Genomic DNA, 110624 nt, shown 5'->3' on the forward strand with positions numbered 1-110624 from the left:
CGCGCCTCGGCACGAGGCTGCCGACCCCTTCTTCACGAAAGATCCGGGCTAGAGAGAGCGCGCTGGCACCGCTTCGCGGTAAGGAAAGAGCCCAAGCCAGGGTTTGGCTTGGTCCACCACGCGTGGCGTGAAGGCGATGCCGCTGGCGTACAGCGCGATCAATGCCTTCCACCAGTCCGAGGCAAGCGGATGGAAGTACAGCGTCGGTTCCATGGGGCATCCTCCGGGAGCCAACAGCGTGCGGCGAGAATCGCGCCCCATGCAACTCAAGAAGATTCTCGTCCCTCTGGCCATCCTGGCGGTGTTGTTCTTCGCTTTCCGCAACTACGGCTGGCCCGGCATCGTGCTGGTCGGCGGGGCGCTGACGATGTGGGCGCTGCTGCACGTCACACGCATGATGCAGGTCATGAAGCGTGCGGCCGACCGGCCCATCGGCTTCGTCGGCAGCGCGGTCATGCTCAACGCCAAGCTCAAGCCCGGCCACACGCTGCTGCACGTGGTGGCCATGACGCGCGCGCTCGGCCAGCTCCTGACCCCCAAGGACGAGCAGCCCGAGGTCTACCGCTGGACCGATGCGGGCGGCTCCTACGTCGATTGCACCTTCCAGGGCGGCAAGCTCGTCCAGTGGCAGATGACACGGCCCGAGCCTGCGCCCGAGCCGGCCGAGGCCCCTTCGGCAGCGCCGTAAAATCCGCGGTTTTTCGCCCCACGGCAGCTTCCCAAGACAAGGATTCGCGCACCATGAGCCTCATTCCCCCCGCGCCCTCCATGGCCGACCGCGACGGCAAGATCTGGATGGATGGCCAGATGGTCGACTGGCGCGACGCGAAGGTGCACGTGCTGACGCACACGCTGCACTACGGCTGCGGCGCGTTCGAGGGCGTGCGCGCCTACAACACGGTGAACGGCACGGCCATCTTCCGCCTGCAGGAGCACACCCAGCGCCTGTTCAACAGCGCCAAGATCCTGCGCATGCAGATCCCGTTCAGCCAGGAGCAGCTCAACCAGGCCCAGCTCGACGTCGTGCGCGAGAACCAGCTGGAAAGCTGCTACCTGCGCCCGTTGGTCTGGATCGGTTCGCAGAAGCTGGGCGTGAGCCCCAAGGGCAACACCATCCACGCCATGGTCGCGGCCTGGGCCTGGGGCGCCTACCTGGGCGAAGAGGGCATGAAGCGCGGCATCCGCGTGAAGACCTCCAGCTACACGCGCCACCACGTCAACATCACGATGACGCAGGCCAAGGCGGTCAGCAACTACAGCAACTCCATCCTCGCGAACATGGAAGCCCTGGACGACGGCTACGACGAGGCGCTGCTGCTGGACTCCTCGGGCTTCGTCAGCGAAGGCGCGGGCGAGAACGTGTTCGTGGTCAAGGACGGCGTGGTCTACACGCCCGACCTGTCGGCCGGCGCACTGAACGGCATCACGCGCAACACCGTGCTGCACATCTGCAAGGACCTCGGCATCGAGCTCGTCCAGAAGCGCATCACGCGCGACGAGATCTACATCGCCGACGAAGCCTTCTTCACGGGCACGGCTGCCGAAGTCACGCCGATCCGCGAACTCGACCGCGTGCAGCTGGGCAGCGGCTCGCGCGGCCCGGTCACCGAAAAAATCCAGAACGCGTTCTTCGACATCGTGAACGGACGCAATCCCAAGTACGCCCACTGGCTGACCAACGTATGAGCACCACCGCCACCATCGAACTGCTGGCCAAGGACCTGAACGCCCAGGGTGGCGTGTTCTGCCCCGCCCCCAAGGCCGGCATGCAGCTGTGGAACACCCACCCCAAGGTCTACCTGGACGTGGCCAAGACTGGCGCGGCCAAGTGCCCCTACTGCGGCACCACCTACCAGCTCAAGGCCGGTGAGGTCTTCGGCCACGCGCACTGAGGCGCGCTCGCTCGTCATCGCGCCGCAGTGGATCGGCGACGCGGTGATGACGGAGCCGCTGATGCTGCGGCTGCACCAACGCGGTGAGCGGCTCAGCGTCGGCGCGCTGCCCTGGGTGGCGCCGGTCTACCGCGCCATGCCGCAGGTGGCCGAGGTCATCGAGTTCCCGTTCCAGCACGGCGGCCTGCAGTGGCAGGCGCGCCGCGCCATGGCGCGCCAGCTGCGTGGCCGCTTCGACAACGCCTACGTGCTGCCGAACTCGGCCAAGAGCGCGCTGCTGCCCTTCCTGGCCGGCATCCGGCGCCGTGTCGGCTACCACGGCGAGATGCGCTACGGCCTGCTCACGCAGCGGCTGCCCAATCCGCCGCGCGACGAGCGCCCGTCCATGGTGGGCTTCTACTCGGCCCTGGCGGGCGAGCCCGGCACCGAGGCCGACCGGCCGCGGCTGCTGCTGCCGCCAGCGCAGGTCGATGCAGTGCTCGCGGCCCATGGCCTGGCGCGGCGCGGCTACCACGTGTTTGCGCCGGGGGCGGAGTTCGGCCCGTCCAAGCGCTGGCCGCCCGGCCACTACGCCGAACTCGCAGCCGGCCTGGCCCTGCCCGTGCTGCTGCTGGGCTCGGGCAAGGAGCATGCGCTGTGCGAGGAGATCGCGCAGGCTGCGCCGGAGCGCTGTACGAACCTCGCGGGCAAGACCGCATTGCTCGATGCCTTCGGCCTGATCGCCGCGGCCCATAGCGTGGTCAGCAACGATTCGGGCCTCATGCACGTGGCAGCAGCCTTCGGCACGCCGCAGGTCGCGGTCTACGGCTCCACGAGCCCCGAGCACACGCCGCCGCTCAGCGACGCGGCCACGGTGTTATGGCTCAAGCGCGACCCAGCCTACCAGCCGCCGCTGGACTGCGCGCCCTGCTTCGAGCGCACCTGCCCGCTGGGCCACAACCGCTGCATGGTCGACATCGGGCCTGCGCGCGTTGCATCCGCGCTCGCTACCATCGCCTGAACTTTCTGCAGGAGACGGCCATGCGCCATGCATTCCTGGGCACGGAGCTGCCCATCGTCCAGGCTCCCATGGCCGGCGTCCAACGCAGCCGGCTCGCGGCCAGCGTTTGCGCGGCCGGTGGCCTGGGCTCGCTGCCCGGGGCGATGTTCGACGCGGCCGGCCTGCGCACCGAGCTGCAGGCACTGGCGGCGGCCGCGACCGGGCCCTGGAACGTCAACTTCTTCGTGCACCAGCCGCCCGCACCCGACGCCGCGGCCGAGTCGCGCTGGCGCGAGCGCCTGGCGCCTTACTACGCCGAATTCGGCATCGACCCCGCCGGCGTGCCGGCCGGTGCCGGCCGCCAGCCCTTCACGGCCGCCATGGCCGAGGTGCTGGAGGAGTTCCGGCCGGCCGTGGTCAGTTTCCACTTCGGCCTGCCGGCGCCCGAGCTGCTCGCGCGCGTGAAGGCGCGCGGCGCCCAGGTCTGGTCCTCGGCCACCACCGTCGCCGAAGCCGTCTGGCTGCAGCAGCACGGGGCCGACGTGGTCATCGCCCAAGGCCTGGAGGCCGGCGGCCACCGCGGGCATTTCCTGTCGCACGACCTCGGCTTGCAGAGCGGCACCATGGCGTTGTTGCCGCAGGTGGTCGACGCGGTCTCGGTGCCCGTGGTGGCGGCCGGTGGCATCGCCGATGCGCGCGGCGTGCAAGCCGCACTGGCGCTGGGCGCGGCGGCCGTGCAGGTCGGCACGGCCTACCTGGGCTGCGACGAGGCCGAGACCAGCGCGCTGCACCGCGCCGCGCTGCGCGACCTGGCTGCACCGACCGAGCTGACGCGGCTGTTCACGGGCCGCCCTGCGCGCGGCATCGTCAACCGGCTCATGCGCGAGCTCGGCGCGCTGAGCCCGGACGCGCCGGCCTTCCCGACCGCGACCGCGGCACTGGCACCCTTGAAGGCCAGGGCAGAAGCCCAGGGGCGAGCCGATTTCACTTCACTGTGGTCCGGCCAGAACCGCAGCGGCTGCAACGAGCCCAGCGCGGCCGCCTTGACCCGCGCACTGGCCGGGCGCTGAACGCGCACCTCCGCATGGACGCCCGCCACATGCGCCGGGTGGTGGCGATCACCGAGCCCGGCAGCCCCACGCAGGGTGCCGCGCGCCTGGCCCTGCGCAGCAGCCGGCACTCGCGCAGACGCTGAACCGGCGCGCGGCCGGGCTCGGTGCGAAGCCGTCCGAGCGCAGCCGCTGCGGCGCTGCGGTGACGGGGCCCGCCCGGCCATCCTGGAGCCGCATTGCGCGCTCGCGGCCCTGTGGCGCATGCGCCCGCGGGCGCGCTTATTGCTATCGCTGCCCGTCATTCCCGACGAGAGGACGCCATGGCCCCCTTCCAACCCACCCGGCGCAGCGCGCTGCAATGGCTCTGCGCCGGCACGGCGGCCGCCGCGCTGCCGGCCCGCGCGCAGTGGCCCGACAAGCCCATCAAGATCGTGGTGACCTTCCCGCCGGGCGGCTCCAGCGACGTGCTGGCGCGGCTGATGGCCGAGCAACTGGCCAAGAAGCTCGGGCAGCCGGTGGTGGTCGACAACCGGCCTGGTGCGGGCGGGACCATCGGTGGTGCATCGGTGGCCGGCGCGCCGGCCGACGGGTACACGCTGATGCTGTCGAACACGACGCCCATCGCGCTCGGTCCGTTCACGATGGAAAAGCAGCCCTACGACCCGGTGGCGGCCTTCACGCACATCGCCTACCTGGGCGCGGCGCCGCTGGTCATCATGGCCAGCAAGCCGTCGGGCCTGAAGAGCTATGCCGAGTTCGAGGCAGCCGCGAAGAAGGCCCAGATGGACTTCGGTTCGGGCGGCCCGGGGTCCATCGGCCACATCCATGGCGAGCTGCTCAAGAAGACGGCAGGCCTGAACATGGTGCACGTGCCCTACCGTGGCGGCGCGCCCATGACCACCGACCTCATCGCGGGCACCATTGCGGTGGGCATCGACGTGATCACTGCCTATGTGCCCTTCTTCAAGAGCGGGCAGCTGGTGCCGCTGGCGGTGACGGGCACGCAGCGCTCGCCGCTGATGCCGGACGTGCCCACCATCGTGGAGCTGCAGCGGCCCACTCTGGTGCTGGAGAACTTCTTCGGCCTGTCCGGCCCGGCCCGGCTGCCGGCCGATCTGGTCGCGCGCCTGAACACCGCGTGCAACGAGGTGCTGGTCATGCCCGAGATCCAGAAGAAGCTCGGCGAGCTGGGCATCGTTGCCCGACCCGAGACGGTCGCGATGTTCAACGGCCTGGTGAAGGAGCAGGTGACCGTGCTCGGCCAGGCGGTCAAGGGCGCGGGCATCAAGCTGAGCTGAGAACCGGTGCACGCACCGCTCGCACCCACGCGAGGCCCTGGACCGGGCCGGGGCGTGCCGGGCCGCAGGCGGGGCATGGTGTTCCAGAGGAAGGCCGCTTGCTGTTGCTTTTGCATACGTCGCGCCGATGGAACTGGCGCCCGCTTGCTGCCAAGATGGCAGCTTTCGTCCACGCCAGGAGACGCGCATGCAGCCCAAGAACACCGTGTGCCTGTGGTTCGACAAGGATGCCGAAGCCGCCGCCACCTTCTACGCCCAAACGTTTCCCGACAGCGCGGTCGGCGCCGTGCATCGCGCACCGGGCGACTACCCCGCGGGCAAGCAGGGCGACGTGCTGACCGTGGAGTTCACGGTGGCCGGCATCCCCTGCGTGGGTCTCAATGGCGGCGCCGCGTTCAAGCACAGCGAGGCCTTCTCCTTCCAGATCGCGACCGACGACCAGGCCGAGACCGACCGGCTGTGGAACGCCATCGTCGGCAACGGTGGCCAGGAGAGCGAGTGCGGTTGGTGCAAGGACCGCTGGGGCCTGTCTTGGCAGATCACGCCGCGCGTGCTTCTGGAAGGCTTCGCCGATCCCGATCCGGCCGTGGCCAAGCGCGTGTTCGAGGCGATGATGACGATGAAGAAGATCGACGTCGCCGCCATCGAGGCGGCGCGGCGCGGCGGCTGAGACCGCCGGCTGGCGCATACTCGTCGCCCCATGGAAGATCCGAACCAGACCCTCATCCCGCCCGCCTTCATGGCGCTGTACAGCGCCAATGGCCGGCCCACGGCCACGCGCGCGCATGTGGAGGCGCGCCACGACCTGTGCGAGGACATGGCGGTGCAGATGACCACGCTGTGCGCGAGCCTGGAGCACAAGCACGACCTCTCCAAGGAAGAGGTGCTGCGCCGCTGCTGGATGGGCCTGCTGCAGGACGGCAGCGGCGTCGAGCCGCCCGAGGCGAACTGGGTCGTGGCGCGCACGGCCGAACTGCTGGAATGGCCGCAGCCGGCCTTCCTGCAGGCCGCTGCGCCTTAAACCGCGTCCGGCAGCGCGATCACGAAGCAGGCGCCGCCGCCCTCGCGGCCCTCGCAGCGCACCGAGCCGCCATGGCGTTCGGCAATCGATTTGACCAGCGCCAGCCCCAGACCCACGCCGCCGTTGCTCTCGCTGGCACCAGGCAGGCGGTAGAAGGGCTCGAAGATGCGCTCGCGCAGCGCCGGCGGCACGCCGGGCCCGCGGTCGAACACGCGCAGCACGGCCTGGCGGCCGTCGTGCTGCAGGCTCGCGCTGACCTCGCCGCGGCCGTAGCGGCGCGCGTTCTCCAGCAGGTTGCGCACGGCGCGGCGCAACAGCTTGGGCACGCCGCGCACCTGCACGGGCGCGGCATCGCTGCCATCGGCGGCAGCGGCCTCGAAGGCCACGTCCAGCCGCGCGCATTCCTCCGCCGTGAGGCCGGTCCAGTCCACCTCTTCGACGGTGCCCATGTCGGCCTCGCGCGCATCGAGCCGGCTGGCCAGCAGGATTTCGTCGACGAGCTGGTCGAGCTCGGCGATGTTGCGGCTGATCTCGTCGCGGATGGCGGGCGTGGGCGCCGTGCCCATGAGTTCCAGCCCCATGCGGATGCGTGCCAGCGGCGAGCGCAGCTCGTGCGAGGCATTGGCCAGCAGGGACTTCTGCGCGCGCATGAGCTGCTCGATGCGTTCGGCCGCGCTGTTGAAGCGCTGCGCCAGGAAGCCGACCTCGTCGTCGCCCGCCACCGGCACGCGCGCCGACAGGTCGCCCGCGCCCCAGCGCTCCACGCCGCTCTGCAGCCGTTCGAGCCGCCGCGTGAGCCGGCGCGCCACCGGGTACATGACCAGCGCGCAGCCGATGCCCACCATGCCCAGCACCCACAGGAAGCCATCCGGCGGACGGCCCCAGATGGAACGCGGCGGGCGCGGCATGTGGATCACGAGCTCCTGCCCGTCGCGCATGCGCACCATGAACTCCGGACCGCTCTTGAGCTGCGCGTACTTGGCCACGGTGTCCGGGTCGGGCGGCGTGTTCTCGCCGTCGGCATGCGCGGGCACCTGCCCGTCCGGCCCGCGCATGCCGCGCCAGGCGCCCTGGCCGATCACCTCGCCGGCCATGTTCTGTACGACCACCGTGCGCGCCGGCGGGTCGGTCGTGATGCGCCAGACCCAGCCCAGCAGCAGCATGAGCACGGCCACGGCGGCCAGCACCGACAGCCAGATGCGCACGTACAGGCGCTGCAGCACGCCGGGCAGGCGCCGCGGCGGCGCCTCGGAGCCCGGTCGCTCAGTCCTGCTGCTTGGCGAAGACATAGCCGGCGCCGCGCACCGTCACGATGCGCTTGGGATTCTTGGGGTCGGCCTCGATGGCCGCGCGGATGCGCCCCATGTGCACGTCGATCGAGCGGTCGAAGGCTTCGAGCTCGCGCCCGCGCACGGCCTCCATGATCTGGTCGCGGCTCAGCACGCGGCCGGCGCGCTCGGCCAGCGTGACCAGCAGGTCGAACTGGTAGGCCGTCAGCTCGCAGGGCTGGCCGGCCACGGTCACGCTGCGTGCATCGCGGTCGATCTCCAGCGAACCGAAGCGCAGCACCTGGCTGGCCACGGGCGCACCCTCGCTGCGCCGGCGCAGCACGGCGCGGATGCGCGCCAGCAGTTCGCGCGGCTCGAAGGGCTTGGGCAGGTAGTCGTCGGCGCCCAGCTCCAGGCCGATGATGCGGTCCAGCGGGTCGCCCTTGGCCGTCAGCATGAGCACCGGCACGCGCGCCATCTCGCCCTGGGCGGCGCGGATGCGGCGGCAGACCTCCAGGCCGTCCATGTCGGGCAGCATCAGGTCCAGGATCACGAGCTCGGGCAGGCCGCCGGGCTGCTGCAGCCGCGCCAGCCCCTCGGTGGCCGTGGCCTGGTGCTCCACCGCGAAGCCGGACTGGCCCAGGTAGGCGCCCACCATCTGGGCCAGCCGGGTGTCGTCCTCGATCATCAGCAAAGGAGTGCTCATGGTGTTCTTCTGTGCAGGCAGGGGAGGCGCCATGGTGCGGCACACGCGCCGCCCTGTGGTGTCACCGCCGTAAAGTTAAGTAAAAGGCGGTCAGCGCGGCAGGGCGGGCAGCCGCCGACCGACCAGCCAGACCAGCGCCAGCACGGGCACGCCCAGAAGCGCCGTGCCCGTGAAGAAGCTGGTGTAGCCGAAGGCATCGACGTACTGGCCCGAAAAGCCCGCGATGAATTTGGGCAAGAGCAGCATCAGCGAGCTGAACAGCGCGTACTGCGTGGCGGAGTACTGCACGTTGGTCAGGCTCGACAGGTAGGCGATGAAGGCGGCCGAGGCGATGCCGCCGGCCAGGTTGTCGGCCGAGACCACCAGCGTGAGCGCCGCGAGATCGTGGCCGCGGCCGGCCATCCACGCGAACAGCAGGTTGCTGGCCGCGCTCAGCACCGCACCCAGCATCAGCACGCGCAGCACGCCCAGGCGCATGGCCAGCGCGCCGCCGACGAAGGCGCCCACCAGCGTCATGACCACGCCGTAGACCTTGCTCACGGTGGCCACCTCGGCTTCGGAAAAGCCCATGTCCACGTAGAAGGGGTTGGCCATGATGCCCATCACCACGTCGCTGATGCGGTAGACGGCGATCAGGGCGAGGATCTGCGCCGCCTGCCAGCCGTAGCGGCGGAAGAAATCGGCGAAGGGCTCGACCAGCGTCTGCTGCAGCCACTCGTCCGGGCTGCGCGCGGGCCGGAAGGCGCGCGGCGCCGGCTCGCGCGAGAGCAGCACGGTCAGCACGCCGACGGCCATGCTGGCAGCCATGGCCAGGTAGGCCGTGGTCCAGGCCGGGTTCTCGTAGCCCTGGGCCTGCACGCGCACGCCGGCCACGATCCAGAGCACGCCGGCGCCGGCCCAGATCATGGCCAGCCGGTAGCCGGTCTGGTAGGCGGCAGCCAACGCGGCCTGCTTGTCGGTGGCGGCCGATTCGATGCGGAAGGCATCCAGTGCGATGTCCTGGGTGGCCGAGCCGAAGGCCACCAGCAGCGCGCACCAGACCAGCGCCTGCAGCCCGCCGCGCGGATCCGCCAGCGCCATGCCCACCAGGCCGGCCACGACCATGCCCTGCGACAGCAGCAGCCAGCTGCGGCGCCGGCCCAGCCAGGCCGTCAGCAGCGGCAGCGGCAGCCGGTCGACCAGCGGCGCCCAGACCCACTTGAAGCCATAGGCCAGGCCGACCCAGCTCAGGTAACCGATGGTGGTGCGGTCGATGCCGGCGCCGCGCAGACGAAAGCTCAGCGTGCCCAGCACCAGCAGCAGCGGCAGCCCGGCCGAGAAGCCCAGCGCCAGCATGCGCAGCGTGGCCGGCTCGAGGTAGACGCGCAGGGTCTGGCCCCAGGAAGGCTTGGGCGGTGCGGCGGGGGCCGGTGCGACCTCGAGTTCTGCGGGCTTTGCCGGGCGGGATGTCATCTGGGAATAATACGTGGCGGCCTTCTGTCACAGGCCGCGCGAAGCACCCGATGAAGCCCTTGAAGACCCTCGTCGCGCTCGGCCTGGCCGGCGCCCTGCTGAGCACCCCGGCGCTGGCGCAGCGCGAGGGGGTCAACGTCGGCCAGAACTCGGTCTTCACCGGCCTGGTCTCGGCCGAGCAGATGGAGGCCACCGCGCTGCAGCAGTACCGCCAGGTGCTGCGCGAGGCGGCCCAGCAGAACGCGCTGGCGCCCGCCAACAACCCGCAGCTGCAGCGCCTGCGCGCGATCGCCGAGCGCATCATTCCGCACGCGATCGACTGGAACCCGCGCGCCAAGGACTGGAAGTGGGAGGTCAACCTGATCGGCAGCAAGCAGGTCAACGCCTGGTGCATGCCGGGCGGCAAGATCGCCTTCTACACGGGCATCCTGAACCAGCTCAAGCTCAGCGACGACGAGGTCGCGGCCGTGATGGGCCACGAGATCGCGCATGCGCTGCGCGAGCACGCCCGCGAGCGCGCCGGCAAGAACGCCGCCACCAGCCTGGGCGCCAACGTGCTGGCCCAGGTGCTGGGCGTGGGCGCGATCGGCCAGCAGGTGATCGGCGGCGGTGCCCAGCTGCTGAGCCTGTCCTTCTCGCGCGAGAACGAGACCGAGGCCGACCTCGTGGGCCTGGAGCTGGCTGCGCGCGCCGGCTACGACCCGCGTGCCGCCGTCACGCTGTGGCAGAAGATGAACGCGGCCGCCCAGGGCGCGCCGCCGCAGTGGCTCAGCACCCACCCCTCCGGCAACACGCGCATCGCGGGCATCGAGCGCAACCTGCCCAAGGTCATGCCCTTGTACGAGCGCGCGAAACAAGGCGGCTGACGGTGTAACGTGCCGTCACACCCCGTCATGAGGCCGTCAAGACGGCTTCCAAGAATCCGGGGGTGACCACACCCCATCCCACCTCCAATTTCCGTCCCGTCCCCTTCGCCATGGCCTGGTGCAGCGCTGGTGTCCTGGCCCTGCTGGCCGCCTGCGGCGGCAGCGACGGCCCGGCTCCCGAGGCCCCCGCGGCGCAGCCGGCCCAGGCCACCCTGGCCGTGCTGGCCACGACGGACCTGCACGACAACGTCCGCAGCTACGACTACTTCAAGCTCGCGGCCGATCCGTCCTACGGTTTCGAGCGCACGGCCACGCTGGTGCGCCAGGCGCGCAGCGAGTTCGCCAACACGCTGCTGGTGGACAACGGCGACACCATCCAGGGCACGGCGCTGGCCGACTACGAGGCCGTCGTCAACCCGATCCCCTGCACGCAGCAGCACGCCATGTACAAGGCCATGGGCGCGCTGCAGTACGACGCCGGCACGCTCGGCAACCACGAGTTCAACTACGGCCTGCCGTTCCTGAACCAGGTGCTGGGCGGCGGCATGGACGTCGACGGTGTCGATGCATCGCTGAAGTGCGCGGGCCCGGGCTTCGCGATGGTGTTGGCCAACGTCAGGAGCAGCAAATCCGGCCAGCCGCTGGTGCAGCCCTATGCGGTGCTGGAGCGCACGGTGCAGGCCAGGCGCGCCGATGGCACGGCGGTGGCGCTGCCGCTCAAGATCGGCGTGGTCGGCTTCACCACGCCCGGCATCCTGAACTGGGACAAGCGCTTCCTGGAAGGCAAGCTCAGCGTCGAGGGCGCCGTCGAGGCCGCCACGCGCACCATCCCCGAGCTGCGTACCAAGGGAGCCGACGTCGTCGTCGCGCTGCTGCACGGCGGCATGGACGCGGCCCCCTACGCCCCGAGCATGGAGAACCCCGGCCTGCATCTGGCGAAGGTGGCCGGCATCGACGCGCTGGTCATGGGCCACCAGCACGGCGTGTTCCCCGACCGCGGCGCGCGCCCGGCCTACACCCAGGCCGGCGTGGACAACACCGCCGGCACCGTGCAGGGCGTGCCGGCCGTGATGCCCAGTTCCTGGGGCAAGGCGCTGGGCGTGATCCAGCTTGCGCTGCGCTGGGACGGCCAGCGCTGGAGCGTGGACAAGGCCGCCGCCAGGAGCGAGTTGCGCAACACGCAAACGCAAGCCAGCCCGGCCCAGTACGTGGCCGCGGACCCCAGCATCGCGCCGCTGGTCGAGGCGCCGCACCAGGCCACCATCGCCTACGTGCAGCAGCCCATCGGCAGCACCGACTTCCGCATGAGCACGCTGTTCGCCGACGTCGGCGACCCGGGCGCGATCCAGATCGTGAACGAAGCCCAGCAGCGCTACGTCGCGGCCTACATCCAGGCCAACCTGCCGCAGTACGCGAGCCTGCCGGTGCTGTCGGTCAGCGCGCCGTTCAAGTCCGGCTTCCAGGGAGCCGGCGACTACACCGACGTGGCTGCCGGCAACCTGGCCATCTACAACGCGGCCGACCTCTACCTCTACCCCAACACGGTCTACGCCGTGAAGGTCAACGGGGCCGACATCCGCCAGTGGCTGGAGGCCGCGGCGCGCCGCTTCAACCGCATCGACCCGGCCGCCACCAGCGAGCAGGCGCTGATCAGCACGTTCCCGGGCTACAACTTCGACATGTTCACGACGCCGGACATCCAGTACGAGATCGACGTGACGCAGGCCCAGGGCAGCCGCATCAGGAACCTCACCTACCTGGGCCAGCCGATCGATCCGGCGCAGGAGTTCGTGATCGCGACCAACAACTACCGCGCCACCAGCGGCGCGGGCTTCATTCCCAAGCTGGACGGCTCGGCCACCATCTGGGCCTCGCCCGACGCCAACCGCGACGTGCTGATCGCCCACATCCGGGCCAACCCGACGGTCACGCGTGCCAGCCATGGGGCGGCACGCAGCTGGCGCTTCACGCCCGTGGCGACGGCCGGTCCCGTGGTGTTCAGCAGTGCGCCGAACGCGCTGCCGGTGGCGCAGGCCGCGGGCCTGTCCAACATCGCGCTGGTGGCGGCCGACGACGGCGCGGGCAAGGGCTTGTCGAAGTACGCGATCGACCTGTCGCGCTGATCAGCCCGTCGGCGCGCGCCGGCCGTTGCGCGCCGGCACGGCCAGGCCCAGCCGGCGCGCGAGCCGCACGAGGTTGGCGCGGTCCACCGCGAGCGCTCGGGCAGCGGCGGCCCAGTTGCCGGCATGGGCGGCCAGCGCCTGTTCGATGGCCTGGCGCTCGAAGGCCTGCACGCGCTGGCGCAGCGGCACGGTGGCATCGGGCAGCAGCGCGGGCATGGGCGCCACCGCCACCGCCAGCGCCTGCGGCGGCGCGGCCAGGCCGAGATCGCCGGCGCCCACGCTCAGCACGCGCGGCCGCTGCGCGTGGCGGCCCAGCGCGCGCAGTGCCGCGCGCGCCAGCACATGTTCGAGCTCGCGCACGTTGCCGGGCCAGGCATGGGCCAGCAGGGCCTGTTGCGCTTCCGCGTCCAGCCGCACATTGCCCAGCCCCAGGCTGGCGCGCTGCTCCTCGAGGAAGGCGCCGGCCAGCAGCAGCACGTCGCGGCCGCGTTCGCGCAGCGGCGGCACCTGCAGCGGGTAGGCGCCGAGCCGGTGGTACAGGTCGGCGCGGAAGCGGCCGGCGCGCACCTCGGCCGCCAGGTCGCGGTTGGTGGCGGCGACCAGGCGCACGTCCACGCGGTGCTCGCGGTCCGAGCCCAGCCGTTGCAGCTGGCCGTTCTGCAGCACGCGCAGGAGCTTGGCCTGCACCGCCAGCGGCAGCTCGCCGACCTCGTCGAGGAACAGCGTGCCGCCGTCGGCCAGCTCGAACTTGCCCTGGCGCTCGGCCACGGCGCCCGAGAAGGCGCCGCGCACATGGCCGAACAGCTCGCTCTCGACCAGGGTTTCGGGCAGGGCCGCGCAGTTCAGGCTCACGAGCGGGCGGCCCGCGCGCGGCGAGGCCGCATGCAGCGCCTGCACCACCAGTTCCTTGCCCACGCCGGTCTCGCCGCCCACGAGCACGGTGAGGTCGCTCGGGCCGACCAGCGCGATCTCGCGCAGCAGAGCGCGGTGGGCGGCGCTGCGGCCCACCAGCCGGCGCGCGGGCGTGCTGCCGGCCGCGCGGCGGTACTGCTCGGCGCGGCGCTGGGCGTCTTCGGCGCGCAGCGCCAGGTCGTCCATGCGCTCGGCCGCGGCCACGGTGGCGGCGGCCAGGTCGGCCAGGCTTTGCAGCGCCACCATGTCCACGCCGTCGAAGCGCGACAGCGCCAACGCGTCCAGCGTCATGAGGCCCCAGGGCCGGTCCTGCACGCGCAGCGCGCAGCCCATACAGTCGTGCACGGGCAGGTGGCCGTGCACATGTTCGACCAGGCCGTCGTAAGGGTCGGGCAGGCCGCAATCGGGCGCGAAGCGCAGCGGGCCCTGGGCCTGCAGCAGCGCCTGCAGGCGGGGGTGTTGCCCGACCAGAAAGCGCCGGCCCAGCGTGTCGGGCGCCAGGCCGTCCACGGCCAGCGGCACCAGCGCGTCGCCATCCAGGCGCAGCAGCGCCACGGCATCGGCGGGCAGCAGGCGGCGCACGGCATCGAGCAGGCGCCGGTAGCGTTCGGACGGCGGGATCTGGCGCGCCAGGTCGGCCACCAGCGGCAGCATGGCGGCAAGCAGGGATTGGGGAGTCATCATGTCCCGAAAGAGGTCCATCGGACTGGTCTTTGGCAAGGGTCATTTTGACTGCAAGTGCGGCAAGATGTTGTGGCATCAGGGGTTTGTCCCTGGCACGGAGGCTGCCTATGCCCGCATGTCATTCACCAAGAGAGTCCCTCATGCTGACCCCTGCGCAACGCGACATCGTCAAGAGCACCGTGCCCCTGCTGGAAACCGGCGGCGAGGCGCTGACCACGCACTTCTACAAGGGCCTGTTCCGCGACCACCCCGAGGTGCGGCCGCTGTTCAACCAGGCCCACCAGGCCAGTGGCGACCAACCCCGGGCGCTGGCCCATGGCGTGCTGATGTACGCGAAGAACATCGACCGGCTCGAAGCCCTGGGGCCGCTGGCGCAGCAGATCGTGCAAAAGCACGTGGCGCTGCAGGTGCTGCCCGCGCATTACCCGCTGGTCGGCGACAGCCTGCTGCGCGCGATCCGCGAGGTGCTGGGCGCCGAGATCGCCACCGATGCCGTGATCGAAGCCTGGGCGAAAGCCTATGGCCAGCTGGCCGACCTGTTGATCGGCGCCGAGGCCGCGGTCTATGCCGACAACGCCCAGGCCCCCGGCGGCTGGCGCGGCGCGCGTGCCTTCCGCGTGGCGGGCAAGCAGCGCGAGAGCGCCGAGATCACGTCCTTCCACTTGGTGCCCGCCGATGGCGGACCGCTGCTGGACTTCAAGCCCGGCCAGTTCCTGGGCCTGCGGCTGGTGGTGGACGGCCAGGAGATCCGCCGCAACTACTCGCTGTCGGCCGCGCCCGACGGCCGGCGGTACCGCATCAGCGTCAAGCGGGAGCCGGGCGGCGTGGCCTCCAACCATCTGCACGACCGGGTGCAGGAGGGTGATCTGCTCGACGTGTTCCCGCCGGCCGGCGAGTTCACGCTGGCCGACAGCGGCAAGCCGCTGGTGCTGATCAGCGGCGGTGTCGGCATCACGCCCACCCTGGCCATGCTGGATGCCGCGCTGGCCGCGCCGGGCCGGCGACCCGTGCACTTCATCCACTGCGCGCGCAATGCCGACGTGCATGCCTTCCGCGCCCATGTGGATGCGCAGGCCGCGCGGCATCCGCGTTTGCAGGTGTTCTACTGCCATGACGAGCCTGCCGGTGCCGGGCCCGCACCGCATGCCATCGGCCGGCTCGACCGCGCGCGGCTGGCCGACTGGCTGCCCGCGGACCGCGACCTCGACGCCTACTTCCTGGGGCCCAAGCCCTTCATGGCCCAGCTGCGACGCGACCTGCAGGCGCTGGGCGTGCCGCCCGAGCAGAGCCGCTACGAGTTCTTCGGGCCGGCCTCCGCCCTGGCCTGAGAACGTGTGAACGAACCGCTCACACCCACGCGAGGCCCCCAATGAGCACCTGTTTCCATCATGACCGTCGCGCCAGGGGCCTCGCCCTTCGGGCCGGGGCGCGCCAGGCCGCATGCGGGCGTTGCGGTCCTTGCCCGGGCACGAGCCCGGGCTGCGGCCCGCGCCTACGCCTGCGGCCCGCCGCGCCCCGTCGTGGGCGCGATCGGTTCATTCACACGTTCTGAGCGCCGGCGCGGCGGAGCGCATGCGCTACCAGGGCGCGGCGGCCGGCGTGCCCTGGTGGTAGCGCAACTGCCAGCCGGCCGCGGTCTGCACCCACAGCGACATGCGCAGCGTGTGCTGCGCGGGGTGGCCCGCCTGGCGCTGCACGGAGCGAAAGTGCAGCAGCGCGGTCTCCGGCGACAAGCCTTCCACGCGAAAACCGTCCGACACCACATCGGGCCGCTGCGCCTGGCCCACAAGCCAGGCCAGCACGGTGGCGCGGTCGTACGCACGGCCCGAGCGGCCGATCTCGTGGAAGTCGGCATGCAGCAGTTGCTCCAGCCGCTCGGACGTGCAGGGTCGGCCGGGATGGTGCAGCTCGGTTTCGAGCGCCTGGAGTGCGCCGAGCAGGGCGGTCATGCCGGCGGGACCGGTGTGCGTGCGAGTTCGCGCACGATGGCGTGTTTGCAGAACAGGATGGTGGCGGCGACCTGCTCGGGCCGCCAGGCCTGCGCGCCGTCCTGGCCGCTGCGGTAGGCCAGGGCCGCGGCCTGCATGCACGCGCGGTGCTGCGCGGGCAGGCGGTCCGCGGCCCAGGCGGCGGCATCGTCCTTGCTGGCAATGCCGCCTGTGCAGGCGCTGAACCAGATCCGGGCCAGGGCCAGCAGGATGTTGCGCTCCTCGCCCTGCCAGTCGGGCGGAGCGTTCCACTGCGCCACCGTGTCGGCCAGCGCGCGCCGGAAGTCGGCGGCGGGCACCGGCTCGAACAAGTCCTGTGCCGGAGGGCCCCGCAAGGCCAGGCTGTGCTGGCGCAGCTTGGTGAGGAGGATGGCCAGGTCGTGGTCGGCCATGGGCGGCTCGAAACGCCCGGCCTGCAGGTCGGCGCGCAGCCATTCGCCGAACTGCAGTTCGCGCCGTGGCGGGTAGCGCCAGGGCCGCAGCGCGGGCAGGGCGACGACGGTCACCTCGAGCGCCCGCAATTCGGCGGAGCTGCCGGGCCAGGCCGAATGCGCCAGCAGCGCCTGCAGCAGCGCGTTGCGCACCTCGGGCGGCAGTGGCGCGGCCACGCTCACCATGAGGTCGATGTCGCTGCCAGGCTGCAGCCCGCCGTCGACCGCCGAGCCGTAGAGGTGCACGGCGCGCAACTGTTCACCGAGCTGGCGCTGCAGCAGGGCCAGCACGCCGGCGAGCTGGGCTGCGATGGTGTCGGGTGCGCTGTCGATGGCCATGGTCAGCGCGCATCTCCGGCCCGTGCCTGGGCGAGCGCGATGGCCGCCTGGATCGCCGCCCGTGCCTGCGGACTGTTCTTCCAGCAGCTGGAGCCGAGCAGCGACGCCGCGCTGGTCACGATGTCCAGCGCATTGGCCTTGGCGAGGTGTGCCAGCGATTCGAAGCCAAGCTGCTCCAGGCGGAAGACCACGGTGGGGCCGATGCCCTTCACGGCGAGCAGGGCCTGGCGTTCTGAAAGCGGAAAGGGCATGCGGGCGGTTGCCTTGGGATGGCTGGCGAGGATAGCGCGTCCGTCACGCAGAGCGGTGAACAGCACCTTGGTCAGCGCCCGCTGGGCTCGCTGCAGCACAATGCGCCCCGGTCGTCAAACAACATCCGCCACCCCACAGCGACCGGAGGCCCGCCATGTTCATGCCAGAACTTCTCAAGACCGTGATCCGGGAGTTGACCTTGCGCGAGCCCCTGGCCCGCACGCCCGAGCCCAGCCAGGCCATGGAGGAGGAGGACGCCGTGGCCGCCTATGCCAACGGCGGCCGCGAGAACGGCGCGCTGTCGGGCGCCTACCTCTACCACCTGGCGCAGATGTGCCGCATGGTGCCGCCCGGCGGCACGGTGCTGGACCTGGGCTGCGGCCCCGGCAACCTGCTCGGCCAGCTGGCCGAGCTGAACCCCGGCGCCCGTTTCATCGGTGCCGACCTGTCGCAGCCCATGCTGGAGCGCGCGGCCCAGGCTTTCCGCGCGCGCGGCATCGCCAATGCCGCGCTGCAGTGCGAGGACATGACCCTGCTGTCCGGCATCGCCGACCAGAGCATCGACCTGGCCGTCTCCTCCATGGCCTTCCACCACCTGCCGGATGAGGACGCGCTGGACCGCGCCTTCGCCCAGGTGGCGCGCGTGCTCAAGCCGCAGGGCACGGTCTACTTCAACGACTTCGGCCGCCTGCGCAGCGCCGAGTCGATCCGCTACTTCGTGAGCCGCGCCGCCGCCGGCGAGAGCCCCGCGCTGATCGACGACTACATCCACTCGCTGCACGCGGCCTTCACGCTGCAGGATTTCCAGCGCGTGGCGCAGCGCCACCTGGCCGGCCGCGCGCAGATCTACGCCACGGCCGTGAGCCCGTTCACGGTGGTGCTGCGCAGCCCCGTGGCCATGGGCCCGGCCAGCGTCGCGCCGCAGCTGCAGCAGCGCTTTCGCGCGCTGCCGCCGGCGCGCAAGGCCGACGTGCGCCAGCTGGCGCTGTTCCTGCGGCTGGGCGGCTTGCCCAGCGCGATGTAGCGGGCCGGTTCAGCGGTACAGGGCCAGCGTGCCGATGCGCCGTTCGATGTCGGCCTGCATGCGCTTGTAGGCCCGGCTGCCGGGTTCGCCGTAACGCTTGTGGAACTGGGCCTGCGGCAGGAACTCCGGCAGGTCGCGCACGCTAGGCAGCAGGTCCTGTTCGGTCAGGCCCGCGGCCACGCGGCGCTGCAGCCGCTCCTGGGCCGCGGCCGGCCCGACCGCCAGCGCCCCCAGGCGCGCGCCGGCCCGGTCCGCCGCGAAGTCCACGAACGAGAAGCCGCTGCCGCCCGCGCCCGCGTCGTCCAGCTCCTTGTAGAGCCCGACCGCGTCGGCCAGCGGCGTGCCGGCCACGGCGGCCAGCGCGGCCGACACGCTGAAGTGCTGGGCCAGGTCGCCGCGGCCGGCCAGGTGCACGCGCTGCGGCCGTGGTGAGGGACCGTCGGCCGCGGCCGGCGCGATAGCCTGCAGCCCCTTGCCGTTGACATAGAAGGCCAGCACCAGCAGCGCGGCGCGCTGCTCCTGCGCGCGCGCCTCGGGCGTGGCCTTGGCGCCGCCCGCGCGTTCGGCGGCCAGGGCCAGCAGCGGCTGCAGCAGTTCGTGCAGGGCCAGGCCCTGCGGCTGCGGTGCCTGCACCAGCTGCGCCAGCCGCTGCTGCTGGGCGCGCAGGCGCTGCACCTCCTCGGGCGGCAGCAGGGCGGCCTGCAGCGGGCCGGGCAGGCCGTCGTGCCAGGCGTAGACCACGCTCAGGGCCTGCGGCGTGATCTGCACGCGCTGCACCGCATCGGCCGCGGTGCCGAGCCCCGGGTTCTGCTGCAGCCAGGCCAGCCCGCGCGCGAGCAGCCAGTCGGACACGGCCTGCGGCAGCTCCAGCCGGCCCAGGCGCAGCGCCTGCACCCGCGGCAGGCCCTCGGTCTGCACCAGCTGCCCCTGTACGTTGAGCCAGGAGCCGAACGGGCTGCTGGGCAGCGGCAGGCTCAGCTGCACGCGCGCCCGGCCGTCCTGCAGCTCGGCCACGGCCTGGCCGCGGGCCAGCTGCGCGGCCAGGTGCGGCAGCAGCAGGTCCAGTTCCTCGGGGGTCAGCGTGATGGTGCGCAGCACGCCCGGCGCGGCCTTGCGCGGGTCGTTGCGTTCGGCCAGCCGCAGCGCGCGCGCCAAGTCGGCCGGCGTGGTCACGGCCAGGCGCACCACGCTGGGCTGGTGGTCGGTGCAGTACCAGGCCAGCACCAGCAGACCGACCACGCCCAGCGGCAGGATCACGGCGGCAGACAGCAGCAGGGCGGCGAGGCTCTTGGCAAGGAAACGCATCGGTCGATGCTACGGCATGGGGCGGTGTCATCCCGGCTTGTCCGGCGGCTGCGATCATGGTTCACTGCGCCCGCTGCGGCCCCCACAACAACCATCACAGAGCACCATGCGACCGACCTCGCCCTCCCTCTTTCCTTTGCGTTACAGCAGCTTCGCGCTGTGCGTGGCCGGCCTCGTGGCCAGCGCCGTCGCGGTGGCGCTGCTGCTCACGGCCTGGCCGGCCTGGCTGGCGCTGCTGGTGTTCGCCGGCCTCAGCGGCACCGGCGTGCACGACCTGCGCCAGACGCGCCACGCCATCCTGCGCAACTACCCGGTGATCGGCCACATGCGCTTCCTGCTGGAGTTCATCCGGCCCGAGATCCGCCAGTACTTCATCGAGAGCGACGCCGAGGCCGCGCCGTTCTCGCGCGCGCAGCGCTCGCTGGTCTACCAGCGTGCCAAGGGCGACCCGGACAACCGACCCTTCGGCACCCACCTGGACGTGAGCCTTCTGGGCTACGAGTGGATCAACCACTCCATGCGGCCGACGCGGCTGGCCGGCCACGACTTCCGGGTGCAGATCGGCGACACCGCTGGCCCGGCCCATGCCCACCCCTGCACCCAGCCCTACAGCGCCAGTGTGTTCAACATCTCGGCCATGAGCTTCGGCGCGCTGTCGGCCAATGCCATCCAGGCGCTGAACCGCGGCGCCAGGCTCGGCGGCTTCGCGCACGACACGGGCGAGGGCTCGATCTCGCAGTACCACCGCCAGCATGGCGGCGACCTGATCTGGGAGATCGGCTCGGGCTACTTCGGCTGCCGCAACGAGGACGGCAGCTTCAGCCCCGAGCGCTTCGTGGCCAACGCCACCGATCCGCAGGTCAAGATGATCGAGATCAAGATCAGCCAGGGCGCCAAGCCCGGCCACGGCGGCGTGCTGCCCGGCCCCAAGGTGACGCCCGAGATCGCCGCGGCGCGCGGCGTGCCGGTAGGCATCGATTGCATCTCGCCGTCTTCACACAGCGCCTTCGGCACGCCGCTCCAGATGATGCGCTTCATCGCCGAGCTGCGGCGCCTGTCGGGCGGCAAGCCCGTGGGCTTCAAGTTCTGCCTGGGTCATCCCTGGGAATGGTTCGCCATCGTCAAGGCCATGCTGCAGACCGGCATCACGCCGGACTTCATCGTCGTCGACGGTGCCGAGGGCGGAACGGGCGCGGCGCCCGTGGAGTTCAGCGACCACGTAGGCGCGCCGCTGCAGGAGGGTCTGCTGATGGTGCACAACACGCTGGTCGGCGTGAACCTGCGCCAGCGCATCAAGATCGGCTGCGCCGGCAAGGTGATCACGGCCTTCGACGTGGCGCGCATGATGGCGCTGGGGGCGGACTGGTGCAATTCGGCGCGCGGTTTCATGATGGCGCTGGGTTGCATCCAGGCCCAGGCCTGCCACACCGGCCACTGCCCCACGGGCGTGACCACCCAGGACCCGCTGCGCCAGCAGGCGCTGGTGGTCCCGGCCAAGGCCGAGCGCGTGCACAACTTCCACCGCAGCACGCTGCATGCGCTGCAGGAGCTCGTGCAGGCCGCCGGCCTGGAGCATCCGCAGCAGATCACGGCCCACCACATCGTGCGCCGCATCTCCGACACCGAGGTGCGGCTGCTGTCCAACCTGATCACGCGCGTGGCCCCAGGCGCGCTGCTGGGGCCGGTGGACGGCCTGCACAACGTGTTCCGCTACTACTGGCCGATCGCCACGGCCGACAGCTTCCAGCCGCTCAAGGAGGGGCTGCACGCGGCCGCGGTGTGAGGCTCAGGTCTTCTCGCGCTCGGGCGCCAGCGGCTTGCCTGGCTTGTCGCGGCCCAGCTCTTCCATCATCTTTTCGCCCTCGCGGTCCTTGCCGTCGCTGGGCACGGATTCTTCGGCGGTGGGTTCGGGCTCGTCCTTCATCGGCGGTGCGGCCTGGCGGGTGTCGGGCATGGTGGGTCTCCGGTTCGTGGCACAGGCGTAGAGCTTCGTGCCGCCTGGCCGGCCTGTCGCCCCTACGCGACCGCGATCGTGTGTAGTCGCCGGCCGACGCCGGGCCCGGCATGGCACGGGTTTCGCGTGGTGTTTCACGGACAATCGACGCCCCAGCGAACGGAGAACCACCTTGGACATGCCTGCCCACCAGCTCACGATGACCGTGCTCATGACACCCGACACGGCCAACTTCTCGGGCAACGTGCACGGCGGCACCATTCTGAAGCTGCTGGACCAGGTGGCCTATGCCTGCGCGGCGCGCTATTCGGGCTGCTACGTGGTCACGCTGTCGGTGGACCAGGTCATGTTCCGCGAGCCCATCCTGGTGGGCGAGCTCGTGACCTTCCTGGCCTCGGTCAACTACACGGGCACCTCGTCGATGGAGATCGGCATCAAGGTGATCGCCGAGAACATCCGCACCCAGGCCTCGCGCCATGTGAACAGCTGCTTCTTCACCATGGTGGCGGTGGACGAGGACCGCAAGCCGGTGGCCGTGGCGCCGCTGCGCCCGTTCTCGCCCGACGAACGCCGCCGCCACGCCCAGGCGCTCGAGCGCAAGCAGCTGCGGCACGAGCTGGCCAAGCGCGCGCAGGACATCCGCACGGCCTGAACACGTCCGGGGCCACTGCGCTGCAGGGCGGCCGTTCCGCAGTGCAGTTTTGGAGTTGGCCGCGCGGGCCGGCCGCAGGGGCCGCGGGTCCAGCTTGCGCCATACCATCCTGCGCAGAGAACGCTGCCACGCGTTCCGCACAGGAGACAGGCGTGACCCACCCGACCACGGCGCCGCCCCGGCGCATCCATGAACTGCTGGACCCCTGGGTGCTGTCGCAGCCCGATGCGCCGGCCGTGCGCGACGCCCACGCCGCGCTGGACTATGCCGCGCTCGACCAGGCCGGGCAGGCCGCGGCCGCAGCGCTGCAGGCCGCCGGTGTGCGCGCCGGCGACCGCGTGCTGCTGGTCGGCGAGAACTGCGTGGCCCTGTGCGTGCTGGTGCTCGCGCTGAGCCGGCTGGACGCCTGGCCGGCCACCGTCAACGCGCGCCTGTCGCCGCGCGAGATCGACGCGTTCATCGCCCACGCCGGCGCGCGGCGCGTGCTCTACACGGCCCATGTCTCGGCCGATGCGGCCCGCCACGCAGAGCGGCATGGCGCCGCCGCTGTGGACTGGCCCGGCCTGCAGGGCTTGCTGCTCGGCCCGCTGGACGCCGGCACGCAGCCGGAACCGTGCGCCGCCGCGGCCAGCGAGCAGGTGGCGGCCATGATCTACACCTCCGGCACCTCGGGCGCGCCCAAGGGCGTGATGCTGAGCCATGCCAACCTGCTGTTCGCGGCCCACACGCTGCGCACGCAGCGGCGCTTCGGCCCCGGCGACCTGCTGTACGGGGTGCTGCCGATGGCGCATGTGGTGGGCCTGTCGATCCAGTTCCTGGGCAGCATGGCCAGCGGCGCGGCGCTGCTGCTGGAGCCGCGCTTCACGCCGCAGGCGTTGGCCGCTGCACTGGAGCAGCAGGGCGCCACCGTGTTCATGGGCGTGCCGGCCATGTTCGCGCGGCTGCTGGAGCAGCGCCAGGGCCGGCCGCTGGCGGCGCCGCGGCTGCGTTTCATCGGCGTGTCGGGCTCGCCGCTGACCACCAGCCTGAAGGCCGAGGTGGAGCGCTTCTTCGGCCTGCCGCTGCACAACGGTTACGGCCTGACCGAAACCGCGCCCACGGTGGCGCAGACACCCGTCGATGCGCCGCGCGCCGACTGCGCCGTGGGCCCGCCGGTGCCCGGCGTGCAGGTGCGCCTGCTGGACCGCAACGGCCAGCCCGTGGCGCCGGGCGAGGTCGGCGAGCTGCACGTGCGCGGCCCCAACGTGATGCGCGGCTACTACCGCAATCCGGTGCAGACGCAGGCCGCCGTCGATGGCCAGGGCTGGTTCAACACCGGCGACCTGGCGCGCCGCACCGACGACGGCGCGCTGCACATCGCCGGCCGCACGCGCGAACTCATCATCCGCTCGGGCTTCAATGTCTACCCGGTCGAGGTGGAGCAGGCGATCAACGCCTTCCCGCAGGTCGTGCAATCCGCCGTGGTCGGGCGCAGCGTGGACCACAACGAAGAAGTGGTCGCCTTCGTCGAGACCCGGGGCGGCGCCGCGCTGGACGAGGACGGCCTGCGCCGTCACCTGCGCGAGCAGCTGTCGCCCTACAAGCTGCCCAGCGAGATCCGCGTCCTGCCGGCGCTGCCGGCCGCGCCCACGGGCAAGGTGCTCAAGAACGTTCTGAAAACCATGGCTTGTCAGCCGGCGCAGGCCGCCGTGCCGCCGCTGCTGTGAGCCCCCCATCATCCAAGGAGATCGCATGACAACTTCCACCCCCAAGGCCGTCCTCGTCATCGGCGCCGGCGACGCCACCGGCGGCGCCATCGCCCGGCGCTTCGCGCGCGAGGGCTACATCGCCTGCGTGACGCGGCGCAGCGCCGACAAGCTCGCGCCGCTGGTCGCGCAGATCGAAGCCGAGGGCGGCAAGGCCCATGCCTTCGGCAGCGATGCGCGCAAGGAAGAGGAGATGGTGGCCCTGGTGCAGAAGATCGAGGCCGAGATCGCACCCATCGAGGTGGCCGTCTTCAACATCGGTGCCAACGTGCGCTTTCCGATCACCGAGACCACGGCCCGCGTGTACTACAAGGTCTGGGAGATGGCCTGCTTCGGCGGCTTCCTGATGGGCCGCGAGGTGGCCCGCGCCATGCTGCCGCGCGGGCGCGGCACCATCCTGTTCACGGGCGCCACGGCCAGCCTGCGCGGGCGCGACGGCTATGCGGCCTTCGCCGGCGCCAAGGCCGCGCTGCGCGCGCTGGCGCAGAGCATGGCGCGCGAGCTGGGCCCCCAGGGCATCCATGTGGCGCACCCGGTCATCGACGGCCCCATCGACACCGAATTCATCCGCACCACCTTCCCCGAGCGCTATGCGCTCAAGGAGCAGCAGGGCATCGTCGACCCCGAGAGCATCGCCGAGACCTACTGGCAACTGCACCGGCAGCCGCGCAACGCCTGGACGCACGAACTCGAGCTGCGGCCCTGGATGGAAGCCTGGTGAACCCGGAACAACCCACAAGGAGACAACGCATGTCCACCCCCACCGTCCAGTTCCTGTTCGACTTCGGCAGCCCCAACGCCTACCTGTGCCACCGGGTCATCCCGGCCATCGAGGCGCGCACCGGCGTGCCCTTCGTGTACCAGCCCATCCTGCTGGGCGGCCTGTTCAAGCTGGCCAACAACCGCTCGCCGGCCGAGGCCTTCGCCGACATTCCCAACAAGCGCGCCTACGACCGGCTGGAGGTCAACCGCTTCGTCGCCCGGCATGGCCTGGCCAACTACCGCTTCAACCCCTTCTTCCCGATCAACACCCTGCAGCTCATGCGCGGCGCGGTGGCGGCGCAGAAACTGGCCTGCTTCGCGCCCTATGTGGAGGCGGTCTACGTCGCGATGTGGGAACGCGGCCTGGACATGGGGCAGGCGGCCGTCGTGACGGCCACGCTGGAGGAGGCCGGCCTGCCCGCTGCCCAGCTGCTGGCCACGGCGCAGGACGCCGACGTGAAAACCCGGCTGCTGGCCAACACCAACGAGGCGCACGCGCGCGGCGCCTTCGGCTCGCCGAGCTTCCTGGTCGGCGACGAGCTGTTCTTCGGCAAGGACCGGCTGCGCGAGGTCGAGGAAGAGATCGTGCGCCAGCGCGGCTGAGGCACACCCTTGGGGCGGCCGTCCCGCACCGGCCACGTCACTGCTGGAGCCGCGCCTCGATCGTGCGCACGGTCTCGATCAGCCGCGGCCGCACCTGTTGCAGCAGGTGCTGGGCCGAGCCCGCGCTGGCCGGGCAGGCCGCATTGACGACCATGGGCGGCAGGCCCTGGCCGGTGCGCAGCGGCACCGCGATGGCGTGGATCTCGGCATGCCAGTCGCCCAGCGAACTGCAGCAGCCGTGGGCAGCCAGCTCGGCCACGGCCTGGTCGATGCCGGCCTGCAGGCGCGGCCACTGCAGCGGGTCGAGCGCCCGCAGGCGTTCCTCCAGGCCCTGGCGCAGGGCGGGTTCGGCCCCGGCCAGGACGGCACGGCCCATGGCGCTGGGCGCCAGCGGGATGCGCGAGCCGATCTCCAGCCGCAGCGTCACCAGCGAGTAGCTGCGGCAACTCTCGATGTAGAGCATGGCCAGGTCGTCGCGCGTGCCCAGCGAGACCAGCGTGCTGGTGGCGTTGGCCAGGGCCTGCATCAGCGGCCGGCCGACCTCCTTGACATCCAGCCGTGCCAGCGTGGTGCCGCCCAGGGCCAGCGCCGCCACACCCAGGCGGTAGCGACCCGATTCCTCGATGTGGTGCAGGTAGTCCAGCCGCGTGAGCGTGTGGGTGAGCCGCGTGATGGTGGACTTGGGCAGTTGGCAGCGCTGCGCCAGCTCCTGGTTTCCGAGGCGCTCCTCGCCCGACTTGAAGCAGCTCAGCACCTTGAGACCGCGCGCCAGCGCGGTGACGAAGTGGCGGTCCTGCGGGTCGCGCGCGGCCCGGTGGGCATCGGCGCGGGGGCTCTGCACGGCAGTTGTCGATCGCTTGGGCATGCGCTCCTCGCGGCCATCGCCGCCGCACAACGGAAGAGCGGAATCTTAGACTGCTGTGCAGAACGCCCAGGCTCTAGGGACAACCCGCCGGCACCGCGATCCGGTGCTCCTGCGCCAGTTGCTTGGCGCGCGCCAGCACGGCGGGATCGGTGAAGCGCGGCCCCAGCACCAGCGCGATGAACTTGAAGTCCACCGGCGCGGTGGCCCCCTCGGCCGCCTGGAACAACGCGACCACCATCACCGGGCTCTTGCACGAGACGCGGATCACGTCGCGGTAGTAGGCGCGCCAGAGGCGGCCGAACACGATGGGATTGAGTTCGCGCGTGATGACCCACTCGTCGAACGCGTACTGCCAGTACTTGGTCAGCTGCGCGAACTGGGCGGGTTCGGGCATCTCGGTCAGCGTCCAGAAACGGGCCGGCATGGTCGCGCGCAGCGCATTGAAGCCCACGCGCAGGTGGCGGAAGGTGTCGGCGCGCGAAGCCAGCAGCGTGAACGACAGGCCGATGAATGCGACCGTGGCCGAGCAGGCCAGGATGAGCACCGTCAGCAAGGGCACGCTGATCCAGCCGAAAACCAGCGGCTGCGCCCCGGCGGGCGGTGCGGCACTGGCGGCGAGCTGGGCGATGGCGGGAGCGGCGGCCGGCGTCATGGTGGCGGAAAAAGGCGCAGCGAGAGGGGAATCGGAGCCACCGGCGGTGGCCTGCAATCGATCTTAGCTGTATTTAAATACAGTATTTGGCGTCATTGCAACGATTCGTTTCCGTCGTCGTCACCCTCCGTCGTTACCGGCTTGGCAGCCTCGGCGGGCCGCAGTTGGCGCAGCGCGCGCAGCACGCCCTCCACCAGCGCGTTCTGCGGTCCGGGCCGCCACACCGCGTAGGTTTCGGACAGCGCCGTGACGCCCTGCAGCGGGCGGAACACCACGCCGCCCAGGCCACAGCGCTGCATGGCCTGCGGCACCAGCGCCACGCCCAGGCCCTGGGCCACCATGGAGACCACGGCCAGCCAGTGGCGCACCTCGTGCCGCACCTCGGGCAGGAAACCGGCCTGGGCGCAGATGGCGAGGATGCGCTCGTGGTAATCGGGCGAGGCCACGCGCGAGAACAGCACGACGGCCTCGTCGCGCAGCGCGGCGGGATCGACACGCCGGCGCCGCGCCAGCGCATGGGCCTCCGGCAAACAGGCCACGAAGGGCTCGCTGAGCAGCAGGCGCGACTGCAGCTCCGCGGGCAGCCGCGCCGTGTGCATGAAGCCCAGGTCCAGCCGGTCGTGCAGGAGGTCGGTGATCTGTTCGGCCGAATTGAGCTCGGCCAGGCCGATGCGCACGGCCGGGTGGCCGGCCTGGAAGCGGCGCAGCGCCTGCGGCAGGCCGCGGTACAGCATGGCGCCCACGAAGCCGATCCGCAGCCGCCCGGCCGAACCGGCCGCCACCTCGCGCGCTTCGAGCGCGGCCTCCTCGGCCTGGCGCAGCAGCTTGCGGGCCGAGGCCCGCAGCGCCTGGCCGGCCGGCGTGAGCCGCACCTGCTTGCTGTTGCGCTCGAACAGGCGTGCGCCCACGGCGTCCTCGAGCTGGCGGATCGCCACCGACAGCGGTGGCTGCGAGATCGCGAGCCGCTCGGCCGCGCGGCCGAAGTGCAGTTCGTCGGCCAGCACGGCGAAGTAGCGCAGGTGGCGCAGCTCCATCGGTCAGGGCGGGGGCGAAGACATGGGCGCGACCATAGCAGGCGCGCGCGGCGTGCCTCAGGCCAGCGCCTGCCTCATTTGCTCGACCAGGGCCTGTGCGGCGGTGCTCCAGGGCAGGTCGCGCGGGCGCAGCGCGTAGGCGGTGGTGCGCACCTCGGGTGCCAGCGGCCGCACGGCCAGCGCGGGCAGCCGCCGCGCGTGCCGCGCCGACCAGTGGTCCAGCACCGCCCAGCCCAGGCCCTGCGCCGCCAGCTCCACGGCTGCGTGGTAGCTCGAGGTGGTGACGCGGGCCGGGGGCGCGAGCGCGTGCGCGTCGTAGGCGCTGTGCAGCTGCCGGCCGATCGGGTCGGCCGGGTCGAGGTCGATCAGCGGCTGCGCGGCCAGCGCCTGCAGCGGCACCGGGCCCTCCGGCAGCCCCCGGCCCACGCAGACCACATGGCCGTGGCCGATGGCCTGGTCCACCGCCGCGGGGTGGCTGGAGGGCTCCAGCGCGAAGCCCAGGTCGGCCTCGCGCCGCACGATGGCGTCGGCGATCTGGCGCGAGTGCAGCGTGCGCAGCGTCAGCCGCACGCGCGGGTGCGCGCTGTTCCAGCGGCCCAGCGCCTGCGGCAGCGCTTCGATCGACAGGCCCGGCACGCACAGCACGCGCAGCACCATGTCCGAGCCGGCGCCCAGGTTGGCGGCGCTGCGGCGCACGGCGTCCAGCTGGGCATACAGGTCTTCCACGTCGGGGAACAGGCGCTGCGCCTCCACCGTGGGCACGAGCCGGCCGCGCACACGCTCGAACAGCGGCACGCCGATGCTCTGCTCGGCCTGCTGCAGCAGGCGCGAGGCGGCGGGCTGGGTGATGTGCAGCGTGTCGGCCGCACCCTTGACGGTGCCGGCCTGCATGACGGCGTGGAAGATCTCGATGTGGCGGATGCGGAACATGGCAGGGGGCGGGGCGCGGCGGCCCGGCGCAGTCTGACACAGCGCCTCAGGCGCCGGCCAGCCCGGCGCGGCAGGCGGCGGCGAAACCGGGCAGCGGGCGACCCGCCAGCACGTCCGCCAGCAGCTGCGCCGAGCCGAAAGCCAGCGTGAAGCCCAGCGCGCCCTGGCCGGCGTTGAGGTAGACATTGGCATGCCGCGCCGCGCGCCCGATGCTGGGCAGGCCGGTCGGGGTGGCCGGGCGCAGGCCGGCCCAGGGGTGCAGCTCGGCCGGCGTGCTGCGCAGGCCGAACACCATGCGCACTGTCTCCAGCAGCCGCGCGATGCGCCGCGGATCGATGCGCGTGTCCTGGCCCACGAGTTCGGCGAAGCCGGCCACGCGCAGGCGCCGCGCCGCGCCCGTGCCGAGCGGGGCGAACACCGTCTTGAGGGCGGTGTCGGTCAGGCTGGTCGCGGGCATGCGCTCCACGTGGGCTGCGTCCACGTCGATGCTGTAGCCCTTGAGCGGCTGCACCGGCAGGCCGATGCCGAGCGGGCGCACCAACGGCGCGGACTGGGCACCGGCCGCGACCACGCAGGCATCGAAGCCGATGCCATGCTCCGCGCCGCCGTGCTCGGCGAACAGGCCACGCACCTGGCCGCCGCGCAGGTCCCAGCGCAGGAAACGGTGTTCCCACAGCGCGCCGTAGCGCGGGCCGGCGGCCAGCTGCTCGGCCAGCGTGGCGCAGACCTTGGCGCAATCGGCCACGGCCTCGCTGGGCGTCCACACGCCGCCGGCCAGTGGTGCGTCGGCGTGCAAGGCGGGCTCGCGCGCGAGGCACTGGCGCGCGTCCAGGATCTCCTGGGCCGGGCCCAGGCCGGCCTGCAGCGCCACCTGGCGGCGCGCGCCGGCCAGGCCCTGGGCGCTGCGGTACAGCACCAGCTTGCCCTGCTGCGCATGCTCGATGCGCGCGTCCGGCACGTCGGCACGCCAGCGCGCGAACTGCTGCTGGCTTTGCATCGACAGGCCCAGCAGTGCGCGCGTCGCTGCGTCCGCGCGCTGCTGGGTGCAGGCCGCAAGGAACTGCAGGCACCAGTGCCAGGCCGCCGGTGCGACGCCGGGACGCAGGCGCAGCGGCGAATGGCGCGCCAGCAGCAGCTGCGGAATCTGCGCCGGGATCGCGGGCGAGGCCAGCGGCGCCACATAGCCGTAGCTGAGCTGGGCGCCGTTCTGCGCACTGGCGCCCCGGCCCGGCCCGGCAGCCGCATCCAGCAACATCACCTCGTGGCCATCCGCGACGAGTGCGCGCGCCGTTGTCAATCCCACGATGCCACCACCGACCACCACCACGCGCACGCCAAGCCTCCGTCGAATGAACGGTGCCCATCATGGCGCGTGTGCCGCGGCCCGTCGATTGCCGCAATGGCGATGGGCCATGCCGCCACGGCATGCGGCCCGGGCTCCGCGTTGAGGCCAGGCCGGGCGCGTTCCGGTGCATGCGCTGCAGGCATACGCGATGGCGATTTCGCTACTCGCGGTGGACGGGGCCGCTCCGTACAGTGCGCCTCGTCCTCGTCCCCGGCTGCATGCCATTTCCACACAGGAGTAGAGAACCGATGTTCGACTGGACCCGTACCGCTTTCGCCGTGGCACTGTGTGCCGGCGCCCTCGCCGCCCAGGCGCAGCAGCCGCCGCAGGCCACGCTGGCCAAGGTCGCCCAGACCGGCACCATCCAGCTGAGCTACCGCGAGTCCTCGGTGCCGTTCAGCTACCTCGCGGGCGGTCAGCCGATCGGTTTCGGGGTGGACATCTGCGACCGCATCGTCGAGGCGGTCAAGGCCAGGACGGGCCGCGCCGATCTCAAGGTGGTGCGCATGCCGGTGACCTCGGCCAACCGCATCCCGCTGGTCGTCAACGGCACGGTCGACCTGGAGTGCGGCTCGACCACCAACAACGTCGCGCGGCGCGAACAGGTGGAGTTCGCGGTGAACTACTTCTACACCGGCACCCGGCTGATGGTGAAGAAGGGCGCCGGCATCCAGGGCCTGGCCGACCTGAAGGGCCGCAAGCTGGCCACGACCACGGGCACCACCAACCTGCAGGTGCTGCGCAAATACCTCAAGGACCACGACCAGGACACCGAACTGCTGACCTCCAAGGACCATGCGGACGGTGCACTGCTGGCCGAGACCGGCCGCGTGGACGCCTACGCCATGGACGACATCCTGCTGTACGGTCTGATCGCCAACGCCAAGAACCCGTCGGAGTGGGCCGTCGTCGGCGAGCCGCTGCAGGTCGAGCCCTACGCCATCATGCTGCGCAAGAACGACCCGGAGTTCAAGAGGCTGGTGGACGATGCGCTGGTGGCCTTGATGAAGAGCGGCGAGTTCGAGAAGCTCTACGACAAGTGGTTCCAGCAGCCCATCGCGCCGCGCCAGGTGGCGCTGGGCGTGCCCATGAGTGCCGAGCTGCGCCGCAACCTGCGCGAGTTCAGCGACCGGCCGGCGGCTTCGCCGGCACCCTGAGCGGCGCGCACCATGAAGATGCACCATCCGACCCTGCTGGCCGCGGCAACGCTGCTGCTGGCCACCCAGGCCGCCTGTGGCGCCTCCGACGCGCCGCCGGCCCCTGTCGACGTGCTGATCCGCGGCGGCACGGTCTACAACGGCGACGACCTGACGCCCACCGTGGCCGATGTCGGCGTGGCGGGCGACCGCATCGTGTTCGTCGGCCAGGCGCCCGGGGGCCTGACGGCGGGGCGGGTGATCGAGGCCGCCGGCATGGTCGTGGCACCGGGCTTCATCGACGCCCACACCCATGCCGACGGCGACCTGCTGTCGGAGGTGGCTGAAAAGCGCCTGAACCTGCCCTTCGTCACGCAGGGCGTGACCACCGCCGTGATCGGCAACGACGGCTACGGCAGCCACGACATCGCCGGCCAGGCCGAGCGCCTGCGCGTTCACCCACCCGGCACCAACGTGGCGATGTTCGTGGGCTTCGGCCCGGTGCGCCAGAGCCAGCTCGGCAACGAGAACAAGGCACCGGACGCGGCACAGACCGCGGCCATGCAGGCCCTTGTGGCGCGCGCCATGTGCGAGGGCGCCATCGGTTTTTCCACCGGGCTCTACTACACGCCGCAGAACTTCTCGACCACCGAGGAAGTCATCGCGGTGGCCCGGGCCGCCGCTGCGCATGGCGGGCTCTACGACAGCCACATCCGCGACGAGCAGACGGCCACCGGCCTGCCTGCCGCCGTGGCCGAGGCGCTGCGCGTCGGCCGCGAGGCCGGCATGCCGGTGCATATCGCGCACGTCAAGGCGCTCGGGGCCGACGCCAAGGGCAAGAGCGCCCAGATCATCGCCCTGGTCGAGGCCGCGCAGGCGGCGGGGCAGAAGGTCACGGCCGACCAGTACCCCTGGCTGGCCTCCAGCACGCGGCTGTCGGCCGCGCTGATCCCGCCCTGGGCCAATGCCGGCGGCCGCGCTGCGCTGCTCGCGCGCCTGGACGATCCCGCCGTGCAGGCGCGGCTGCGCGCCGACATCGCGGAGAACCTGCGCCTGCGCTACGGTGCCGAGGCCATTCTGATCGCGGCCGGCAACCCCCGCTACGTGGGCCGGACCCTCGCACAGATCGCCCAGGCGGCCCAGGTCGATGCGGTGGACGCGGTGCTGCTGGTGCTGCGCGAGGGCGACAACCTGATCGCCAACTTCAACCAGAGCGACGACGACGTGCGTGCCTTCATGGCGAAGCCCTGGGTCGGCACCTCGTCGGATTCGTCCGCCGGCCATCCGCGCGCGGTCGGCTCGTTCGCGCAGAAGTACGCGGAGTACGTGGTGCGGCAGCGCCACATCTCGCTGGGCCAGTTCGTGCGCAGCAGCACCGCCTTCACGGCCGATGCGCTGGGCATTGCAGAGCGTGGGCGCCTGAAGGCCGGGCACTTCGCCGACATCGTGGTGTTCGACCCGGCGCGGTTCGCCGCCCGGGCCACCTACACCGCGCCGACCGTGCTGTCCACGGGCGTGGTGCTGACCATGGTCAACGGTCAGGCCGTGGTGGAGAACGACGTGCCGCGCAGGGTGGCGGCCGGGCGGGCGCTGCTGCGCGCGCCGCGCGCTGGCCTCTGCCCCGCGCCGACGGCCGCGGCGGCGGTGAAGATGAGCCTGGCGCTGGACGGCGTGGCGCACAACCACGCGCAGTGCGGCGGTGGCAGCGTCGCCCTGGCGCAGGGCAGCTTCGCACCGGTGGTCCAGGCCGGCCCGCTGGCGCACCTGCTCGTCACGCAGCGATAGGAACCGCGTATAGATCGAGACACCGACAATATTGGACGTGCATGGCTGGCGGCCGAACAATCCGGCCCAGGAGACACCATGACCGCCCACCCCATTCCCGACCGCCACGGCCAGAACCTGTTCAGCACCGACACCGAGCTGCAGCAGCTGCTGGCCCTGTACCTGCCCGACGATCTGCGTCGCCACATGCTGCCGCACTTCGAGCGCCTGGGCGGCCTGGCCGGCGGCCCGCTCGACGAACTGGCCGGAACGGCCGACCGCAACCCGCCCGTGCTGGAGCACCGCACGCGCACGGGCCTGGACCAGCAGACCATCGTCAAGCACCCGGCCTATGTGGAGATGGAGCGGCTGGCCCTGAGCGAGTTCGCGATGGGTTCCATCTCGCACCGCGACGAGAGCTTCGGCTGGCAGGGCCAGATGCCGCCGGCCGTCAAGTACGTGCTGTTCTACCTGTTCGTGCAGGCGGAATTCGGCCTGTGCTGCCCGGTCTCGATGACGGACTCGCTCACGCGCACGCTCAAGAAGTTCGGCGACCCCGCACTCGTGGCGCGCTGCCTGCCGCGCCTGACCTCGCTGGACGCAGGCGAACTGGCCCAGGGCGCCATGTTCATGACCGAGCAGGCCGCAGGCTCGGACATCGCCGCCACCCTGACGCGCGCCAGCGCCCAGCCCGATGGCAGCTGGCGGCTGACCGGGGACAAGTGGTTCTGCTCCAACCCCGACGCCGACTTCGCGATGGTGCTGGCCCGGCCCGACGACGCGCCGCCCGGCATCAAGGGCGTCTCGCTGTTCCTGCTGCCGCGCCGGCTGGAGGACGGCAGCCTGAACCGCTACCGCATCGTGCGGCTCAAGCACAAGCTGGGCACGCGCTCCATGGCCTCGGGCGAGATCACGCTGGAGGGCGCGCGGGCCTGGCTGGTCGGCGAGCCCGGCCGCGGTTTCGTGCAAATGGCCGACATGGTCAACAACTCGCGCCTGTCCAACGGCGTGCGCTCGGCCGGCATGATGCGCCGCGCCTGCGCCGAAGCCGAGTTCATCGCCAGCCAGCGCATGGCCTTCGGCAAGCGCCTGGCCGACATGCCGCTCATGCAGCGCCAGCTCGACAAGCTGCGGCTGCCGGCCGAGCAGGCGCGCACCATGGTGTTCCAGACCGCGCAGGCGCTGCAACGTTCCGACGCAGGCGAAGAGGGCGCCTACGCGCTGCTGCGCATCCTCACGCCCATGATCAAGTTCCGCGCCTGCCGCGACGCGCGCAAGGTCACGGGCGACGCGATGGAGGTGCGCGGCGGCTGCGGCTACATCGAGGAATGGTCCGACGCGCGCCTGGTGCGCGACGCGCACCTGGGCTCGATCTGGGAAGGCACGAGCAACATCGTGGCGCTCGACGTGGTGCGCGCGATCCAGCGCGAGAACGCGCTGCCCGTGCTGCAAACCCATCTGCACGCGCTGCTGGACGAGGCGGGCCTGGCCCCGGCTTTCGACCGGGCGCTGCGCGAGGCGCTCGCGCGGGCCGCCGCGCTGGCCCAGACCGCGGCAGCGCAGGGCGGCGAGGTGCTCGCGCGCCAGGCCGCCTCCGGCCTGTACCACTGCAGCAGTGCCATCGCCATGGCCTGGGAGGCGCAGCGCACCGGCTCGGCCGCGCGGCTGCGCTGGGCGCAGCTCGTGCTGCTGCACCGCGTGCTGCCGCGCGACCCGCTGGCCGTCGCCGACATCCCGGCCAACTGGCATGCCGGCGCGCTGCGCCCGGCCGCCGTCACCGCCTGATTCCCGCCTTCTCGCGGCCCCCGCCAGATTCCGGCGGGTGGCCGCCGCATCGCCCCCAAGGAGACAACCATGCGCATCCTCGCCACCTTGCTGTCCGCCGCCCTGCTGGCCATCGCGCCGATCGGCCAGGCCCAGGCCCAGAGCTTCCCCGACAAACCCGTCATGCTGGTCGTTCCCTTCCCGCCCGGCGGGCCGACCGATGCCATGGCCCGCACCATCGCGGCCGAGATGAAGGACAGGCTGGGCCAGCCCGTGATCGTGGAGAACCGCGCGGGTGCGGGCGGCAACATCGGCGCCGAATACGTGGCGCGTGCCGCGGCCGACGGCCAGACCCTGCTGTTCGGCACCTCGGGCCCGCTGGCCATCAACGCGAGCCTGTACCGCAAGAGCACCTACGACCCCGTCAAGAGCTTCGCCCCGGTCATCCAGGTCGGCCACCTGCCCAACATCCTGGTGGTCAACCCCGGCGTGCCGGCGCAGAACGTCAAGGAGCTGGTGGCCTACGCCAAGGCCCACCCGGGCAAGCTCAGCTATGCGTCCTCGGGCAACGGCGCGTCCTCGCACCTGGCCGGCGTGCTGTTCAACGAGAAGGCCGGCACCGACATCCAGCACATCCCCTACAAGGGAACGGGCCCGGCGCTCAACGACCTGCTGGGCGGCCAGGTCAGCATGAGCTTCACCGACGTGCTGACCGCGCTGCCCTATGTGCGGAGCGGCAAGCTGCGTGCGCTGGGCATCGCCACGGCGCAGCGCTCGCAGGCCCTGCCGGACCTGCCCGCCATCGCCGAGCAGGGCGTGCCGGGCTACGACGTGAGCGTGTTCTTCGGCATCGTCGCGCCGGCCGGAACCCCAGCGGACCGCATCGCCAGGCTCAACAAGGCCTTCGTCGAGGTGCTGGCCAGCCCCAAGCTCAAGGAGCTGTTCGCCGCGCAGGGGCTGGAGGCGGCGCCCGACCACACGCCCGCGCAGCTGGCGAAGTTCATCGCGGCGCAGAAGACGGCCTGGGCGGCGGTGGTCCAGCAGTCCGGTGCGCAACTCGACTGAAAGCCCCTGTCCATTAACCTCGGGTGCTTTCGATCCACCGACGTCTTCCATGCCCTCTTTCGACAACGAAGCCCCCGACACCCTGTTCAGCCTGCGCATGCCCATGGTCCAGGCCTTCGGCCTGCGCGGCCTGCACATCGACGGCGACGAGGCCCGTGTGCTGATGCCGGCCAACCCGCAGCACGCCAACAGCCGCGGCGACGTGCACGGCGGCGCCTACGCCGTGCTGATGGACAGCGTGCTCTCCTGCGCCGCGCGCGCCCACGATCCTGCGCGCTTCGGCGTGATCACGGTCGACATGGCGCTGCACTACGTGGCCGGCACGCGCGGCGATGTCATCGCCACGGCCCGCTGCGAGCGCCGCGGCAAGTCGCTGTGCTTCGTGCGCGGCGAGGCCCGCGACGCCGACGGCAACCTGCTGACGCTGGCGACCGGCACCTTCAAGCTGGTCGAGCGGGCCCCTTCCAAGAACTAGGAGACTTCCCCATGACGATCGCCCCCGGCGCCCTGGCCGGCATCCGCGTGCTCGACCTCTCGCGCATCCTCGGCGGCCCGTATTGCGGCCAGATCCTCGGCGACCACGGCGCCGACGTGCTCAAGGTCGAACCGCCCGGGGGCGACGACACGCGCACCTGGGGGCCACCCTTCCGCGACGGCGTGGCCTCCTACTACCACGGCCTGAACCGCAACAAGCGCGTGCAGCACCTGGACCTCACGGACCCTGCCGAGCGCGACAAGCTGCTGGCGCTGGTGGCACAGGCCGATGTGCTGGTCGAGAACTTCAAGACCGGCACCATGGAGCGCTGGGGCATCGGCTACGAACAGCTGCGCGAGCGCTTCCCGCGGCTCGTCTGGTGCCGCGTCTCGGGCTTCGGCGCCGACGGCCCGCTCGGCGCCCTGCCGGGCTACGACGCCGCCGTGCAGGCCATGACCGGCCTCATGAGCGTGAACGGCGAGGCCGGCGGCGAGCCGCTGCGCGTGGGCCTGCCCGTGGTCGACATGGTCACGGGCCTGAACGCCGTGATCGGTGTGCTGCTGGCGCTGCAGGAGCGGCACCGCAGCGGCCAGGGCCAGCTGGTGGAGGCCGCGCTCTACGACGCCGGCATCTCCCTGCTGCACCCGCATGCGGCCAACTGGTTCATGGACGGCCGCGTGCCGGGCCGCACCGGCAACGCCCATCCCAACATCTACCCCTACGACACGGTGCGCACGGCCACCGACCCGGTGTTCCTGGCCGTGGGCAACGACCGCCAGTTCGCGGCCCTGTGCCGCGTGATCGGCGTGCCGGAACTGGCCGAGCACGCGGACTACCGCACGGCGGGTGGCCGCTCGGTGCACCGCGCCGCGCTCAAGCCGCTGCTCGAAGCCGCGCTGGCCACCTTCGACGGCCGCCAGCTCGTCGACGACCTCATGGCCGCCGGCGTGCCGGCCGCGCCGGTGCTGCCGGTGGATGCCGCGCTCACGCACCCGCACACGGCGCACCGCGGCATGGTGGTGGAGCTCGCAGGCGGCTACCGCGGCGTGGGCGCGCCCGTGAAGCTCTCGCGCACGCCGGCCAGCTACCGGCATGCGCCGCTGACGCCGGGGGAGCGGTTCGAGGGGTAGACGGCGCACGGCCGATGCTTGATGTTACGTACGCGATAACGTACGATTGAGCCGCATCCTTGGAGACTTGCCATGAGCACGTTCACAGCCAGCGAGGCGCGGGCCAATCTGTACCGCCTCATCGACCAAGCGGCCGAATCCCATCAGCCCATCCACATCGCCGGCAAGCGGGCCAGTGCCGTGCTGCTTTCGTCCGAAGACTGGGAGGCGATCCAGGAAACGCTGTACCTGCTGTCGGTGCCAGGCATGCGCGAGTCGATCAAGGACGCGATGTCCGAGCCCCTGGCCAAGAGCGTCAAAGAGCTCGACTGGTGACCTGGCAGCTTGTCTTCTCGAAGTACGCCGAGAAGGACGCCAAGAAACTGGTTGCCGCCGGACTGAAGCCCAAGACGCAGGCTCTGCTGCGCATTCTGGCGAGCGATCCGTTCCAGAACCCGCCGCCGTACGAGAAGCTCGTGGGTGATCTGCACGGCGCTTACTCGCGCCGCATCAACATCCAGCACCGTCTGGTCTACGAAGTCTTTCGCGCAGAGCACACCGTCCGTGTGCTGCGGATGTGGACCCACTACGAGTGATCTGACAGCGCTGCCCCCGTGCAGTGCGCCACGAATTCCGCCGCCGTGCGCCCCAGCGGCTTGTGCCGGTGCGTCACCACTGCGAGCCGGCGCGACGCCGCCGGCAGCCGCGTGCGCAGCGCGACCAGCCAGCCCTCCGCCAGCGCCTGCGCCACGGCCTGGCGTGACAGGCAGCCCAGCCCCGCACCGGCCGCGACCAGGCGCTTGATCGCCTCGGTGCTGCCGAGCTCGAAGCCCACGTCCAGCCGGTCCAGGTGCGCCATGAGCCAGTTGTCCGTGGCCTGGCGCGTGCCGGATTCGGGCTCGCGCAGGATCCAGGTGGTATCGGCCAGCTGACGCGCCGTGGCCGTGCGCGCGGCCAGCGGGTGGTCGGGCGCCGCCACGATCACGAGCTCGTCCTCGCGCCAGGCTTGCACCGCCAGGTCGGGATGGGTCTGCGGCCCTTCGATGAAGCCCACGTCCACCGTGAAGGCGGCCACCGCCTCGATCACTTCGCTGGTGTTGGCGATGCGCAGGCGCACGCGGCTGCGCGGGTGGGCCCGCGTCCAGTCGGCCACCAGGCCGGGCAGCAGGTATTCGCCGATCGTGAAGCTGGCCGCCACGTGCAGCGGCGTGGCGTGCTCGCCAGCGAACAGGGTCTGCAGCTCGCCGGCCTGCTCCAGCACGGTGCGGGCCCGCGGCAGCAGGGCGCGGCCGTTCTCGTTGAGCAGCAGGCGCCGGCCCACGCGGTCGAACAGCGTCACGCCCAGGGCCGCTTCGAGTTCGGCCAGCGCGGCGCTGGCCGCGGACTGCGAGCGTGACACGCGGCCGGCCGCGCCGCGCGTGGAGCCGGCCTGCGCGGTGGCGACGAACACCTCCAGCTGGCGCAGGTTCAAGCGCAGGCGCTGATCGGGTTTTTCGATCATCATGAGAAAAATTATCGGCTTTTTGATGGCGTGGGGCGGCTTTACGATGGCTTGCCGGTTATTTGCTTATGCCGATCGGCGCATAACGAAACTCCACGAGGCGCCTGTGCTGCAGTTCCTCTCTCCCGAGCCCTTGCACGACCCCTTGGCCGCGCCCACGCCCACCGACGCGACCACGGTCAAGACCACCACCTGCTACATGTGCGCCTGCCGCTGCGGCATCCGCGTGCATCTGCGCGAGGGCGAGCAGGGCCCGGAAGTGCGCTACATCGACGGCAACCCCGACCACCCGCTGAACCAGGGCGTGATCTGCGCCAAGGGCTCGGCCGGCATCATGAAGCAGTACTCGCCGGCGCGGCTCACGCAGCCGCTCAGGCGCAAGCCGGGCAGTGAGCGCGGTGCGGGCGCGTTCGAGCCCATTTCCTGGGACGAGGCCCTGGCCCTGTTGACCGAGCGGCTCGCGAAGATCCGCGCCACCGACCCCAAGAAGTTCGCGCTGTTCACGGGCCGCGACCAGATGCAGGCGCTCACGGGCTTGTTCGCGCGCCAGTTCGGCACGCCCAACTACGCGGCGCATGGCGGCTTCTGCTCGGTGAACATGGCGGCCGGCATGATCTACACCATCGGCGGCAGCTTCTGGGAGTTCGGCGGGCCGGACCTGGAGCGTTCCAGGCTGTTCGTCATGATCGGCACGGCCGAGGACCACCACAGCAACCCGATGAAGATGGCGCTCGGCAAGTTCAAGCGCGCGGGCGGGCGCTTCATCGCGATCAACCCCATCCGCACGGGCTACGCCGCGATCGCCGACGAATGGATCCCGATCAAGCCCGGCACCGACGGCGCACTGCTCATGGCGCTGCTGCACGTGCTGATCGCGGACGACCTGGTCGACCACGACTTCCTCAAGCGTTTCACCAACGCGCCGCAGCTCGTGGTGCTGGACGGCGGCGCGCGCGACGGCCTGTTCGCCTTCGACCCCGACCCGCAGCGCGGGCCGCCCGGCGATGGCCGGCATCCGCACAACAAGCTCATCTGGTGCAGGAACGGCCAGCGCGTGCTGAATGCCTACCCCGAAGGCATTGCCGAGGGCTGCGACCCCGCGCTCGAAGGCCACTACCTGCTTGCCGACGGCACGCGCGTCGCGCCCGCATTCCAGCTGCTGCGCGAGCGCGTGGCCTCGTGCACGCCCGAGTGGGCCGAGGCCATCTGCGGCGTGCCGGCCGCGCGCATCCGCCGGTTGGCGCGCGAGATGGGCGAGACCGCCATGCACCAGGCCTTCGAGCTGCCCATCCCCTGGGAGGACGCCTGGGGCAAGCAGCACGCCACCACCATCGGCCGTCCTGTGGCCTTCCACGCCATGCGTGGCCTGGCGGCGCATTCCAATGGTTTCCAGACCGTGCGGGCGTTGGCCGTGCTCATGAGCGTGCTGGGCACCATCGACCGGCCGGGCGGCTTTCGCCACAAGGCGCCGTACCCGCGCCACATCGTCCCAAACTACCGGGCCTTCAACGACCCGGACATGATCCAGCCTAACACGCCGCTCAACGCCGCGCCGCTGGGTTTTCCGGCCAACCCGGACGAGCTGGCCATCTACCCCGATGGCTCGCCGATCCGCATCGACCACGCCTTCTCGTGGGAGCATCCGCTGTCGGCCCACGGGCTCATGCACAACGTGATCACCAACGCGGTCAAGGGCGACCCGTACCGCATCGACACGCTGCTGATCTTCATGGCCAACATGGCCTGGAACAGCAGCATGAACACGCAGGCCGTGCGCGAGATGCTGAACCGCAAGGACGCGGATGGCGAGTACCGTATCCCGTTCCTGGTCGTCTGCGACGCGTTCCAGAGCGAGACCGTGGCCTTCGCCGACCTGGTGCTGCCCGACACCACGTATCTCGAGCGCCACGACGTGATGAGCATGCTGGACCGGCCGATCTCCGAATTCGACGGCCCGGTCGACTCGGTGCGCGTGCCGGTGCTGCCGCCCACCGGCCAGTGCCGGCCGTTCCAGGAGGTGCTGATCGAACTGGGCTCGCGGCTGAAGTTCCCGGCCTTCACCACGGCCGAGGGCGAACGCAAGTTCAAGGACTACCCGGACTTCGTCGTCAACTTCCAGCCGCAGCCCGGCATCGGCTTCCTGATGGGCTGGCGCGGCAAGGACGGCACCGAACACCTGCGTGGCGAGCCGAATCCGAAGCAGTGGGAGATGTACGCGCAGAACAACTGCGTGTTCCAGTACCACATGCCCGAGGGCATGCAGTACATGCGCAACTGGAACCGCGCCTACCTGGACTTCGCCAAGGACAAGGGCTGGCGCCAGAAGAACGACCCGGTGCAACTGGCGCTGTACAGCGACACGCTGCAGTGCTTCCGGCTCGCGGCCCGGGGCCAATGCGGCGGCCGCCAGCCGCCCGAGCACCTGCGCGAACGCATCGCCACCTACTTCGATCCGCTGCCCTTCTGGTATGCGCCGCTGGAGGAGGCCGCCACCGACCTCGCGGCCTACCCGCTCAACGCGGTCACCCAGCGGCCCATGGCCATGTACCACTCCTGGGATTCGCAGAACGCCTGGCTGCGCCAGATCCACAGCCACAATTACCTGCACGTGAACCCGAAGACGGCGCAGGCCGCCGGCATCGCCGATGGGGGCTGGTGCTGGGTCGAGAGCCCCTGGGGCAAGGTGCGTGGCATGGCCCGCTACACCGAGGCCGTGGAGCCCGGCACGGTGTGGACCTGGAACGCCATCGGCAAGGCCGACAGCGCCTGGCAGCTCGCGCCCGGCGCGGACGAGGCGCGCAAGGGCTTTCTGTTGAACCACCTGATCAGCGAGGAACTGCCCTGTGCGGGCACGCCTGCCGGCACGATCAGCAATTCCGACCCCATCACGGGCCAGGCCGGCTGGTACGACGTGCGCGTGCGCATCCGGCCGGCCGGGCCCGAGGAGCCGCAGGAGAGCTATCCGCAGTTCGCGGCCGTGCCGCCTGCGCCCGGCGTGCGCGGCAAGGCGCAGCGCGTGCTGGCCTACTTCGCGGGAGGAAAAAAATGACCCCCACGCTCCCCCGCTTCGCGCGGTCCGCTGCCCCCCGAGGGGGCGCTTCAGTGCCTTCGGGCGGCCGGGCGGCACTGAAATGATCCAGTGGCTCAAGGACCTGTTGAACCCGCAGCCGCTGGTGTCGCCGGCTCCCGCCCCTGCGCCAGCCCATCCGCCCAGCGCGCGCTGGCAGCAAGGCGACACGCTGGCCAAGCAGCTTGCGCTGGTGATCGACCTCAACGTCTGCGTGGGCTGCCATGCCTGCGTGACCTCGTGCAAGGAGTGGAACACCTCGGGCTCGGCCGGCCCGCTCGCCGACGAGCGCGCCTACGCGGCCGACCCCACGGGCACCTTCTTCAACCGCGTGCAGACCTACGAGGCGGGCGTGTTTCCGACCATGGACACGGTGCACTTTCCCAAGAGCTGTCTGCACTGCGAGGACCCGCCCTGCGTGCCGGTCTGTCCCACGGGCGCGAGCTACAAGCGCGCCGCCGACGGCATCGTGCTGGTGGACTACGACAAGTGCATCGGCTGCAAGTACTGCGCCTGGGCCTGCCCCTACGGCGCGCGCGAGCTGGACGAAGAGCGCCAGGTCATGACCAAGTGCACGCTGTGCGTGGACCGCGTGCACGACGACAAGCTCGCGCCGGAAGACCGCAAGCCCGCCTGCGTGAAGGCCTGCCCGACCAACGCGCGGCTGTTCGGCGACGTGAAGGACCCGACCAGCGAGGTCTCCATCGCGATCCGCGAGCGCGGCGGCTATGCGCTGATGCCCGAGTGGGAGACGCAGCCGGCCAACCGCTACCTGCCGCGGCGCACCATGCAGTCCGACGGCCAGGGAGGGCAGGCATGAACCCGGCCATGTCGGTGGTGGTGTTCACGGCCATCGCCGGCGCCGCGCAGGGGCTGGTGGTGGCGCTGGCCGTGGCCACGCTGATCGGCGTGCCGATGGCGGGCGGCTTCGTCGCCCATGCGCTGCTGCTGGCCGCCGCCATGGCCACGGTCGGGCTGCTGTCGTCCTTCGGCCACCTGGGCCGACCGGCGCGGGCCTGGCGCGCCGTGCTCATGTGGCGCACCTCCTGGCTTTCGCGCGAATGCCTGGTGCTGCCGGCCTTCATCGGCTGGACGCTGCTGTGGTGGGCGCTGCTGCCGGCCGACGGCACTGCCCCGGTCTGGTTGCCGCTGGGCGCCTTGCTGCTGTCCGCACTGCTGTGGCTGTGCACGGCCATGATCTACGCCTGCCTGCGCTTCATCCAGGAATGGGCGCAGCCGCTCACGCTGGTCAACTTCATCCTCATCGGGCAGGGTGCGGGCCTGGTGCTGGTCAGTGCGCTGGCCGCAGGGGCGGGTGAAGAGGCCTTGCTGGCCCGCACCGGGCCGGCCGCGCTGGGCGTGCTGCTGGCGGCGCTGGCCGCGCGCTGCCTCACGCTGGCGCGCAATGCGGCGCTGCGACCCAGGTCCACGCTGCACAGCGCCACCGGCATCCGCACGCCGCAGCTCGTGCAGAAGTCCATGGGCATGTCGGCCGGCGCGTTCAACACGCGCGAGTTCTTCCATGGTCGGACCGCCATGTTCCTGAAGAACCTCAAGTGGCTGTTCCTGCTGTGCGGCTTCGTGCTGCCCGGGCTCTGCGCGGCCGCGGCGCTGGCCGGTGGCCCGGCCTGGCTGTGGCCGCTGGCCGTGGCGCTGCAGGTGCCAGGGCTGCTGGCCGAGCGCTGGTTCTTCTTCGCCCAGGCCCGGCATCCGCAGAACCTGTACTACCAGGTCGTGTCCTGAAGAGTGCCCGGGCCGGGCGCCGGCCCGGAAGCTCTGAATGAATCGATCACGGTGATGGTCACAACGTGGTACGCCGGCCACAGGCGACCGAAGCAGGCCGCCGCCCGTCAGCCGGCAAGCCGGCCGGTGCAGCTTCAGCCCGGCGCCGGCCCGGTACTGGCGCGCACCACCAACGTGGCCGGCAGCAGCGGGTTGGCGGGCGGGGCATCGCCGCGCAGGCTGGCCAGCAGCAGCCGGCCGGCCTGCTCGCCGATCTCCTGGATCGGCAGCCGCACGGTGGTCAGCGGCGGGTGCAGGAAGGCGGCGAAGTCGTTGTCGTTGAAGCTGGCCACCGACATCTGCGCCGGCACGGCGATGCCGGCCTGGTCCAGCGCCGAGAGCGCACCGGCGGCCAGGTAGTCGTTGGCGCAGACCACGGCCGTGACCGGCGTGCGCCGGGCCAGCAGCGTCTGCATGGCCGCGAAGCCCGGTGCGAACCCGGTCTCGGTCTCGACCACGGCTTCGGGGTGCAGCTGCAGCCCGTGCCGGGCGACGGCTGCCGTGAGCCCGCGCAGGCGGCGCTGGGCGCGCTCGTTGTCCACGGTGCTGCCGCTCAGGATGCCGATGCGGCGGTGGCCCAGGCTGGCCAGGTGCGCGACCAACTGCGCGCCCGCGTCGGCCTCGTCGAAACCCACGCAAGGCCCCTGCGCGCTGTGCTCGGCCCACAGCAAGACGAAGGGGCGCCGGTGCGCGGCCAGCGCCGCGAACACGGCCGGCGGCTGGTCGGCGCCGAGCAAGGCCACGGCGTCGACGCCGCGCTCCAGCAGCGCGCGCAGCAGGGCCGGGTCGTGGCCGCGCGCGCGTTCGGGCGCCGACAGCAGCAGCGTGTAGCCCGCAGCGGCCAGCGTCGCTTCCAGCGCCTGCACCATGGTCGGAAACGAGGAGCGGCCGAAGCGCGGGACGATGGCGCCCACCGTGAAGCTGCGGCGCATGGCCAGCGCGCGCGCCGCGCCGTTGGCCACATAGCCCAGGCGCTCGGCCGCGGCCAGTACGCGTGTGCGCGTGGCCTCGCTGAGCATGTCCGGGCGCGACAGCGCGCGCGAGACCGTGCCGGCGGACACGCCGGCCAGCGCGGCCACGTCGGCCAGCGAGGCCGAGCGGGACGCTTCGGTGGAACCGGGGACGTCGGGAGAAGAGGGTGGCATGGTGCGCAGTGTCGCCCATTCCGGCGTGGTCCGATGCCGTCGCTGCAAGCGCATGCAGAAAGCGTGCTGCAGGCCGCTGAAACAGCGCGTACAGGCGTAAGGGAAAGACCCAGGTGCACCGTCAACAGCCCTGTGATGACAATCAATGCAAGCGCTTGCATAAACGCTTCCTGCACGCGGCGCGTGCAAGGACATCCAAGGAGACGACCCCATGCGCAGCTTTTCCCGCCGCGGCCTGCTGGCCCTGTCGCTCGCCGCTCTGCCGTTCGCGCCCGTTCGCGCGCAGGACGCCTTTCCGATTCCCGGCAAACCGATCCGCATGATCGTGCCGTTCTCGGCCGGCTCCGGCTCGGACGTCACGGTCCGCGTGCTCGCCAAGCTCATGACCGAGGAACTGGGCGGCCACCCCGTCGTGGTCGAGAACCGGCCCGGCGCGGGCACCTTCATCGGTGCGCAGGAGGTGGCGCGCGCACCGGGCGATGGCCACACGCTGCTCTACACCATCGTGGTCACGCACACGCAGAACCCGCACCTGTACGCCAAGCTGCCCTACGACCCGGTCAAGGACTACACGCCGCTCGTGCAGGTCATGAAGTCGGCCACCGTGCTGATCGCGCCGCCCAACGCGCCGTTCAACAACGTCAAGGAACTCGTGGCCTATGCCAAAGCCCATCCGGGCAAGCTCAGCTATGCCTCGTACGCGCAGGGGTCGACCTCGCACCTGAACGGCGAGCTGCTCAAGATGCGCACGGGCATCGACATGGTCCACATCCCGTACAAGGGCACGGCCGACGCCTCGCGCGCGCTGATGGCCGGTGACGTGCAGCTGTACTTCGACGGCACGGCCTCGGCCGTGGAGGCCATCAAGGCCGGTCGCGCCAAGGGCCTGGGCGCGGCCACGCCCACGCGGGTCTCGGTGCTGGCCGATCTGCCGACCATCGCCGAGCAGGGCGTGCCTGGCCTGGACATCGTGGGCTGGCAGGGTGTGTTCGGCCCCGGCAACATGCCGCCGGCCGTGGCGAAGAAGGTGTCGGACCTGCTGTCGAAGATCGCGCGCGGCCCCGAAATCCTGAAGCTGGTCCAGCTGCAGGGCAACGAGCCCTCGGGTGCGCCGGCCGCCGAGTTCGCGGCCATCGTGCGGGCCGACTCCGAGCGCTGGGGCGAAGTCATCCGCGCCGCCAAGATTCGACTGGATTGAGAAGGGAGACCACCATGTTCGATACCGTCATCCGCGGCGGCACCATCGTCGACGGCAGCGGCGCGTCCCGCTTCACGGGCGACGTCGGCATCACCGGCGGCCGCATCGTCGAGGTCGGCGGCAAGCTCGGCGCCGGCCGGCGCGAAGTCGATGCCACGGGCGCCATCGTCACGCCCGGCTGGGTCGACGTGCACACGCACTACGACGGCCAGGTCACCTGGGACCCCTACCTGAGCCCCTCCACCGACCACGGCGTGACCAGCGTGGTCATGGGCAACTGCGGCGTGGGCTTCGCGCCCGTGCGGCCCGACAGGCGCGACTGGCTCATCAGCGTGATGGAGGGCGTGGAGGACATCCCCGGCACCGTGCTGGCCGAGGGCATCCAGTGGGAGTGGGAGAGCTTTCCCGAGTACCTCGATGCGCTGGCGCGCAAGCCGCGCGCGCTCGACGTGGGCGCCCAGATCCCGCATTCGGCGCTGCGCACCTACGTGATGGGCGAGCGCGGCATCACGCACGACGAGGCCACGCCCGAGGACATCGCGCAGATGGTGCGGCTGGTGCGCGAAGGCCTCTCGGCCGGCGCGCTGGGCTTCTCGACCACGCGCACGCTGATCCACAAGTACCAGCAGCGCAAGTACCCGCCCGGCACCTTCGCCTCGCCCGACGAGATCCTGGGCATCGCGCGGGCCATGGGAGAGGTCGGCCACGGCGTGTTCCAGATGACCTCCAACCACAGCCAGATGGAGACCGAGGTGCCCTGGCTGGCCGAGGTGGCGCGGCGCAACCGCCTGCCCGTGGCCTTCGCGCTGGTGCAGACCGACCAGACGCCGGACACCTGGAAGCGCCTGCTGGCCGCGCTGGACGATGCGCAGAAGGAAGACATCCCGCTCTACGGCGCCGTGGCCGGCCGGCCTGCGGGCATCCTGATGGCCTGGCTGGGTTCCACCCATCCCTTCATGGCGCATCCGCTGTGGCAACAGATGGCCGCGCTGCCCTGGGAGCAGAAGCTGGCGCGCCTGCGCGACCCGGCGGTGCGCGCCCAGCTGACCGACGCGGCGGCGATGCGCCAGGCCATGGAGCACGACTCGCGCCTGGCCTACCTCACGCAGAGCTTCCACAAGATGTACGCGCTGGGCGCCGAGCCCGACTACGAGCCGGCGCAGGAGACGAGCATCGCGGCCATCGCGCAGCGCGAAGGCCGCTCGCCGCTGGAGGTGGCCTACGACATGCTGATGGCGCAGGACGGCAAGGGCATCGTCTACTTCCCGAGCTTCAACTACGCCTACAACGACCTCAGCCAGCTGCACACCCAGCTGCAGCACCCGCGCACCATGATGAGCCTGGCCGATGGCGGCGCGCACTGCGGCTACATCTGCGACGTGAGCATGCCCACCTACATGCTCACGCACTGGGCGCGCGACCGTTCGCGCGGCCCCACGCTGCCGCTGGAACTCATGGTGCAGCGCCAGACCCGCGACACCGCCGCCATCTACGGCCTGCACGACCGCGGCCTGCTGCAGAGCGGCTACCTGGCCGATCTGAACATCATCGACTTCGACCGGCTGCGCATCCCGCCACCCTACGTGGCCTTCGACCTGCCGGCCGGCGGCCGCCGGCTGGTGCAGACGGCCGAGGGCTACCGCGCCACCTTCAAGGCCGGCGAGGCCATCATGGAGAACGGCGAGCGCACCGGCGCGCTGCCGGGCCGGTTGCTGCGCGGGCCGCAGAAGCGCTGAAAACGCGCCCTGGAAGGGCGAGGGGTGCGGAGTATATTCAGCCGCTGCCGGGGCGCACGCACCGGTGCTCTTGCCTGAACGCCCACCCCATGACCGCCCCCACCCGCGAGCGCGCCCGCCGCCCCGCCGAAACCGAGGAAGCCGACCTCGACGCCGAAGCGCTGCCGCGCGGCCACACGCTGGCCGACCTGGCCTACCAGCGGCTGCACCACGAGCTCATGAGCGGCGCATTGCTGCCCGAGCAGGTGCTGACCGTGCGCGGCGTGGCCGAGCGCTACGGCGTCAGCCTCACGCCTGTGCGCGAGGCGGTGCAGCGCCTGGTGGCCGAGCGTGGCCTGGAGGTCGTGGGGGGCCGCGTGATCCGTGTGCCGCGGCTGGACGTGGAGACCTACCGCGAGATCCTCAAGATCCGCATGGAACTGGAGCCTCTGGCAGCGCGCGAGGCGGCCACGCGCATTGCCCACGAGGAGATCCGCCGGCTCGAGCAGGTAGTGGTCCAGCATGTGGCAGCCATCCGCGCGGGTGACGCGCGCCGCACGCTGGCTGAGAACACGGACTTTCACCTTTCAATATATCGAGCATCCCAGCAGACCATCCTGGTCGGCTTCATCGAGGTGCTGTGGCGCCGCGTGGGTCCCACGCTGAACCTGCTGTTCCCGCGCTATTGCGGCAGCCTTACAGGGCACGAGAACCACTTGGCCGCCATGGAGGCGCTGCACCGCCGGGATGCAGAAGCCCTGGCCAAGGCGGTGCGCGACGATCTGGTGCACGGGTCGAGCTTCCTCGTGCGCCTGCTGGATCCATGATTCTGCAGCCTCTGGCTGTTTGACAATATATTCTGCTTGACCTACTGTCCGGCCTGCGCAGCCGGAACGGTTCCGGCTGCGTGCTCCGCCCACGCCATCCAAAGAGGTCGCCGCATGCAGTTCCTGTTGTCCCGCCGCGAGTTCCAGCGCGCCGCTGCCCAGATGTTCATCGCCTCGTCCGCCGGCCTGGTGGGCACGGCGGCCCGGGCCCAGGCCCGCCAGGTGCGGCTGGGCACCTTCGGCTCCATCGACGCGCAGAACTACATCCGTGCCAAGGACGCCATCGCCGGCACCTTCGGGCCGGGCGTCACGGGCAGCTTCGTGACCGTGCGCGCGGGCTCCGAGGTGATCTCGGCCATGGCCGGCGGCAGCCTGGACATCTGCAACATCGGCTCAAGCCCCATGGTGGTGGGCTACGCCAACGGACTCAAGGCCTCCATGGTCTACGTCTACAAGAGCATCGTCGACAGCGAATGCATGGTGGTGCAGGGCAATTCCGGCATCAACACGCTGGCGGAACTGCGCGGCAAGAAGATCGGCCTGCCCTTCAACACCTCGGTGCACTTCGCGGCCATCGCGGCGCTCAAGACCGCCGGGCTCGGCATCGCCGACGTCCGGCTCATCAACATGCGGGCCGACCAGATCGCCTCGGCCTGGCAGCGCCGCGAGATCGACGCGGCCTACATCTGGGTACCCGTCGTGCCGCGCCTCACGGACGACGGCGGCCGCATCATCTTCAAGACAGGCGACCTGGCCGACAAGAGCGGCCTGGTGATCTTCGACGGCCTGCTGGTGCGCGACGAGTTCAAGCAGCAGTCGCCGGACCTGGTGCTGGCCTTCCTCAAGGACTTCGAGAAGATCGCCCAGGCCTTCAAGCAGGACCCCAAGGACGTGGTCGCCACCATGACCAAGTTCCTGGGCGTGGACGAGCCGGCCGTCATGCGTTCGCTCAACACCTTCTACCCGGTGCCCGCGCGCGAGCAGGTCACGTCCAAATGGATGGGGCGGCCCGGTGAGAAGGGCACAGGCGTGGAGAAGACGCTGCAGACCCAGGCGCAGTTCCTGCAGGAGTCGGGCCAGATCGCCGCCATGCCCAAGGACTGGGCCGGGCTGGTGGACGCGAGCTTCGTCGCGAAGATGGCATGAGCGCGGCGGCTGCCCCCAAGGCGCGCTTCGACCAGGTGTCCAAGCGCTTCGGCGAGGGCGAGCGCGCGGTGCAGGCGCTCGAACCCATCACGCTGGACATCGCGGCCAACGCCTTCGTGTGCCTGGTCGGCCCCTCGGGCTGCGGCAAGAGCACGCTGCTGAACCTGCTCGCGGGCTTCGACACGCCGACCACGGGCCAGGTGCTCATGGACGGACTGCCCGTGCGCGGCCCCGATGCCCGGCGCGGCGTGGTGTTCCAGCAGGGCGCCCTGTTCACCTGGATGACCGTACTCGACAACGTGGCCTTCGGTCCGCTGGCCACCGGAACACCGCGCGCCGAGGCTGAGCGCATCGCCATGGGCTTCCTGGAGATGGTGGGGCTGGCGGCGTTCGCGCGGCGCTACCCCTACGAGCTGTCGGGCGGCATGCAGCAGCGCGTGGGCATCGCCCGGGCGCTGGCCAACGATCCGGAGATCCTGCTCATGGACGAGCCCTTCGCCGCGCTGGACGCGCAGACGCGGGAACTGCTGCAGGAGGAAATCAAGCGCATCTGGCTGCACACGCGCAAGACCGTGCTGTGGATCACCCACAGCATCGAGGAGGCGCTGTTCCTGGCCACCGACATCGTCGTCATGTCGGCGCGGCCGGGCCGCATCAAGGCGCGCTTCGCGCCCACTTTCGCGCAGAGCACCGCACCGGGCCTGGCGACCAGCGCGGAGTTCGTGCGCATGAAGGCCGAGATCGTCGGCCTGCTGCACGATGAGGCGCGCACGGCGCAGCGGCAGGAGGAGGCGCGGTGAGCGGCCGTCTTTCCGCCAGGAACCGCGGACGCCTGCTGAACACGGCGTCGTTCGCCGCGCTGCTGCTGGTGTGGGTGGTGTTGACCATCGACCTGGGCGGCGGGCCGCTGGTGGCACCGCTGTTCCTGCCCTCGCCGCAGTCGGTGGCCACCACCTTCGTCACGCTGCTGCGAAACGGCTACCAGGGCGAGAGCCTGTTCCACCACCTGGGCATCAGCCTGATGCGTTTCGGCCTGGGCTTTTCCATCGCCGCACTGCTGGCCATCCCGCTGGGCCTGTGGATGGGCATGAACGAGACGGTGAAGGGCCTGTGCGACCCGCCCATCGAGATCACGCGGCCCATGCCCAAGCTGGCGCTGCTGCCACTGCTCATCATCTGGTTCGGCATCGGCGAGGTGTCCAAGGTCGTGATCATCGTGCTGGCGCTGTTCCCGGTGCTGTCCATCAGCGCCATGCAGGCCGTGCGGGGCGTGGGCCTGCGCAAGGTGCAGGCGGCGTTGGCGCTGGGGGCTTCGCGCGGCATGGTGTTCCGCCGCGTGATCTTCCCAGCCAGCCTGCCGGGCATCTTCACCGGGCTGCGCGTGAGCATCGGCCTGGGCGTGACCATGCTGGTGGGCGCCGAGATGATCGCCACCAGCGACGGCATCGCCTGGATGGCGCTGTCGGCGGCGGATTTCCTGCTGACCAACGTGGTGCTCGTGGGCGCGCTGATCATGGCCGTGCTGGGCTACGGGCTGGACCTGCTCGCGCGGGCCATCGAGAACAAGGTCGTCCACTGGGGCGGCCGGGAAGGATGAACCCCATGTCCGACATTGAACTGCCCCAGCAGGGCATCGCCTGGGACCAGCTCGAACAGGAGCTGCTGGACGCCGGCCGCGGCGACGTGGACTGGCGCGGCGGCCGCGTGCCCATGTTCATCCACTACGCCGGGGAGGACGCGCTGCAGGTGGCCAAGAAGGCCTATGCGATGTACTTCTCCGAGAACGGGCTGGGGCCGCGCGCGTTCGGCAGCCTGGCGCGCTTCGAGCGTGAGGTCGTGGCCATGGGCTTGTCGCTCCTGCACGGCGGTCCCGGCGCGCGCGGCGCCATGACCACGGGCGGCACCGAGAGCATCTTCCTGGCCGTCAAGTGCGCGCGCGACCGCGCGCGCGCCCAGGGCCGCACGGGACCCTTGTCCATCGTGCTGCCGCTCAGCGCCCACCCGGCCTTCGACAAGGCCGCGCACTTCATGGAGCTGCAGGTGGCGCGTGTGCCGCTGGGCCAGGGCTTCCTGGCCGACCCGGCCGCGATGGAGGCGGCCGTCACGCCGCAGACCATCCTCTTGGTCGGCTCCGCGCCAGCCTTCCCGCATGGCGTGGTCGATCCCATTGCCGAACTGGCGGCCGTGGCGCAGCGCCGCGGCCTGTGGATGCACGTGGACGCCTGCGTGGGCGGCTACTTCATTCCTTTCGCACGCCAGCTCGGCGCGCGCGTGCCCGACTTCGACTTCGCCGTGCCCGGCGTGACCAGCATCTCGGCCGACCTGCACAAGTACGGCTACACCGCCAAGGGCGCGTCCACGCTGTTCTTCGCGCACGAGGAGGACTTCGCGCGCATGGGCTGGCATTTCGACGGCTGGCCGCGCGGGCAGTACTTCACGCACTCGCTGGTGGGTACGCGGGCCGGTGGTGCCATCGCGGCAGCCTGGGCCGTGCTGCGTTTCCTGGGCCGGGACGGCTACCTGCGCATCACGCAGCGCGTGCTCGCCACGCGTGCGCGGCTGCAACAGGGCGCCGCTGCGCTGGGACTGCCCACGCTGGGCGATCCGCAGCTGTCCATCCTGGCCTACGGCTCGCCCGAGCGCGACATGGCTGCGGTGGGCCAGGGCATGACGGACCGCGGCTGGACCATGGGCTATGTGCGCGCGCCCGACGGCCTGCACCACATGCTCAACCTCACGCATGAGCCCGTGGCCGAGCTGTACCTGGCGCACCTGGCCGAGGTGCTTCGCGACCCCGCGACGCGGCGCACGGGCCCCGGCGGCCAGGGCGTGCAGGCGCATTACTGAGCGTGAGCGCGCCGGGCCGGCCGGCCCGGCGCGCCCCGGTGCGGCATCAGGGCAGTTGCAGGATCCAGCGCGCAAGCGTGAGCGCCTCGGCGTCGGAGACCTGCGTCTGCGGCGGCATCGGCGTGCTGCCCCAGACACCGCCGCTGCCTTCGCGGATCTTCTGCGCGAGCTTGGCGTCGGCGCCCTTGTCGTCCGCGTACTTGGCCGCGACGCTCTTGAACGCCGGCCCCAGATGGTTCTTGTCGATCCTGTGGCAGGCGAAGCAGTTCTTGGTCTTGTACATCTCGTCGTTGGCCTGGGCCGCCGGGCCGACCGACCACAGTGCGCCCGCGACGAAGAGCAGGAGGGCCGGTTTCATGGCACCAGGTGTGCTGCGGCCCGGCATCAGCCCGGCGTGAGGCGCGCGATCGCGCCCTCGTCCGTGGCCACGTAGAGGTTGCCATCCGGTCCCTGCACCAGCGAACGGAAGCGCCCGGCCGGCATGGGCAGCGTGACCGTGGTGCGGGTGGCCGACAGGCCGTCGGCCGCGATGGCCAGCACGTCCAGCCGGTTGCCGACCGGTGTGCCGTGGATGCCGATGCCGGTCAGGCTGACGATCATGCGCCCGTCCCAGCTCTTCCATTGCGGGCCGGATAGGAAGGTGCCCGAGGACATGCCCTGCGACAGGCCGTCGTTGTTCCAGGCCGGCTTCATCGCGTTCGGGTAGGTCTTGGTGTCCGTCATCGGCATGAAGGCGGCCCGCACCTTGGGATCGACGGCGCCCATCTGGTTGGGGCTGTAGCCGCAGTAGTTGTCGGGGCAGGCGCCGCGCCCGGCCATGTTGGGCCGCGGGTCCCAGCCGGCATTGCCGCCCGGCACCAGGGCCGTCACCTCGTCGCTGTGCCAGGGACCGTTCTCGGCCGTGTAGGGCTGGTTGGTGCCTGGTCGGAAGGCGATGCCCTGCGGGTTGCGGTGCCCGTAGGTGTAGATCCGCGCATCGAAGCCGGCCGGTGCGCCGTTGCCGGGCGCGGCCTTGCCGTCGCGGTCGATGCGCAGCACCTTGCCGCCGATGCGGGTGGGGCTCTGCGGCACCTCGCCGTTGTGCGTGTCGCCGCTGGTCACGTACAGGTAGCCGTCGCCGGGGCTGAAGCGGATGCGTCCGCCGTTGTGCGCGCCGGGGCCGCCGAAGGGGTGGTCGCTCGCGCGCGGCTTGTAGGGGATGTCGGTGACGATGTCCACGCGCTCGGAGACGGCGGTCGCGCCGCTGTTGACCTTGAACCGCATCACGCGGTTGGTGCCAGGCGCCGTCATGCTCGAGGTCGACATGACGTAGAGGTAGCGGTTGCTCGCGAAGTTCGGGTCGACGGCCACGCCCATCATGCCGGCCTGGCCTTCGCAGAACAGGTCGTTCGCGCTGGCCGGATAGCCCTTGGCGTCCTTCATGCCCAGCAGCTTGACGACGTTGCCGTTGGCCTGGCGCACCGACAGGCCGTGGCATTTCTCGGTGAAGAACATGGTGCCGTCCGGCAGGAAGGCCATGTCCCAGGGGCTCTCGAGTTTGTTCAGGATGGGCGTGTACGAGAGCGTGGGTGGGGCGGCCTGCGGCGCCGCCGTGTTCACCGTGGAAGGCGTGCTGCAGGCTGCGAGCACACCGGTCAGCACCCCCAAGATCAGTCGATTCATGGAACGTCTCCTATCGGGTCTTGCTCTTGGAACGTCTGGACGGTCTATCCGCAGCCGTGCCGGGGCTCGCGGCTTTCATTCGAAGCGTGGGCGCGCCGCGTGGGCCTGTGCCAGCGCCAGGTGCCCGCGCGAAGGAGTCGCCTGCCCGCACAGCCGGTGGCTGGACGGGCGGGCCCGACCCCGCAGGTGGTGCCAACGCAGCTGCGCTGGTGGCGCCCCCACCTTGCGGGCTCCGGAACGATCGTCTACACGTTCTTGTCCCCTCTGTGGAAGGGGAGCCGATGCTATGCCCGCGCCGCGCGGCCGGTCAAGCGGGCGCCGACGGGGCGCAGCGGCGCCGGGCGCCTCAGGCCTGTCCGCCGGCCTCGTCCAGCATCTGCTGCGCCTCCTCCGTCAGCGCGTCGAGCGCGCGGCAGAACGCGGCGTAGTCCTGCTCGCCCAGGCGCTGGCGCAGCCGGTCCTGCCGGGCCAGCGAGGCCGGGACGCCCTGGCGCAGCAGGGCCAGGCTGGCCGGCGTCAGCGACAGCACCTGGCGGCGCCGGTCGGCGCTGTCGCTGCCTTGCGTGACCAGCCCCTTCTCGGCCAGCTCGAAGGCCACGCGGCTGACCTGGCTGTGGTCGAAACTGCATAGGCGCGCCACGTCGCCGGAACTCGACGGGCCCAGCCGGTTCAGGCTCACGAGCACCCGCCACTGCCGGCTCGTCAGGCCCAGGGCATCCTTGACCGACACGTCCACCAGCCGCGACAGCAGCTGCGACAGCACCGACACGCGGAAGGTGATCAATTGCTCCGGCGCATGCGCACGCAGCGCAGCGGCGCTCGCCGCGGCAACGGTACGGGGTCTTTTATTTGCTTTGTCAAAGGTTGCCATAGCACACATTGTGGTAGCCTCTCCAGGATTCGAGCATCTGGAGACAGGCATGTATTGTGGAACCCGCCGGCGCATGTTCCGGTGCTGGGCCGCCGCGGCGGCGTCAACGCTGGTCCTCGCGCTGCCCGCCGTGGCGCCGGCGGCGGACTGGCCGACCCGGCCCGTCACGCTGGTTGTGCCCCAGGGCGCGGGCTCCGGCAGCGACGTGGTCGCGCGCCTGCTGGCCCAGCACATGGGCACGGCGCTGGGCCAGCCGGTGGTGGTGGACAACCGCACCGGAGGCGGCGGCATCATCGCGCACCAGGCGGTGGCCCGCGCGCAGCCCGATGGCTACACGCTGCTGCTGAGCTCCACCGCGCAGCTGCTGGTGGTGCCGGCCATGAACGCCGCGGCCCGCTACCAGCTGGACGACTTCGCGGCCGTGGCGCCCGTGTTGCGCGCGCCGTTCGCCATCCTCGTGGCCAACACGCCGGCCGCGCCCAGAACGCTGGCCGAACTGGTGGCGCAGCTGCGCAGCCAGCCGGCGGCCTATGCGTCCGCCGGCACCGGCACCATGACGCACCTGGGCTCGGAGATCTTCCTGCGCCGCGCCGGCCTGCAGGCCACGCACGTGCCCTACAAGGGCAGCGGCGCGGCCCTGACCGACCTGATGGGCGGCCAGGTGCTGTTCGCCACCGATTCGCTGACGGCGGCGCTCACGCACGTGCGCTCGGGCAAGCTGCGGGTGCTGGCCGTGACCGGCGGGCAGCGCGAGGCTTCGCTGCCCGACGTTCCCACGCTGGCCGAGGCCGGTTATCCCGGCGAGCCGATCGCCGTGATCGGCGGCATCTTCGCGCCCAAGGGGTTGCCACCGGCGCTGGGCGACAAACTCGCGGCGGCGGTCGACGCGGCGCTGCGCAACTCCGAGGTGGTGCAGCGCTTCGCCGCGATGGAGACGGGCATGCTGCGCGGCGGCAACGATGCCTTCCTGGCGCAGCTGCGCCAGGAGGCGCCGCTCTGGCAGGCCCTGGTGCGCCAGCTCGCGCTGAAGGCCGATTGATGCCGCAGCGCATCGCCCCCGATCCGACAGCGCGCGGCCCGCTCGCCGGTGTGCGCGTGGTCGACCTGTCGCGCCTGGTCGCCGGCAACATGCTGTCGCTGCAGCTGGCCGACTTCGGCGCCGATGTGATCAAGGTGGAATCGCTGGAGGGCGACACGCTGCGCCAGTGGTGCGAGCCCGACCCGCAGGGCGGCGCGCCGTTCGACGCCTGGTGGCGCACCTACGCGCGCAACAAGCGCAGTCTGGCGCTGGACCTGCGCGACGCCCAGGCGATGGCGCTGCTGCGCCGCCTGCTGGCCTCGGCCCAGGTGCTGGTGGAGAGCTTCCGGCCCGGCACGCTGGAAGCCATGGGCCTGGCGCCCGCGCTGCTGCAGGCCGCGCATCCCGGCCTGGTGGTGGTGCGCATCTCCGGCTGGGGCCAGAGCGGCCCGTACCGGGAGCTGCCGGGCTTCGGCAGCCTGGTCGAGGGTTTCAGCGGCTACGCGCACAAGCACCTGGAGAACGGCACGCCGCGCCTGCCCAACCTGGCCCTGGCCGACATGGTCGCCGGCCTGACGGGCGCGTTCGCCACGCTGGCGGCGCTGCGCGAGGTCGAGGTGCATGGCGGCCGCGGCCAGGTGATCGACCTGTCGCTGCTCGATCCCATGCTGGCCATCCTGGGGCCGGACGTCAGCTGCTACGCGCACGCCGGGCAGGCGCCCGACCCCACGCGCAAGATCGCCTCGCCGCGCGGGGTCTACCGCTGCCGCGACGGCGGCTGGGTGGCCCTGTCCGGCTCCACGGACGCGATGGCGCGCCGCGTGATGGAGGCCATCGGCGCCGCCGCGCTGGCGGACGACCCGCGCTTCGCGACCAATGCGGCACGCCTGCGCCACGATGCGGAGCTCGACGCGATGGTGGCCCGCTTCATCGCCGCGCACGATCTGCCGGACTGTCTCGCGCTGTTCCGCGCCCAGGGGGTCACGGTCGGCCCCGTGCTCGACGCACCCGGTCTGCTGGCCGACGCCCACGTGGCGGCGCGCGGCTGCTACGTCGCGGTGGGCGAGCAGGCCACGGTGATGCACGCGGTGACGCCACGCCTGTCCGGCACGCCGGGCGGCATCCGGCGCGAGGCGCCGGCCCTGGGCGAGCACACCCGCGCGCTGGCGCTGGAGCTGGGCCTGGACGAGGGCGAACTGCAGGCGCTGCTGGCGCGCAAGGCGGCACGGTGCAGCTGAGTGCGCTGCGTTCGCTGCTGTTCCTGCCCGCTACCGCGGAGCACCTGCTGGCCCGGGCCGCGCAGCGCGGTGCCGACGCGCTGGTGATCGACCTGGAAGACGCCGTGCCGCCCGCGCGCAAGCAGGAGGCGCGCGGTCTGGCCACGCTGGCGGTGGCGGCGCTGTCGGGCCGGGCGCCGTTGCTGCTGCGGGTCAATGCCGAGCCCGCGCTGCTGGCGCAGGACATCGCCAGCGCGCCGCTGGCGCAGATCGACGCGGTGATGCTGCCCAAGGTGGAATCGGCGCAGCAGGTGCAGGCGCTGGTGGCCATGCTTGCGCAGAGCGGCCACGCCACGCCGGTGGTCGCGCTGATCGAGACGGCGCTTGGCGTGGTGCAGGCCGCGTCCATCGCCCAGGCCGGCCCCGGCCTGGCCGCACTCGGCTTCGGCGCGGAAGACTATGCCGCAGAGATGGGTGTAGCGCCGCAGCCGCGCTCGCTGCTCTGGCCGGCGCAACAGGTCGCCACCTGCGCCCGTGCCTGGCAGCTGCCGTGTTGGGGCCTGCCGGGCAGCGTGGCGGAGATCGACGACATGGCCGCCTTTTCGGACCTGGTGGCCCAAGCCCGCGCCGTCGGCTTCACCGGCACGGTGTGCATCCATCCCCGCCAGGTCGGCGTGGCCAATGCCGGCTTCGGTCCCACGGCCGACGAGCTGGCCTGGGCCGCCCGGGTGGTGGTGGCCGACCACGAGGCCGCGGCGCGCGGTCTGGGCGCGGTCGTGCTCGACGGCCGGATGGTCGACCGCCCGATCGTGGAGCGCGCACGGCGCTGGTTGCTGGCAAGGCAGCAGGCGCCCCGAATCCAGGGCGGTCGCTAGCGACGTACTGGCCGCCGCGCGCAAGGGCGCCGCCCGGTCTTTGGGTCAGAGACGGCTGACGCAAAGGCGGCCTTTGCGCCTGCTGCGCGTTGCCTTCCCATCGGCAACCCTCCGAGCCGTTCGGCGGCACCCCGCAGCCAGGACAACAAAAACGAACCATGAAGCACTCATCGCTCGACGGCACCCCTTCGGCACCCGCCAGCCAAGGTGTCGGCAAAGAACCTTCCCGCCGGCGCTTCATGCGCAGCGCGATGCTGTATGCGGTGGCGGTCGGATCCGGGGGCTTGACGGCCTGTGGCGGCGGGGACGGCGATGGCGGCACGCCGCCACCGCCGCAAGAACCGAGCGACGCCTTCGCGCATGGGGTGGCCAGCGGAGATCCGCTCGTGGATCGCGTGATCCTGTGGACCCGCGTGACGCCCGCCGCGCCCGGCAATTTCGCGGTGGTCTGGGAGATGTCGAGCGACGCGAACTTCGGCGCCATCGTCGGGCGCGGAACCGTCGGCACCGGTCCGGCGCAAGACTACACGGTGAAAGTGGATGTGACGGGACTGCAGCCCGCAAGCACCTACTTCTATCGCTTCCTGTATGGCGAAGAGCGCTCGCCCACCGGCCGGACGAAGACGCTGCCCGCCGGAGATGTTGCGCAGGTCAAGCTGGCCGTGCTGTCGTGCGCCAACTTTCCCGCTGGGTACTTCAACGTGTACGCCGACGTGGCAGAACGTGGCGACATCGATGTCGCTTTGCACCTGGGCGACTACATCTACGAGTACGGACTGCTGGGCTATGCATCGCAGACCGCTTTCGTGATCGACCGGGAATCCAGCCCCCGGCAGGAGATCCTGACACTGTCGGACTACCGGCAGCGGCATGCGCAGTACAAGTCCGACCCGGACCTGCGCGCGCTGCATGCGGTGGTGCCGCTCATTGCCGTCTGGGACGACCACGACGTTGCGGACAACGCTTGGTCCGGCGGTGCGGCCAACCACGACAGTGCCTCGGAGGGAAGCTTTGCCGAGCGCCGTGCGGCCGCGGTGCAGGCCTGGCAGGAATGGCTGCCGGTCCGCGTGCCCGATGCCGCCAATCCACTGAAGATCTACCGCAGCTTCGACTTCGGCAGTCTCGCGTCGCTGCACATGCTGGACACGCGGCTGATCGGGCGCGACGAACAGCTCGCCTTGCCCGCATACCTCGAAGGCCAGGGACTGGGGCCCGGGCGGCAGTTGTTGGGCACGGAACAGTCGGCGTGGCTGACAGCACAGATGACGGCCTCCCACGCGACGTGGCAGGTGCTCGGCCAGCAGGTGCTGATGGCGCGCATGGAGATTCCGCTGTCCGTCGCTTCGTCGCTGACGCTCGAGACGCTGGCGGAGTACACACTGGCCAAGGCGACGCCGGAGGAGCTGCGCAGCGATGCGCAGCGCGCCTTGGTGAACCAACGGCGCGCGCCCTACAACCTGGACGCCTGGGATGGCTATCCGGCAGCGCGCGAGTCGGTGCTGGCGGTCGCCCGCGATGCGAACAAGAACCTCATCTCCCTGGCAGGCGACACCCACAACGCGTGGGCCAGCGATCTGACCGATGCAGCCGGTCTGACCGTGGGCGTGGAGTTCGCTACCGCTTCGGTCAGCTCCCCGGGGTTCGAACGCGCGCTCCCCCTGATCTCCAGCGCCGTGCTGGAGGACGGCTTTGCCGACATGATTCCCGACCTGCGCTACGCCGAACTCAGCCAGCGCGGCTATGTCGTGCTGACCTTGACGCCGGATGAGGCGCGTGGCGAGTGGGTGCAGGTCGATACCGTCTGGAGTCGCGACTACCAGAGCAGGACGGTGAAGACGCTGCGAACCTTGCCGGGTGCCGGCAACCGCAGAATCCTCGACGCCTGAGCACGTGTGAACGGGCGGCTCGCGCGGCCGGCCGTTGGACTCGAAGCGCCACACCGTCGACGTGTCTGGATCAGGGCCGTGCGCGTCCAGCGTTCGGAGGGATCGCGCGGACGTGGGGACGCGCCGTGCAGCTTCTCAGGCACCGGCGCCCTGTGCCGGCCACTCGGGTTGCACCAGCGCATCGAGCGCGGCCACCGGCAGCCGCCCCTGCAGGCCGATGGCCACCACCTTGGCGCCGCCCGTGGGCGCCGCGGCCGGACGCACGCGTGCGGTGCGCCCGGCGAACTGGAGCTCGCACCACTGGGTGGGGCCCGTGCGCACGATGCCCTTGAGACGCAGCACGCCGGCCGGGACGTTCGCGAGCCAGTTGGTCAGCGCCGTCTCGGACAGCGCGGCCTGCGGCTGCGCCGACCAGGTCGCGTACTGCCGGCCATGGTGCGGCGGCGCCATCTGCAGCCGTGCATCGCGGCGCGGTGCAGCCGCCGCCTGGCGCAGCAGCGCGGCGCCGCTCAGCAGCGCGGTGGGCACTTCGGCCTGCACGGCCTCGCAGCGGCATGCACCGGCGGCGTGCGCATCGGCCCAGGCATGCACGCGGGCCAGCTGTTCCGCGTCCACGAGGTCCGTCTTGTTGAGGACCAGCAGGTCGGCGCGGGCCACCTGCCGCGCCAGCGTGTCGGCCAGCAGCGGATCGGCCGCCTGCGCCAGCACGGCACTGGCGTCCACCAGCACCACCACGCCGTCCAGCACCAGCGCCGGATCGGCATGGCCGAGCTGGGCGATGCGCCAGGGGTCGGAGACGCCACTGGCCTCCACCACCACGGCGTCGAAGTCCTGCCGCCGCTCCAGCACCTGGAGCAGCGCCATCGACAGGTCGTCGCCGATCTGGCAGCACACGCAGCCGTTGGTCAGGGCCACGGTGTCGCCGCTGTTGGCCTGCACCAGTTCCACATCCAGGTTCAGCGCGCCGAAGTCGTTGACCAGCACGGCCAGCCGCTGGCCACCGGCATGGCGCAGCCAATGGTTCAGCAGCGTGGTCTTGCCGGCGCCCAGGAAGCCGCCCAGCACCGTGAGCGGCAGGCGTGGGACGGCGCTCACTTGGCCTCGAACACCCGGCCGGACAGCACCGTGCCCCAGACGCGGATGTCCTTGAGCGCCATGGGATCGACCGTGAGCGGGTCGTCCTCCAGCACGCAGAAGTCGGCACGCTTGCCGCAGGCGATGGAGCCGATCTCGTGGTCCAGCCTGAGCGTGTAGGCCGGCCCCAGCGTGATGGCGTGCAGCGCCTGCGGCACCGTCAGCCGCTCGGCCTCGCCGAGCACGCGGCCCTTGGGCGTGACGCGGTTGACCGCGCACCAGGCCGTGAACAGCGGCCCCAGCGGCGTGACCGGTGCGTCCGAATGGATGGCCAGCGGCACGCCGGCGGCCAGTGCACTTGCGCAGGCGTCCAGCCGCATGGCGCGGTCTGGGCCCATGGTCATCTCGTAGTGCTGGTCGCCCCAGTACCACAGGTGGTTGGCGAACAGGTTGGCCGCGAGGCCCAGCGCGGCCATGCGGCGGAACAGCGGCGCGTCGATCATCTGGCCGTGCTGCAGCGTGTGGCGGTGGTCGGGCCGTGGCGCGCGCGCCAGCACGCGGCCGATGGCGTCGATCGCCGCCTCGCTGGCCTCGTCGCCGTTGGTGTGGGTGTGCACTAGGAGACCGGCGCGGTGGTAGGTCTCGAAATCGGCCTCGTACTGCGCCGGCGCCATGACCCAGATGCCGTTGGGCGCGCCGTTGAAGTGGCCGGGCCAGCGCAGCCGGGCGGAGAAGCCCTGGATCGAGCCGTCCAGCATCATCTTGACGAGGCCGTAGCGCAGCCGGTCGGTGTTGCGCGCCATCAGCGCCTTCACATGCTCGGCGCCGGCCTGGGCCGCGTGCGTGCCGTGGAAGGCCTGGAAGGCCGGCAGGATGCGGATGGAGACGGCGTCGTCGGCCAGCGCCGCCTCGAGCACGCGCACATCGTCCTCGCCCAGCTTGTTGACGAGGTCGGTGGCGGTGGTCACGCCCTGGCGGCAGGCCAGCCGCGCGAACGAGCGCACGCCGGCCTCGGTCATGGGCGCCAGCAGGCCGGCATTGCCGATCTTGCGCAGCACCAGGAACATGGCGGCCGGTTCCTGCAGTTCGCCCGTGGGCTCGCCGGCCCGGGCATGGCCGGCCGCGAACTTGACCACGCCTTCGACCTCGTTGTCGCGCGTGATCTCGGCGATGCGCAGCATGGCCGTGTTCACGTTCATGAGGTGGCCGTTGGCGTGCGCGATGATGATGGGCCGCGTGGTGCTGGCGCGGTCCAGGTGTTCCACCGTCATGCGCTCGCCGCCGAAGTAAATCGGGTCAAAGCCCCAGGCGATCAGCGGCGCGCCAGCGCCCTGGCCCGCGGCGTCCATGCGCGCCGAGACCTCGGCCAGGCGCGCGACCACGGCGTCCATCGAGCGCAGGCCCGGCCAGACCTGGCCGTCGGGGTCGCGCCGGTCGAACCAGCCCGTGTACGTCCACTCCCACATGCTGCCTTCCTTGAGGTGGCAGTGGCCTTCGACCAGCCCGGGCATCAGCACCTTGTCGGCGAAGCGTTCGTCCAGTTCGTAGGGGCCCCAGGCGGCGCAGCGTTCCAGGTCGCCGACGGCCAGGATGCGGCCCTCGCGCACGGCCACGTGGGTGGCTTCGGGTTGGCCGGCTTCGAGCGTGATGATCTTGCGGGCGCGGTAGACGGTGGTCGTGGTCATGCGGTGGAGGGGCTTTCAGGCTGGCATGGCCAGCGGTGCGACGGGCGAGCCGCCATGGTTCTCGACGCGGATGCAGCGCACCCAGTGGCCCGGCGCGGCCTCGCGCAGCGGCGGCAGCTCGGCCGCGCAGGCCGGCACGGCCACCGGGCAGCGGCCGGCGAAGCGGCAGCCCGGCGGCGGGTTGATCGGGCTCGGTGGATCGCCCGTGAGCTTGATGCGCTGCGCGGCGCGCTGGCGCCCGCCACCCACCGTGGGCACGGCCGACATCAGCGCCACGCTGTAGGGGTGCAGCGGCTGGGCGAAGAAGGTCTTGCGCGGTGCGCGTTCCACGATCTGGCCCAGGTACATCACGGCGATGTCGTCGCAGATGTGTTCGACCACGGCCATGTCGTGCGAGATGAACAAGAAGGTCAGGCCCAGCTCCTTCTGCAGCCTGGCCAGCAGGTTCAGGATCTGCGCACGGATGGCGATGTCCAGGGCCGACACGGGTTCGTCGCAAACCACCAGCTCGGGGTTGGTGGCCAGCGCGCGCGCGATGTTGATGCGCTGGCGCTGCCCGCCCGAGAACTGGTGCGGGAACAGGTGCTGTTGCTCGGGCCGCAGCCCGACCTGGGTGAACAGCTCGGCCACGCGCGCCTCGCGCTCGCTGGGCGTGCCGACCTGCATGAGGTCCAGCGGCGCGCGCACGGCGGCGCCGGCGCGCTGGCGCGGGTTCAGCGAGGAGAACGGGTCCTGGAACACGATCTGCATGCGCCGGCGCGCCTGGCGCAGGGCCTCGCCGGACAGTGCGGCCAGGTCGGTGTCGCCCAGCCGCAGGCGGCCCGCCGTCACGGGCGCCAGCCGCATCACGGCCAGCGCCGTGGTGGTCTTGCCCGAGCCCGATTCGCCGACCACGGCCAGCGTGCTGCCGCGGCGCACGCTGAAGGACACGCCGTCGACGGCCTTGACCACCTCGGGCGGCTGGAACATGCCGCTGCGCGGCCGCGGGAAATGCACCTGCAGGTCGTCCACCTGCAGCAGGGTGTCTTCGGTGCGCGCGTTCATGCCAGCTCCTCGGTACGGGCCCGCAGCTTGGGGGCCTGGCTGTGCAGCCAGCAGGCCACGCCATGGCCCTGGCCCTCCAGCGCCACCAGCGGCGGCACCTCGCTCGCGCAGCGCGGCAAGGCCTCGCGGCAGCGCGCGCGGAAGGCGCAGCCGCTGCCCAGCTCCCAGATCGAGGGCACCACGCCCGGGATCTCGGGCAGGTCCTCGCGCGTGGCCTCCTGGCTGCTGCCCAGCTCCGGCAGGCAGGCGATCAGGCCGCGCGTGTAGGGGTGGGCCGGCGCGGACAGCACCTGTTCGCAGCTGCCCTGCTCGATCACGCGGCCGGCGTACATGACCATCACGCGGTCGGCCATCTCGGCCACCGCGCCCATGTCGTGCGTGATCATCAGGATGGCCGTGCCCTTGTCGCGCTGCAGCTCGCGCAGCAGATCGAAGATCTGGGCCTGTACGGTCACGTCCAGCGCGGTGGTGGGCTCGTCGGCGATCAGGATGTCGGGCCGGCAGGCCAGCGCCATGGCGATCATCACGCGCTGGCGCATGCCGCCGGACATCTGGTGCGGGTACTCGTGCACGCGCCGCTCGGGCGCCGGGATGCCGACCTGCTTGAGCATCTCCACCGCGCGGGCCTGCGCGGCCGCCGGCTCCAGGCCCGCATGCAGCCGCAGCGATTCGCCGATCTGCTCGCCCACGGTGAACACCGGGTTCAGCGAGGTCATGGGCTCCTGGAAGATCATGGAGATGCGGTTGCCGCGCACTTCGCGCATGCGGGCATCGTCGGCGGCCAGCAGGTCCTCGCCCTGGAACAGCACCTGGCCGCCCGTGATGCGACCCGGCGGCGAGGGGATCAGCCGCAGCAGCGCCAGCGCCGTCATGCTCTTGCCGCAGCCCGATTCGCCGACCACGCAGAGCGTCTCGCCGGCGCGGATGCCGAAGTCCACGCCGTTGAGCACCATGGCTTCGCCGCGGCGGCTGTTGAAGGTGACGCGCAGGTCTTTCACCTGCAACAGTGGCTTTTCCATCACCGCTCCCGGAGTTTGGGGTTGAGCGCATCGTTGAGGCCGTCGCCGATCAGGCTGACGGCCAGCACCGTGACGAAGATCGCGGCGCCCGGGAAGGCCACGGCCCACCAGCACGACAGCACGTACTGGCGCGCCGAGCCGATCATGAGACCCCAGCTCATCTGGTTCGGGTCGCCCAGGCCCAGGAAGGACAGGCCGGCCTCGAACAGGATCGCGGCGCCCACGGCCAGCGTGGCCGACACCACCAGCGAGGGCAGAGCGTTGGGCAGGATCACCTTCCAGATGATGCGGGCGTCGCGCGCGCCGATGGCACGCTCGGCGCGCACGAATTCCAGGCTCTTGGTCTTGAGGAACTCGGCCCGCGCGAGCCGCGCCGTGCCGGGCCAGCTCACGATGCCGATGGCCAGCGTGACCGTGACGAGCGAGGGCGAGAACAGCGTGACCACCACCATCGCGAACAGCAGCGCCGGCAGGACCTGGAAGAACTCGGTCACGCGCATCAGCAGCGCGTCCACGCGGCCGCCGTAGTAGCCTGCCAGCGCGCCCAGCGAGACGCCGATGGCCACCGACAGCAGTGCTGCGAAGGCGCCCACCAGCAGCGTGGCGCGGCCGCCGTAGACGATGCCGGTCAGCACGTCGCGGCCGAGCTGGTCGCTGCCCAGCCAGGCCTCCTCGCTGAAGGGCGGCGTCAGCGGCATGGTGCGGATCTCGAAGGGGTCGGCCGGGTAGACCCAGGGGCCTGCGATGGCCACGAGCAGCACGGCGGCCAGCATGACCAGGCCGGCGATGGCCGCGGGATTGCGCAGGAACATGCGCAGCGCTTCGCGCGCCGGGTGTTCTGCCTGGACGGCCGTGGCCGGCCGTGCGGCGGGCAGCGGGGAGACGGGTGGGGCGGTGGTGCTCATGGTCGTGCCTTCAAGCGGTCTTGATGCGGGGGTCGATGAGGCGGTAGGCGAGGTCGGTGAGCAGGTTCATGACCACCACCACGATGGAGGAGAACAGCAGCACGCCGAGGATGGTCGGGTAGTCGCGCCGCAGCACCGAGTCGAAGGCCAGGCGGCCCAGGCCGGGCCAGTTGAAGACCGTCTCCACGATGATGGCGCCGGCCATCACGTTGCCGAACTGCAGGCCCAGCATGGTGACCACCGGCAGCAGCGCGTTGCGCAGCGCGTGCTTGTAGAGCACCACGTGGTCTGCGAGGCCCTTGGCGCGCGCGGTGCGGATGTAGTCCGAGCCCAGCACGTCCAGCATGGACGAGCGCGCCAGCCGGCTGTACTGCGCGAGGTAGACCAGGGCCAGCGTGACGGTGGGCAGCACCAGGTGGTGCAGCACGTCCAGCACGTCGGCCAGGCCGCTGGCGCCGACCGAGTCGGCCGAGCGCATGCCGGCCACGGGCAGGATGGGCAGCCAGGACGCGAACAGCAGCACCAGCATCATGCCGGTCCAGAACACCGGTGCGGCGAAGCCCACCAGCGAGAGCACCGTGATGCACTGCGACAGCAGGCCGTTGGGCCGGCGCGCCGACAGCACGCCCAGCAGCGTACCGGCCAGAAAGGCCAGCAGCACGGCCGAGACCACCAGCAGCAGCGTGGCGGGCACGCGCTCGAAGATCATCTGCGCCACCGGCAGGTTGAAGAAGTACGAGTAGCCCAGGTCGCCGCCCAGCACGCGTCCCAGGTAGATGCCCAGCTGTGCAGGCAGCGAGCGGTCCAGGCCGTACTGGGTACGCAGCTGGGCCATGAGTTCGGGGCTCATGCCGCCGCTGGCGCCGGCGATGGTCTCGACCGGATCGCCGGGTGCGGCATGCACCAGCATGAAGTTCAGCACCACCACGGCCAGCACCAGCAGGAAGCCCTGGAGCAGGCGGGTTGCAAGAGCACGCAGCATGTTCATGTCATCGAAGGGGTGGGTGGGTGGAGGGAGGGGCCAGTAGGGGCAGTGTGTGCAGGCCGTTTGAACCGGGACTTCGCCCATGCGCTGCATGCGCAAGCGGCACGCCGTCGGCTGACGCGGTGCACGCGAGCGCGGGCAGGAGCACCCGCGTCGGCGGCATGTCCGGGCACCCGGTCCCGCCGGCGCAGAGGCCGCCGTCGCGCGATGCCGCCCGCGTGGCGAACAGCGGCCTGCGCGTGCTGCAATGGACCGGCCAGGCGCATGTCGGCACAAGGCTGGCGCCGTCCGCTTACTTCAGGAAGACCTCGTCGTACGGGGCCGCGGGTCCCCAGATCGTGGTCGGCACGTTGCCCACGTTCTTGCGCGTGGCCGTGTAGTAGGGCGAGTTGTTGATGAAGACGATGGGCACCTCGTCCGTCACGATCTTCTGGAAGGTGGCGTAGTAGGCCTTGCGTTTGGTCTCGTCCATGATGCCGCCGGCCGTGTTGAGCAGCTCGTCGACCTGTGCGTTCTTGTACGACTGGGTGTTGGTCCAGACCACCGGCTTGATGTTGGTGGACAGGTAGGTGCGGTGCACGCCGATCACCGGGTCGCCCCAGTTGAACACTGTGTCCATGGACAGGTCGAAGTCGTGCGTGGCCAGCCGCTTGGCCCAGGCCGGGAAGTCGGCCGAGGCGCGCACCTCCACCGTCACACCGATCTTCTTGAGCTGGGCGCGCACATACTCGGCGACGTTCTTCTGCTGCTCGTCCACGCCGGGCAGGTAGTCGATGCTGATCTTGAAGCGCTCGCCGTTGCCGCCCGCCTTGAGGCCGGCCTCGTCCAGCAGCGCGGCGGCCTTCTTGAGGTCCACCGGATAGCGCACGAGGTCGGCCACCGCGAACGGGCTGCTGGCCACGAGGGGGCCGTCGGCCGGCGCGGCGAAGCCGCCCATCAAGGCCTTGGTGATGAAGTTCTTGTCGATGGCATAGGCGATGGCCTTGCGCACGCGCACGTCGTCCAGCGGCTTCTTGGCGGTGTTGATGGCCAGCCAGTTGATGGCGCCGATGCCCTCGAAACCCTTGTTCGTGAGCGCGATGTTGGGGTTGTTCTGCAGCCGCTTGAGATCGATGGAGACGGCCACGTAGGGCACCATCTGGATGTCGCCGCGCTCCAGCCCCAGCAGCAGGCTGGAGGTGTCGGGCACGATGTTCATGATGACCTTGTCCAGGTAGGGCTTGCCGGGCAGGAAGAACTTGTCGAAGCGCTCCATCACGATGCGCTGGCCGGCGCGGAACTCGACCAGCTTGAACGGCCCGGAGCCCACGACGTCGGCCGTGTTGCGCGGGTGGGCCTTGAGGTCGGTGCCGTCGCCGTACACGTGCTTGGGCAGGATGGGCGCGAGCGCCGGGCTCATCGCCAGCAGGATCGCCGGGTGCGGCTGGCTCATGCGGATGATGGCCGTGTACGGGTCCGGCGTCTCGACCTTCTCCACCGGCGCCAGCATGGTCTGGAACGGGTGGTTGGCCTTGACGGCCATGATGGAGAAGGCCACGTCTTCCGAGGTGATGGGCTTGCCGTCGTGGAACACGGCGTTCTTGCGCAGGTTCAGCGTGAGCGACTTGCCGTCCTCCGCCAGCTTCCACGATTCGGCCAGGTAGGGCTGGGGCTGCCACTTGTCGTCGTAGCGCAGGGGGCTGGCGAACAGCTGCGTGGAGGGCATGGCCGTGGCGATGCCGGACTGCACCGCACCATTGAGGTGGCGTGGCACCTGGGTGCTGCCCACCACCAGCGTGCCGCCCTTCTTGGGCTGCTCCTGGGCCTGGGCCGGCAAGGCCGCCGCGGCCAGCGCTGCGGCGGCGAGAGCGATGCTGCCGAGGGCGCGGCGGCGCAGGGAAAACGAACGCATGCGGAACTCCTCTGGTCGGTTGGCCACGCCCATCGCGGCCTTGCGCCAACGATACGCAGGAAGCACACCAAGCACGCATGCCACAGGCGATGAACTGCTGGTGCCAGAGGGGCAGTGTTTTCCCTGCCACGCACCTTCGCTGTGCTATTTCTCGTCGCGCAGCCAGTACCACTTGTAGAGCGCGCGCTGGCCCATGCGCCGGAACGGCGCCAGCAGCGGCGAGCGCAGCACGCCGAAGGCGTTGGGGTACTCCAACGGCCCGTCGTAGATGGGCAGGGAGAATACCGCGCGCTCGGCGTCCTGGCCCGTCACGCGCTGGGCCAGTCGCTTGCCGGCCCAGGTGGAGAAGGACACGCCGTTGCCGCCGTAGCCCACGGCGTACCAGATGGTCTGCGCCGGGTCGGGCCGCGTGATGCGCGGCATCATGTCGTGGCTCACGTCCACCCAGCCCCACCAGGAGTGGTCGATCGCGATGCCGGCCAGCGGCGGGAACTTGCGCGCGATCGCATCCGTCAGCAGCTTGAGGTGCACGGGCGCCTCGGCATCGGCGCCCGTGACGGCGCTGCGGCTGCCCAGCTGCAGCCGGCGGCCAGGCAGGAAGCGGTAGTAAAAACGCAGCGTGCGCGTGTCGGTCAGGAAGGTCTCGTTGCGCACGCCGCAGGCCGCCAGCTCCGCGGCCGTCAGCTCGCGCGTGACGACCGAGTTCGACAGGATCGGCATGATCTTGTTCTTGAGCAGCGGGTGCAGCCGCTGGCCGGTGTAGCCGCCCGTGCACACGGCCACGCGGCGCGCGCGCACGGTGCCGCCCGGCGTGCGCAGATGGTGCACGCCGGCAACCGTCTTCCAGCCCTGCACGGGGCTGGCCGGATGCACCTTCACGCCCAGCGCACGCGCGCGGCGCATCAGGCCGAAGGTGAACTTGAGCGGATGGATGCCGATGCCGTGCTCTTCCCACATGGCACCGGCGGCCTCGCGTTCGCCGCAGAACTCCTCGTGGATCTGGCCGGGCGTGAGCATGCGCGTGCGGTAGCCGAACTGCTCGTTCATCACGCGCGACTCGCTGCGCAGGTAGTCCATCTTCTCGGGCCGGTGCGCCACGTAGAGATGGCCGCCGTCGTAGGCATCGCAGTCGATCTGGCGCGTGAGCTCGGCGAAGTTCTCGAAGCCCGTGCGGATCTCGCGGTCCAGCGCGCGCGCGGTGTCCAGGCCCCAGCGTTCTATCCACTGGCCGCGTTTGAGCCGGCCGCTGGCGTTCTGGCCCTGGCCGCCGCTGCGGCTGGAGCAGCCCCAGGCGGTCTGGTTGGCCTCCAGCACCACGGCGGCGATGCCGTGCTCCTGCGCGAGGTACAGCGCGGTGGACATGCCGGTCGCGCCGGCGCCGATGACGACCACGTCGGCATCGAAGTCGCCGCGCACGGGGCCGTCGTCGGCCGGCGGCTGGCCGGCGCTGGCCACCCACCAGGTCGGTGCGTAGGCACGCCCCGCACCAGGGTCGGGTGCGACCAGCGGGTCGTAACGTGGGTCGTAGCGCCGCTCGGCCGGACTGTCGGCCGTGGGGAAGGGCAGGCTGCTCATCGTCTCAACGCGCCGGCAGGTTGGGGCGCGTCTTGCGGAACACGTTCTTCAGGTGGATCTTGCCGTTCCTGAAGGTGAACAGGTCCACGCCGTCGACCTCCACGCGCGTGCCGTCGGCGGCGGTGCCCGTGAAGGTCCATTCGGACACGCCGAAATCGCCCTGCACGAAGTGCTTGCCGTTGCGCCACTGCGCGTCGGGCATGGTCTCCCAGGCCACCGGGAAGGCCTTGCGCACCGCCGCCGCGCCCACATGGCGCGTGCCGCAGGCGTCCGGTCCGCCGGCGGTCTGGAAGATGCAGTCCTCGGTCATGAAGGACATCAGGGCCTCGAGATCGTGGCGGTTCCAGGCATCGCTGAAGGCGGCCAGGGTGGCTTCGGTGACGGGCGGGTGGGTGGTGCTCAAGACGCTCTCCTGTTCAGGTTGCGTCGCAGGTTAGGCAATTGATCCGCGCGGCGATAGTGCCAGTGGGCCCCAATCCACCACGCCAGTGGGCGGTCGGCGGGGCGCGCGCTGGCGCTAGACTGCGCCTCCCATGAGCACCCCCGGCGCCGACGCGCACCACCAATGGGCCAGGCTGTTCGTCGTGCCCGAGCAGCCCGGCCTGCCGCTGCAGGGCCGCCTGCGGCTGGCCATCGTGCAGCCCATCCTGGAGGGGCGGCTGCCGGCTGGCGCGGCGATGCCGTCCTCGCGCGAACTCTCGCGCCTGCTGGGCCTGTCGCGCAACACGGCCACGGCGGCCTACCAGCAGCTGATCGACGAAGGCTTCCTGGAGGCGCGCGCGCGCAGCGGCGTGTTCGTGGCGCGCAACGCGCGGCCCGCCAGCGTGGGCGCCACGCCGCCGGCCAGCTTCGGCAGCGGCGGCGGTGTGGCACCGGACTGGGGCGCGCGCGTGCTGCGCTCGCTGGCCGATGCGCCCACGCTGTCCAAGCCCGAGCGCTGGCGCGAGGTGCCCTATCCCTTCGTCTATGGCACGCACGATCCCGAGCTGTTTCCGATCGAGGGTTTCCGCGAATGCTGCACGCGCAGCCTGGCGCGTGCCCAGCTCGCGCAATGGACGCCGGACTTCGAGACCGACGACGTGCCCGACCTGATCGAGCAGATCCGCCTGCACCTCCTGCCCAAGCGTGGCGTGTTCGCGCTCAAGGAAGAGATCCTCGTCACCGTGGGCGCGCAGCAGGCCTTCCAGCTGCTGGCCGATGCGCTGCTGGACGAGCGCCAGCGCCTGGGCTTCGAGGAGCCCGGCCACCCGCATGCGCGCAACACCTTCTCGCTGCGCCGGCCGCGCTGGGTGCCGGTGGCGGTGGACGGCGAGGGCGTGGTGGTGGACACGCTGGCGCCGCTGGACTATCTGTTCGTCACGCCCTCGCACCAGAGCCCCACCACGGCCACGCTGTCGCTCACGCGGCGCGAGTGGCTGCTGCGCAAGGCCGAGCTGGCCAACTTCGTGATCATCGAAGACGACTACGAGGCCGAGAACCTCTACGAGGGCGCGCCCATGCCCGCGCTCAAGAGCCTGGACAAGAGCGGCCGCGTGGTCTACGTGGGCTCGCTGTCCAAGAGCCTGTCGCCGGCCATGCGGCTGGGCTACATCGTCGCGCCGCGCGCGCTGATCCGCGAGTTGCGCCTGCTGCGCCATGCCATGGTGCGGCACCCGAGCGCCTTCCTGCAGCATGCCTACGCGCTGTTCATCTCGCTGGGCCACCATGAATCGCATGCGCGCCGCGTCAACCTCGTGATGCAGGAGCGCGTGCAGCAGGTGGCGCGCGCGCTGCGCACGCAGCTGCCCGACTTCGCGTTCGAACTGCCGCGCGGCGGCGCCTCGATGTGGGTCAACGCCCCGGCCTGGGTGGACGGCGCCGAGCTGGCCACCATCGCGCAGCGCCACGGCGTGCTGATCGAGCCGGGTGACGTGTTCTTCCAGCACCCGCCCTATCCCTGCCCGCATTTCCGGCTGCGGCTGTCGTCCATCCCCACCGAGCGCATCGACGATGGCATCGCCGCCTTGGCCAAGGCCGTGGACGAACTCGCGGCGGCGCGCGGCGCGCGACGCGCCTGAACGGGTCCGCGCGCGGCGCACGGCACCGGTGCGTGCCGCACCAAACCAAGGGTTCACCCTGGTTCCCTGGCCCCATGGGCGGGCGCACGCTGGTTCTTTTGTGTCGTGTGCCTTTGCTGCACATTGGCCCGGCTCGCCCGCCCGGCGCCGCAGGTCTGCGGTGGCCGCATGTGTTCCCGTTCGGACCCAGGAGATCTCCACGATGCTCAACCGTCGATCCATGCACCGCGCGGCCGTCGCCGCCGCGCTCGTCCTCGCAGCCGGGGCCCAGGCCCAGACCAAGGAAGTGACCTTCGCGCACCAGGACATGCTGGTGCCGCTGCGCCTGGTCATGGAATCCGGTGAGGTCGAAAAGGCCACCGGCTACAAGATCCACTGGCGCATGTTCGGCGGCGGCGGCGACGTGATCCGCGCCATGGCATCGGGCAATGTGCAGATGGGCGAGGTCGGCTCCAGCCCGCTCACGGCGGCGGCCAGCCAGGGGCAGGACATCCGGCTGTTCTGGGTCTCGGCCGACATCGCCGACGCCGAGGCCCTGGTGGCGCGCAATGGCTCCAACGTCAACACCCTGGCCGACCTCAAGGGCAAGCGCGTGGGCGTGCCCTTCGTCTCCACCGCGCACTACCAGCTCATGGCCGCGCTCAAGGCCGCGGGCGTGGACGCGCGCCAGGTCAACGTCAACAACATGCGCCCGCCCGAGGTGGCCGCGGCCTGGGAGCGCGGCGACATCGACGCCACCTTCATCTGGGACCCGGTGTTGACCAAGGTCAAGGGCAATGGCAAGGTCATCGCCACCTCCGGCAGCATCGGCAAGCAGGGCCACCCGACCTTCGAGGGCATCGTCGTCGACGCCAAGTGGGCGGCGGCCAACGAGGCCTTCATGGTCGCTTTCGTCAAGGCACTGGACCGCGCCAACGCCGAGGTGCGCGCAGGGCTGAAGGGCTGGACGCCCGACTCGCCGCAGGTCAAGGCCGTCGCCAAGTGGACCAAGGCCGATGCCAAGGACGTGCCGGCCGGCATGGCGCTGTACACCTTCCCCACGCTGCAGGAGCAGCTCTCGGCCACCTGGCTGGGCGGCGGCGCGGCCAAGGCCATGGCCGGCACCGCGGAGTTCCTCAAAGAGCAGGGCCGCGTGCAGGAGGTCAAGCCGAGCTACGCCAACTTCGTGACCGACGTCTACATCAAGAAGGCCCTGGGCCAGTAAGGCAGTCCATGCCCACGCTCGACATCCGTGAGCTGACGGTGAACTACGCCGTCAAGGGCGGCACGCTGCAGGCGCTGGCGCCCGTCAACCTGCGCATGCAGGGCGGCGACTTCGTGGTCGCGCTCGGCGCCTCGGGCTGCGGCAAGACCACGTTGCTCAACTGCATCGCGGGCTTCCTGCCACCTTCCTCGGGCCAGGTGCTGCTGGATGGCAAACCGGTGCAGGGCCCGGGTGCCGAGCGCGGCGTGGTGTTCCAGAAGCACGCGCTGATGCCCTGGCTCAACGTGCGCGACAACGTGGCGCTGGGCCTGCAGCTGCGCGGCGTGCCGGCAGCCGAGCGCGCGCGCATCGCCGAGGGCAAGCTGGCGCTGGTGGGCCTGGCCAAGTACGCCGACCGTGCCGTGTACGAGCTGTCGGGCGGCATGCAGCAGCGCGTGGGCATCGCGCGCGCGCTGGCCAACGACCCGGCCGTGCTGCTCATGGACGAGCCCATGGGTGCGCTGGACGCCTTCACGCGCGAGCAGGTGCAGGAGATCCTGCTGCGCGCCTGGTCGGCCACCCAGAAGATGGTGTTCTTCATCACCCACGACGTGGAAGAGGCGCTGTTCCTGTCCACCCGGCTGATCGTCATGAGCCCCAGCCCGGGCCGCATCTCGCATGTCTACGACGCCGTGCCGTTCTCGCGCCAGTTCCTCGCGCACGGCGACGCGCGCAAGGTCAAGTCCGAGCCGGCCTTCATCCGCATGCGCGAGGAGGTGCTGGCCATCATCCACCACCGTGAAGCGACGGAGCCCGCCCATGCCTGACAGCGCATCCACCCTGGCCGGGCCGGTGGCGCCCGCCGCCCCGGCCGCTGCGCCGTCCACCGCAGCGCTCAAGACCAGCCGCTTCCGCACGCCCGGCGAGGGCCACAGCGGCGCCATCAGCGTGGCCACGGTGGTCGTGCTGCTGGTGCTGTGGACGCTGGTCACCAACATGGGCTGGGTCAAGCCGCTGTTCCTGCCCACGCCGCAGGCCGTGTTCGAACAGTTCTGGGCCTACCTGAGCGGCCAGGCCAACGACAAGCCGCTCTGGCAGCACTTCCTGGCCAGCATGTTCCGCGTGTTCTCGGCCTTCTTCCTGGCCTGCGTGACGGCGATTCCGGTCGGCATCGCCATGGGCATGAGCCGCTGGGCGCGCGGCATCTTCGACCCGCCGCTGGAGTTCTACCGCCCGCTGCCGCCGCTGGCCTACCTGCCGCTCATCATCATCTGGTTCGGCATCGACGAGCTGCCCAAGGTGCTGCTGATCTTCCTGTCGTGCTTCGCGCCGCTGGCGCTGGCCGCGCGCTCGGGCATGCGCAGCGCCGCGCAGGAGCAGATCAACGCCGCCTATTCCATGGGCGCGAGCTACTGGCAGGTGGTGCGCCACGTGGTGCTGCCCGCGGCCATGCCCGAGATCCTGGTGGGCATGCGCATCGCGATCGGCTTCGGCTGGACCACGCTGGTGGCGGCCGAGATGGTGGCGGCCAACATGGGCCTGGGCCAGATGGTGCTGAACGCCTCGAACTTCCTGCGCACCGACATCGTGATCATGGGCATCGTGGTGATCGGCGTGGTGGCCTATCTGTTCGACCTGCTGATGCGCTGGGTCGAGCGCCGCGTCGTGCCGTGGAAGGGCCGCATGTGAGGGTGCGGCGCTGACGGCCGCGTCGCTCGCGCCGCCGCTGGCCGGCTGGCCCTTGCTGGCCGCGTTGGCCGTGGTGCTGGGCGCCGGCTTCGTGCGCGGCTTCGCGGGCTTCGGCTTCTCGGCCTTCGGCGTGGCCGGTCTGTCGCTGCTGGTCGCGCCCGCGGCCGTCATCCCGTCCATCTTCCTGCTGGAGATCCTGGCCAGCCTGCACATGCTGCGCCTGGGCCTGCGCGACGCCGACTGGCCCTGGTTGCGCGCGCTGGTGGCCGGCCAGGTGCTGGGCGTGCCCATCGGCGTGGCGCTGCTGGCCTGGCTGCCGGAGAGCGGTCTGCGCCTCGTGATCGGTGGGCTGCTGGTGATGGCCGTGCTGGCGCTGCGCAGCGGCGTGCGGCCGGCGCTGGAGCCCACGCCGCGCGTGCGCTTCGGGGTCGGCACGCTGTCGGGCGTGGTCAACGGCGTGGCCGCGATCGGCGGCATCGTGGTCGCCGTGCTGCTGAGCGCCACGCGCATGGCGCCGGCCGCGCTGCGCGCGACCATGGTGCTGATGCTGCTGTGCTCCGACGTGCTGGCGCTGGCCTTCGCGGCCCTGCTGCCACGGGCCGGCGATGCGGGGGCGCTGGTGGGGGCAGACACCTGGCGCTGGGCCGCATGGCTGGCGCCGGCCATGGTGGCTGGCATCTGGCTTGGCAGCCGCGCGTTCGCGCGCGTATCGCCGGAGCAGTTCCGGCGGCGGCTGCTGGATCTGTTGGGCGTGCTGGCGGTGCTGGCGCTGGGGCGGGCGGTGTGGGGGGTGTTGGCGATGTGATGCCAAGCAGGCGCGCCACGGGCGGCGCGCCGCTACGACGCAGCGCGGCGGCGCGTCGCAGCTTGCGGCGCGGATGGCTTGGCGCGGTGACCGGTGGACGGGGCGGCCTCAAAGGCCGAGGTTCGCAAACCCGAGACCATGGCCACAAAGGCTTCGATCACCTGCTCTGACGCCGCCTGGGGATCGTCGGCATTGGCGATCCACTGGGACGCGCCAAGCAGCGCGCCCATGACCAGGCGTGCGGTGGCAAGGGCGTCCACGGACTGGACGACGCCTTCCGCGATGAGCTTGTCGATGCTGCGTCTGGTGCTTTCAATGCAAGCGTTCTGGATGGGCCAACCCGAGGGGTCGCCCAGCACGGCCGGGCCGTCCCGAAAGACGATGCGCTGGATCTCGGGTTCCAGGGCCATGTGGATGTAGGCGATGTTCTCGTCGATGAAGCCTTGCCACGTGTCGCTCGCCGAGTCGACGATTGCCGTGAGGCGCGTCACCATCTCGGCGTCGATCTGTGCGATCACCGCCTCCAGCAAGCCCTTCTTGTCGCCGAAGTGGTGGTAGAGCGCGCCGCGCGTGAGGCCGGCTTGCGCTGTCAATTCGTCCATGGAGCTCTGCGCAAATCCGCGCTCGGCAAATGCCTGCCGCGCCACCGTGATCAGCTTGGCACGGGTCTCCTGCTTCATGTCTGCTCGCGTCTGCCGCATGGGCCATTCCTCCTGATCCACATCCTCTCATTCACATGCATCGCGTAGGTCATTGACATACGTTGTGTATGCCAACTACTATATCTCGCATACGCCGCGTATGTGAAATGCGGCCAAGGTCGATGTCGCGCAGGAGATGCAGGACGTGCAGGACGAACTGGAAGCCCCAAGGCAGATCGCCAACCGCGGTACCGCTGCCGCATGCAAGGCTGCGGCCCATCCTGGTCACGCGCCGGCCAGGCCTCGGAGGATCGGTTTGCTGGTGAATCCCATCGCCGGCATGGGTGGACGGGTGGGACTCAAGGGCACCGACGGCGCCCAAGTGCTGCAGGAAGCCAGGCGGCGCGGCGCGCAGCCGATCGCAGGCACCCGCACCCTCCTGGCCCTGCAGCGGCTGGCGGCAACGAGCCGCCCGTTCAGCCTGGTGACTGCGGCCGGAGCGTTGGGCGAGCAGGCGGTCCAAGCCGCCGGGCTGCGTGCCCGCGTGGTCTATCGGCCCACGCCAGGCGCGAGCGGGCCGGTGACCACGCAGGAAGCGGTACGCGCCTTCATGCGTGCGTCGGTCGATCTGGTCCTGTTCGCCGGCGGTGACGGCACCGCCCGCGATGTGATGGGCGCGGTCGATCCGCAGGTTCCGATCCTCGGCGTGCCCACAGGCGTGAAGATGTATTCCGCCGTCTTCGGCACCTCGCCGGCCAACGCCGGGCTGCTGGCGGCCCGCTTCGTCGATGCGCACCCGACGGTGTGCCTGCGCGACGCCGAGGTCATGGACGCCGACGAGGCCGCGATCCGCGAAGACCGCATCTCGGTGCAGCTCTTCGGCTACGCCACAAGCCTCTATGCACGTGCGCTTGCGCAGAACGCCAAGTCCGGTACGCGGGATGCCGCAGACGTTGCGCTGCAAGCGGCCTGCCACCAGATGGCGCGCAGCTTGCGCCCGGGCGCGCTCTACCTCTTCGGCCCCGGCACCACCACCCGGCGCGTGCTGGCGGCGTTGGGCCTGCCGGCCACGCTGCTGGGCGTGGACGCCGTCCTGGACGGTGCACTCGTCGGCAAGGACCTGCACGAAGACGCGTTGCTTGCCCTGATGCAGGGGCGCGAGACCCATCTCGTGCTCGGCGTGCTGGGCGGCCACGGCACCTTGCTCGGCCGCGGCAACCAGCAGCTCAGCCCCCAGGTTCTGCGCCAGGTGGCCCGCGACCACATCCATGTGCTCGGCAGCGTCGAGAAGCTGGCGACCCTGAATGGCGCCAGCCTGCATGTCGACACCGGAGACGCCGAGCTCGATGCCTGCCTGCTCGGCTATCTGCCCGTTCGTACCGGTGCGGACCGGTCCGTTCTCCTTCGCGTGCGCTGAGGCGCACCCCGCTTTCCAACCACCCCAAGCACCATGCCCCTCCCTACCGCCCATCCCTACATGGCCAACTCCGTGCCGGCGCTCCAGCAGGAGATGCTGGCCGCCATTGGCGCACCCAGCATCGACGCGCTGTTCGCCCAGATCCCCGCGGCGCACCGTCTGCAACGCCCGCTCGCATTGCCGCCAGCGCTCTCGGAAAGCGAACTGCGCCGCCATCTGCTCGGCATCCTAGCCAAGAACCGCAGCGCCGAGCAGACGCTGAGCTTCCTGGGGGCCGGAAGCTGGCAGCACCACGTGCCTGCCGCCTGCGACGAGGTGGTGCGCCGCAACGAGTGGCTGACCTCAGTGTTCGGCGAGCCCAGCTCGGACCATGGCCGCAACCAGGCATGGTTCGAGTACTGCAGCCAACTCGGCGAACTGCTGGACATGGACCTGGTGGGCCTGCCCGTGCGCAGCTGGGGCGCGGCCGCCGGCCACGCCTTGCGCATGGCGGCCCGCATCACGGAGCGCAGCGAGGTCGTCGTGGTGCGCGCCATCGATCCGGAGCGCCTGTCCGTCATCCGCAACCTGTGCGAGCCACCGGAGATGGCCAACCACATCGCCGTGCGCTGCGTCGACTACGAGCCTGTGACGGGCCAGGTCGACTTGGCGCACCTGCGCCGCCTGGTCGGCCCGCAGACCGCCGCGTCTATTTCGAGACGCCTTCCTACCTGGGCGTGATCGAGCAGCATGGCGCCGAGATCGCAGCGATCGCCCATGCCGCCGGTGCCGAACTCATCGTGGGCGTCGACGCGATCTCGCTGGGCGTGCTGGCGCCGCCCGTGCACTACGGCGCCGACATCGTGGTCGGCACCACCCAGCCGCTGGGCGTGCACATGCATGGCGGCGGTGGGTCGAGCGGATTCATCGCGTCGCGCGACGAGCCACGCTACGCCCACCAGTACCCCACGCTCTTCATCAGCATGTCGGAGACCACCCAGCCGGGCCAGTACGGCTTCGGCCTCAGCCTGTTCGAGCAGTCTTCCTACGGCTTGCGCGACAAGGGCAACGACTGGACCGGCCACTCGGTCTACATGTGGGCCATCGCCAACGCCGTCTACATGGCCATGATGGGGCCACAGGGCATGCGCGAGGTGGGCGAGCAGATCCTGCAGAAGGCCCGCTATGCCGCGCGCCTGATCGCGGACATCCCCGGCCTGCGCGTGCTGTTCCCTGACGGCGCGTTCAAGGAGTTCGTCGTCAATTTCGACGCCACCGGGCTAGGCGTGCAGCACATCCATGCCGCGTTGCTGGCCCAAGGCATCTTCGGCGGCAAAGACCTCACGGCTGATTTTCCCGAGCTCGGCGCCAGCGCCCTGTTCTGCGTCACGGAGGTGCACAGCGCCGCCGACATCGAACGCCTCGCCACCGCCCTTCAGAAAGTGATCGCAGCATGAACAAGCCACTGCCCAACTACCACGCCCCGGTCTGGAACGAACCGGTCATCCTCGAAATGGGCCACCCGGGCCGCCGCGGCGTGCTGTTGCCGGCCCTGGAGCAGCGCGTGCAAGACGCCGTCGGCCCGGCGGCCGGGCTGGTCCCGCCCAGCGCGCGGCGCGCGCGCGGCCCGGCCTTGCCCGAAATGTCCGAGCCCGAGGTGCTCTACCACTACCTGCGCCTGTCGCAGCAGACGCTGGGCATGATGAACATCAGCCTGTTCGGCACCTGCACGATGAAATACAACCCGCAGATCAACGAGGCGATGGCCTGGCGTCCGGAGATCACGCACCTGCACCCCTACCAGGACGAGAGCACGCTGCAGGGCGCGCTGGAGATCGTGCACAGCCTGGACCTGATCCTGCGCGAGCTGTCCGGCATGGACCAGTTCGTCTTCCAGGCCGGCGGCGGCGCCGACGCGGCCTACACCAGCTGCGCCGTCACACGCGCCTACCACGCGGCGCGTGGCGAACTGGCCCAGCGCGACGAGATCATCACCACCATCCAGACGCACCCCAGCAGCGCCGCCACGGCGGCAGCGGCGGGCTTCAAGGTCATCACCCTGATGATCGAAGACGATGGCTACCCGTCGCTGGAGGCGCTCCGGGCCGCGGTATCGCCACGCACCGCTGCACTGATGATCAACAACCCCGACGACATGGGCGTCTACAACCCGGAGATCCGCGAGTGGACCCGCACCGTCCACGAAGCCGGCGGCCTGTGCTTCTACGACCATGCGAACTTCAACGGGGTCATGACCAAGGTGCGGGCGCGCGAGCTCGGCTTCGACGCCTGCATGTTCATGCTGCACAAGACCTTCGGCGCGCCCAAGAGCGGCGTCGGCGGGCCCGCCGTGGGCGCCTATGGCTGCAGCGAGGTACTGGCGCCCTTCCTGCCCAAGCCGGTCGTGCGGCGCGACGGCGAGCGCTACACGCTGGACTACGACCGCCCACGCAGCTGCGGCAAGATCCGCGAGTTCTGGGGCAACCTGCCGGTGATCCTGAAGGCCTATGCCTGGTGCCGCTCGATGGGCGCGCAGGGCATGGCCGAGGCCTCCGATCTCTCCGTGCTGGCCAACAACTACATGGAGCGCCGGCTGCTGGAGATCCGCGGTGTCACGCGCTCGCACCCCGATGCGAAGAGTCCGCGGCTGGAGATGACCCGCTACAGCCTGCAGCAGCTCAAGGAGGAGACCGGCGTGGAGGTGCATGATGTGCAGCACCGCATGTCGGACTTTGGCATCGACCCCATGTGGACCAGCCACCACCCCTGGCTGATCCCCGAGCCCTTCACGCCCGAGGCCGGCGAGATGTACGGCAAGGAGGCGCTGGACACCTGGATCGACGTGCTGGCGCACATCTCGCACGAGGCCTACACCACGCCGGAGATCGTGAAGACGGCGCCGCACCGGCAGGCGATCCACCGGCTCGCCAACGCCCACATCGACAGCCCCGAGCGCTGGGCCATGACCTGGCGCGCATGGCAGAAGAAGCGCGCGAACCCGCCAGCGGCGCACACGTCGGCGGACAACACCAACGCCACTGCCAGTTGAGCCCGGGCGCCGGACGCTGCAGCCGCGCGTCGGATTTCGCAGGTGTTCCTGAACATTGCCCGGCTGGGCGGGCGGTGTTGGGGGGGGTGGGCGCGGTGTGAAGTGCGTACCCGGGCCGACGCGGGCCGCGTCGAGCGACTCCTCGCAAACCGGAGCGTTCACCTGCGATCTCTCAGAAGAGCTTTCAACCACCGACAGAAGTCCTGTGCCAGCTGCGTGTGCGAGCTCAGCGCGTTCAGATACGCGATGTAGCTCGCGCCCGAACTCACGGTCAGTTCGTCCGCCAACTGGAGCGTGCCGTCTCGCAGCTGGTCCTGCACCAACAGCTGGGGCACGACGAGGAAGCCGGTTCCGCCAATGGCGGCGGTCACCGCCAGGAACAGGTGGTCGTACGTGGCCACGACATGCAGCCTGTCGGGCGCCAAGTTCATCGCGAGCGCCCACGACGCCAGTATCTCCGGGCGCGATCTGGCCGCCACCATGGGCCAATGCGTCTTGGCAGCGGACCGGTGCGCGGCGACCAGTGGCGGCGAGCCGACGCAGATCAGTTCCTCGCGCAGCAGTTCCCAACTCTCCGTGCCGCCAAGGCTGAGGTCGCGCGTGATCAACACATCGAAATCGTCGGACGGCAGCGGTGGCGACAGCGAGGTGATGAGATCGACCTGCGCCCCGCTGGCGGCGGAGAAACCGCCGAGCGCCGGCACCACGACCGTCATCGCAAAGCTTGGCATGGACGTGCGCACACGCAGCCTGTCATGCCGCTTGCCCTTCTGCGCCAGCAACTGCATCGTCAACTCGATCGTCGACATCGCGTCCTTCACCGCTTCGAAGAGTTGAAGACCGGCCGGTGTCATCTCGACGAGCGCGCCACGCCGCGCGAACAACTGCGTGCAGGCAAATGCCTCGAGCACGGCGATGTGGCGGCTGACCGCACCCTGCGTGATGCCCATGGCGCTGGCTGCCCGTGTGAACTTGCCATGCCGGCCCACCATCACGAACGCGCGCAGCGCCTTCAACGGCATCTCGGCGTGTTCAGTATTAGCTTTTTTCATCATGAACCGGCAAATAAGAATACTGTCACATTCGAGTCGTTGATTCTATTTGGATGAATTGGAAGAATAAATTCCAAGTTCAGACTCCAATGGGGTGTAGATAAATGCTTCTAGTAACCGTCAAATTATGTTCTGCACTCATTTTGGCCGGGGCCGTTCTGGGGCCCGCCTCGGCCGGGACGGTGGTTCTTTATTCGTCCAACAACGTTGAGACGGTGAACGGAGTCGTCGACCAGTTCACCAAGGAGAACCCGGACATCAAGGTGTCCGTCGTGCGCGCCGGGACAGGAGCGCTGATGCAGCGCATCAAGGCAGAGGCGGCCAATCCGTTGGGCGACATCTTCTGGAGCGGCGGCCTGTCGACCATCGGCGAATTCCGCGACCAGCTCGCGCCGTATGTGTCTGCGCAAGCAAGCGCTGTACCCAGCGCCTACCGTGGACCGGACGGACTGTGGCTCGGCACCAACACGCATGTGACCGTGCTGATGACCAATGTGCGCCAGGCACCCGCAGCGCAGCCGCCCCGGACCTGGACAGAACTCGCAGACCCCAAGTGGAAGGGCAAGGTGGTCATACCCGACCCCGAGCGCAGCAGTGCTTCCTTCGTCGCGCTCTACGGCCTGCGCTCGCTGCTGGGTCAGGAGGTGCTGGATGGAATCGCCAGGAACGCAGTCATCGTCGGCACCACCTCCGCGGCCTACGAGAGCGTTGCCAAGGGCGAGTTCGCAGTGGCGGTCACGATGGAGTACGCCGCGTACGAGTACGTCGCTGGCGGGCTAAAGGACATCCGCATCGTCTATCCGGCGGAGGGCACATTCCTGTCGCCCGAAGGCATGGCCTTGATCAAGGGGGGCAAGAACCCGGCGGAAGCGCGCAAGCTGTACGAGTTCCTGGCGTCCAAGAGCGTCCAGACGAAGGTGTTCCAGTCCGCCTACCGGCGCCCGCTGCGCGAGGACATCGACGTCAGCAGCCTGTCCGACCTTCCTGCACTGTCCAGCATCAAGGTTGTTCGGCTGGACGACGCCCGGATGGGCTCGGAGCGCGCGGCATTCATCGCGCAATGGCGACGAACCATCAGCGCGCGCTGATGCCCTTTTGCACGACCCCCGAAGCGCCCCGATGAAAATTTCGTTCAAGGCCATTGCACAGAGCTATGGCGGCCAGAAGCTGTTTGAGCAGCTGGACCTGAGCATTCCCAGCGGCACCTTCTTCACACTGCTGGGCCCGTCGGGTTGCGGCAAGACCACGCTGCTGCGGATGCTGGGTGGATTCGTCCGCCCCGACTCCGGCGCCATCCTGTTCGGGGACGAGGACGTCACCCATGTTCCGGTGCACAAGCGCAATGTGGGCATGGTGTTCCAGGACTACGCGCTGTTTCCGGACCGCACCGTCCTGGCCAATGTCTGCTATGGCCTGACAGCGCGCGGCGTGCCGAACGCGGCGGCGCAAGAGCGGGCCCTGGCGATGCTGCGCCGCGTGGGCCTGGCCGACTTCGCCGACCGGGCGCCGGCCGCGCTGTCCGGAGGCCAGCGCCAGCGCGTCGCGATGGCACGCGCCCTGGTCATCGGGCCGCGCCTTCTGCTGCTGGACGAGCCCTTGTCCGCCCTGGATGTGAAGCTGCGCGTCGGATTGCGCAGCATGATCCGGGAACTGCAGCGCGAGGCCGGCATCACCACCTTGTTCGTGACGCACGACCAGGAGGAGGCGCTGGCCATGTCGGACCAGATCGCCGTGATGGACCGCGGTCGCATTGTCCAGATCGGCTCGCCTCAGGACATCTACAGCCGTCCGACGACAGCGTTCGCGGCCGACTTCGTCGGGGGCGCCAACCTCATCGCCATCGACTCCGAACTGCCCCCGGATGCAGCGGGCCGACGCCGTCTCAAGTGCGGCGATGCCATCCTGCTGACGACGAGCGAGGAGCCGCTCCAGGTGGGTTCGCAGCTGGCCGTCCGGACCGAGGACGTGGCATTTGGCGAGGCCGTGGACGCTGGGCCCGGCGCACTGCCCGGGGTTGTGGAGCATGTCGAATTCCGTGGCAGCACCACCGGCTACGCCGTCCGCACGGCGGTCGGGGTGGTCCGTCTGGATGCCCGAAACGGGACCCTGGCGCACGGACCGGTGCGCGACGAACGGGTCATGCTGCGCGTGCCGCCGAGCGCTCGCATCGTTCAGGGGACATGATGCTGGGCACACTTCGTCGCGATCCGGCATGGCTGGCGCTCGGGATCGGCGCCATCGTTCTTCTGCTGGTCTTTCTGGGGTGGCCGCTCGTCGGCATGCTGGCCAAGTCGCTGGTCGATGCGGATGGCCATGTGGGCCTGGGCGGCTACGTGCGGTTCTTCACGGACCGCGCCTACCGTGAGGTCTTCAACAACACGCTGATCCTGGGTGTCGCGGTGACGTTGACCTCGATGCTCGTGGGCGGATGCCTGGCCGTGGTCGTGGCCCGCTGCAGGTTTCCGTTCGCCGGACTCGTCACGGCGCTCCCGCTCATCACGCTCGTCATTCCCGACGTGGTGGTGGCAGCGGCATGGCTGCTGATCCTGGGCAAGCAGGGCCTGGTCAACGCGGTGCTGGCTCCCTTCGGCATCGAGCTGCCGACCCTGTACTCCTGGTGGGGCATGGTCTTCGTGATGACGCTGAACAACTACGTGTACGCCTTCGTCGCGGTGCTCGTGGGCCTGAAGTCCATGGACCGCAACCTGGAGGAGGCCGGCCTGAGCCTCGGCCGGCCGCTCTCGCGGGTGATCGGCGGCGTGACGCTGCCGCTGCTGATGCCCTCGGTGTTTGCCGGCGCCCTGATCGTCTTCACCCATGTGATCGGCAGCTTTGGTGTGCCTGCCATCCTGGGCGCCCGCACACCGGTGCTGGCCGTGAAGGCCTACAACGAGTTCGTCAGTGAGATGGGCGGCAACCCCCAGATGCAGACCACGATGGCGTCACTGCTGGTGTTCCTGGGCGCGGGGCTGCTGCTCGTCCAAAAGTTCATCGTGGAGCGACGGCAGTTCCAGATGGAGGCGGGCCGTGCGCCCCACGCGTTCGACATACGAGGCGTCCCTGCGGCCCTGGCCAGCGGCAGCGTGCTGTTCGTCGTCGCGCTCTCGCTGCTGCCGGCGCTGGTGGTCGTGCTCACGGCCTTCACGCCGTCCGTGGGGCCGGTGCTGCGCTACGGCGGCTTCACGCTGGCGCATCTGCAGTACGCCTTGGTCCGGGCGCCGGAGCCGCTCTACAACTCGCTGTTCCTGGCATCGATCGCGACGGCGGCAGGCGTGCTGTTCTCCGTGGTCTCGGCCTACCTCATCGTCAAGCGCCGATCCGCCCTCACGCATGTGCTCGACGTGCTGGTCATGCTGCCGCTGACGATTGCGGGCACGGTGCTGGGCATTGCGCTCATCAACGCGTTCAACACCGGCTGGCTGGTGCTGACGGGGACCTGGGTGGTGATGGCCCTGGCGTACTTTCTCCGTCGCGTTCCCACGAGCGTGCGCGCCGCGGTGGGGCCTCTTCACAACCTCAAGGACTCCATCGAGGAAGCCTCGATGAGCCTGGGCGTCAGCCCGCTCAAAAGCTTCTTCCGCGTGGTGCTGCCGGTCATCGGACCTTCCGTTGTCGCTGCCGCCGTGCTGATGTGGGTCACCACGCTGTCGGAACTCTCGGCAACGGTGGTGCTGTATTTCGGCGGCATGAACACCATGCCGATCGAAATCTTCCAGCAGATCGACAGCGGACGGATGGCTCTGGCATGCGCCTACAGCCTGGTGCTGCTGCTGACCATCTTCGTGCCGCTGGGAATCGCGCGCTGGCTCTTCAGGCTCAAGGTCGGAACTCTTGATTGAAAAAAATGACTGACACCACCCCTCACCCTTTCCTCGCCCAACGCGTCCTGGGCGCCAAGCCCTCCGCGACCAAGGAAATGACGCGCATGGCCAACCAGCTCAAACGCGAGGGGCGCACCGTCATCGCCCTCAGCCAGGGCGAGCCGGACTTCCCGACGCCAGCGCACGTTCGGGCCGCGGCCAAGGAAGCCATCGACCGCAACGAGTCGCGCTATACGGATGTTGCGGGAACCTTCGCATTGCGCGAGGCGGTGGTCCGCAAGTTCGAGCGCGAGAACGGTCTGCACTACACGCCCGAGCAGATTCAGGTGGGCTGCGGCGCGAAGCAGATTCTGTACAACGCGCTGCAGGCGACCGTCAACCCGGGCGACGAGGTCGTCGTCCCGACGCCCGCCTGGGTGTCGTACCCCGAAATGGTGCTGCTGGCGGGGGGCACGCCCGTCATCGTTCGATGTGGCGCGCACAGCGGATTCAAGATCACGCCGGAGCAACTGGAGGCTGCGATCACGCCGCGGACCAAGTGGGTGATGTTGAATTCGCCCTCCAACCCCAGCGGCGCGGTCTACTCGCGCGATGAGCTGGCGGCGCTCGGCGAGGTGCTGCTGCGGCATCCCCAGGTATGGATGATGGCCGACGACATCTACGAGAAGATCCGCTACGACGCAACGCCATTCGCGACACCTGCAGCGGTGACGCCCGAGCTCGCAACGCGCACGCTGACCATCAACGGTGTGTCCAAGGCCTATGCCATGACGGGATGGCGCGTCGGTTTCGGTGCGGGGCCGCTCGAACTCATCAAGGCGATGAACCTGGTCCAGTCGCAGTCGACATCGCACACCAGTTCGATCAGCCAGGCTGCCTCCATCGCCGCGCTGGATGGTCCGATGGACTTCCTGCCGGCATTCGTCGACGCATTCCAACGTCGTCGTGACGCGGTGGTCACCAGGCTCAACGCGATCGAGGGCGTGTCGTGCGAGCTGCCGCCGGGCGCCTTCTATGCGTTCCCCGGCGTGCAGGGGCTGCTGGGCCGCCGTGACAAGTCCGGCAAGCTTGTCTCGACCGATGCCGACCTGGCGCTGTACCTGCTGCGTGAAGCGGGCGTGGCCATCGTTCCAGGCTCCGCGTTCGAACTGCCGGGCCACCTGCGCTTTTCCTACGCGGCTTCCGACGAGGACTTGTCGGAGGCGCTGCGCCGCGTCGCAGCCGCATGCGCCGAGCTTCATTGAATTTCTTCCAAGGCTGCAGATGACCAAGAACCAGACACTCCGCGCTTCGTTGACCAGTGGCAAGCTCTTCACGGCCATGGCCGCGCACAACCCTCTGGCAGCCAAGCTGGCCGAAGAGGCCGGCTTCGGCGGCATCTGGGGCAGCGGCTTCGAGCTGTCGGCCAGCTATGCCGTGCCCGATGCCAACATCCTGTCCATGGGCACGCACCTGGAGATGATGCGTGCCATCGCGGGCACTGTGGACGTCCCGCTGATCGCCGACATCGACACCGGCTTCGGCAATGCCGTGAACGTGCACTACGTCGTGCCGCTGTACGAAGCGGCCGGGGCCTCGGCCATCGTCATGGAAGACAAGACCTTCCCAAAGGACACCAGCCTGCGCGCGGATGGGCGTCAGGAGCTGGTGCGCATCGAGGAGTTCCAGGGCAAGGTAGCCGCCGCGGTGGCTGCGCGCAAGGACCGGAGCTTCACCGTGATCGCGCGTGTCGAGGCCTTGATCGCAGGCCTGGGCCATGAGGAGGCTTGGGCACGGGGGCTGGCCTACGAGGAGGCCGGCGCAGATGCCGTCCTGATCCATTCCAAGCAGCCAACGCCGGACGAGATTTTGGCGTTCATCGACGGTTGGAAGGGGCGCGTCCCGCTGGTGCTGGTGCCGACGGCCTATCCTCAGTTGACCGAGGCGGACATCGCGGCCCTGGGCAAGGTCGGTATCGTGATCTACGGAAACCATGCGATCCGCGCGGCTGCAGGTGCCATGCGCCAGGTGTTCGCCAGGATTCGCGCAGATGGCGGCATCCGCGATGTCGATCGGACGCTGCCCGCAGTGAAGGACATCATCCGGCTCCAGGGCGACGAGCACATGCGACGCGTTGAGGCCAGCTTCCTGAAGTAGCAGGACGCTCACCCGGCGCGTGGCGGTCCGCCAGACCCTCGCCTCGCGCCTGCTCTGACAGGCGATGCCTGACGATCCGCCGCCGTCGCAACACCGGCGGTGCGCACCAGGATCTTCCCGGCCACCACACGGCCCGCCAAGGCCTGCAGCGCCTGCACCGCCTCGCCCAGCGCATCGGTACGGCCGATCAGCGGCTTGCAGGATGCGGTGCAGCAGGCTCGAAGTTCTGCTGACAGAATTCCTGCGACTCGGTCTGGCGTGGCGGCATGGGCACTGCCGGCCACACGACGTCGTTCCGATCCCCGCGGACGAACGTCTTCTCCCTCCTGTTGCGGTCCCCTCGAACTTCCCCAGTGGCTTGAACCCGGGGGGCACTGCGCCCGGCGTTTTGCCATGCGACCGCCGACTGGCGGAGTCGCTGCTTTTGCATCCAACCCCCGGACCGCCCGATGAGACCAGCCATTGAGGGTTTGCGCTAGCAGGCCCAAGTATTGCGCTGATCGTCTTGTTGTCATTAAAATATAAACACATGAACACGAAACAGACTCTCCTTCGGAGCCCGTCATTGCGAGACATGCTGGACTCTCCCGGCTTGACCGTGGCCCCCGGCGCGTACGACGGCATCGGCGCCAGGCTGATTGCCCAAGCCGGCTTCCGCGCGGTCTACATGACGGGCGCGGGCACGGCCATGGCGCGGGGTTTTCCGGACTTCGGCCTGCTGACGCAGACCGAGATGGCGGACAACGCCGGCGTGATGGCGCGTTCCGTCGACCTGCCGGTCATCGCCGACGCGGACACGGGCTACGGCAACGAACTGAACACCGCGCGCACGGTGCGCGAGTACGAGGCGCGCGGCGTGGCGGCCATCCACATCGAAGACCAGGTGGCGCCCAAGCGCTGCGGCCATCTCCAAGGCAAGGAGGTGGTCGCGCGCGCCGAGTTCGTGTCCAAGATCCGCGCCGCCGTCGAGGCGCGCCGCTCCGCGGAGTTCCTCATCATCGCGCGCACCGATGCCCGGGCCATGCTCGGATTGGACGAAGCCATCGCCCGCGCAAACGCCGCGCTCGACGTTGGCGCCGACATCGCCTTCGTCGAGGCGCCGCAGACCGTGGAGGAGGTGGAGCGCATACCGCGCGAGGTGCACGGCGCCTGCCTGCTCAACATCGTCGGCGGCGGCCGCACGCCGGTGTTCGATACCGCCGTGGCCGAGTCCATGAGCTACAAACTGGCGATCGTGCCAGGCCTGTTGGTCAGCGCCGCCATCGAGGCCGGCGACGCCGCGCTCGCGGCGCTGCGCGCCACGCGCAGGGTGCCGGCCGTCGCGGCCAGCGTCGGCGCCACCTTCCAGCGCTTCGGCGCCGACGACTGGGACGCCATGCGCCGCCGCTTCGATGCCGGCGCCAGCGCGATCGACACCACCGTGCCGGCGCTCGGCACCCAGGGCGAAGGCCGCTGAGCCATGGCCGGCCGCACACTCTTCGACAAGATCTGGGACGCGCACGTGGTGCGCGAGCTCGGCGATGGCTGGGCCCTGCTGCACATCGACCGCCACCTGCTGCACGACCTGTCCGGCTCCGCTTCGCTGGCCGACATGGCCGAGCGCGGCCTGGCCGTGCACGACCCCGATCTCGTGTTCGCGACGCCGGACCACGCCGTCTCCACCCGACCCGGGCGTGACGGCATGACCTACGTGCCGGGCGGCAGGCTCTGGTCCGCATTGCGGCAGGGCGCGCAGCGCTTCGGCATCCGCCTGTTCGATCTCGGCGAATCGGGCCAAGGCATCGTCCACGTGGTGGGGCCGGAGCAGGGCATCGTGTTGCCCGGCCTGACCATGGTCTGCGGCGACAGCCACACCTGCACCAACGGTGCACTGGGCGCGCTGGTCCTGGGCGTGGGCTCGAGCGAGAGCACGCACGCCCTGGCGACGCAGACCCTGCGCCTGCAGCGGCCCAGGCACATGCGCATCCGCTGCGAGGGCGCGCTGGCACCGGGCGTCACGGCCAAGGATCTGGCGCTGCACATCATCGGCCTGCTGGGCGCCGATGCCGGCGTGGGCCACGCCGTGGAATACGCGGGTTCGACCATCGAGGCGCTCGAGGTCGAGGCGCGGCTGACCCTGTGCAACCTGACCGTCGAACTCGGCGCGCGCTCCGGTGTGATCGCGCCGGACGAACGCACCTTCGCCTACGTCCAGGGCCGCCGCTTCGCACCGCAGGGCGCCGACTTCGAGGCCGCGGTCGCCGCATGGCGGGAACTGCACTCCGATCCGGACGCCCGGTTCGACCGCGAGGTGCAGATCGACGCCGGCACGGTCGCACCCACCGTGACCTGGGGCACCAGCCCCGAGCACGCGATCGCCATCGACGCACGCACCCCCGACCCGCGGCAGGCGGCCGGGCAGGGCGCCGACGCCATCGCCCAGGCGCTCGATTACATGGGCCTGGCCGCAGGCGCGCCGATCGCCGGCACGCCGGTCGACTGGGTGTTCATCGGCTCGTGCACGAACTCGCGCCTGTCCGACCTGCGCGCCGCGGCCGACATCGCGCGCGGCCGCCGGGTCGCGCCCCAGGTGCGCGCCTGGGTCGTGCCCGGATCGGAAGACGTCAAGCGCGCGGCCGAGGCCGAAGGCCTGCACGAGGTCTTCGCCGCGGCCGGCTTCGAGTGGCGCGAGCCCGGCTGCGGCATGTGCGTCGCGGCCAATGGCGAGCAGGTGCCGCCCAAGGCGCGCTGCGTCTCGACCTCGAACCGCAACTTCGTCGGCCGCCAGGGGCCGCAGGCCCGCACCCACCTGGCCAGCCCCGCGATGGCGGTGGCGGCTGCCGTGGCGGGCCACCTGTGCGACGTGCGGACCCTGGCCTGACCGGAACACCACGCCATGCAAGCCTTCACCACCGTCACCGGCTGCGCCATTCCCTTCCTGCGCGCGAACGTCGACACCGACCTCATCGTGCGCATCGAGCGCCTGACCAGCCTGCCCAAGGACCAGCTCGGCCCGTACGCGTTCGAGTCCTTACGCTACCGGCCCGACGGCAACCCCGACCCCGACTGCATCCTGAACGCCGCGCGTTTCCGGGACGCGCCCTTCCTGCTGGCCGGCGACAACTTCGGCTGCGGCTCTTCGCGCGAGGGCGCCGTCTGGGCGCTCATGTGCCTGGGCATTCGCGCCGTCATCGCGCCCAGCTACGGCGACATCTTCTTTGCCAACTGCTTCCAGAACGGCGTGCTGCCGGTGCGGCTGCCGCTCACGCAGATCGAGGCGCTGGCCGCGCACTGTGCCGATGGCGCGCCGCTCACCGTCGACCTGCAGGCCTGCGAGATCCGCGCCGGCGATGGGGCCGTGCAGCCCTTTGCGATCGACGCGACACGCCGCGAAGGCCTGCTGAGCGGGCTCGACGCCATCGGCCTGACGCTGCGCGACGACGCGGCGATCCGCGCCTGGCAGGCGCGCGACCGCGTGCAGCGCCCCTGGGCCTGGCAGCCCGTGTGCACCTGAACTTCGGACTTTCCACCACCATCCTCAACCACACCAGGAGACTGACCATGCCCACCCTCGACATTGCCGGCGACGCCCGGCGCATCATCGATGTCGTCAAGAACGGCGGCATCGCCCTCGTGCCGCAGCACACCGGCTACGCCATGTGCGGCGCCTCCATGGCGCCGCTGCGCAAGATCTTCGACACCAAGCAGCGCGGTGGCCACAAACGCAATGCCATGGCGGCCGACCTGCCGATGCAGCGCGACCTCATGACGCTGGACAAACGCGCGCAGGAAATGGTGGAGGCCATCGTGCTGGACTACGACCTGCCGCTGGGCGTGATCGGCCCGTTCCGGCCCGACCATCCGCTGCTGGCCAGGCTCGGGGACGAGGCGCTGAAGGCTTCCTCGGCCGGCGGCACCATCGGCAACCTGCTCAACGCCGGCCCGCTGCACAAGGAGCTGACGCGGATCTCGCGCGAGGAACTGGTGCCGCTGTTCGGCTCCTCGGCCAACATCTCGGGCACCGGCTCGCGCTTCACGATCGAGGAGGTCCAGCCCGAGCTGCGCGCGATCGCCGACATCCAGGTCGACCACGGCCTGTGCCGCTACCACATGTACGGCCGCTCGGGCACGCTGATCAACTTCCAAACCATGCAGGTGATCCGCTTCGGCGCGTGCTATGACCTCATCGCCGACGTGCTGCGGCGCTGGTTCCGCGTGGAGCTGCCCCAGGACCCCGGCATGGCGGCACTGCCTTCGGGCCACGTCAACGAGTTCGCGCTCAGCAACGTCGCCTGAGCACCCGCGCAGGCCAGGCGCCTGCGCCCACCCCCACTTTCAGGAGCCAAGCCGTGGATGGACACCCCATGCCCATGCCGCTGCGCGTGATCGACCTGCTGCGACACGCTGCCCGCAACCACCCGCAGGTGGAGATCGTGTCGCGACGCGTGGAAGGCGACGTGCACCGCAGCACCTATGCCGCCACCTACCAGCGCGTGTGCCGTCTGGCGCGTGCGCTGGAGGCGCTGGGCGTGGCGCGCGGCGACAAGGTCGCCACGCTCGCCTGGAACACGGACCGCCACCTGGAGCTGTACTACGGCAGCATGGCCATCGGCGCGGTCTGCCACACGCTGAACCCGCGCCTCACGGTGGACCAGCTCGTCTGGATCTGCAACCACGCCGGCGACCGCGTGCTGTGCTTCGACGCCAGCTTCGCGCCGCTGGTGGCCGCGGCCGCGGCCGGCCTGCGCACGGTGACCCGCTTCGTGCTGCTGAGCCGCACGGCGACCATGGCGGCCCCACCGGTGGAGGTGCTGGACTACGAGGAGCTGCTCGCGCGCCAGTCCGATGCCGAGGTGGACTGGCCGACGCCGGATGAGAACGCGCCCTGTGGCCTGTGCTACACCTCGGGCACCACCGGCGACCCCAAGGGCGTCGCCTACACGCCGCGCTCCACGCTGCTGCACGCCTGGGCCAGTGCCTTGCCGGATGTGCTGGGTCTGTCCGCGCAGGACGCCGTGCTGCCCGTGGTGCCCATGTTCCACGTCAACGCCTGGGGCCTGCCGTTCTCGCTGCCCATGGTCGGCGCCAAGATCGTGTTTCCCGGGCCGGCGCTGGACGGCAAAAGCCTGTACGAACTCTGCGAGGCCGAGGGCGTGACGATGGCCGCCGGCGTGCCGACGATCTGGCTCGGCCTGCTCGAGCACGTGCGTTCGCAGGGGCTGCGCTTCGGCACGCTGCGCCGGACCGTCATCGGTGGCGCCGCAGCGGGTGAGGCCATGGTGCGGGCCTTCGAGGTCGACCACGACGTGCGCGTGCTGCATGGCTGGGGCATGACCGAAACCAGCCCCGTCGCCGCGCTGAACCAGCCCACGCCGCGCCAGCGGGGCCTGCCCGCGGACGAACGCATCCGGCTGCAGACCAAGCAGGGCCGCGAACTCTTCGGCGTGGAGATGCGGCTGGAGGACGAGGACGGCCGGGTGTTGGCGCGCGACGGCGCGACCTCGGGCCGCCTGCTGGTGCGGGGCCCCTGGGTGGTGCAGACCTACCAGGGCGGCGTGCCGGGTGCCCGTGCGGACGGCTGGTTCGACACGGGCGACATCGCGACCATCGACGCGGACGGCTTCATGCAGATCGTCGACCGCGCCAAGGACGTCGTGAAGTCCGGCGGCGAGTGGATCAGCTCCATCGCGCTGGAGAACGCAGCCATGACGCACCCGGCCGTGCTGGAGGCTGCCGTCATCGGCATCCCGCATCCCAAATGGGACGAGCGGCCGCTGCTGGTCTGCGTGCTGCGGCCCGGGCAGGTGCTCGACGCCGACGCGTTGCGCGCGCACCTGGCGCCCCTGGTGGCCAAGTGGTGGCTGCCCGAGGCGATCGAGTTCGTCGATGCGCTGCCGCACGGCGCCACCGGCAAGGTGCTCAAGACCGTGCTGCGCGCGCGCTTCGCAGCCGCGCCGTCGCCTTGACGCCGCGCCACCGGACGGCCGCCTGTGCACGGGCGGCCGCCCCATGACAACGAGGAGACCGCCATGCACACCCCATCCCCCCAACCGCTGCGCGGCATGACGCGCCGCAGCGCGGCCGCCCTGGCCGCCGGTGCCCTGGCCGCGCCCTGGGTGCGCGCGCAGAAGGCCTGGCCGCAGCAGCCGATCAAGTTCGTCATCGGCTACCCGCCGGGCGGCGGGGGCGACGGCGTGGGCCGGCCCCTGGCCCTGGGCCTGGAGCGCCACCTGGGCGTGCCGGTGGTGCTGGACTACCGGCCCGGCGCCGGTGGTGCGATCGCCGCGCAACTGGTGGCGCAGTCGGCCGCGGACGGCTACACCCTGTACCTGGCCGACAACGGCGCCATCTCGGTCACGCCGGCCTACCGGTCGGTGGGCTACCGGCCGGCCGACTTCAGCTACGTCGGCGGCATCGGCGAGTTGCCGATGGTGCTGGTGACGCATCCCGCCGTGGCGGCCAAGGACATCCACGAACTGGCGGCGCTCTCGCATGCCCGGCCGCAGGGTCTGTCCTATGCCTCCGGCGGCGTGGGCAGCATCCCGCACCTGGAGGGCGAGATGATGCGCATGGCCGCGCGCATGAACATCACGCACGTGGCCTACAAAGGTTCCGGCCAGGCCAGCACCGATCTGATCGCCGGCACGGTGGACATGGCGTTCTTCGCGCCCACGGGCATCGTGCAGCACGTGCAATCGGGTCGGCTCAAGGCGCTGGCGGTCACCACGGGCCAGCGGCTCGCCGTCCTGCCCGGCGTGCCGACGGTGGCGGAACTCGGCTTCCCGGCGCTGCAGGCCACCTACATGAGCGGCGTGCTGGCGCCGCGCAACTTGCCGGCGCCCGTATTCGAGCGCCTGAGCGCGGCGCTCGCGGCGGTGCTGGCCGATCCGGAGGTCGTGCGCACCCTGGAGGGCACAGGCCTGCTGGTTGGCCACCGTGCACCGGCACAGGCGCGCAAGGCATTCGAAGACGATCTGGTCAGGTGGCGCGACCTGATCCAGGCGGCCAGACTCAAGCTGGATTGAAACGCGCATCGACTTCCCCCTGGAACTGCAGCAAAGGACAAGACCATGGTGTCGACGACATCGCGTGTGAAGCAACTGTTCGCGCTCTGCGCGCTGGCGCTGGGGGCCGCGGCCGCCGTGCCGGGCGCAGCATCCGCGCAGGCCCAGCCCTGGCGGCCTGCCAAGCCGGTGACCGTCGTCGTGCCCTACGCCCCGGGCGGCGGGACGGACACCGTCGCCCGCGCCGTATCCCGGCAACTGGCCCTCATCTGGCAACAGCCGGTCATCGTCGAGAACATCCCGGGCGCCGACGGCCTGATCGGCACGCGCCGCGTCATGGACGCCGCGCCCGATGGCAGCAGCCTGCTGCTGCAGGTGCCATCGATCGCGCTGACCCGGTACACGCCGGGACTGCGCGGCATCGACCCGCTGCAGCGGCTGCTGCCCGTCACTGCCATCGCGCAGGCGTCCAACGCCATCGTCGTGAGCGCGAAGATGCCCGTGAAGACCGTGGCCGAGTTCGTGGCGTACTGCGGACGTGCGGCGCAGCGCTGCGCGCTCGGCACCACCGACAACCAGTCGCGGCTGATGTCGAACCAGTTTGTCGCGGAGGCGAAGCTCGCGGACGCGGTCGTCGTCAACTACCGCGGCACCAGCGCCGTCGTGGCGGACCTGGTCGCGAACAACGTCAACATGTCCTTCACCGGCATCGCCGCCGCGCTGCCCCATGCCAGGGCAGGCACGCTGCGCTTCCTGGCCACCACCGGTGACAGGCGCGCGGCCGTGCTGCCGGAGGTGCCGACCGCGCAGGAGGCGGGTTTCGGCGCATTCCGTTCCGTCAACTGGTTCGGCGTCTTCGCGCCGGCCGGGCTGCCCGCGCACGTGGCCCACGCCATCGCCGCAGCGCTGCGCGAAGCGGTGCAGGATCCCGACGTGCAGCGGACCATCGCGGCCGCGGGCGCGGAGCCGGTGGTCAACACGCCCGCCGAGTTCGCGGCCCAGGTGCGGCAGGAGAGCGCACGGCTCGGTTCGCTGGTCCAGCGTTACCCGCTGGAGCCGTGACGGCGCCGGGAGCGGCCGACCGTCCCCGGCCGCCGCCGGGTCTCTCAGCGTGTTGCCGGTGCCCGGCCGATGCCGTTGCCGATCTGCACCTCCTCCTGCAGCTCGCGCAGCAGCGGGGCCCCTTGCAGCGCTTCGGGGATGAGCCCGCGCTCGCGCAGGGCGTCCTGCAGCATGCGCTCCTGCGCCACCTCCGTGAACAGGTCCGACAGCGCCGACCGCACGGCCGCGGGGACGTTGCTGTTGGCGAACACGATGAAGCGCGACTGGATGGCCAGGTCCGCGCCGACTTCGCGCAGCGTCGGCACCTCCGGATGGCTGGGCATGCGCGACTTGGTCACGGCAACGACCACCTTGGCCCGGTGGGCGCGTTCGAGCGGTACGTGGCTGCCCGCAGACATCGCCAGGTCCAGCGTGCCGCCCAACAGTTGCTGGTTGATCTCGCTGCTGCCGCGGAACGGCACCGCGATGATCTCCATCTTCAGCAGCCGCGCCAGCCGCTCACCCACCCATTCGAACGGCGGTGACACGCCGAAGGTCAGAGCTTGCCCGGCGGCAGCCTTGCGCCGCCAGTCGTCCACGGTGTCGAGCCTGGCATCGGGGCGCGCCATGATGCACACGGGCAGGGCAGCGATGCTGCACAGGGCGTCGAACGCCTGCAGGCGGTCGGTCTGCAGCCGCTCGCCGACCGGGTAGGTCAGCTCGTAGCTCGCGCCGAAGCCGACCGTGTGGCCGTCGGTCTTGGAGGACTTCAGCGCGTTCTGCAGGACGAGGCCACCACCGCCCGGCCGGTTCACGACGACGTTCTGCCAGCCGTGTGCCTTGCCCAGGCGGTCGCCCAGCAGGCGTGCCAGGGTGTCTGCGGTGCCCCCGGCCGGAAAGCTCACCAGCATTTCCAGCGGCCGCGTCGGCGACCACGCGGATGGGGCGGCTGCGGCTGCGCCGCAGGCCAGTGCCGCGGCGCAGCCGAGGACACTGCGTCGGGACAGGGCTCCTGCGTGCGCGGCGCTGTGCGGCGCCACGCCGGTTGTGCGCCGGGCGTCGAGGGCGAGTGGGTGCGGCATCGGTGTCTCCTTGTGATGTCCCCGGCGCGCTACGCACACGCATGCCGAGGGATTGTCATCATAATCATATGACAACCTCAGGTGTTGTCAACGGTGCGATGCATGTCCTGGCGGTATGACGACACAAACACAGACCGAGCGGCTATGCTCGGCCGCCTCCGCACCTCTGTCCTGCCCGTCGATGAAGTCCGCGAACGCCCTGGCCGATGTCGCTTCCAGCCCCATGCCCCGTGCCCCTGGCACCTCGCTGCACCGGCAGCTCTTCGTGGTGCTGCGCGACGAGATCCTGCGCGGCGTGTATGCGGGCTCCGGCCTGTTGCCCAAGGAGGAGTCCTTGTGCGAGCGCTTCGGTGTGTCGCGCATCACCGTGCGGCGCGCGCTGGCCGATCTGGCGGCGCAAGGCTTCGTCGAGCGGCGCCATGGCCGGGGCACCTTCGTCCGGCAGGACAAGCTGCCCTTGGCGCGGCCGCGGCCCAGCCTGTCGCTGATCGACAGCCTGCGCAAGACGGCGGCGGAGACGCAGGTGCAGGTGCTGCGGGTCGAGCAGACCGAGGCCCCACCCGACGTTGCCGCGCTGCTGCAGCTCGCGCCCGGCGAGAAGGCGGTGCACGCGCTGCGTCTGCGCAGCGTGGACGGAACGCCCGTCATGCTGTCCGACGCGTGGGTGCCGGCCCGCCTGGGCAAGCAGGTCACCGCGGCGTCGCTGCGCAAGCATGCGCTCTACGAGATCCTGCTGGCCCAGGGCGTGAAGTTCGGCCGCGTGATCCAGGAGGTCACGGCCGAACTCAGCGACCCGCTGCAGGCCAGGCTGATGCAGACGGACGTGGGCGCGGCCCTGCTCAAGATCGTGCGCGTCATCCACGATCCCGATGCGCGCCCCGTGGAGTACATCACCGTCACCATGACGCCCGAGCGCAGCCGCATGCTCATGGACATCCCGGGGGAGACGGTCAACACGCTGAGCGGTGGCCACTTCGTCCATGAGGTGGGCGGCCGCCCACGCTCCTAGCGCGCGATCCGGGGCTTTCGGCTCAACGACGCTGCCAGCGCCAGGCCCGCAGCGATGGCCAGCGATGCGACCGGGAAGGCGGCTTTCACGGCGTCCGGCCCGGTGCCTCGCGACGACAGCGCGAAGAACAGTCCGCCGATGGTGGCCGTCGACACGGCCGCGCTGATCTGCAGCGTGGCATTCACGAGGCCCGCTGCCAGGCCAGCCCAGCGTGCGTCCACCTGGTCCACGTTGAGCCGCACCAGCGCGGGCAGCGCGATGCCCTGGCCCAGCCCGATGAGGAACAGCGGCGCTACCAGCCACGTGGGTGCATCGGCCCAGGCCAGGCCGGCCGCAGCCAGCGCGCCGACCGCCTCCAGGCCCATGCCGAAGGCCGCCGTGTCGGCCTTGAGCCGCTGTGCCAGGGGTGCGCTGCAGAGCGGACCGAGCAGGAAGCCGATGCCGAGCGGCAGCACGGCCAGGCCCGCGGCCAGGGGGCCATGGCCCAGTCCGGCCTGCTGGTAGACCGCGAACACCAGGAAGAACGGCGCCAGGGTGTAGAAGAAGAACGTCGCGGCGAGGCTGCGCCGCAGCCCTGGTGACGCCAGCGCGGACGGCGGGACCAGCGGCGTGCCCTGCCTGCGCTCCAGCCGCTGTTCGCAGCACCAGAACGCGAGCAGCAGCGGCGGGCCCAGGGCCAGCAGGCCGATGCACCACGCCGGCCAGCCGCGCTCGCGCCCTTCGATCAATGGCACGACCAGCGCCAGCAGGCCTGCGGCCAGCAGCAGCGCGCCCACGATGTCCAGGCGCGCTGCCTGCTCGGAGCGGCTGTCGCGCACCCAGGAGATCGCCGCCGGCACGGCCAGCGCGATGACCGGCAGGTTGATCAGGAAGACCATGCGCCACCCCAGCCCGAACAGATCGGCCGAGACCAGCAGGCCGCCCAGCAACTGGCCGGCCACGGAGGCTGCGCCGAAGGTGGCGCCATAGATGCCCAGTGCACGTGACTTTTCCCGGTCCGGGAAGAGGGCATGGATGGACGCCAGCGACTGCGGTGCCATGACCGCGGCGCTGATGCCTTGCAGCAGCCGGCCCGCGACCAGCACGCCCGGCGAGGGCGCGCAGCCGCACAGGGCCGATGCGAGGCCGAATCCCAGCATCCCGACGAGGAACATCCGCTTGCGCCCATAGAGGTCGCCCAGGCGCCCGCCGAGGATCAGCGTGACGGCATAGGCCGCCGCGTACACGGACACGACCAGCTGGGCCAGCGCAGGCGTCGCCTGCAGGTCCGCCTGGATGGCGGGCAGCGCCACATTGACGACGAAGAAGTCCAGCGGCGGCAGCAGCGTGCCGGCCAGCAGCACGCACAGGGCCAGCCAGCGGCGGGGATCGACGCTGCCTTGTTCGGGCGCCGCGAGCACCATGGCCGCCTTCATGACGCTTGCCCCCCTTCGTCGTGCGCGAAGTCGGTCGCGATGGAGACGTCTCGCCACGCCGCGATGTCGGCGCGGAAGGCGTCCAGCTTGCGTTCGGCGGTCCGGTGTGCCGCCGGCCCGAGCGGCAGGTGCAAGGGCGGGTCCTCTGCATCGACGGCCCGCAGCACGACGGCGACGGCCTTGGCCGGATCACCGGCCTGCCGGCCATCGTTGCGTGCGCGGTAGTGGTGGCGGGCATGCGCCGTCTGGGCGTAGGCGTCGATCTGGCGGGCCGCCGAGGCGATCGAGCGCCCCAGGAAGTCGGTGCGGAAAGGCCCGGGCTCGACGATGACCACCCGCACGCCCAGGGGCGCGAGTTCCTCGGCCAGCGCTTCGGACAGCCCTTCCACCGCGAACTTGGTCGCGTTGTAGAAGCCGGAGCCGGCCGAACCCGCAATGCCCGCGCCGGACGACAGGTTGACGATGCGCGCTCCCTTGCGTCGGCGCAGGGCCGGCAACGCGGCGCGGGTGGTTTCGATCAGGCCGAACACATTGGTCTCGAAGACCGGCCGGTATTCGTGGGGCTCGCCTTCCTCGATGGCCCCGATGAAGCCGATGCCTGCGTTGTTGACGAGAACGTCCAGCCCGCCGAAGCTGCGCTCTGCCAAAGCCACCGCCCGCGCGGCGTCGCCAGGTCGGGTGACGTCGAGCGCGACCGCCTGCACGGTGTCGGGGTAGCGGTCGCGCAGGTCTTCCAGGGCCGCGGCAGACCGTGCGGTGGCGACCAGTCGGTCACCGCGCGCGGCCACGGATTCGGCGAGTGCGCGGCCCAGGCCGGCCGAGCAGCCCGTGATCAACCATGTCTTGTCCATGTCTTCCTTTCGATGCATTGCGGGGCCTGGTGCGGCACCGCCATGCAACGAATCTAGCGGTCTGAATCTGTTCGACAACTGACAATGCTGTACGCTCGCCGTTCATTTCTGAAAGGGGCCGTGGCATGGAGTGGAGCGATGTCCGCATCTTCCTGGCCGTCGTGCGGGCGGGCACCCTGGGCGGTGCGGCGCGCGCCTTGCAGCTGAGCCATCCGACCATCGGGCGCCGCCTGCGGGCACTGGAGCAGGCCGTGGGCCACACGCTGTTCCAGCGCACGGCCGATGGTTTCGTGCCCACCGACGAGGGCGCGGGCATCGTCGCGTTGGCCGAGCAGATGGAGGAAGGCGCGCTGGCGATGGAGCGGCGCCTGGCGGGCCGGGAAGAGAAGCTGCAAGGCAGCCTGCGGATCTCGTCGGCAGACTGGTTCGGCGCCTATGTGTTGCCGCCGATCGTCGCGGACTACGCCAGGTCCTATCCGCACGTCGACGTGGAGGTGCTGACGGGAACACGCCTGTTCAACCTGGCCCAGCGCGAGGCCGACATCGCGTTCCGCATCGTGCCCTTCAACGCGCAGGACGTGGTGCAGCGCAGGCTCGTCCGCCTGCCGTACGGGGTCTACATCGCGGTGGACTCGCCCGACCCGGTGTTCGGCGATGGCGCCGGGCACCGGCTCATCACGCACGACACCTCGACCGGCCAGTTCCCCGACATCGCCTGGCTGAAGGACAGCTTCCCCAACGCCAGGCCGCTGCTGGCATCCAACAACCGCAACGTACAGGCGCGCATGTGCGCCCAGGGCATCGGCATCGCCGTGCTGCCGCAGGTGGTGGGCAACCAGGTGGGCGGTCTGCGCCGGCTCCAGTTGCCGGTCGAGCCGCCGACCAGGGACATCTGGATGGGTTACCACCGCGATCTGCGACGGCTGAACCGCCTGCGCGCCTTCATCGCGACGGCGAACGAGCACATTGCCCATCTGCAGGGCTGAACCTGCGCCCCGGCCGTGTTCAAAAACGTACGGACACGGTGCAGGAATGGCAGTGTCCAAACGCCGGTGTAGGCACCATGATTCGCGTTCTCGCTGGTCCATGCCGGACCGGCCTCCAGAGGAACGCATCCATGAACGGATTGAAGGACAAGGTCGCGCTCGTCACAGGCGCGTCCAAAGGCATCGGGGCGGGCATCGCCCGCAGACTCGCGGCAGAAGGCGCGAAGGTGGTCGTCAACTACGCCCGGAACAAGAGCGATGCGGACGCGGTGGTCGCCGACATCGAAGCCGCTGGCGGCAGCGCCGTGGCGGTGGCGGCCGACGTCACCGACCGGGCGCAGGTCGCGTCACTGGTCCAGGCGGCCATCGACCATTTCGGGCGCCTGGACATCGTCGTGAACAACGCGGGGATCTACCAGTTCGCCCGGATCGAGGAGACCACCGAAGCGCTGTACCGCCAGCAGTTCGACACCAATGTGCTCGGCCCGCTGCTGGTCTGCGGGGCCGCTGTACCGCATCTGGCGCAGGGTGGCAGCATCATCAACATCGGTTCGAACGTCACCAGCGTCCTGCCCGCCGAGAGCGCCATCTACACCGGAACGAAAGGCGCGATCGATGCCATCACGGGCGTGCTGGCGCGCGAGCTGGGTCCCCGCGGCATCCGCGTCAACGCGGTGTGCCCCGGCCTGGTCGAGACCGAAGGCACGCACGCGGCCGGCGTGGTCGGTTCGGCCTTTCAGGCGTGGAACGAGGAACGCACGCCGCTGGGCCGCATCGGCCAGGTCCAGGACATCGCTCCGATCGTGGCGTTCCTCGCGTCGGACGATGCGGGCTGGGTGACGGGCGAGGTGATTCTGGGGTCGGGCGGCATGCGTTGACATGCTGGCCGTGCGACGCGCTTTACCGATGGCTGCGGAGCGGGACCGCTGCCTGCCAGGCTAATGCCCGCCTAACGCAGGCCCGCTAAGCTGCAGCCCATGCGTGTATTGCTGGTCGAGGACGACGAGATGATCGGGCACAGCCTGCGCGAGGCGCTGACGCGCCAGGGCTGGTCGGTGGACTGGGTCAAGGACGGTGTGCTCGCCCAGAGCGCCCTGGCCGATGGCGGCTATGCCTGCGTGCTGCTGGACCTGGGACTGCCCCGGCGCGATGGCGTGGAAGTGCTGCGCCGTGCCCGTGCCGCGGGCGAAACCACGCCGGTGGTGGTGCTGACCGCGCGCGATGGGCTGGACGACCGTGTCGACGGCCTCGACCTTGGCGCGGACGACTACCTGGTCAAACCCTACGAGCTGCGTGAGTTGCTGGCACGCATGCGTGCCGTGATCCGGCGCCGCGACGGCGCAGCGCATTCGCTGATCGGCGAGGAAGGCGCGCTGCAGCTGGACCTCGGCACGCGCGAGGTGCTGGTACGCGGCGTGCGCGCGCAGTTGTCTGCGCGAGAGTTCGCGCTGCTGCATGCGCTGATGGAGCGGTCCGGCGCCATCCTGTCGCGCGAGCAGTTGGAGAACCGCATCTACGGCTGGGGCGAGGAGGTCACCAGCAATGCCGTGGACGTGCTGATCCACGGCATGCGCCGCAAGCTCGGCCCGGATACCATCCGCAACGTGCGCGGCCTGGGCTGGCGCGTGGTGGCGCCATCGCCATGAGCCCGCTGGTGGGGAGCGGCCGCATGCGCTCGATCCGCGGCACGCTCATGGCCTGGCTCGTGCCCACCTTCCTGGCGGTGGCGCTGGCCTCCGCCGGGCTGTCGTACCGCATGGTCACGCACATGGCGGCCGGCTTCCTGGACGACCAGATGGTGCAACTCGGCGATGCGATGGCCCGGCAGGGCCATCCCGGCCAGGCGCCGGAACTCAGCGCCGAAGACGTGCACGGGCGCGGCCTGTATGTCCTGCAGTTCTTCGCCGCCGATGGCCAGCCCCTGATGGCCTCATGGAACGGGGTGGTGGCACGGCGCATGCCGCACCCGGGACTGCAGGACCTCGAGGACAGTGGACAGCGCTGGCGGGTCTATGCGGCTGCGACGCGCGATGGCCAGATGGTCCAGGTGCTGCAAAGTGCCAGCTTCCGCGCCGGCCTGGCCTTCGGCCGCGCTGGCGAAGCCGCCTTGCCCGTGCTGTTGCTGTTGCCGCTGTCGATGCTGGTGCTGTGGGGCGTCGTGCGTGCCATCTCCGGCCGGCTGCGCGCCATCGGCCAGCAGGCAGCACAGCAGGACGCGCAGAGCATCGCCGAGCTTCCGCTGGAGCGCGTGCCGGACGAGATCCGCCCGCTGGTCGCGTCCTTCAACCACCTGCTGGCGCGGCTGCGCGACAGCTTCGCCGCGCAGCGCCTGTTCGTGCAGGACGCGGCGCACGAATTGCGCACGCCGATCGCCGCCGTCGGTCTGCAACTGGAGAACCTGCGCGAAGACCTGGCGGCCGGACCGGCGGCGCAGCGCTTCGAGCAGCTGGAGGCCGGCGTCGGCCGCGCCAAGCGGCTCGTGGACCAGCTGCTCAAGATGTCGCGCCAGGAGGCGGCCCCGGCGGACAGCGGCGCCAGCGTGGACGTGCAGGCGCATGTGCGCGAGAGCATCCGCACGCTGATCGCGCTGGCCGACCAGCGCCGCATCGACCTGGGCTTGGTGGCGGCCGAGGGCATGGGGCCCTTGCGGCTGGGCTGCAGCGCCGGCGACCTGCGCAGCGCGCTGGACAACCTCATCGAGAACGCGCTGCGCTACACGCCCGAAGGGGGCGTGGTGGACGTGCGTCTGGTGCACACACCGGGACGCACCGTGGTGGAGGTGGTCGACACCGGCCCCGGCATCGCCCCCGAACTGCTGGGCCGGGTGTTCGACCGCTTCTACCGTGTGCCCGGCAGCGCCCCGGGCGGCAGCGGCCTGGGCCTGGCCATCGCACAGGCCGCCGCGCAACGCTGCGGCCTGACGCTGAGCCTGCACAACCGGGACGACCGCAGCGGTCTCGTCGCGCGGCTCGAGTCTGCCGGCTGACCTTCGGCTCACGCCGGGCTAAGAAACCCCTCAGCGTCCGCTAAAGGGCGTTCCCTACAGTGCGAGCACGGTGATGCAGACCCGCATCGCCGCATCGCGGTGCCCTCGACGCCATGGCCGAGCAGCACCGCGCCCTACCCATCCGCGACCCCGGTCGCACAGGAGAACACCCATGCACATCGCACGCCACACCAAGTCCCTCCACCGCGGGCTCGCCGCCGCGCTGCTCGCCGTCGGCACCTTCGCCAGCCTCGGCAGCGCCGTCGCCGCCGAGCCGGCCGCGCAGAAGCTCCGCGTGCGCGGCACCGTCGTGGCGCTGGCCGGCGAGCAACTGCAGGTCAAGGCGCGCGAGGGCAACACCGTCAGCATCGCGCTCCAGCCCGGCTGGTCGGTCGCTGCAGTCGCCAAGGCCAGCGTGAACGACATCAAACCGGGCGATTACGTCGGCATCGCCTCGCTGCCCAGGTCGGAGGGGGGTGATGGCGCGCTCGAAGTGCTGATCTTCCCGCCGCAGATGAAGGGCGTCGGCGAAGGCAGCTTCGGCTGGGACCTGCAACCCAACAGCTCCATGACCAATGCCACCGTGGCCGATGCGGTCAAGTCTGTGCAGGGCAGCGTGGTGACCGTCAGCTACCACGGCCGGGACAAGAAGATCTCCATCCAGCAGGACACGCCGGTCGTCACGCTGGCGCCGGCCACGGCCGAAGATCTCAAGCCCGGCGCCGTGGTCTTCGTGTCTGCCGAGAAGGCCGCGAACGGTGCCATCCGTTCCGGCCAGGTGATCGTGGGCAAGAACGGCGTCGTGCCGCCGATGTGAGCGCATGGGCCGGCCAAGGTGCGCTGCAGCGCAATTTCCAACCCACCCGATGCATGGACTGTCATGACGTCACCTCTTTCACTCCTGGACGCCATGCACGCCGCCATCAGCCTGGTGCCGGTCGCCGCCGGCCTGTACGGCTTCGTGCGGCATGGCGCGATCGACCCCTGCGCCGCGGTGCAGCTCCGGATGATCCGGACGCGCTGCGCGGGGCGTCCGTAGGACCACGCCATCCGGGCGAGTGCCATGCATCTTCCACCCCAATCCACCACCGCGGCGCACACGCGGCCGGCGCGGCGCCAGCTCATCCGGCGGCATGCGCTGACCGTGCGCATCACCCACTGGCTCAACATGGTGTGCCTGTCTCTGCTGCTGATGAGCGGCCTGCAGATCTTCAACGCGCACCCGCGGCTGTACTGGGGCCGGTCCGGTGCCGATGCGGACGCCGCGTGGATCGCCATCGGTGCCGAGCCGCAGGGCGGTGCCGCGCGGGGCTTCCTCGAGATCGGCCCGCTGCGCATCGAGACCACGGGCGTGCTCGGCGTCTCCGACGAGAACGGCGCGGCGACCGCGCGGGCCTTCCCGGCCTGGCTCACGGTGCCGTCCTACCACGACCTGGGGGCTGGCCGGCGCTGGCACTTCTTCTTCGCCTGGCTGCTGGTGGTCAACGGGCTGGTCTATCTGCTGCACGGGTTCTGGCAGCGGCACTTTCGGCGCGATCTGCTGCCCAGCCGCGACCAACTGGCGCCGGGCCACCTGTGGCAGGAGATCCGCGACCACGCGCGCCTGCGCTTTGCCCGGGGCGAGGCCGCGCGGCGCTACAACGCGCTGCAAAAGCTCAGCTACCTCGGGGTGGTCTTCGGGCTGCTGCCCATGATGGTGCTCACCGGACTCACGATGTCGCCCGGCCTCGACGCAGCCTTCCCGTTCCTGGCCGACCTGTTCGGCGGCCGGGCCTCCGCGCGCAGCCTGCATTTCATCAGCGCCTCGCTGCTCGTGCTGTTCGTCGCCGTGCACGTGGCGATGGTTGTCGCCTCGGGGTTCTGGAACAACCTGCGGTCCATGCTCAGCGGCCGCTACGCGATCACGGTCGATGGAGACAAGCCATGATGAAGCCAACCCAATTCTCTCGCCGCCGCCTGCTGATGGGTCTGACCGCCGGTGTGGGCACCATGGCACTCGCGGGCTGCGATGGCCTCGCCCAGAACGCGCAGGTGGACGGTGTGCTGCGGCAGACGGAGAAGCTGACCTTGCGTGGCCAGCGCCTGCTGTTCGGCCGGCAGGCCCTGGCGCAGGAATTCAGCGAAGCCGACCTCTCGCCGGTGTTCCGTGCCAACGGCACGCAGATGCCGGACTCCGACGCCTACGCGCGTCTGCTGGAGCATGGCTTCGCGGACTGGCGCTTGCAGGTGGACGGCCTGGTGCAGCGCCCGCAGCGCCTGTCCCTGGCCGATCTGCGGCGTTTCGCGTCCCGCACGCAGATCACCCGACACGACTGTGTCGAGGGCTGGAGCGCCATCGGCCAATGGCAGGGCGTGCCGCTCGGCCTCGTGCTCGACGCTGCAGGCGTGAGGCCGGGCGCGCGCTATGTCGTCTTCCACTGCGCGGACGAGCTGGAGCGCACGCTGGACGGCAGCGGCCGTTACTACGAGAGCATCGACCTCGTCGACGCCTACCACCCGCAGACCATCCTGGCCTACGGCATGAACGGCAAGGACCTGCCGGTGGCCCACGGGGCGCCGCTGCGGCTGCGGGTGGAGCGGCAGCTCGGCTACAAGCAGGCGAAGTACCTGATGCGCATCGAGGTCGTCGATGCGTACAGCGGCCTGTGGGGTGGCAAGGGCGGATTCTGGGAGGACCGGGGCTACGAGTGGTACGCGGGCATCTGAGCCACACCGCTGGTAGCGACCGCCGACGCGTGGCTGCTGGCGTGTGTCGCGCCGCCCTTCCATCCGCCCTCCGGCCTGGCACCGAGCGTGCGGATGCCCAGCGCCGCCAGCGCCGCGATCTGCTGCGGATCCGTCGCGGTAGCGATCACCTCGGCCCCCAGATGCTGGCCGAGTCGCGCGCAGGCATGGCCCAGTGGGCGATGCGCTTCACGGCGCTCTGATGTTCCTCAGCGCCCCTGAGACCTCAGCAACGCGTCCAGCCGCGGATAGACGCGCCGCGCATTGCCTTCGAACACGCTGTGCAGATCGCGCGGCCCCAGGCCCTGCACGGCGTCCACGTAGCGGCGGGTGTCGTCGTAGTGGAACCCGGTCCGGGGGTCCACCCCTTTGACGGCACCGTGGATCTCCGAGGCGAACAGCACGTTTTCCACCGGAACCACCTCCAGCAGCAGATCGACGCCGGGTTGGTGGTAGACGCAGGTGTCGAAGAACACGTTGCGCAGCAGCTCCTCCATGGGCGGGCGGCCCAGTTGCTGCGCCAGCCCCCGGTAGCGGCCCCAGTGGTAAGGCACGGCACCACCGCCGTGCGGGATCACCAGGCGCAGTCCCGGGAAGTCCTTGAACACGTCCGATAGCACGAGCTGCATGAACACGGCCGTATCGGCGTTCAGGTAGTGGGCGCCGGTGTGGTGGAAGTTCGGGTTGCACGAGCAGCTCACGTGCACCATGCCGGGCACGTCGAGTTCCACCATCTTCTCGTACAGCGGGTACCAGTGCCGGTCGGTCATCGGCGGGTCGGTCCACATGCCGTCGGTGGGGTCGGGGTTGATGTTGCAGCCGACGAAGCCCAGCTCGGTGACGCAGCGTTCCAGTTCCGCGACGCTGGCCGAGAGTCCCGTGCGCGGCGACTGCGGCAGCTGGCAGACACCCGCGAAGGCGCGCGGGTAGAGCTGCGTCACGCGGTGCACCAGGTCGTTGCAGGCCTGGGTCCAGTGCCGGCTCGTCTCTTCGTTGCCCACGTGGTGCGCCATGGCGCTGGCCATGGGCGAGAGCACGGTCATGTCCACGCCGCGCCCGCGCTGCGTCGCCAGCTGGTTGGGCTCCAGGCTGTCGCGGATCTCGTCGTCGCTGATGCGCACGTCCGGCGCCAGCGCCGGTGCGCCGGGCTCGGCCAGGCGGGCTTTCTGGCGCTGACGGTAGTCACCCAGGGCCTTGGGCGCGGTCGTGTAGTGGCCGTGGCAGTCGATGATCATGGGCTGCCGTCAGTTCAGCTGGATGTTGGCCGCACGGATCACCTTGTCCCATTCGGCGCTTTCCTTGCGCGTGCGGTCCGCCAGTTCCTGCGGCGAACTCAGGTGCAGGTCCACGCCCTGCTCGCGCAAGCGATTCTCGAAATCCTTGTTCGCCGCCAGCTTGGCCAGCGCACTGCCCAACCGGGTGGTCACAGCCGTCGGCAGGCCGGCCGGGCCGTAGATGCCGTACCAGGTCTGGTACTCGAAGCCGGGCACGCCGGCCTGCTTGATCAGCGGGATGTCCTTGTACGCTGGCGAGGGCGAGGCGGCGCTGACCCCGATCACGCGCAGCAGGCCCTTGTCGACCATGCCCTTCATCGAAGGCAGGCTGCTGAACATGGCCTGGACCTGGCCCGACGCCAGGTCCGTCATGGCCTGCGACGAGCCCTTGTAGGCGATGTGGCGGGCCTCGATGCCGGCGGCCCGCATGAACAGTTCGGAGGCGAGATGGGCCAGGCCGCCCACGCCGGCCGATGCGAAGTTCACGCTGCCAGGGTTCGCCTTGGCGTAGTCGGTGAACTCCTTGACCGTCTTCACCGGCAGCTTGCTCGACACGACCAGCACATGCGGGCTGGTGGTCACCATCGCCACGGGCGACAGCTGGGTCAGGATGTCCACGCGCTTGCTGCTCAGCAGCGGCTGGATGACGACGTTGCCCGATGCCGCGAACAGCAGCGTGTGGCCGTCGGCCGGCGACCGCGCCACCGTGTTGGTGGCCGGCACGCCGGCCCCGCCACCCATGTTCTCGACCACCACGCCCTGGCCGAGCTCCTGGCCCAGCGCCTGCGCCATCTCGCGGGCGACGACGTCGGCCGGACCGCCCGCGGCGAACGGCACGATGACGCGGATGGTCTTGTTGGGATAGGAGGCCGGCTGGGCCAGAGTGAGAGAGGTGGCGAGGCCGGCGCAAAGGGCGGCGCAGAGCAGGGCGCGCTTGGTGGGCATGGATGTCTCCGGGATCCGGGCCCGCAACATGGGGCCGTGGCGGCGATGGTAGGAAGCCGTGCCGTGCGCGCCAACACCGTTACGGCAGGCGTAACGCGCGTACCCTCCTCATTCCGGATGCCAGCGCGAACGCAACGCTGCCACGGACACGCCGCCCAGCTTCCAGGAGATCTGCGCCGCGGCCTGCAGCAGGGCCGGTGCGTGGGCACGCAGCTGCGCCTTGGTGAGCCGTTCGACGGGCCCGGACACGCAGAGCGAGCCCAGCACCGCGCGGTTGGCACCGTGCACGGCCGCCGAGATGCTGGCGGCGCCGGCACTGCGTTCACCGCGCGTCACGCTGAAGCCTTTGCGCCGGATCTCGTCGTAGGCTGGGCCTGCTCTGCCGAGCGCAGCCAGGATCACGTGGCCAGCCGAGCCCCTGTCCAACGGCAGCACTTCGCCGGAGCGTACGTGGCGGCGGATGCCGCGGGGCCCTTCGAAGCGCAGCAGGCAGCTGCGGATGTCGGCCTCGTAGACGTAGAAGGAGGCGCTCTCGCCCGTTGCGGCTGACAGGGCCATGAGCTCCGGTTCAATGATGGCGTCGACGTCGAACTGGGCCTGGTAACGCGCGCCGAGCGAGCCGGCGCTGGGGCCGAGCCGCCAGGCACCATCGTTGCGGTACACGAGGAAGCCCTCCGCAGCGAGGGTGCGCGCGAGCCGCAGCACCGTGGGTTTGTGCATGCCCGTGCGGCGTGCCAGCTCGGCCAGTGCGACGAAGCTTTCGTCGCCCGAGAAGGCCTTGAGCACCGCCAGAGCCCGGGAGACCGAAGCGATCTGGCCGGAGAGATCCGTCATCGGGCGGCGCTCACCGGATGGTGCGCCGCGATGGCGCGACGCCATTGCCGAGGGGACGGTCCGAGGCCACCATCCTGGAGGGGGCAGCGCCACCGCTGCAGCGCCGCTTCTGCAACCCTGTCATGCGGCCAAGGATATCCCCGCGGTGGGGCCGTCGACCACGCCGGGGCGGCGCAACCGGCCCGGTGTGCCGACGCACGGAGTGCCACGCGGTCAGAGCCGGCCGCCCGCCGCTGGCGCCGCCGAGGCGTCGGCCGTGCGCACCAGAATCTTCCCGGCCACC

Annotated in this window: 107 protein-coding genes (1 of these 107 running past the window's edge); 69 read left to right on the top strand and 38 right to left on the bottom strand. The window is 70.6% G+C overall.

Annotated elements, in window-relative coordinates:
* Positions 1-48: 48 nt before the first annotated feature.
* A complete protein-coding gene (locus IE209_RS07920; protein ID WP_189686430.1) occupies positions 49-213 on the bottom strand; it encodes a hypothetical protein in 165 nt (54 codons plus the stop codon).
* A gap of 46 nt (positions 214-259) precedes the next feature.
* On the opposite strand from IE209_RS07920, the gene IE209_RS07925 reads away from it, so the two are divergent.
* The 8 genes from IE209_RS07925 (at position 260) to IE209_RS07960 (ending at position 6242) form a co-directional block, all read left to right on the top strand.
* Complete coding sequence (locus IE209_RS07925) at positions 260-688, top strand: glycerate kinase (RefSeq protein ID WP_189686431.1); 429 nt, start codon at positions 260-262, stop codon at positions 686-688.
* A 53-nt stretch (positions 689-741) separates the two neighbouring features.
* A complete protein-coding gene (locus IE209_RS07930; RefSeq protein WP_189686432.1) occupies positions 742-1686 on the top strand; it encodes a branched-chain amino acid transaminase in 945 nt (314 codons plus the stop codon).
* Positions 1683-1892, top strand: a complete 210-nt coding sequence (locus tag IE209_RS07935; protein WP_189686433.1) for a zinc-finger domain-containing protein — start codon at positions 1683-1685, stop codon at positions 1890-1892. The genes IE209_RS07930 and IE209_RS07935 overlap by 4 nt, the downstream gene beginning before the upstream one ends.
* A complete protein-coding gene (gene waaF / locus IE209_RS07940; protein ID WP_268245951.1) occupies positions 1867-2892 on the top strand; it encodes a lipopolysaccharide heptosyltransferase II in 1026 nt (341 codons plus the stop codon). The genes IE209_RS07935 and waaF overlap by 26 nt, the downstream gene beginning before the upstream one ends.
* Positions 2893-2912: 20 nt before the next feature.
* Positions 2913-3941 (top strand): NAD(P)H-dependent flavin oxidoreductase, encoded by a 1029-nt coding sequence (locus IE209_RS07945; RefSeq protein WP_189686434.1) that lies wholly within the window; start codon positions 2913-2915, stop codon positions 3939-3941.
* 302 nt (positions 3942-4243) lie between these two features.
* Complete coding sequence (locus tag IE209_RS07950; protein WP_189686435.1) at positions 4244-5221, top strand: Bug family tripartite tricarboxylate transporter substrate binding protein; 978 nt, start codon at positions 4244-4246, stop codon at positions 5219-5221.
* 187 nt (positions 5222-5408) lie between these two features.
* A complete protein-coding gene (locus tag IE209_RS07955; RefSeq protein WP_189686436.1) occupies positions 5409-5891 on the top strand; it encodes a VOC family protein in 483 nt (160 codons plus the stop codon).
* 30 nt (positions 5892-5921) lie between these two features.
* On the top strand, positions 5922-6242 hold the full coding sequence (locus IE209_RS07960; RefSeq protein WP_189686437.1) for a hypothetical protein: 321 nt from the start codon (positions 5922-5924) through the stop codon (positions 6240-6242).
* Here IE209_RS07960 and IE209_RS07965 read toward each other — a convergent pair.
* The 3 genes from IE209_RS07965 to IE209_RS07975 form a co-directional block, all read right to left on the bottom strand.
* Positions 6239-7531 (bottom strand): sensor histidine kinase, encoded by a 1293-nt coding sequence (locus tag IE209_RS07965; protein WP_189686438.1) that lies wholly within the window; start codon positions 7529-7531, stop codon positions 6239-6241. The two genes, IE209_RS07960 and IE209_RS07965, sit on opposite strands and share 4 nt — an antisense overlap.
* Entirely contained in the window at positions 7506-8216 is a 711-nt protein-coding gene (locus IE209_RS07970; RefSeq protein ID WP_189686439.1) for a response regulator, read from the bottom strand. The genes IE209_RS07965 and IE209_RS07970 overlap by 26 nt, the downstream gene beginning before the upstream one ends.
* A 90-nt stretch (positions 8217-8306) precedes the next feature.
* Positions 8307-9668 carry an AmpG family muropeptide MFS transporter gene (locus IE209_RS07975; protein WP_189686440.1) on the bottom strand — a complete coding sequence of 454 codons (1362 nt, stop codon included), beginning with the start codon at positions 9666-9668 and terminating at the stop codon, positions 8307-8309.
* A 50-nt stretch (positions 9669-9718) separates the two neighbouring features.
* On the opposite strand from IE209_RS07975, the gene IE209_RS07980 reads away from it, so the two are divergent.
* Together IE209_RS07980 and IE209_RS07985 are read left to right on the top strand one after the other, a co-directional pair.
* Complete coding sequence (locus tag IE209_RS07980; protein ID WP_229882740.1) at positions 9719-10534, top strand: M48 family metallopeptidase; 816 nt, start codon at positions 9719-9721, stop codon at positions 10532-10534.
* A gap of 110 nt (positions 10535-10644) precedes the next feature.
* Complete coding sequence (locus IE209_RS07985; RefSeq protein WP_189686846.1) at positions 10645-12657, top strand: bifunctional 2',3'-cyclic-nucleotide 2'-phosphodiesterase/3'-nucleotidase; 2013 nt, start codon at positions 10645-10647, stop codon at positions 12655-12657.
* Here the strand turns inward: IE209_RS07985 and norR are convergent, their stop codons facing one another.
* On the bottom strand, positions 12658-14250 hold the full coding sequence (norR, locus tag IE209_RS07990) for a nitric oxide reductase transcriptional regulator NorR (RefSeq protein ID WP_189686847.1): 1593 nt from the start codon (positions 14248-14250) through the stop codon (positions 12658-12660).
* A 143-nt stretch (positions 14251-14393) separates the two neighbouring features.
* Here norR and hmpA point away from each other — a divergent pair, with 143 nt between their 5' ends.
* Positions 14394-15581 (top strand): NO-inducible flavohemoprotein, encoded by a 1188-nt coding sequence (gene hmpA, locus IE209_RS07995; RefSeq protein ID WP_189686442.1) that lies wholly within the window; start codon positions 14394-14396, stop codon positions 15579-15581.
* Positions 15582-15830: 249 nt separating this feature from the next.
* Here the strand turns inward: hmpA and IE209_RS08000 are convergent, their stop codons facing one another.
* The 3 genes from IE209_RS08000 to IE209_RS08010 are packed head-to-tail and all read right to left on the bottom strand — an operon-like array spanning position 15831 to position 17361.
* Positions 15831-16202, bottom strand: coding sequence for a nuclear transport factor 2 family protein (locus IE209_RS08000; RefSeq protein WP_189686443.1), 372 nt, complete (start codon positions 16200-16202; stop codon positions 15831-15833).
* Positions 16199-17011 (bottom strand): aminoglycoside adenylyltransferase family protein, encoded by an 813-nt coding sequence (locus IE209_RS08005; RefSeq protein ID WP_189686444.1) that lies wholly within the window; start codon positions 17009-17011, stop codon positions 16199-16201. Before IE209_RS08005 ends, IE209_RS08000 begins: the two co-directional genes overlap by 4 nt.
* Before the next feature lie 2 nt (positions 17012-17013).
* Positions 17014-17361, bottom strand: coding sequence for a helix-hairpin-helix domain-containing protein (locus IE209_RS08010; protein ID WP_229882741.1), 348 nt, complete (start codon positions 17359-17361; stop codon positions 17014-17016).
* Between the two features lie 56 nt (positions 17362-17417).
* On the opposite strand from IE209_RS08010, the gene IE209_RS08015 reads away from it, so the two are divergent.
* Positions 17418-18287, top strand: coding sequence for a class I SAM-dependent methyltransferase (locus IE209_RS08015; RefSeq protein ID WP_189686445.1), 870 nt, complete (start codon positions 17418-17420; stop codon positions 18285-18287).
* Between the two features lie 9 nt (positions 18288-18296).
* Here the strand turns inward: IE209_RS08015 and IE209_RS08020 are convergent, their stop codons facing one another.
* Positions 18297-19592: a hypothetical protein gene (locus IE209_RS08020; RefSeq protein ID WP_189686446.1), complete on the bottom strand. Its 1296-nt coding sequence runs from the start codon at positions 19590-19592 to the stop codon at positions 18297-18299.
* A gap of 106 nt (positions 19593-19698) precedes the next feature.
* Between IE209_RS08020 and IE209_RS08025 the strand changes: the two genes are divergently transcribed.
* A complete protein-coding gene (locus IE209_RS08025; protein WP_189686447.1) occupies positions 19699-21375 on the top strand; it encodes an FMN-binding glutamate synthase family protein in 1677 nt (558 codons plus the stop codon).
* 3 nt (positions 21376-21378) lie between these two features.
* Here IE209_RS08025 and IE209_RS08030 read toward each other — a convergent pair whose 3' ends face one another.
* The gene (locus IE209_RS08030; protein ID WP_189686448.1) at positions 21379-21546 is read right to left on the bottom strand and encodes a hypothetical protein; all 168 of its coding nucleotides are present in this window, start codon (positions 21544-21546) and stop codon (positions 21379-21381) included.
* A 172-nt stretch (positions 21547-21718) separates the two neighbouring features.
* On the opposite strand from IE209_RS08030, the gene IE209_RS08035 reads away from it, so the two are divergent.
* The 4 genes from IE209_RS08035 to IE209_RS08050 all read left to right on the top strand — a co-directional run bounded on the left by IE209_RS08035 (position 21719) and on the right by IE209_RS08050 (position 25308).
* Positions 21719-22198, top strand: a complete 480-nt coding sequence (locus tag IE209_RS08035; RefSeq protein ID WP_145552119.1) for an acyl-CoA thioesterase — start codon at positions 21719-21721, stop codon at positions 22196-22198.
* A gap of 152 nt (positions 22199-22350) precedes the next feature.
* Complete coding sequence (locus IE209_RS08040) at positions 22351-23904, top strand: class I adenylate-forming enzyme family protein (RefSeq protein ID WP_189686449.1); 1554 nt, start codon at positions 22351-22353, stop codon at positions 23902-23904.
* A 25-nt stretch (positions 23905-23929) separates the two neighbouring features.
* Positions 23930-24664 (top strand): SDR family oxidoreductase, encoded by a 735-nt coding sequence (locus IE209_RS08045; RefSeq protein ID WP_189686450.1) that lies wholly within the window; start codon positions 23930-23932, stop codon positions 24662-24664.
* Positions 24665-24693: 29 nt separating this feature from the next.
* On the top strand, positions 24694-25308 hold the full coding sequence (locus IE209_RS08050; protein ID WP_189686451.1) for a 2-hydroxychromene-2-carboxylate isomerase: 615 nt from the start codon (positions 24694-24696) through the stop codon (positions 25306-25308).
* 37 nt (positions 25309-25345) lie between these two features.
* Here the strand turns inward: IE209_RS08050 and IE209_RS08055 are convergent, their stop codons facing one another.
* The 5 genes from IE209_RS08055 to IE209_RS08075 form a co-directional block, all read right to left on the bottom strand.
* Complete coding sequence (locus IE209_RS08055; RefSeq protein ID WP_229882742.1) at positions 25346-26149, bottom strand: IclR family transcriptional regulator; 804 nt, start codon at positions 26147-26149, stop codon at positions 25346-25348.
* A gap of 97 nt (positions 26150-26246) precedes the next feature.
* The gene (locus IE209_RS08060) at positions 26247-26825 is read right to left on the bottom strand and encodes a hypothetical protein (protein ID WP_189686453.1); all 579 of its coding nucleotides are present in this window, start codon (positions 26823-26825) and stop codon (positions 26247-26249) included.
* Between the two features lie 92 nt (positions 26826-26917).
* Positions 26918-27859, bottom strand: coding sequence for a LysR family transcriptional regulator (locus tag IE209_RS08065; RefSeq protein WP_189686454.1), 942 nt, complete (start codon positions 27857-27859; stop codon positions 26918-26920).
* A 57-nt stretch (positions 27860-27916) separates the two neighbouring features.
* Positions 27917-28789 carry a LysR family transcriptional regulator gene (locus IE209_RS08070; RefSeq protein WP_189686455.1) on the bottom strand — a complete coding sequence of 291 codons (873 nt, stop codon included), beginning with the start codon at positions 28787-28789 and terminating at the stop codon, positions 27917-27919.
* A 46-nt stretch (positions 28790-28835) separates the two neighbouring features.
* Positions 28836-30122, bottom strand: a complete 1287-nt coding sequence (locus IE209_RS08075) for an FAD-dependent oxidoreductase (RefSeq protein WP_189686456.1) — start codon at positions 30120-30122, stop codon at positions 28836-28838.
* A gap of 260 nt (positions 30123-30382) precedes the next feature.
* Between IE209_RS08075 and IE209_RS08080 the strand changes: the two genes are divergently transcribed.
* The 8 genes from IE209_RS08080 (at position 30383) to IE209_RS08115 (ending at position 38043) form a co-directional block, all read left to right on the top strand.
* A complete protein-coding gene (locus tag IE209_RS08080; RefSeq protein WP_189686457.1) occupies positions 30383-31291 on the top strand; it encodes an amino acid ABC transporter substrate-binding protein in 909 nt (302 codons plus the stop codon).
* 12 nt (positions 31292-31303) lie between these two features.
* The gene (locus IE209_RS08085) at positions 31304-33055 is read left to right on the top strand and encodes an N-acyl-D-amino-acid deacylase family protein (protein ID WP_229882743.1); all 1752 of its coding nucleotides are present in this window, start codon (positions 31304-31306) and stop codon (positions 33053-33055) included.
* Between the two features lie 78 nt (positions 33056-33133).
* Positions 33134-34819 (top strand): acyl-CoA dehydrogenase family protein, encoded by a 1686-nt coding sequence (locus IE209_RS08090; RefSeq protein ID WP_189686458.1) that lies wholly within the window; start codon positions 33134-33136, stop codon positions 34817-34819.
* 69 nt (positions 34820-34888) lie between these two features.
* On the top strand, positions 34889-35863 hold the full coding sequence (locus IE209_RS08095) for a Bug family tripartite tricarboxylate transporter substrate binding protein (protein ID WP_189686459.1): 975 nt from the start codon (positions 34889-34891) through the stop codon (positions 35861-35863).
* Positions 35864-35912: 49 nt separating this feature from the next.
* Complete coding sequence (locus tag IE209_RS08100; protein WP_189686460.1) at positions 35913-36338, top strand: PaaI family thioesterase; 426 nt, start codon at positions 35913-35915, stop codon at positions 36336-36338.
* A gap of 11 nt (positions 36339-36349) precedes the next feature.
* On the top strand, positions 36350-37468 hold the full coding sequence (locus IE209_RS08105) for a CaiB/BaiF CoA transferase family protein (RefSeq protein ID WP_189686461.1): 1119 nt from the start codon (positions 36350-36352) through the stop codon (positions 37466-37468).
* A gap of 72 nt (positions 37469-37540) precedes the next feature.
* Complete coding sequence (locus tag IE209_RS08110) at positions 37541-37783, top strand: type II toxin-antitoxin system Phd/YefM family antitoxin (RefSeq protein WP_189686462.1); 243 nt, start codon at positions 37541-37543, stop codon at positions 37781-37783.
* Complete coding sequence (locus IE209_RS08115; protein WP_189686463.1) at positions 37780-38043, top strand: Txe/YoeB family addiction module toxin; 264 nt, start codon at positions 37780-37782, stop codon at positions 38041-38043. Before IE209_RS08110 ends, IE209_RS08115 begins: the two co-directional genes overlap by 4 nt.
* Here the strand turns inward: IE209_RS08115 and IE209_RS08120 are convergent.
* On the bottom strand, positions 38034-38948 hold the full coding sequence (locus tag IE209_RS08120; RefSeq protein ID WP_189686850.1) for a LysR family transcriptional regulator: 915 nt from the start codon (positions 38946-38948) through the stop codon (positions 38034-38036). The two genes, IE209_RS08115 and IE209_RS08120, sit on opposite strands and share 10 nt — an antisense overlap.
* Positions 38949-39054: 106 nt before the next feature.
* Here IE209_RS08120 and IE209_RS08125 point away from each other — a divergent pair, with 106 nt between their 5' ends.
* From IE209_RS08125 to IE209_RS08135, 3 genes are all read left to right on the top strand, one after another.
* Entirely contained in the window at positions 39055-41997 is a 2943-nt protein-coding gene (locus IE209_RS08125) for a molybdopterin oxidoreductase family protein (RefSeq protein WP_268245952.1), read from the top strand.
* An 82-nt stretch (positions 41998-42079) separates the two neighbouring features.
* Entirely contained in the window at positions 42080-42835 is a 756-nt protein-coding gene (locus IE209_RS08130; protein ID WP_189686465.1) for a 4Fe-4S dicluster domain-containing protein, read from the top strand.
* The gene (locus IE209_RS08135) at positions 42832-43758 is read left to right on the top strand and encodes a dimethyl sulfoxide reductase anchor subunit family protein (RefSeq protein WP_189686466.1); all 927 of its coding nucleotides are present in this window, start codon (positions 42832-42834) and stop codon (positions 43756-43758) included. Before IE209_RS08130 ends, IE209_RS08135 begins: the two co-directional genes overlap by 4 nt.
* Before the next feature lie 134 nt (positions 43759-43892).
* Here the strand turns inward: IE209_RS08135 and IE209_RS08140 are convergent, their stop codons facing one another.
* Entirely contained in the window at positions 43893-44942 is a 1050-nt protein-coding gene (locus IE209_RS08140; protein ID WP_189686467.1) for a LacI family DNA-binding transcriptional regulator, read from the bottom strand.
* 211 nt (positions 44943-45153) lie between these two features.
* On the opposite strand from IE209_RS08140, the gene IE209_RS08145 reads away from it, so the two are divergent.
* The 7 genes from IE209_RS08145 (at position 45154) to IE209_RS08175 (ending at position 52675) form a co-directional block, all read left to right on the top strand.
* Positions 45154-46140 carry a Bug family tripartite tricarboxylate transporter substrate binding protein gene (locus tag IE209_RS08145; RefSeq protein ID WP_189686468.1) on the top strand — a complete coding sequence of 329 codons (987 nt, stop codon included), beginning with the start codon at positions 45154-45156 and terminating at the stop codon, positions 46138-46140.
* A 14-nt stretch (positions 46141-46154) separates the two neighbouring features.
* Positions 46155-47876, top strand: coding sequence for an N-acyl-D-amino-acid deacylase family protein (locus tag IE209_RS08150; RefSeq protein ID WP_189686469.1), 1722 nt, complete (start codon positions 46155-46157; stop codon positions 47874-47876).
* Between the two features lie 89 nt (positions 47877-47965).
* Complete coding sequence (locus tag IE209_RS08155) at positions 47966-48682, top strand: GntR family transcriptional regulator (protein ID WP_189686470.1); 717 nt, start codon at positions 47966-47968, stop codon at positions 48680-48682.
* A gap of 114 nt (positions 48683-48796) precedes the next feature.
* Positions 48797-49828 carry a taurine ABC transporter substrate-binding protein gene (locus IE209_RS08160; protein WP_189686471.1) on the top strand — a complete coding sequence of 344 codons (1032 nt, stop codon included), beginning with the start codon at positions 48797-48799 and terminating at the stop codon, positions 49826-49828.
* The gene (locus IE209_RS08165) at positions 49825-50628 is read left to right on the top strand and encodes an ABC transporter ATP-binding protein (protein WP_189686472.1); all 804 of its coding nucleotides are present in this window, start codon (positions 49825-49827) and stop codon (positions 50626-50628) included. The genes IE209_RS08160 and IE209_RS08165 overlap by 4 nt, the downstream gene beginning before the upstream one ends.
* Positions 50625-51425: an ABC transporter permease gene (locus IE209_RS08170; RefSeq protein ID WP_189686473.1), complete on the top strand. Its 801-nt coding sequence runs from the start codon at positions 50625-50627 to the stop codon at positions 51423-51425. Before IE209_RS08165 ends, IE209_RS08170 begins: the two co-directional genes overlap by 4 nt.
* Before the next feature lie 5 nt (positions 51426-51430).
* Positions 51431-52675, top strand: a complete 1245-nt coding sequence (locus IE209_RS08175) for a pyridoxal phosphate-dependent decarboxylase family protein (RefSeq protein ID WP_189686474.1) — start codon at positions 51431-51433, stop codon at positions 52673-52675.
* A gap of 46 nt (positions 52676-52721) precedes the next feature.
* Here IE209_RS08175 and IE209_RS08180 read toward each other — a convergent pair whose 3' ends face one another.
* From IE209_RS08180 to IE209_RS08190, 3 genes are all read right to left on the bottom strand, one after another.
* On the bottom strand, positions 52722-53033 hold the full coding sequence (locus IE209_RS08180; protein ID WP_189686475.1) for a c-type cytochrome: 312 nt from the start codon (positions 53031-53033) through the stop codon (positions 52722-52724).
* A 26-nt stretch (positions 53034-53059) separates the two neighbouring features.
* Complete coding sequence (locus tag IE209_RS08185; protein ID WP_189686476.1) at positions 53060-54337, bottom strand: PQQ-dependent sugar dehydrogenase; 1278 nt, start codon at positions 54335-54337, stop codon at positions 53060-53062.
* Positions 54338-54683: 346 nt separating this feature from the next.
* The gene (locus IE209_RS08190) at positions 54684-55121 is read right to left on the bottom strand and encodes a MarR family winged helix-turn-helix transcriptional regulator (RefSeq protein WP_189686477.1); all 438 of its coding nucleotides are present in this window, start codon (positions 55119-55121) and stop codon (positions 54684-54686) included.
* A gap of 136 nt (positions 55122-55257) precedes the next feature.
* On the opposite strand from IE209_RS08190, the gene IE209_RS08195 reads away from it, so the two are divergent.
* The 4 genes from IE209_RS08195 to IE209_RS08210 all read left to right on the top strand — a co-directional run bounded on the left by IE209_RS08195 (position 55258) and on the right by IE209_RS08210 (position 60204).
* Positions 55258-56247, top strand: a complete 990-nt coding sequence (locus tag IE209_RS08195) for a tripartite tricarboxylate transporter substrate binding protein (protein WP_189686478.1) — start codon at positions 55258-55260, stop codon at positions 56245-56247.
* Positions 56247-57464 (top strand): CaiB/BaiF CoA transferase family protein, encoded by a 1218-nt coding sequence (locus IE209_RS08200; protein WP_189686479.1) that lies wholly within the window; start codon positions 56247-56249, stop codon positions 57462-57464. Before IE209_RS08195 ends, IE209_RS08200 begins: the two co-directional genes overlap by 1 nt.
* On the top strand, positions 57455-58318 hold the full coding sequence (locus IE209_RS08205; protein WP_189686480.1) for an HpcH/HpaI aldolase/citrate lyase family protein: 864 nt from the start codon (positions 57455-57457) through the stop codon (positions 58316-58318). The genes IE209_RS08200 and IE209_RS08205 overlap by 10 nt, the downstream gene beginning before the upstream one ends.
* Positions 58319-58476: 158 nt before the next feature.
* Positions 58477-60204, top strand: a complete 1728-nt coding sequence (locus IE209_RS08210) for an alkaline phosphatase D family protein (RefSeq protein WP_189686481.1) — start codon at positions 58477-58479, stop codon at positions 60202-60204.
* Positions 60205-60339: 135 nt separating this feature from the next.
* On the opposite strand, the gene IE209_RS08215 is transcribed toward IE209_RS08210, so the two are convergent.
* The 9 genes from IE209_RS08215 to IE209_RS08255 form a co-directional block, all read right to left on the bottom strand.
* A complete protein-coding gene (locus IE209_RS08215; protein WP_229882744.1) occupies positions 60340-61299 on the bottom strand; it encodes a CobW family GTP-binding protein in 960 nt (319 codons plus the stop codon).
* The gene (locus tag IE209_RS08220) at positions 61296-62963 is read right to left on the bottom strand and encodes an amidohydrolase (protein WP_189686482.1); all 1668 of its coding nucleotides are present in this window, start codon (positions 62961-62963) and stop codon (positions 61296-61298) included. Before IE209_RS08220 ends, IE209_RS08215 begins: the two co-directional genes overlap by 4 nt.
* A 15-nt stretch (positions 62964-62978) precedes the next feature.
* Positions 62979-64007 carry an ABC transporter ATP-binding protein gene (locus IE209_RS08225; protein WP_189686483.1) on the bottom strand — a complete coding sequence of 343 codons (1029 nt, stop codon included), beginning with the start codon at positions 64005-64007 and terminating at the stop codon, positions 62979-62981.
* On the bottom strand, positions 64004-65026 hold the full coding sequence (locus IE209_RS08230) for an ABC transporter ATP-binding protein (RefSeq protein ID WP_189686484.1): 1023 nt from the start codon (positions 65024-65026) through the stop codon (positions 64004-64006). Before IE209_RS08230 ends, IE209_RS08225 begins: the two co-directional genes overlap by 4 nt.
* The gene (locus tag IE209_RS08235; protein ID WP_189686485.1) at positions 65026-65931 is read right to left on the bottom strand and encodes an ABC transporter permease; all 906 of its coding nucleotides are present in this window, start codon (positions 65929-65931) and stop codon (positions 65026-65028) included. Before IE209_RS08235 ends, IE209_RS08230 begins: the two co-directional genes overlap by 1 nt.
* 10 nt (positions 65932-65941) lie before the next feature.
* A complete protein-coding gene (locus IE209_RS08240) occupies positions 65942-66919 on the bottom strand; it encodes an ABC transporter permease (protein ID WP_373305304.1) in 978 nt (325 codons plus the stop codon).
* Between the two features lie 289 nt (positions 66920-67208).
* On the bottom strand, positions 67209-68807 hold the full coding sequence (locus IE209_RS08245) for an ABC transporter substrate-binding protein (RefSeq protein WP_189686486.1): 1599 nt from the start codon (positions 68805-68807) through the stop codon (positions 67209-67211).
* Between the two features lie 144 nt (positions 68808-68951).
* Positions 68952-70382 carry an NAD(P)/FAD-dependent oxidoreductase gene (locus tag IE209_RS08250; protein ID WP_189686487.1) on the bottom strand — a complete coding sequence of 477 codons (1431 nt, stop codon included), beginning with the start codon at positions 70380-70382 and terminating at the stop codon, positions 68952-68954.
* 4 nt (positions 70383-70386) lie between these two features.
* The gene (locus tag IE209_RS08255; RefSeq protein ID WP_189686488.1) at positions 70387-70785 is read right to left on the bottom strand and encodes a nuclear transport factor 2 family protein; all 399 of its coding nucleotides are present in this window, start codon (positions 70783-70785) and stop codon (positions 70387-70389) included.
* 130 nt (positions 70786-70915) lie between these two features.
* Here IE209_RS08255 and pdxR point away from each other — a divergent pair, with 130 nt between their 5' ends.
* From pdxR to IE209_RS08280, 5 genes are all read left to right on the top strand, one after another.
* The gene (gene pdxR, locus IE209_RS08260; RefSeq protein ID WP_189686489.1) at positions 70916-72439 is read left to right on the top strand and encodes a MocR-like pyridoxine biosynthesis transcription factor PdxR; all 1524 of its coding nucleotides are present in this window, start codon (positions 70916-70918) and stop codon (positions 72437-72439) included.
* 202 nt (positions 72440-72641) lie between these two features.
* A complete protein-coding gene (gene tauA / locus IE209_RS08265) occupies positions 72642-73643 on the top strand; it encodes a taurine ABC transporter substrate-binding protein (RefSeq protein ID WP_189686490.1) in 1002 nt (333 codons plus the stop codon).
* Between the two features lie 8 nt (positions 73644-73651).
* Positions 73652-74449: a taurine ABC transporter ATP-binding protein gene (locus IE209_RS08270; RefSeq protein ID WP_189686491.1), complete on the top strand. Its 798-nt coding sequence runs from the start codon at positions 73652-73654 to the stop codon at positions 74447-74449.
* On the top strand, positions 74442-75311 hold the full coding sequence (locus IE209_RS08275) for an ABC transporter permease subunit (RefSeq protein WP_189686492.1): 870 nt from the start codon (positions 74442-74444) through the stop codon (positions 75309-75311). Before IE209_RS08270 ends, IE209_RS08275 begins: the two co-directional genes overlap by 8 nt.
* Positions 75312-75363: 52 nt before the next feature.
* The gene (locus IE209_RS08280; RefSeq protein WP_229882745.1) at positions 75364-76116 is read left to right on the top strand and encodes a sulfite exporter TauE/SafE family protein; all 753 of its coding nucleotides are present in this window, start codon (positions 75364-75366) and stop codon (positions 76114-76116) included.
* Between the two features lie 32 nt (positions 76117-76148).
* Here the strand turns inward: IE209_RS08280 and IE209_RS08285 are convergent, their stop codons facing one another.
* Positions 76149-76796 (bottom strand): TetR/AcrR family transcriptional regulator, encoded by a 648-nt coding sequence (locus IE209_RS08285; protein WP_229882746.1) that lies wholly within the window; start codon positions 76794-76796, stop codon positions 76149-76151.
* Positions 76797-76962: 166 nt separating this feature from the next.
* On the opposite strand from IE209_RS08285, the gene IE209_RS08290 reads away from it, so the two are divergent.
* Genes IE209_RS08290 through gcvPB form a run of 4 tightly spaced genes read left to right on the top strand, consistent with a single transcriptional unit; the run spans position 76963 to position 81202 of the window.
* Positions 76963-78174 carry an ATP-NAD kinase family protein gene (locus tag IE209_RS08290; protein WP_229882747.1) on the top strand — a complete coding sequence of 404 codons (1212 nt, stop codon included), beginning with the start codon at positions 76963-76965 and terminating at the stop codon, positions 78172-78174.
* Positions 78175-78207: 33 nt separating this feature from the next.
* Entirely contained in the window at positions 78208-78894 is a 687-nt protein-coding gene (locus IE209_RS34170) for a PLP-dependent aminotransferase family protein (protein WP_268245954.1), read from the top strand.
* The gene (locus IE209_RS34175) at positions 78891-79610 is read left to right on the top strand and encodes a PLP-dependent aminotransferase family protein (protein WP_268245955.1); all 720 of its coding nucleotides are present in this window, start codon (positions 78891-78893) and stop codon (positions 79608-79610) included. The genes IE209_RS34170 and IE209_RS34175 overlap by 4 nt, the downstream gene beginning before the upstream one ends.
* Positions 79607-81202: an aminomethyl-transferring glycine dehydrogenase subunit GcvPB gene (gcvPB, locus tag IE209_RS08300; protein ID WP_189686495.1), complete on the top strand. Its 1596-nt coding sequence runs from the start codon at positions 79607-79609 to the stop codon at positions 81200-81202. Before IE209_RS34175 ends, gcvPB begins: the two co-directional genes overlap by 4 nt.
* A gap of 158 nt (positions 81203-81360) precedes the next feature.
* On the opposite strand, the gene IE209_RS08305 is transcribed toward gcvPB, so the two are convergent.
* The gene (locus IE209_RS08305; RefSeq protein ID WP_189686854.1) at positions 81361-82224 is read right to left on the bottom strand and encodes a LysR family transcriptional regulator; all 864 of its coding nucleotides are present in this window, start codon (positions 82222-82224) and stop codon (positions 81361-81363) included.
* Positions 82225-82358: 134 nt separating this feature from the next.
* Here IE209_RS08305 and IE209_RS08310 point away from each other — a divergent pair, with 134 nt between their 5' ends.
* The 12 genes from IE209_RS08310 (at position 82359) to IE209_RS08365 (ending at position 96256) form a co-directional block, all read left to right on the top strand.
* Complete coding sequence (locus IE209_RS08310) at positions 82359-83342, top strand: ABC transporter substrate-binding protein (protein ID WP_189686496.1); 984 nt, start codon at positions 82359-82361, stop codon at positions 83340-83342.
* Between the two features lie 31 nt (positions 83343-83373).
* Positions 83374-84438 (top strand): ABC transporter ATP-binding protein, encoded by a 1065-nt coding sequence (locus IE209_RS08315; protein ID WP_189686497.1) that lies wholly within the window; start codon positions 83374-83376, stop codon positions 84436-84438.
* On the top strand, positions 84438-86093 hold the full coding sequence (locus IE209_RS08320) for an ABC transporter permease (protein ID WP_229882749.1): 1656 nt from the start codon (positions 84438-84440) through the stop codon (positions 86091-86093). The genes IE209_RS08315 and IE209_RS08320 overlap by 1 nt, the downstream gene beginning before the upstream one ends.
* A gap of 5 nt (positions 86094-86098) precedes the next feature.
* Positions 86099-87319 carry a pyridoxal phosphate-dependent aminotransferase gene (locus IE209_RS08325; protein ID WP_189686499.1) on the top strand — a complete coding sequence of 407 codons (1221 nt, stop codon included), beginning with the start codon at positions 86099-86101 and terminating at the stop codon, positions 87317-87319.
* A gap of 19 nt (positions 87320-87338) precedes the next feature.
* A complete protein-coding gene (locus IE209_RS08330) occupies positions 87339-88211 on the top strand; it encodes a phosphonopyruvate hydrolase (RefSeq protein WP_189686500.1) in 873 nt (290 codons plus the stop codon).
* 574 nt (positions 88212-88785) lie between these two features.
* Positions 88786-89667 carry an isocitrate lyase/PEP mutase family protein gene (locus IE209_RS08335; protein ID WP_229882750.1) on the top strand — a complete coding sequence of 294 codons (882 nt, stop codon included), beginning with the start codon at positions 88786-88788 and terminating at the stop codon, positions 89665-89667.
* Positions 89668-89670: 3 nt separating this feature from the next.
* Positions 89671-91071, top strand: coding sequence for a 3-isopropylmalate dehydratase large subunit (gene leuC, locus IE209_RS08340; RefSeq protein ID WP_189686502.1), 1401 nt, complete (start codon positions 89671-89673; stop codon positions 91069-91071).
* A gap of 15 nt (positions 91072-91086) precedes the next feature.
* The gene (gene leuD, locus IE209_RS08345) at positions 91087-91704 is read left to right on the top strand and encodes a 3-isopropylmalate dehydratase small subunit (protein ID WP_189686503.1); all 618 of its coding nucleotides are present in this window, start codon (positions 91087-91089) and stop codon (positions 91702-91704) included.
* A gap of 47 nt (positions 91705-91751) precedes the next feature.
* Positions 91752-92486: a Sua5/YciO/YrdC/YwlC family protein gene (locus IE209_RS08350; protein ID WP_189686504.1), complete on the top strand. Its 735-nt coding sequence runs from the start codon at positions 91752-91754 to the stop codon at positions 92484-92486.
* Between the two features lie 53 nt (positions 92487-92539).
* Positions 92540-94156, top strand: coding sequence for a long-chain-fatty-acid--CoA ligase (locus tag IE209_RS08355; RefSeq protein WP_308433155.1), 1617 nt, complete (start codon positions 92540-92542; stop codon positions 94154-94156).
* A 63-nt stretch (positions 94157-94219) separates the two neighbouring features.
* Positions 94220-95215, top strand: a complete 996-nt coding sequence (locus IE209_RS08360; RefSeq protein WP_189686505.1) for a Bug family tripartite tricarboxylate transporter substrate binding protein — start codon at positions 94220-94222, stop codon at positions 95213-95215.
* A gap of 45 nt (positions 95216-95260) precedes the next feature.
* Positions 95261-96256 (top strand): Bug family tripartite tricarboxylate transporter substrate binding protein, encoded by a 996-nt coding sequence (locus IE209_RS08365; protein ID WP_189686506.1) that lies wholly within the window; start codon positions 95261-95263, stop codon positions 96254-96256.
* A 44-nt stretch (positions 96257-96300) separates the two neighbouring features.
* On the opposite strand, the gene IE209_RS08370 is transcribed toward IE209_RS08365, so the two are convergent.
* Entirely contained in the window at positions 96301-97317 is a 1017-nt protein-coding gene (locus tag IE209_RS08370) for a tripartite tricarboxylate transporter substrate binding protein (RefSeq protein WP_189686507.1), read from the bottom strand.
* A 223-nt stretch (positions 97318-97540) separates the two neighbouring features.
* Between IE209_RS08370 and IE209_RS08375 the strand changes: the two genes are divergently transcribed.
* Entirely contained in the window at positions 97541-98326 is a 786-nt protein-coding gene (locus IE209_RS08375) for a GntR family transcriptional regulator (protein WP_229882751.1), read from the top strand.
* Here the strand turns inward: IE209_RS08375 and IE209_RS08380 are convergent.
* Together IE209_RS08380 and IE209_RS08385 are read right to left on the bottom strand one after the other, a co-directional pair.
* The gene (locus IE209_RS08380) at positions 98323-99741 is read right to left on the bottom strand and encodes an MFS transporter (protein ID WP_229882752.1); all 1419 of its coding nucleotides are present in this window, start codon (positions 99739-99741) and stop codon (positions 98323-98325) included. The two genes, IE209_RS08375 and IE209_RS08380, sit on opposite strands and share 4 nt — an antisense overlap.
* A complete protein-coding gene (locus tag IE209_RS08385) occupies positions 99738-100592 on the bottom strand; it encodes an oxidoreductase (protein WP_189686509.1) in 855 nt (284 codons plus the stop codon). Before IE209_RS08385 ends, IE209_RS08380 begins: the two co-directional genes overlap by 4 nt.
* Before the next feature lie 125 nt (positions 100593-100717).
* Here IE209_RS08385 and IE209_RS08390 point away from each other — a divergent pair, with 125 nt between their 5' ends.
* The 8 genes from IE209_RS08390 (at position 100718) to IE209_RS08420 (ending at position 107270) form a co-directional block, all read left to right on the top strand.
* On the top strand, positions 100718-101578 hold the full coding sequence (locus IE209_RS08390; protein WP_189686510.1) for a LysR family transcriptional regulator: 861 nt from the start codon (positions 100718-100720) through the stop codon (positions 101576-101578).
* Between the two features lie 131 nt (positions 101579-101709).
* Entirely contained in the window at positions 101710-102456 is a 747-nt protein-coding gene (locus IE209_RS08395) for an SDR family NAD(P)-dependent oxidoreductase (protein WP_189686511.1), read from the top strand.
* Positions 102457-102555: 99 nt separating this feature from the next.
* The gene (locus IE209_RS08400) at positions 102556-103224 is read left to right on the top strand and encodes a response regulator (protein ID WP_189686512.1); all 669 of its coding nucleotides are present in this window, start codon (positions 102556-102558) and stop codon (positions 103222-103224) included.
* Positions 103221-104564, top strand: a complete 1344-nt coding sequence (locus tag IE209_RS08405) for a sensor histidine kinase (RefSeq protein ID WP_189686513.1) — start codon at positions 103221-103223, stop codon at positions 104562-104564. Before IE209_RS08400 ends, IE209_RS08405 begins: the two co-directional genes overlap by 4 nt.
* Before the next feature lie 172 nt (positions 104565-104736).
* Positions 104737-105381 carry a hypothetical protein gene (locus IE209_RS08410; protein ID WP_189686514.1) on the top strand — a complete coding sequence of 215 codons (645 nt, stop codon included), beginning with the start codon at positions 104737-104739 and terminating at the stop codon, positions 105379-105381.
* A 93-nt stretch (positions 105382-105474) separates the two neighbouring features.
* Positions 105475-105603, top strand: coding sequence for a hypothetical protein (locus IE209_RS34180; protein WP_268245956.1), 129 nt, complete (start codon positions 105475-105477; stop codon positions 105601-105603).
* A gap of 24 nt (positions 105604-105627) precedes the next feature.
* Positions 105628-106491: a cytochrome b/b6 domain-containing protein gene (locus IE209_RS08415; protein WP_189686515.1), complete on the top strand. Its 864-nt coding sequence runs from the start codon at positions 105628-105630 to the stop codon at positions 106489-106491.
* A complete protein-coding gene (locus IE209_RS08420) occupies positions 106491-107270 on the top strand; it encodes a molybdopterin-binding protein (RefSeq protein WP_189686516.1) in 780 nt (259 codons plus the stop codon). The genes IE209_RS08415 and IE209_RS08420 overlap by 1 nt, the downstream gene beginning before the upstream one ends.
* A gap of 227 nt (positions 107271-107497) precedes the next feature.
* On the opposite strand, the gene IE209_RS08425 is transcribed toward IE209_RS08420, so the two are convergent.
* The 4 genes from IE209_RS08425 to IE209_RS08440 form a co-directional block, all read right to left on the bottom strand.
* Entirely contained in the window at positions 107498-108523 is a 1026-nt protein-coding gene (locus tag IE209_RS08425; RefSeq protein ID WP_145548903.1) for an amidohydrolase family protein, read from the bottom strand.
* A gap of 9 nt (positions 108524-108532) precedes the next feature.
* Positions 108533-109507, bottom strand: a complete 975-nt coding sequence (locus IE209_RS08430; protein WP_189686517.1) for a Bug family tripartite tricarboxylate transporter substrate binding protein — start codon at positions 109505-109507, stop codon at positions 108533-108535.
* A 108-nt stretch (positions 109508-109615) separates the two neighbouring features.
* Positions 109616-110341 carry an IclR family transcriptional regulator gene (locus IE209_RS08435; protein ID WP_229882753.1) on the bottom strand — a complete coding sequence of 242 codons (726 nt, stop codon included), beginning with the start codon at positions 110339-110341 and terminating at the stop codon, positions 109616-109618.
* Between the two features lie 213 nt (positions 110342-110554).
* Positions 110555-110624, bottom strand: the 3' end of a protein-coding gene (locus IE209_RS08440) for an NADPH:quinone oxidoreductase family protein (protein WP_189686519.1). 950 nt of this gene lie beyond the right edge of the window; only the last 70 of its 1020 coding nucleotides appear in the window; the start codon falls outside the window, past its right edge; the stop codon is at positions 110555-110557.

Source organism: Pseudorhodoferax aquiterrae, from assembly GCF_014652235.1.
GTDB classification, from domain to species: Bacteria; Pseudomonadota; Gammaproteobacteria; order Burkholderiales; family Burkholderiaceae_C; genus Pseudorhodoferax; species Pseudorhodoferax aquiterrae.

What these genes read in the sequence shown, in the direction of transcription:
- IE209_RS08050 (WP_189686451.1), top strand. Translation starts at nt 24,694, where the DNA reads ATGTCCACCCCCACCGTCCAGTTCCTGTTCGACTTCGGCAGCCCCAAC.
- IE209_RS07955 (WP_189686436.1), top strand. Translation starts at nt 5,409, where the DNA reads ATGCAGCCCAAGAACACCGTGTGCCTGTGGTTCGACAAGGATGCCGAA.
- IE209_RS08360 (WP_189686505.1), top strand. Translation starts at nt 94,220, where the DNA reads ATGCACACCCCATCCCCCCAACCGCTGCGCGGCATGACGCGCCGCAGC.
- IE209_RS08020 (WP_189686446.1), bottom strand. Translation starts at nt 19,592, where the DNA reads ATGCGTTTCCTTGCCAAGAGCCTCGCCGCCCTGCTGCTGTCTGCCGCC.
- IE209_RS08100 (WP_189686460.1), top strand. Translation starts at nt 35,913, where the DNA reads ATGCCCTCTTTCGACAACGAAGCCCCCGACACCCTGTTCAGCCTGCGC.
- pdxR (WP_189686489.1), top strand. Translation starts at nt 70,916, where the DNA reads ATGAGCACCCCCGGCGCCGACGCGCACCACCAATGGGCCAGGCTGTTC.
- IE209_RS08400 (WP_189686512.1), top strand. Translation starts at nt 102,556, where the DNA reads ATGCGTGTATTGCTGGTCGAGGACGACGAGATGATCGGGCACAGCCTG.
- IE209_RS08435 (WP_229882753.1), bottom strand. Translation starts at nt 110,341, where the DNA reads ATGACGGATCTCTCCGGCCAGATCGCTTCGGTCTCCCGGGCTCTGGCG.
- IE209_RS08425 (WP_145548903.1), bottom strand. Translation starts at nt 108,523, where the DNA reads ATGATCATCGACTGCCACGGCCACTACACGACCGCGCCCAAGGCCCTG.
- IE209_RS08135 (WP_189686466.1), top strand. Translation starts at nt 42,832, where the DNA reads ATGAACCCGGCCATGTCGGTGGTGGTGTTCACGGCCATCGCCGGCGCC.
- IE209_RS08180 (WP_189686475.1), bottom strand. Translation starts at nt 53,033, where the DNA reads ATGAAACCGGCCCTCCTGCTCTTCGTCGCGGGCGCACTGTGGTCGGTC.
- IE209_RS08405 (WP_189686513.1), top strand. Translation starts at nt 103,221, where the DNA reads ATGAGCCCGCTGGTGGGGAGCGGCCGCATGCGCTCGATCCGCGGCACG.
- tauA (WP_189686490.1), top strand. Translation starts at nt 72,642, where the DNA reads ATGCTCAACCGTCGATCCATGCACCGCGCGGCCGTCGCCGCCGCGCTC.
- IE209_RS08150 (WP_189686469.1), top strand. Translation starts at nt 46,155, where the DNA reads ATGTTCGATACCGTCATCCGCGGCGGCACCATCGTCGACGGCAGCGGC.
- IE209_RS08220 (WP_189686482.1), bottom strand. Translation starts at nt 62,963, where the DNA reads ATGACCACGACCACCGTCTACCGCGCCCGCAAGATCATCACGCTCGAA.
- IE209_RS08365 (WP_189686506.1), top strand. Translation starts at nt 95,261, where the DNA reads ATGGTGTCGACGACATCGCGTGTGAAGCAACTGTTCGCGCTCTGCGCG.
- IE209_RS08385 (WP_189686509.1), bottom strand. Translation starts at nt 100,592, where the DNA reads ATGGACAAGACATGGTTGATCACGGGCTGCTCGGCCGGCCTGGGCCGC.
- IE209_RS08030 (WP_189686448.1), bottom strand. Translation starts at nt 21,546, where the DNA reads ATGCCCGACACCCGCCAGGCCGCACCGCCGATGAAGGACGAGCCCGAA.
- IE209_RS08350 (WP_189686504.1), top strand. Translation starts at nt 91,752, where the DNA reads ATGCCCACCCTCGACATTGCCGGCGACGCCCGGCGCATCATCGATGTC.
- IE209_RS08370 (WP_189686507.1), bottom strand. Translation starts at nt 97,317, where the DNA reads ATGCCGCACCCACTCGCCCTCGACGCCCGGCGCACAACCGGCGTGGCG.
- IE209_RS08195 (WP_189686478.1), top strand. Translation starts at nt 55,258, where the DNA reads ATGTATTGTGGAACCCGCCGGCGCATGTTCCGGTGCTGGGCCGCCGCG.
- IE209_RS08175 (WP_189686474.1), top strand. Translation starts at nt 51,431, where the DNA reads ATGTCCGACATTGAACTGCCCCAGCAGGGCATCGCCTGGGACCAGCTC.
- IE209_RS08160 (WP_189686471.1), top strand. Translation starts at nt 48,797, where the DNA reads ATGCAGTTCCTGTTGTCCCGCCGCGAGTTCCAGCGCGCCGCTGCCCAG.
- IE209_RS08060 (WP_189686453.1), bottom strand. Translation starts at nt 26,825, where the DNA reads ATGACGCCGGCCGCCGCTCCCGCCATCGCCCAGCTCGCCGCCAGTGCC.
- norR (WP_189686847.1), bottom strand. Translation starts at nt 14,250, where the DNA reads ATGACTCCCCAATCCCTGCTTGCCGCCATGCTGCCGCTGGTGGCCGAC.
- IE209_RS34170 (WP_268245954.1), top strand. Translation starts at nt 78,208, where the DNA reads ATGCCCCTCCCTACCGCCCATCCCTACATGGCCAACTCCGTGCCGGCG.
- IE209_RS08245 (WP_189686486.1), bottom strand. Translation starts at nt 68,807, where the DNA reads ATGCGTTCGTTTTCCCTGCGCCGCCGCGCCCTCGGCAGCATCGCTCTC.
- gcvPB (WP_189686495.1), top strand. Translation starts at nt 79,607, where the DNA reads ATGAACAAGCCACTGCCCAACTACCACGCCCCGGTCTGGAACGAACCG.
- leuD (WP_189686503.1), top strand. Translation starts at nt 91,087, where the DNA reads ATGCAAGCCTTCACCACCGTCACCGGCTGCGCCATTCCCTTCCTGCGC.
- hmpA (WP_189686442.1), top strand. Translation starts at nt 14,394, where the DNA reads ATGCTGACCCCTGCGCAACGCGACATCGTCAAGAGCACCGTGCCCCTG.
- IE209_RS08430 (WP_189686517.1), bottom strand. Translation starts at nt 109,507, where the DNA reads ATGCCCACCAAGCGCGCCCTGCTCTGCGCCGCCCTTTGCGCCGGCCTC.
- IE209_RS07960 (WP_189686437.1), top strand. Translation starts at nt 5,922, where the DNA reads ATGGAAGATCCGAACCAGACCCTCATCCCGCCCGCCTTCATGGCGCTG.
- IE209_RS08415 (WP_189686515.1), top strand. Translation starts at nt 105,628, where the DNA reads ATGCATCTTCCACCCCAATCCACCACCGCGGCGCACACGCGGCCGGCG.
- IE209_RS08395 (WP_189686511.1), top strand. Translation starts at nt 101,710, where the DNA reads ATGAACGGATTGAAGGACAAGGTCGCGCTCGTCACAGGCGCGTCCAAA.
- IE209_RS08085 (WP_229882743.1), top strand. Translation starts at nt 31,304, where the DNA reads ATGAAGATGCACCATCCGACCCTGCTGGCCGCGGCAACGCTGCTGCTG.
- IE209_RS08270 (WP_189686491.1), top strand. Translation starts at nt 73,652, where the DNA reads ATGCCCACGCTCGACATCCGTGAGCTGACGGTGAACTACGCCGTCAAG.
- IE209_RS34180 (WP_268245956.1), top strand. Translation starts at nt 105,475, where the DNA reads ATGCACGCCGCCATCAGCCTGGTGCCGGTCGCCGCCGGCCTGTACGGC.
- IE209_RS08330 (WP_189686500.1), top strand. Translation starts at nt 87,339, where the DNA reads ATGACCAAGAACCAGACACTCCGCGCTTCGTTGACCAGTGGCAAGCTC.
- IE209_RS08200 (WP_189686479.1), top strand. Translation starts at nt 56,247, where the DNA reads ATGCCGCAGCGCATCGCCCCCGATCCGACAGCGCGCGGCCCGCTCGCC.
- leuC (WP_189686502.1), top strand. Translation starts at nt 89,671, where the DNA reads ATGGCCGGCCGCACACTCTTCGACAAGATCTGGGACGCGCACGTGGTG.
- IE209_RS08225 (WP_189686483.1), bottom strand. Translation starts at nt 64,007, where the DNA reads ATGAACGCGCGCACCGAAGACACCCTGCTGCAGGTGGACGACCTGCAG.
- IE209_RS07925 (WP_189686431.1), top strand. Translation starts at nt 260, where the DNA reads ATGCAACTCAAGAAGATTCTCGTCCCTCTGGCCATCCTGGCGGTGTTG.
- IE209_RS08315 (WP_189686497.1), top strand. Translation starts at nt 83,374, where the DNA reads ATGAAAATTTCGTTCAAGGCCATTGCACAGAGCTATGGCGGCCAGAAG.
- IE209_RS08070 (WP_189686455.1), bottom strand. Translation starts at nt 28,789, where the DNA reads ATGTTCCGCATCCGCCACATCGAGATCTTCCACGCCGTCATGCAGGCC.
- IE209_RS08140 (WP_189686467.1), bottom strand. Translation starts at nt 44,942, where the DNA reads ATGCCACCCTCTTCTCCCGACGTCCCCGGTTCCACCGAAGCGTCCCGC.
- IE209_RS08025 (WP_189686447.1), top strand. Translation starts at nt 19,699, where the DNA reads ATGCGACCGACCTCGCCCTCCCTCTTTCCTTTGCGTTACAGCAGCTTC.
- IE209_RS08080 (WP_189686457.1), top strand. Translation starts at nt 30,383, where the DNA reads ATGTTCGACTGGACCCGTACCGCTTTCGCCGTGGCACTGTGTGCCGGC.
- IE209_RS07920 (WP_189686430.1), bottom strand. Translation starts at nt 213, where the DNA reads ATGGAACCGACGCTGTACTTCCATCCGCTTGCCTCGGACTGGTGGAAG.
- IE209_RS07975 (WP_189686440.1), bottom strand. Translation starts at nt 9,668, where the DNA reads ATGACATCCCGCCCGGCAAAGCCCGCAGAACTCGAGGTCGCACCGGCC.
- IE209_RS08420 (WP_189686516.1), top strand. Translation starts at nt 106,491, where the DNA reads ATGAAGCCAACCCAATTCTCTCGCCGCCGCCTGCTGATGGGTCTGACC.
- IE209_RS08390 (WP_189686510.1), top strand. Translation starts at nt 100,718, where the DNA reads ATGGAGTGGAGCGATGTCCGCATCTTCCTGGCCGTCGTGCGGGCGGGC.
- IE209_RS08015 (WP_189686445.1), top strand. Translation starts at nt 17,418, where the DNA reads ATGTTCATGCCAGAACTTCTCAAGACCGTGATCCGGGAGTTGACCTTG.
- IE209_RS08110 (WP_189686462.1), top strand. Translation starts at nt 37,541, where the DNA reads ATGAGCACGTTCACAGCCAGCGAGGCGCGGGCCAATCTGTACCGCCTC.
- IE209_RS08045 (WP_189686450.1), top strand. Translation starts at nt 23,930, where the DNA reads ATGACAACTTCCACCCCCAAGGCCGTCCTCGTCATCGGCGCCGGCGAC.
- IE209_RS08120 (WP_189686850.1), bottom strand. Translation starts at nt 38,948, where the DNA reads ATGATCGAAAAACCCGATCAGCGCCTGCGCTTGAACCTGCGCCAGCTG.
- IE209_RS08235 (WP_189686485.1), bottom strand. Translation starts at nt 65,931, where the DNA reads ATGAGCACCACCGCCCCACCCGTCTCCCCGCTGCCCGCCGCACGGCCG.
- IE209_RS07950 (WP_189686435.1), top strand. Translation starts at nt 4,244, where the DNA reads ATGGCCCCCTTCCAACCCACCCGGCGCAGCGCGCTGCAATGGCTCTGC.
- IE209_RS07935 (WP_189686433.1), top strand. Translation starts at nt 1,683, where the DNA reads ATGAGCACCACCGCCACCATCGAACTGCTGGCCAAGGACCTGAACGCC.
- IE209_RS08310 (WP_189686496.1), top strand. Translation starts at nt 82,359, where the DNA reads ATGCTTCTAGTAACCGTCAAATTATGTTCTGCACTCATTTTGGCCGGG.
- IE209_RS08065 (WP_189686454.1), bottom strand. Translation starts at nt 27,859, where the DNA reads ATGGAGCTGCGCCACCTGCGCTACTTCGCCGTGCTGGCCGACGAACTG.
- IE209_RS08095 (WP_189686459.1), top strand. Translation starts at nt 34,889, where the DNA reads ATGCGCATCCTCGCCACCTTGCTGTCCGCCGCCCTGCTGGCCATCGCG.
- IE209_RS08090 (WP_189686458.1), top strand. Translation starts at nt 33,134, where the DNA reads ATGACCGCCCACCCCATTCCCGACCGCCACGGCCAGAACCTGTTCAGC.
- IE209_RS08005 (WP_189686444.1), bottom strand. Translation starts at nt 17,011, where the DNA reads ATGGCCATCGACAGCGCACCCGACACCATCGCAGCCCAGCTCGCCGGC.
- IE209_RS08000 (WP_189686443.1), bottom strand. Translation starts at nt 16,202, where the DNA reads ATGACCGCCCTGCTCGGCGCACTCCAGGCGCTCGAAACCGAGCTGCAC.
- IE209_RS08250 (WP_189686487.1), bottom strand. Translation starts at nt 70,382, where the DNA reads ATGAGCAGCCTGCCCTTCCCCACGGCCGACAGTCCGGCCGAGCGGCGC.
- IE209_RS07980 (WP_229882740.1), top strand. Translation starts at nt 9,719, where the DNA reads ATGAAGCCCTTGAAGACCCTCGTCGCGCTCGGCCTGGCCGGCGCCCTG.
- IE209_RS07970 (WP_189686439.1), bottom strand. Translation starts at nt 8,216, where the DNA reads ATGAGCACTCCTTTGCTGATGATCGAGGACGACACCCGGCTGGCCCAG.
- IE209_RS08145 (WP_189686468.1), top strand. Translation starts at nt 45,154, where the DNA reads ATGCGCAGCTTTTCCCGCCGCGGCCTGCTGGCCCTGTCGCTCGCCGCT.
- IE209_RS08240 (WP_373305304.1), bottom strand. Translation starts at nt 66,919, where the DNA reads ATGAACATGCTGCGTGCTCTTGCAACCCGCCTGCTCCAGGGCTTCCTG.
- IE209_RS07945 (WP_189686434.1), top strand. Translation starts at nt 2,913, where the DNA reads ATGCGCCATGCATTCCTGGGCACGGAGCTGCCCATCGTCCAGGCTCCC.
- IE209_RS08230 (WP_189686484.1), bottom strand. Translation starts at nt 65,026, where the DNA reads ATGGAAAAGCCACTGTTGCAGGTGAAAGACCTGCGCGTCACCTTCAAC.
- IE209_RS08305 (WP_189686854.1), bottom strand. Translation starts at nt 82,224, where the DNA reads ATGCCGTTGAAGGCGCTGCGCGCGTTCGTGATGGTGGGCCGGCATGGC.
- IE209_RS08165 (WP_189686472.1), top strand. Translation starts at nt 49,825, where the DNA reads ATGAGCGCGGCGGCTGCCCCCAAGGCGCGCTTCGACCAGGTGTCCAAG.
- IE209_RS07965 (WP_189686438.1), bottom strand. Translation starts at nt 7,531, where the DNA reads ATGTCTTCGCCAAGCAGCAGGACTGAGCGACCGGGCTCCGAGGCGCCG.
- IE209_RS08335 (WP_229882750.1), top strand. Translation starts at nt 88,786, where the DNA reads ATGCTGGACTCTCCCGGCTTGACCGTGGCCCCCGGCGCGTACGACGGC.
- IE209_RS08325 (WP_189686499.1), top strand. Translation starts at nt 86,099, where the DNA reads ATGACTGACACCACCCCTCACCCTTTCCTCGCCCAACGCGTCCTGGGC.
- IE209_RS08130 (WP_189686465.1), top strand. Translation starts at nt 42,080, where the DNA reads ATGATCCAGTGGCTCAAGGACCTGTTGAACCCGCAGCCGCTGGTGTCG.
- IE209_RS08155 (WP_189686470.1), top strand. Translation starts at nt 47,966, where the DNA reads ATGACCGCCCCCACCCGCGAGCGCGCCCGCCGCCCCGCCGAAACCGAG.
- IE209_RS08380 (WP_229882752.1), bottom strand. Translation starts at nt 99,741, where the DNA reads ATGAAGGCGGCCATGGTGCTCGCGGCGCCCGAACAAGGCAGCGTCGAT.
- IE209_RS08210 (WP_189686481.1), top strand. Translation starts at nt 58,477, where the DNA reads ATGAAGCACTCATCGCTCGACGGCACCCCTTCGGCACCCGCCAGCCAA.
- IE209_RS08275 (WP_189686492.1), top strand. Translation starts at nt 74,442, where the DNA reads ATGCCTGACAGCGCATCCACCCTGGCCGGGCCGGTGGCGCCCGCCGCC.
- IE209_RS08185 (WP_189686476.1), bottom strand. Translation starts at nt 54,337, where the DNA reads ATGAATCGACTGATCTTGGGGGTGCTGACCGGTGTGCTCGCAGCCTGC.
- IE209_RS08410 (WP_189686514.1), top strand. Translation starts at nt 104,737, where the DNA reads ATGCACATCGCACGCCACACCAAGTCCCTCCACCGCGGGCTCGCCGCC.
- IE209_RS08105 (WP_189686461.1), top strand. Translation starts at nt 36,350, where the DNA reads ATGACGATCGCCCCCGGCGCCCTGGCCGGCATCCGCGTGCTCGACCTC.
- IE209_RS07985 (WP_189686846.1), top strand. Translation starts at nt 10,645, where the DNA reads ATGGCCTGGTGCAGCGCTGGTGTCCTGGCCCTGCTGGCCGCCTGCGGC.
- IE209_RS07930 (WP_189686432.1), top strand. Translation starts at nt 742, where the DNA reads ATGAGCCTCATTCCCCCCGCGCCCTCCATGGCCGACCGCGACGGCAAG.
- IE209_RS08285 (WP_229882746.1), bottom strand. Translation starts at nt 76,796, where the DNA reads ATGAAGCAGGAGACCCGTGCCAAGCTGATCACGGTGGCGCGGCAGGCA.
- IE209_RS08375 (WP_229882751.1), top strand. Translation starts at nt 97,541, where the DNA reads ATGCCCCGTGCCCCTGGCACCTCGCTGCACCGGCAGCTCTTCGTGGTG.
- IE209_RS08320 (WP_229882749.1), top strand. Translation starts at nt 84,438, where the DNA reads ATGCTGGGCACACTTCGTCGCGATCCGGCATGGCTGGCGCTCGGGATC.